111 protein-coding genes (2 of these 111 cut by a window edge) are annotated in these 115343 nt (G+C 38.1%); 43 read left to right on the forward strand and 68 right to left on the reverse strand.

Annotated elements, in window-relative coordinates; all coding sequences use genetic code 11:
• The 4 genes from ACN0TV_RS07685 to ACN0TV_RS07700 form a co-directional block, all read left to right on the forward strand.
• Positions 1–100, forward strand: the 3' end of a protein-coding gene (locus tag ACN0TV_RS07685; protein WP_417361731.1) for a choice-of-anchor I family protein. The gene continues 1415 nt to the left of window position 1, outside the view; 100 of the gene's 1515 nt are visible here — the last part of the coding sequence; the start codon falls outside the window, past its left edge; the stop codon is at positions 98–100.
• A gap of 426 nt (positions 101–526) precedes the next feature.
• The gene (gene der / locus ACN0TV_RS07690; protein WP_417361733.1) at positions 527–1831 is read left to right on the forward strand and encodes a ribosome biogenesis GTPase Der; all 1305 of its coding nucleotides are present in this window, start codon (positions 527–529) and stop codon (positions 1829–1831) included.
• An 83-nt stretch (positions 1832–1914) separates the two neighbouring features.
• Positions 1915–4680, forward strand: a complete 2766-nt coding sequence (locus tag ACN0TV_RS07695) for a TonB-dependent receptor domain-containing protein (RefSeq protein WP_417361734.1) — start codon at positions 1915–1917, stop codon at positions 4678–4680.
• 185 nt (positions 4681–4865) lie between these two features.
• Positions 4866–5951, forward strand: a complete 1086-nt coding sequence (locus ACN0TV_RS07700) for an alpha/beta fold hydrolase (RefSeq protein WP_417361735.1) — start codon at positions 4866–4868, stop codon at positions 5949–5951.
• A gap of 52 nt (positions 5952–6003) precedes the next feature.
• Here ACN0TV_RS07700 and ACN0TV_RS07705 read toward each other — a convergent pair whose 3' ends face one another.
• The 5 genes from ACN0TV_RS07705 to ACN0TV_RS07725 form a co-directional block, all read right to left on the reverse strand.
• Positions 6004–6852 (reverse strand): TPM domain-containing protein, encoded by an 849-nt coding sequence (locus ACN0TV_RS07705; protein WP_417362202.1) that lies wholly within the window; start codon positions 6850–6852, stop codon positions 6004–6006.
• Positions 6815–7261: a TPM domain-containing protein gene (locus tag ACN0TV_RS07710; RefSeq protein WP_417361737.1), complete on the reverse strand. Its 447-nt coding sequence runs from the start codon at positions 7259–7261 to the stop codon at positions 6815–6817. Before ACN0TV_RS07710 ends, ACN0TV_RS07705 begins: the two co-directional genes overlap by 38 nt.
• Before the next feature lie 81 nt (positions 7262–7342).
• Positions 7343–7954, reverse strand: a complete 612-nt coding sequence (locus tag ACN0TV_RS07715) for a LemA family protein (protein ID WP_417361738.1) — start codon at positions 7952–7954, stop codon at positions 7343–7345.
• A 79-nt stretch (positions 7955–8033) separates the two neighbouring features.
• Positions 8034–8363, reverse strand: coding sequence for a MerR family transcriptional regulator (locus ACN0TV_RS07720; RefSeq protein WP_324298703.1), 330 nt, complete (start codon positions 8361–8363; stop codon positions 8034–8036).
• Between the two features lie 2 nt (positions 8364–8365).
• The gene (locus ACN0TV_RS07725) at positions 8366–9343 is read right to left on the reverse strand and encodes a M23 family metallopeptidase (RefSeq protein WP_417361740.1); all 978 of its coding nucleotides are present in this window, start codon (positions 9341–9343) and stop codon (positions 8366–8368) included.
• A 119-nt stretch (positions 9344–9462) separates the two neighbouring features.
• Here ACN0TV_RS07725 and alaS point away from each other — a divergent pair, with 119 nt between their 5' ends.
• Genes alaS through ACN0TV_RS07740 form a run of 3 tightly spaced genes read left to right on the forward strand, consistent with a single transcriptional unit; the run spans position 9463 to position 13676 of the window.
• Entirely contained in the window at positions 9463–12081 is a 2619-nt protein-coding gene (gene alaS / locus ACN0TV_RS07730) for an alanine--tRNA ligase (RefSeq protein WP_417361742.1), read from the forward strand.
• 15 nt (positions 12082–12096) lie between these two features.
• Positions 12097–13053: a GSCFA domain-containing protein gene (locus ACN0TV_RS07735; RefSeq protein WP_417361744.1), complete on the forward strand. Its 957-nt coding sequence runs from the start codon at positions 12097–12099 to the stop codon at positions 13051–13053.
• 2 nt (positions 13054–13055) lie between these two features.
• The gene (locus ACN0TV_RS07740; RefSeq protein WP_417361746.1) at positions 13056–13676 is read left to right on the forward strand and encodes a DUF4230 domain-containing protein; all 621 of its coding nucleotides are present in this window, start codon (positions 13056–13058) and stop codon (positions 13674–13676) included.
• A gap of 296 nt (positions 13677–13972) precedes the next feature.
• Here the strand turns inward: ACN0TV_RS07740 and ACN0TV_RS07745 are convergent, their stop codons facing one another.
• From ACN0TV_RS07745 to ACN0TV_RS07770, 6 genes are all read right to left on the reverse strand, one after another.
• Positions 13973–14440 carry a hypothetical protein gene (locus ACN0TV_RS07745; protein ID WP_417361748.1) on the reverse strand — a complete coding sequence of 156 codons (468 nt, stop codon included), beginning with the start codon at positions 14438–14440 and terminating at the stop codon, positions 13973–13975.
• A 56-nt stretch (positions 14441–14496) separates the two neighbouring features.
• Positions 14497–16182, reverse strand: coding sequence for an XAC2610-related protein (locus ACN0TV_RS07750; protein ID WP_417361750.1), 1686 nt, complete (start codon positions 16180–16182; stop codon positions 14497–14499).
• 54 nt (positions 16183–16236) lie between these two features.
• Positions 16237–17997: an aromatic amino acid hydroxylase gene (locus tag ACN0TV_RS07755; RefSeq protein WP_417361752.1), complete on the reverse strand. Its 1761-nt coding sequence runs from the start codon at positions 17995–17997 to the stop codon at positions 16237–16239.
• A gap of 440 nt (positions 17998–18437) precedes the next feature.
• Positions 18438–19004 carry a DUF4136 domain-containing protein gene (locus ACN0TV_RS07760; protein WP_417361754.1) on the reverse strand — a complete coding sequence of 189 codons (567 nt, stop codon included), beginning with the start codon at positions 19002–19004 and terminating at the stop codon, positions 18438–18440.
• A gap of 23 nt (positions 19005–19027) precedes the next feature.
• Positions 19028–21016, reverse strand: a complete 1989-nt coding sequence (locus ACN0TV_RS07765) for a urocanate hydratase (protein ID WP_417361756.1) — start codon at positions 21014–21016, stop codon at positions 19028–19030.
• A 48-nt stretch (positions 21017–21064) separates the two neighbouring features.
• Positions 21065–21217, reverse strand: coding sequence for a DUF5522 domain-containing protein (locus ACN0TV_RS07770; RefSeq protein WP_417361758.1), 153 nt, complete (start codon positions 21215–21217; stop codon positions 21065–21067).
• A 91-nt stretch (positions 21218–21308) separates the two neighbouring features.
• Here ACN0TV_RS07770 and ACN0TV_RS07775 point away from each other — a divergent pair, with 91 nt between their 5' ends.
• The 4 genes from ACN0TV_RS07775 (at position 21309) to hemL (ending at position 24690) form a co-directional block, all read left to right on the forward strand.
• Positions 21309–21635: a hypothetical protein gene (locus ACN0TV_RS07775; protein WP_417361760.1), complete on the forward strand. Its 327-nt coding sequence runs from the start codon at positions 21309–21311 to the stop codon at positions 21633–21635.
• Between the two features lie 62 nt (positions 21636–21697).
• Positions 21698–22591: a 1-aminocyclopropane-1-carboxylate deaminase/D-cysteine desulfhydrase gene (locus ACN0TV_RS07780; protein ID WP_417361762.1), complete on the forward strand. Its 894-nt coding sequence runs from the start codon at positions 21698–21700 to the stop codon at positions 22589–22591.
• Positions 22591–23394: a glucosaminidase domain-containing protein gene (locus ACN0TV_RS07785; RefSeq protein ID WP_417362203.1), complete on the forward strand. Its 804-nt coding sequence runs from the start codon at positions 22591–22593 to the stop codon at positions 23392–23394. Before ACN0TV_RS07780 ends, ACN0TV_RS07785 begins: the two co-directional genes overlap by 1 nt.
• A 12-nt stretch (positions 23395–23406) precedes the next feature.
• Positions 23407–24690: a glutamate-1-semialdehyde 2,1-aminomutase gene (hemL, locus tag ACN0TV_RS07790; protein WP_417361764.1), complete on the forward strand. Its 1284-nt coding sequence runs from the start codon at positions 23407–23409 to the stop codon at positions 24688–24690.
• Between the two features lie 42 nt (positions 24691–24732).
• Here the strand turns inward: hemL and ACN0TV_RS07795 are convergent, their stop codons facing one another.
• Complete coding sequence (locus ACN0TV_RS07795) at positions 24733–24879, reverse strand: type II toxin-antitoxin system Phd/YefM family antitoxin (protein WP_417362205.1); 147 nt, start codon at positions 24877–24879, stop codon at positions 24733–24735.
• A gap of 393 nt (positions 24880–25272) precedes the next feature.
• On the opposite strand from ACN0TV_RS07795, the gene ACN0TV_RS07800 reads away from it, so the two are divergent.
• Positions 25273–25614, forward strand: a complete 342-nt coding sequence (locus ACN0TV_RS07800; RefSeq protein ID WP_417361766.1) for a hypothetical protein — start codon at positions 25273–25275, stop codon at positions 25612–25614.
• Between the two features lie 129 nt (positions 25615–25743).
• Here ACN0TV_RS07800 and ACN0TV_RS07805 read toward each other — a convergent pair whose 3' ends face one another.
• The gene (locus tag ACN0TV_RS07805; protein WP_417361768.1) at positions 25744–26505 is read right to left on the reverse strand and encodes an ABC transporter ATP-binding protein; all 762 of its coding nucleotides are present in this window, start codon (positions 26503–26505) and stop codon (positions 25744–25746) included.
• Complete coding sequence (locus tag ACN0TV_RS07810; RefSeq protein WP_417361770.1) at positions 26505–27242, reverse strand: MlaE family ABC transporter permease; 738 nt, start codon at positions 27240–27242, stop codon at positions 26505–26507. The genes ACN0TV_RS07805 and ACN0TV_RS07810 overlap by 1 nt, the downstream gene beginning before the upstream one ends.
• A 116-nt stretch (positions 27243–27358) precedes the next feature.
• Between ACN0TV_RS07810 and pafA the strand changes: the two genes are divergently transcribed.
• Positions 27359–29005, forward strand: coding sequence for an alkaline phosphatase PafA (gene pafA / locus ACN0TV_RS07815; RefSeq protein WP_417361772.1), 1647 nt, complete (start codon positions 27359–27361; stop codon positions 29003–29005).
• Positions 29006–29113: 108 nt separating this feature from the next.
• Here the strand turns inward: pafA and ACN0TV_RS07820 are convergent, their stop codons facing one another.
• From ACN0TV_RS07820 to gcvP, 4 genes are all read right to left on the reverse strand, one after another.
• The gene (locus ACN0TV_RS07820; RefSeq protein ID WP_417361774.1) at positions 29114–29971 is read right to left on the reverse strand and encodes a glycosyltransferase; all 858 of its coding nucleotides are present in this window, start codon (positions 29969–29971) and stop codon (positions 29114–29116) included.
• 13 nt (positions 29972–29984) lie between these two features.
• Positions 29985–30515: a methyltransferase gene (locus tag ACN0TV_RS07825; RefSeq protein ID WP_417361776.1), complete on the reverse strand. Its 531-nt coding sequence runs from the start codon at positions 30513–30515 to the stop codon at positions 29985–29987.
• A gap of 1 nt (position 30516) precedes the next feature.
• Positions 30517–31572, reverse strand: a complete 1056-nt coding sequence (locus ACN0TV_RS07830; RefSeq protein WP_417361778.1) for a 3-oxoacyl-ACP synthase III family protein — start codon at positions 31570–31572, stop codon at positions 30517–30519.
• Positions 31573–31723: 151 nt separating this feature from the next.
• Positions 31724–34573 (reverse strand): aminomethyl-transferring glycine dehydrogenase, encoded by a 2850-nt coding sequence (gcvP, locus tag ACN0TV_RS07835; RefSeq protein WP_417361780.1) that lies wholly within the window; start codon positions 34571–34573, stop codon positions 31724–31726.
• 109 nt (positions 34574–34682) lie between these two features.
• Between gcvP and ACN0TV_RS07840 the strand changes: the two genes are divergently transcribed.
• Positions 34683–35522, forward strand: a complete 840-nt coding sequence (locus ACN0TV_RS07840; protein ID WP_417361782.1) for a hypothetical protein — start codon at positions 34683–34685, stop codon at positions 35520–35522.
• Here ACN0TV_RS07840 and ACN0TV_RS07845 read toward each other — a convergent pair.
• Entirely contained in the window at positions 35519–35770 is a 252-nt protein-coding gene (locus tag ACN0TV_RS07845; protein WP_417361783.1) for a hypothetical protein, read from the reverse strand. The two genes, ACN0TV_RS07840 and ACN0TV_RS07845, sit on opposite strands and share 4 nt — an antisense overlap.
• A complete protein-coding gene (locus ACN0TV_RS07850) occupies positions 35763–36326 on the reverse strand; it encodes a sigma-70 family RNA polymerase sigma factor (protein ID WP_417362207.1) in 564 nt (187 codons plus the stop codon). Before ACN0TV_RS07850 ends, ACN0TV_RS07845 begins: the two co-directional genes overlap by 8 nt.
• A 79-nt stretch (positions 36327–36405) precedes the next feature.
• Here ACN0TV_RS07850 and ACN0TV_RS07855 point away from each other — a divergent pair, with 79 nt between their 5' ends.
• On the forward strand, positions 36406–36780 hold the full coding sequence (locus ACN0TV_RS07855) for a rhodanese-like domain-containing protein (protein ID WP_417361785.1): 375 nt from the start codon (positions 36406–36408) through the stop codon (positions 36778–36780).
• A gap of 4 nt (positions 36781–36784) precedes the next feature.
• Here ACN0TV_RS07855 and ACN0TV_RS07860 read toward each other — a convergent pair whose 3' ends face one another.
• Together ACN0TV_RS07860 and ACN0TV_RS07865 are read right to left on the reverse strand one after the other, a co-directional pair.
• Positions 36785–38056: an MFS transporter gene (locus ACN0TV_RS07860; RefSeq protein ID WP_417361787.1), complete on the reverse strand. Its 1272-nt coding sequence runs from the start codon at positions 38054–38056 to the stop codon at positions 36785–36787.
• Between the two features lie 156 nt (positions 38057–38212).
• Positions 38213–38926, reverse strand: a complete 714-nt coding sequence (locus tag ACN0TV_RS07865; protein WP_417361789.1) for a pyridoxine 5'-phosphate synthase — start codon at positions 38924–38926, stop codon at positions 38213–38215.
• A 273-nt stretch (positions 38927–39199) separates the two neighbouring features.
• Here ACN0TV_RS07865 and ACN0TV_RS07870 point away from each other — a divergent pair, with 273 nt between their 5' ends.
• The 8 genes from ACN0TV_RS07870 (at position 39200) to murI (ending at position 47250) form a co-directional block, all read left to right on the forward strand.
• A complete protein-coding gene (locus ACN0TV_RS07870; protein ID WP_417361791.1) occupies positions 39200–39856 on the forward strand; it encodes a CBS domain-containing protein in 657 nt (218 codons plus the stop codon).
• 36 nt (positions 39857–39892) lie between these two features.
• Positions 39893–40780 (forward strand): NAD kinase, encoded by an 888-nt coding sequence (locus ACN0TV_RS07875; RefSeq protein ID WP_417361793.1) that lies wholly within the window; start codon positions 39893–39895, stop codon positions 40778–40780.
• 110 nt (positions 40781–40890) lie between these two features.
• Positions 40891–41586, forward strand: coding sequence for a DUF6089 family protein (locus ACN0TV_RS07880; RefSeq protein WP_417361795.1), 696 nt, complete (start codon positions 40891–40893; stop codon positions 41584–41586).
• Between the two features lie 10 nt (positions 41587–41596).
• Positions 41597–42334, forward strand: a complete 738-nt coding sequence (locus ACN0TV_RS07885; RefSeq protein ID WP_417361797.1) for an isoprenyl transferase — start codon at positions 41597–41599, stop codon at positions 42332–42334.
• A gap of 7 nt (positions 42335–42341) precedes the next feature.
• Positions 42342–44885: an outer membrane protein assembly factor BamA gene (gene bamA / locus ACN0TV_RS07890; protein WP_417361799.1), complete on the forward strand. Its 2544-nt coding sequence runs from the start codon at positions 42342–42344 to the stop codon at positions 44883–44885.
• 125 nt (positions 44886–45010) lie between these two features.
• On the forward strand, positions 45011–45844 hold the full coding sequence (locus tag ACN0TV_RS07895) for an OmpH family outer membrane protein (protein WP_417361801.1): 834 nt from the start codon (positions 45011–45013) through the stop codon (positions 45842–45844).
• Between the two features lie 36 nt (positions 45845–45880).
• Positions 45881–46390 (forward strand): OmpH family outer membrane protein, encoded by a 510-nt coding sequence (locus ACN0TV_RS07900; protein ID WP_417361803.1) that lies wholly within the window; start codon positions 45881–45883, stop codon positions 46388–46390.
• Positions 46391–46461: 71 nt separating this feature from the next.
• Positions 46462–47250: a glutamate racemase gene (gene murI, locus ACN0TV_RS07905; RefSeq protein WP_417361805.1), complete on the forward strand. Its 789-nt coding sequence runs from the start codon at positions 46462–46464 to the stop codon at positions 47248–47250.
• Between the two features lie 15 nt (positions 47251–47265).
• Here the strand turns inward: murI and ACN0TV_RS07910 are convergent, their stop codons facing one another.
• The 6 genes from ACN0TV_RS07910 to surE all read right to left on the reverse strand — a co-directional run bounded on the left by ACN0TV_RS07910 (position 47266) and on the right by surE (position 50990).
• Positions 47266–47754 (reverse strand): dihydrofolate reductase, encoded by a 489-nt coding sequence (locus ACN0TV_RS07910; protein ID WP_417361807.1) that lies wholly within the window; start codon positions 47752–47754, stop codon positions 47266–47268.
• The gene (locus ACN0TV_RS07915; protein ID WP_417361809.1) at positions 47755–48153 is read right to left on the reverse strand and encodes a 2TM domain-containing protein; all 399 of its coding nucleotides are present in this window, start codon (positions 48151–48153) and stop codon (positions 47755–47757) included.
• 72 nt (positions 48154–48225) lie between these two features.
• Positions 48226–48780, reverse strand: a complete 555-nt coding sequence (locus ACN0TV_RS07920) for a C40 family peptidase (RefSeq protein WP_417361811.1) — start codon at positions 48778–48780, stop codon at positions 48226–48228.
• 26 nt (positions 48781–48806) lie between these two features.
• Positions 48807–49919: a lipid-A-disaccharide synthase gene (gene lpxB, locus ACN0TV_RS07925; RefSeq protein ID WP_417361813.1), complete on the reverse strand. Its 1113-nt coding sequence runs from the start codon at positions 49917–49919 to the stop codon at positions 48807–48809.
• 17 nt (positions 49920–49936) lie between these two features.
• On the reverse strand, positions 49937–50218 hold the full coding sequence (locus ACN0TV_RS07930; RefSeq protein ID WP_417362209.1) for a hypothetical protein: 282 nt from the start codon (positions 50216–50218) through the stop codon (positions 49937–49939).
• Complete coding sequence (gene surE / locus ACN0TV_RS07935; protein ID WP_417361815.1) at positions 50211–50990, reverse strand: 5'/3'-nucleotidase SurE; 780 nt, start codon at positions 50988–50990, stop codon at positions 50211–50213. The genes ACN0TV_RS07930 and surE overlap by 8 nt, the downstream gene beginning before the upstream one ends.
• 280 nt (positions 50991–51270) lie before the next feature.
• Between surE and ACN0TV_RS07940 the strand changes: the two genes are divergently transcribed.
• The gene (locus ACN0TV_RS07940) at positions 51271–53457 is read left to right on the forward strand and encodes a carboxy terminal-processing peptidase (protein WP_417361817.1); all 2187 of its coding nucleotides are present in this window, start codon (positions 51271–51273) and stop codon (positions 53455–53457) included.
• 165 nt (positions 53458–53622) lie between these two features.
• Here ACN0TV_RS07940 and ACN0TV_RS07945 read toward each other — a convergent pair whose 3' ends face one another.
• Positions 53623–54525: a cation diffusion facilitator family transporter gene (locus ACN0TV_RS07945; protein ID WP_417361819.1), complete on the reverse strand. Its 903-nt coding sequence runs from the start codon at positions 54523–54525 to the stop codon at positions 53623–53625.
• Positions 54526–54941: 416 nt separating this feature from the next.
• On the opposite strand from ACN0TV_RS07945, the gene ACN0TV_RS07950 reads away from it, so the two are divergent.
• Positions 54942–56033: a DinB family protein gene (locus ACN0TV_RS07950; RefSeq protein WP_417361821.1), complete on the forward strand. Its 1092-nt coding sequence runs from the start codon at positions 54942–54944 to the stop codon at positions 56031–56033.
• Positions 56034–56040: 7 nt separating this feature from the next.
• Here ACN0TV_RS07950 and rodA read toward each other — a convergent pair whose 3' ends face one another.
• The 8 genes from rodA to ACN0TV_RS07990 form a co-directional block, all read right to left on the reverse strand.
• A complete protein-coding gene (gene rodA, locus ACN0TV_RS07955) occupies positions 56041–57318 on the reverse strand; it encodes a rod shape-determining protein RodA (RefSeq protein ID WP_417361823.1) in 1278 nt (425 codons plus the stop codon).
• Complete coding sequence (mrdA, locus tag ACN0TV_RS07960) at positions 57311–59260, reverse strand: penicillin-binding protein 2 (RefSeq protein ID WP_417361825.1); 1950 nt, start codon at positions 59258–59260, stop codon at positions 57311–57313. The genes rodA and mrdA overlap by 8 nt, the downstream gene beginning before the upstream one ends.
• The gene (locus ACN0TV_RS07965; RefSeq protein WP_417361827.1) at positions 59257–59766 is read right to left on the reverse strand and encodes a rod shape-determining protein MreD; all 510 of its coding nucleotides are present in this window, start codon (positions 59764–59766) and stop codon (positions 59257–59259) included. The genes mrdA and ACN0TV_RS07965 overlap by 4 nt, the downstream gene beginning before the upstream one ends.
• Positions 59759–60580, reverse strand: coding sequence for a rod shape-determining protein MreC (gene mreC, locus ACN0TV_RS07970; protein WP_417361828.1), 822 nt, complete (start codon positions 60578–60580; stop codon positions 59759–59761). The genes ACN0TV_RS07965 and mreC overlap by 8 nt, the downstream gene beginning before the upstream one ends.
• Positions 60581–60590: 10 nt before the next feature.
• Positions 60591–61619: a rod shape-determining protein gene (locus ACN0TV_RS07975; RefSeq protein WP_417361830.1), complete on the reverse strand. Its 1029-nt coding sequence runs from the start codon at positions 61617–61619 to the stop codon at positions 60591–60593.
• A gap of 134 nt (positions 61620–61753) precedes the next feature.
• Positions 61754–63286, reverse strand: a complete 1533-nt coding sequence (gene purH / locus ACN0TV_RS07980; RefSeq protein ID WP_417361832.1) for a bifunctional phosphoribosylaminoimidazolecarboxamide formyltransferase/IMP cyclohydrolase — start codon at positions 63284–63286, stop codon at positions 61754–61756.
• A gap of 64 nt (positions 63287–63350) precedes the next feature.
• Complete coding sequence (locus ACN0TV_RS07985) at positions 63351–63821, reverse strand: GAF domain-containing protein (RefSeq protein WP_417361834.1); 471 nt, start codon at positions 63819–63821, stop codon at positions 63351–63353.
• A gap of 64 nt (positions 63822–63885) precedes the next feature.
• Positions 63886–64758, reverse strand: a complete 873-nt coding sequence (locus ACN0TV_RS07990) for a pirin family protein (RefSeq protein WP_417361836.1) — start codon at positions 64756–64758, stop codon at positions 63886–63888.
• 281 nt (positions 64759–65039) lie between these two features.
• Between ACN0TV_RS07990 and ACN0TV_RS07995 the strand changes: the two genes are divergently transcribed.
• Positions 65040–65636, forward strand: coding sequence for a DUF4870 domain-containing protein (locus tag ACN0TV_RS07995; RefSeq protein ID WP_417361838.1), 597 nt, complete (start codon positions 65040–65042; stop codon positions 65634–65636).
• Positions 65637–65766: 130 nt separating this feature from the next.
• Here the strand turns inward: ACN0TV_RS07995 and groL are convergent, their stop codons facing one another.
• The 7 genes from groL to miaB form a co-directional block, all read right to left on the reverse strand.
• Positions 65767–67398, reverse strand: coding sequence for a chaperonin GroEL (groL, locus tag ACN0TV_RS08000; RefSeq protein ID WP_417361840.1), 1632 nt, complete (start codon positions 67396–67398; stop codon positions 65767–65769).
• 70 nt (positions 67399–67468) lie between these two features.
• Positions 67469–67747 carry a co-chaperone GroES gene (locus ACN0TV_RS08005; RefSeq protein WP_417361842.1) on the reverse strand — a complete coding sequence of 93 codons (279 nt, stop codon included), beginning with the start codon at positions 67745–67747 and terminating at the stop codon, positions 67469–67471.
• Positions 67748–67893: 146 nt separating this feature from the next.
• The gene (secG, locus tag ACN0TV_RS08010) at positions 67894–68253 is read right to left on the reverse strand and encodes a preprotein translocase subunit SecG (RefSeq protein ID WP_417361844.1); all 360 of its coding nucleotides are present in this window, start codon (positions 68251–68253) and stop codon (positions 67894–67896) included.
• Between the two features lie 7 nt (positions 68254–68260).
• Positions 68261–69151: a hypothetical protein gene (locus ACN0TV_RS08015; RefSeq protein ID WP_417361846.1), complete on the reverse strand. Its 891-nt coding sequence runs from the start codon at positions 69149–69151 to the stop codon at positions 68261–68263.
• Positions 69152–69157: 6 nt separating this feature from the next.
• A complete protein-coding gene (locus tag ACN0TV_RS08020; RefSeq protein ID WP_417362211.1) occupies positions 69158–69649 on the reverse strand; it encodes an LptE family protein in 492 nt (163 codons plus the stop codon).
• Positions 69650–69666: 17 nt separating this feature from the next.
• A complete protein-coding gene (locus ACN0TV_RS08025; protein WP_417361847.1) occupies positions 69667–70950 on the reverse strand; it encodes a sigma-54 interaction domain-containing protein in 1284 nt (427 codons plus the stop codon).
• Between the two features lie 20 nt (positions 70951–70970).
• A complete protein-coding gene (gene miaB / locus ACN0TV_RS08030; protein WP_417361849.1) occupies positions 70971–72416 on the reverse strand; it encodes a tRNA (N6-isopentenyl adenosine(37)-C2)-methylthiotransferase MiaB in 1446 nt (481 codons plus the stop codon).
• A gap of 326 nt (positions 72417–72742) precedes the next feature.
• Here miaB and ACN0TV_RS08035 point away from each other — a divergent pair, with 326 nt between their 5' ends.
• The 9 genes from ACN0TV_RS08035 (at position 72743) to ACN0TV_RS08075 (ending at position 83588) form a co-directional block, all read left to right on the forward strand.
• Entirely contained in the window at positions 72743–72871 is a 129-nt protein-coding gene (locus tag ACN0TV_RS08035; RefSeq protein WP_417361851.1) for a hypothetical protein, read from the forward strand.
• Between the two features lie 177 nt (positions 72872–73048).
• The gene (locus ACN0TV_RS08040; protein ID WP_417361852.1) at positions 73049–73819 is read left to right on the forward strand and encodes a hypothetical protein; all 771 of its coding nucleotides are present in this window, start codon (positions 73049–73051) and stop codon (positions 73817–73819) included.
• A 137-nt stretch (positions 73820–73956) separates the two neighbouring features.
• Positions 73957–76473 carry a type I DNA topoisomerase gene (topA, locus tag ACN0TV_RS08045; RefSeq protein ID WP_417361854.1) on the forward strand — a complete coding sequence of 839 codons (2517 nt, stop codon included), beginning with the start codon at positions 73957–73959 and terminating at the stop codon, positions 76471–76473.
• Positions 76474–76483: 10 nt separating this feature from the next.
• Complete coding sequence (locus tag ACN0TV_RS08050) at positions 76484–77644, forward strand: formimidoylglutamase (protein ID WP_417361856.1); 1161 nt, start codon at positions 76484–76486, stop codon at positions 77642–77644.
• A gap of 146 nt (positions 77645–77790) precedes the next feature.
• Positions 77791–79146: a gliding motility lipoprotein GldK gene (gldK, locus tag ACN0TV_RS08055; protein ID WP_417361858.1), complete on the forward strand. Its 1356-nt coding sequence runs from the start codon at positions 77791–77793 to the stop codon at positions 79144–79146.
• 53 nt (positions 79147–79199) lie between these two features.
• A complete protein-coding gene (gene gldL, locus ACN0TV_RS08060; protein WP_417361860.1) occupies positions 79200–79862 on the forward strand; it encodes a gliding motility protein GldL in 663 nt (220 codons plus the stop codon).
• Positions 79863–79916: 54 nt separating this feature from the next.
• The gene (gene gldM, locus ACN0TV_RS08065) at positions 79917–81518 is read left to right on the forward strand and encodes a gliding motility protein GldM (protein ID WP_417361862.1); all 1602 of its coding nucleotides are present in this window, start codon (positions 79917–79919) and stop codon (positions 81516–81518) included.
• 15 nt (positions 81519–81533) lie between these two features.
• Positions 81534–82427 carry a gliding motility protein GldN gene (gldN, locus tag ACN0TV_RS08070; protein ID WP_417361864.1) on the forward strand — a complete coding sequence of 298 codons (894 nt, stop codon included), beginning with the start codon at positions 81534–81536 and terminating at the stop codon, positions 82425–82427.
• Between the two features lie 96 nt (positions 82428–82523).
• Entirely contained in the window at positions 82524–83588 is a 1065-nt protein-coding gene (locus ACN0TV_RS08075) for an NAD(P)/FAD-dependent oxidoreductase (RefSeq protein ID WP_417361866.1), read from the forward strand.
• On the opposite strand, the gene ACN0TV_RS08080 is transcribed toward ACN0TV_RS08075, so the two are convergent.
• Positions 83566–83958 (reverse strand): DUF983 domain-containing protein, encoded by a 393-nt coding sequence (locus ACN0TV_RS08080; RefSeq protein ID WP_417361868.1) that lies wholly within the window; start codon positions 83956–83958, stop codon positions 83566–83568. The genes ACN0TV_RS08075 and ACN0TV_RS08080 overlap by 23 nt on opposite strands.
• 64 nt (positions 83959–84022) lie before the next feature.
• Between ACN0TV_RS08080 and ACN0TV_RS08085 the strand changes: the two genes are divergently transcribed.
• Positions 84023–85945: an ABC-F family ATP-binding cassette domain-containing protein gene (locus ACN0TV_RS08085; RefSeq protein WP_417361870.1), complete on the forward strand. Its 1923-nt coding sequence runs from the start codon at positions 84023–84025 to the stop codon at positions 85943–85945.
• Between the two features lie 234 nt (positions 85946–86179).
• On the opposite strand, the gene ACN0TV_RS08090 is transcribed toward ACN0TV_RS08085, so the two are convergent.
• Positions 86180–86944, reverse strand: coding sequence for an XRE family transcriptional regulator (locus ACN0TV_RS08090; protein ID WP_417361872.1), 765 nt, complete (start codon positions 86942–86944; stop codon positions 86180–86182).
• A gap of 218 nt (positions 86945–87162) precedes the next feature.
• Between ACN0TV_RS08090 and ACN0TV_RS08095 the strand changes: the two genes are divergently transcribed.
• A complete protein-coding gene (locus ACN0TV_RS08095) occupies positions 87163–87858 on the forward strand; it encodes a TIGR03915 family putative DNA repair protein (RefSeq protein ID WP_417361874.1) in 696 nt (231 codons plus the stop codon).
• A gap of 98 nt (positions 87859–87956) precedes the next feature.
• Here the strand turns inward: ACN0TV_RS08095 and ACN0TV_RS08100 are convergent, their stop codons facing one another.
• Positions 87957–88736 (reverse strand): zinc ribbon domain-containing protein, encoded by a 780-nt coding sequence (locus ACN0TV_RS08100; protein WP_417361876.1) that lies wholly within the window; start codon positions 88734–88736, stop codon positions 87957–87959.
• 5 nt (positions 88737–88741) lie between these two features.
• Positions 88742–89836: a Nif3-like dinuclear metal center hexameric protein gene (locus ACN0TV_RS08105; protein WP_417361878.1), complete on the reverse strand. Its 1095-nt coding sequence runs from the start codon at positions 89834–89836 to the stop codon at positions 88742–88744.
• Positions 89837–89881: 45 nt separating this feature from the next.
• On the opposite strand from ACN0TV_RS08105, the gene lpxK reads away from it, so the two are divergent.
• A complete protein-coding gene (lpxK, locus tag ACN0TV_RS08110) occupies positions 89882–90880 on the forward strand; it encodes a tetraacyldisaccharide 4'-kinase (protein WP_417361880.1) in 999 nt (332 codons plus the stop codon).
• A gap of 13 nt (positions 90881–90893) precedes the next feature.
• Here lpxK and ACN0TV_RS08115 read toward each other — a convergent pair whose 3' ends face one another.
• From ACN0TV_RS08115 to ACN0TV_RS08160, 10 genes are all read right to left on the reverse strand, one after another.
• A complete protein-coding gene (locus ACN0TV_RS08115; RefSeq protein ID WP_417361882.1) occupies positions 90894–93089 on the reverse strand; it encodes a response regulator in 2196 nt (731 codons plus the stop codon).
• Between the two features lie 28 nt (positions 93090–93117).
• On the reverse strand, positions 93118–94119 hold the full coding sequence (gene gap, locus ACN0TV_RS08120) for a type I glyceraldehyde-3-phosphate dehydrogenase (RefSeq protein WP_417361884.1): 1002 nt from the start codon (positions 94117–94119) through the stop codon (positions 93118–93120).
• A gap of 33 nt (positions 94120–94152) precedes the next feature.
• Positions 94153–95031 (reverse strand): lipoyl synthase, encoded by an 879-nt coding sequence (gene lipA / locus ACN0TV_RS08125; protein ID WP_417361886.1) that lies wholly within the window; start codon positions 95029–95031, stop codon positions 94153–94155.
• A gap of 50 nt (positions 95032–95081) precedes the next feature.
• Positions 95082–96296 (reverse strand): Nramp family divalent metal transporter, encoded by a 1215-nt coding sequence (locus ACN0TV_RS08130; RefSeq protein WP_417361887.1) that lies wholly within the window; start codon positions 96294–96296, stop codon positions 95082–95084.
• A 35-nt stretch (positions 96297–96331) separates the two neighbouring features.
• Positions 96332–96910, reverse strand: a complete 579-nt coding sequence (locus tag ACN0TV_RS08135; RefSeq protein ID WP_417361889.1) for an RNA polymerase sigma factor — start codon at positions 96908–96910, stop codon at positions 96332–96334.
• A gap of 110 nt (positions 96911–97020) precedes the next feature.
• Positions 97021–97227, reverse strand: a complete 207-nt coding sequence (locus ACN0TV_RS08140; RefSeq protein WP_417361891.1) for a membrane or secreted protein — start codon at positions 97225–97227, stop codon at positions 97021–97023.
• Positions 97228–97386: 159 nt separating this feature from the next.
• On the reverse strand, positions 97387–98172 hold the full coding sequence (locus tag ACN0TV_RS08145) for an anti-sigma factor domain-containing protein (RefSeq protein ID WP_417361893.1): 786 nt from the start codon (positions 98170–98172) through the stop codon (positions 97387–97389).
• A gap of 8 nt (positions 98173–98180) precedes the next feature.
• Positions 98181–98750 carry an RNA polymerase sigma factor gene (locus ACN0TV_RS08150; RefSeq protein WP_417361895.1) on the reverse strand — a complete coding sequence of 190 codons (570 nt, stop codon included), beginning with the start codon at positions 98748–98750 and terminating at the stop codon, positions 98181–98183.
• Positions 98751–98852: 102 nt separating this feature from the next.
• On the reverse strand, positions 98853–99875 hold the full coding sequence (murB, locus tag ACN0TV_RS08155; protein ID WP_417361897.1) for a UDP-N-acetylmuramate dehydrogenase: 1023 nt from the start codon (positions 99873–99875) through the stop codon (positions 98853–98855).
• A complete protein-coding gene (locus ACN0TV_RS08160) occupies positions 99868–101058 on the reverse strand; it encodes a pyridoxal phosphate-dependent aminotransferase (RefSeq protein WP_417361899.1) in 1191 nt (396 codons plus the stop codon). The genes murB and ACN0TV_RS08160 overlap by 8 nt, the downstream gene beginning before the upstream one ends.
• A gap of 155 nt (positions 101059–101213) precedes the next feature.
• Here ACN0TV_RS08160 and ACN0TV_RS08165 point away from each other — a divergent pair, with 155 nt between their 5' ends.
• The gene (locus tag ACN0TV_RS08165) at positions 101214–102545 is read left to right on the forward strand and encodes a PDZ domain-containing protein (RefSeq protein ID WP_417361901.1); all 1332 of its coding nucleotides are present in this window, start codon (positions 101214–101216) and stop codon (positions 102543–102545) included.
• An 81-nt stretch (positions 102546–102626) separates the two neighbouring features.
• Here the strand turns inward: ACN0TV_RS08165 and ACN0TV_RS08170 are convergent, their stop codons facing one another.
• Positions 102627–103013, reverse strand: a complete 387-nt coding sequence (locus tag ACN0TV_RS08170; protein WP_417361903.1) for a DUF1573 domain-containing protein — start codon at positions 103011–103013, stop codon at positions 102627–102629.
• 130 nt (positions 103014–103143) lie between these two features.
• Here ACN0TV_RS08170 and ACN0TV_RS08175 point away from each other — a divergent pair, with 130 nt between their 5' ends.
• Positions 103144–105777: a valine--tRNA ligase gene (locus ACN0TV_RS08175; protein WP_417361905.1), complete on the forward strand. Its 2634-nt coding sequence runs from the start codon at positions 103144–103146 to the stop codon at positions 105775–105777.
• Positions 105778–106120: 343 nt separating this feature from the next.
• On the opposite strand, the gene ACN0TV_RS08180 is transcribed toward ACN0TV_RS08175, so the two are convergent.
• From ACN0TV_RS08180 to rsfS, 6 genes are all read right to left on the reverse strand, one after another.
• The gene (locus ACN0TV_RS08180) at positions 106121–106387 is read right to left on the reverse strand and encodes an acyl-CoA-binding protein (RefSeq protein ID WP_417362213.1); all 267 of its coding nucleotides are present in this window, start codon (positions 106385–106387) and stop codon (positions 106121–106123) included.
• A gap of 1 nt (position 106388) precedes the next feature.
• Positions 106389–107036 carry a phosphatidylserine decarboxylase family protein gene (locus tag ACN0TV_RS08185; protein WP_417361907.1) on the reverse strand — a complete coding sequence of 216 codons (648 nt, stop codon included), beginning with the start codon at positions 107034–107036 and terminating at the stop codon, positions 106389–106391.
• A complete protein-coding gene (locus ACN0TV_RS08190) occupies positions 107026–107841 on the reverse strand; it encodes a phosphatidate cytidylyltransferase (RefSeq protein ID WP_417361909.1) in 816 nt (271 codons plus the stop codon). The genes ACN0TV_RS08185 and ACN0TV_RS08190 overlap by 11 nt, the downstream gene beginning before the upstream one ends.
• 48 nt (positions 107842–107889) lie before the next feature.
• Positions 107890–108498: an LUD domain-containing protein gene (locus ACN0TV_RS08195; RefSeq protein ID WP_417361911.1), complete on the reverse strand. Its 609-nt coding sequence runs from the start codon at positions 108496–108498 to the stop codon at positions 107890–107892.
• 125 nt (positions 108499–108623) lie between these two features.
• Positions 108624–110630, reverse strand: coding sequence for an ATP-dependent zinc metalloprotease FtsH (ftsH, locus tag ACN0TV_RS08200; protein ID WP_417361914.1), 2007 nt, complete (start codon positions 110628–110630; stop codon positions 108624–108626).
• Positions 110631–110723: 93 nt separating this feature from the next.
• Complete coding sequence (gene rsfS / locus ACN0TV_RS08205; protein ID WP_417361916.1) at positions 110724–111092, reverse strand: ribosome silencing factor; 369 nt, start codon at positions 111090–111092, stop codon at positions 110724–110726.
• Positions 111093–111187: 95 nt separating this feature from the next.
• Here rsfS and ACN0TV_RS08210 point away from each other — a divergent pair, with 95 nt between their 5' ends.
• Positions 111188–111919 carry a biotin--[acetyl-CoA-carboxylase] ligase gene (locus ACN0TV_RS08210; protein WP_417361918.1) on the forward strand — a complete coding sequence of 244 codons (732 nt, stop codon included), beginning with the start codon at positions 111188–111190 and terminating at the stop codon, positions 111917–111919.
• Between the two features lie 40 nt (positions 111920–111959).
• Here the strand turns inward: ACN0TV_RS08210 and lipB are convergent, their stop codons facing one another.
• From lipB to ACN0TV_RS08225, 3 genes are all read right to left on the reverse strand, one after another.
• A complete protein-coding gene (lipB, locus tag ACN0TV_RS08215; RefSeq protein WP_417361920.1) occupies positions 111960–112685 on the reverse strand; it encodes a lipoyl(octanoyl) transferase LipB in 726 nt (241 codons plus the stop codon).
• 70 nt (positions 112686–112755) lie between these two features.
• The gene (locus ACN0TV_RS08220) at positions 112756–112914 is read right to left on the reverse strand and encodes a YqaE/Pmp3 family membrane protein (protein ID WP_008990898.1); all 159 of its coding nucleotides are present in this window, start codon (positions 112912–112914) and stop codon (positions 112756–112758) included.
• A 302-nt stretch (positions 112915–113216) separates the two neighbouring features.
• Positions 113217–113807, reverse strand: a complete 591-nt coding sequence (locus tag ACN0TV_RS08225; RefSeq protein WP_417361922.1) for a hypothetical protein — start codon at positions 113805–113807, stop codon at positions 113217–113219.
• A gap of 122 nt (positions 113808–113929) precedes the next feature.
• Here ACN0TV_RS08225 and ACN0TV_RS08230 point away from each other — a divergent pair, with 122 nt between their 5' ends.
• Both ACN0TV_RS08230 and lysS read left to right on the forward strand, forming a co-directional pair.
• Positions 113930–114163, forward strand: coding sequence for an ATP-binding protein (locus ACN0TV_RS08230; RefSeq protein WP_417361924.1), 234 nt, complete (start codon positions 113930–113932; stop codon positions 114161–114163).
• 88 nt (positions 114164–114251) lie between these two features.
• Positions 114252–115343, forward strand: the 5' portion of a protein-coding gene (gene lysS, locus ACN0TV_RS08235) for a lysine--tRNA ligase (RefSeq protein WP_417361926.1). The gene runs 600 nt beyond the window's last position; only the first 1092 of its 1692 coding nucleotides appear in the window; its start codon is at positions 114252–114254; its stop codon lies beyond the right edge, outside the window.

Below are 115343 nucleotides of genomic sequence, written 5' to 3' on the forward strand. Positions count from 1 at the left end.
AGGTGTGCTGGCTATTGCGGCAGAAGATAGCCCTAATAATAAGGATCTCTTGGTGGTGACCAATGAAGACAGTGGGACTATTAGCATCTACCAGAATTAATAATTTATCTAAGAAATGGGGTTGGGATATGTAGTCCACATTTAGTGCAAGGGGTGCTGGGATTTTTCCGCACCCCTTTTAAATTCATGATTTTTGGTTATATAAATTGAGGCATACACTATTAATATAATAGTAGCCTTAAAGGCCAAAATGGCCAAGAACTACTTACAACTTTAATTGTAGTTGATTTTTAGAAGAACCTTTTACTGAAAAAATGACCTTAACTATTCGTGATACATTGATTAGCTTAAATACTCCAGAGATCCTTCTCGAATTTTTTGGTGGGACTACACCCTTTAATTAAATCTAAAAACTTCCAACTATTGTGTTTTTTTAGCTTTTGATTTCCCTAGTAGGATATCAGTGTGAATTCTTCAACTAAAAACTAAAAAAATAGAATTACCTTTGCCTAATAAAATTATAAGTATGAGTGCTATAGTAGCCATAGTAGGAAGGCCAAATGTTGGGAAATCGACTTTGTTTAACCGATTGATAAAACGTAGAGATGCCATTGTTGATGAAATTAGTGGTGTAACACGTGACCGACATTATGGGAAAACTGACTGGAATGGTCGTGAGTTCTCTATTATTGATACAGGTGGATATATTGTTGGAAGTGACGATGTATTTGAAAAAGAAATCGATAAGCAGGTTGAACTTGCTTTGGATGAGGCTGATGCCATAATATTTGTGGTTGATGTAACTGCAGGTGTTACTGGTATGGATGAGGAAGTAGCACAATTACTTCGACAAGTTGATAAGCCTGTATTTATAGCAGTAAATAAAGTAGATAGCGGCAAGAGGGTTGCTGATGCTGTTGAGTTTTATTCTTTAGGGATTGGGGATTATTATACCATTTCTAGTATTAATGGAAGTGGAACGGGGGAATTGCTTGATGCCGTAGTGGAGGCTTTGCCGGAAGATGAAGGTGAAGAGCAAGATGAATTGCCACGATTTGCTGTTGTAGGTCGTCCTAATGCAGGGAAGTCATCATTTATTAATGCGCTTTTAGGTGAAGATCGCTATATTGTAACAGATATCGCTGGAACTACTCGAGATAGTGTGGATACCAAATATAAACGTTTCGGCTTTGAATTTAACCTTATGGATACCGCCGGGATTCGTAGAAAAGCCAAAGTTAAAGAGGATTTAGAGTTCTATACCGTAATGCGGTCTGTACGTGCTATTGAACATAGTGATGTATGTTTGTTAGTGTTAGATGCAACACGTGGTTTTGAAGGTCAGGACTTAAATATTTTCTGGCTTGCTGAACGAAATAAAAAAGGAATTGTAATCCTAGTTAACAAGTGGGATATTGTAGAGAAAGAAACCAATACAGTTAAGCAGTTCGAGGCTTATATCAGGGAACAAATAGAACCTTTTACTGATGTTCCAATTGTTTTTATTTCTTCGCTGACTAAACAGCGAATTTACAAGGCCATAGAAACAGCGGTTGAAGTGTATCAAAATAAAACCAAACGCATTAGTACATCACAACTTAATGATGTGATGTTACCTATTATTGCGGCTACACCGCCTCCTGCACAAAAGGGGAAGTATGTGAAAATTAAATTCTGTACGCAGTTACCGACTCCAACACCTCAGTTTGCTTTCTTTGCGAATTTGCCGCAATATGTAAAGGAACCATACCGAAGATATGTGGAAAACCAGCTTCGTAAAAACTTTGATTTTAACGGTGTTCCTGTCCAAGTATACTTCAGAAAGAAATAATAGTCTTGTTAAAGTATTATTAAAAAGTACAAATTACACTTAAATGTCCATGTATTTGGTTTATTTTGGGCAAAACTATTACCATGCATCAATCAAAACTTTTAATCTTATTCCTTTTTTTAGGAATAGTTGCTTCTGCTCAAGAATACGAAATCACAGGTAAAGTTGTCGATAGTGAAACCAATGAACCCTTGGAGGCTTCTACAGTTTATGTAGAATCTGTAAAGGATAGTTCAATGGTCGCATATACGATAACGGATCAGAATGGAGATTTCGTTTTAGAAGCGCGCACCAACAGCGATAAGTTAAATTTATTTATAACTTATAATGGATACAAGCCGAATGTTCGGGTACTTGATCTCGAACAAGACAAAATAGACCTAGGTTCGGTTGGCTTACAACTTCAAGCAGAAGAGCTGGAAGGGGTTAGCGTTGTTGGGGAAAGGGTTCCGCTTGTGATCAAAAAAGACACCTTGGAATTCAATGCAGATTCCTTTAAAACTCGACCTGATTCCAATGTTGAAGACGTGTTGAAAAAACTACCTGGTGTAGAAGTAGATATAAATGGTAAGATTACCGTTAACGGTAAAGAAGTGGATAAGGTTTTGGTTAATGGCCAAGAGTTTTTTAGTTCTGACCCTAAAGTGGCTACCAAAAGTTTACCTAAGGAGATTATTGATAAAATTCAGATTACAGATAGTAAGACTAAGACCCAAGAGTTTACGGGAGAAGAAGGTGATGGTGAAACTAAAACCATTAACCTGACTGTCAAAAAGGATAAAAATAAAGGGTATTTAGGAAGGTTAGCCGCTGGATATGGAACTGATGATCGCTATCAGGTTAATGGTATTGTCAATTACTTCAATGATAAAGAACGTATCAGTGTACTTGTAGGTTCTAATAATATCAACAATGCTGGTTTTTCTTTTGATGAGATCTACGATATGGTAGGGAATTCAAGAGGGGGTTATTCTTTTGCTAGTAGTAATGGTCTGATTAATAATTTCGGAAGGGGTATAACTACCTCCTCTACTGCAGGGGCAAGTTATGCCAATGCTGAGAAAGGAGCTTATGAAATTGGGGCGAATTACTTTTTTGCCTATAGTGACTCTTATAACAATCAAAAGACATCAAGGGAGAATATTCTACCAGAAGGTAGTTATTTTACCGATAGTGAATCTCGTTTTGATGGTAGCACCAACTCTAATAGAGGTGCAGGAGAATTTGAGTTTGACATTGATGAGACCTTGAGAATCTCAGTGGAACCTGTCTTGAGTGTGAATCGTACAAACTCATATGATCAAAGCAGTACAACCACTACGGATTTGGACGGGAATATATCAAATAGCAATGAGCGTTCTACCGTAAGTGATGGAATGCAGCGAAGCTTTAATAACAGAATTGACGTCTTAAAGAAATTGGATACTCTTGGTAAGTTTATTCGTTTGTCGTTTAGAAACTCAAATTCGATTAACGAAAACGAATCTAACTTTGTATCCAACCGTCAGATATTTGGAGACCAACCTAATGAAGAAGCCTTAGATCAGATGCGTTATTCTGATAACAAACAAGATAATTATACGGTTTCAGTTGGCTATCGTCAACCCTTATCAAAATCCTATTTTCTTGATTTCGGATACGAGTATAATACGAATTCTCAAATGAATGAAAACTCGGTATACGATTTAGATAGATCTAATGGAGAATATGAGCAGTTTAATGATATCCTAAGTACGAACTATGAGTTTGATTCCCAAACACAGCGACCATCAATTGGAATACGCAAAGAAGGGGAGAAGTTTAGATTTAGATTTGGAGCGAACTACCAACTAACTGACCTTTCCAATAAGGACTATTTGCATACGGGAACTTTTGATCGTGATTATGAGAATTTGTCTTTTGACGCTATGGTTCAATACAAGGTGAATAGGAATTTCAATATGCGCCTTCGATATGGTTCAGGTGTAAACGCTCCTTCGGTTGGTGAATTGCAGCCTGTTAGAAATATTTCAAACCCTTTAAATGTTATCGTAGGTAATCCTGATTTGGGATTGGAAAAAAGCCATCGATTCAATTTGAACTTGGACAACTTTAACTGGAAGGAAAGGACAGGTTTCTTTGTTTATATGGGGGCCCAAATCCAAGAAGATAAAGTAGTTAGTGTGACAACCATTGATGAGGATTTGTTGAGAACGACCACTTTTGATAACGTGGATGGAAACTTTAACTTTTATGGAGGTGTAGGTTACTCTAAGCAAATTAAGAAGGATAGTACCTATACGATTAAAATTAATTTTGATCCAAGTCTTAATTATAATAATGACGTAAGCTTTGTCAATAATAATAAGTTAACTGCAAAACGATTTTCATTTTCTCCAAGATTGGGTGTAGGGTTTAATTTTGGCGAATTGTTAGAGATCGAACCAAACTACAGCGTGAGTTTTAACAATACCAAATACTCTCTTGATACCACGGACGATCAAAATTTTATATCGCATAGAGCATCTTTAAGAGCAACTACTTACTGGCCGGAGAATATTGTTTGGGGTAATGATTTCAGTTATACCTATAATGGCAATGTTTCTTCTGGTTATGACAAAGACGTTCTCTTTTGGAATATGAGCCTAGGGGCGCAGTTCTTAAAGGATAAACTACTGTTTAAGGTGTTAGCCTATGACCTGTTAAATCAAAACAACAACAGTGCTAGATCCACAGGAGCCGATTATATTCAGGATTATCAAAGTACGGTTCTTAAACGCTATTTTATGGCAAGTGTAACCATTAAGTTTGATAAGTTTGGAGGTAAAGGAAAGCCAGAAGGTGGTCGCCGGTTCTACAGGATTCGATAGACCCTCTTAGATTTTTACAGATCGTTTATATAGATAGAATAGTCCTCAGTAATTCGATAATTGTTCGATTGCTGAGGACTATTGCTTTAATAAAAAAACAGATTAAATCAGTTGTAAATCAATGGTATATATTTTTTTTACTAATTTGTGATACACTAGCAGTGCTATAACTAAATCAACATATTGTGAATACTAAAGGGTCATTACTTCTTTTTAGCTTTTTTCTAGGTTTTTGGGTGCTATTAACTTCTTGCCAAAAAGCTCATCAAATCGACGTCGAACTTTTTATTCCAGTTGATAATTCCAAATTATATGTACGCTTGGCTGGTAACGCCAATGGTCCCATAGTTATCAACCTTCATGGTGGGCCGGGTGCTTTCTCTGGTTTTGCTCGTGAATCCTATAAGGATTTTCTTGAACAGGATTACCTAATTGCCTATTTGGATCAAAGGGGTGGCGGTAAATCAGCTGTTGAAAAGGATTCTACAATGCTGACCATGAAACAATTTGTTAAGGATTTGGACATAGTGGTTGATACCTTAAGAAAGCGATATAAGGGTAAAGCTATTAATCTTATAGGGTCATCCTGGGGTGGAACATTAGGATTATTGTATATGGTAGCCAATCAACAAAAAATAAACGCCTTTGCCTGTATTAGTGGAAAGGCAGATGGAATGTATCCCATCCTTGCACTGATTGCAAAAGAAAAAGAACTGGCTACGGAGTTTCTCAATAAAGCCAATGATTCCGCCTCTAAAGAACGGTACCAAAAAATATTGTCCAAATTAAATGAAATGGAAAACAGTGATTTTGATATATTTTTTAAGGATATGAATCTAATCAAGCACACTTATACAAAAGCATTGGGGTTCGATGCTTATTGGGCCAATAAGGAGGCTCAGCAAACCGCGGCTGAATTGGCTTCGGATACGGCCTATTTTAGAAGAGCTGGTTATACCATGCAAGCTTTTGATAGGGCTATGGAAAAGTATGAATATGTCAATAGGGTCTTTAGAAATACTCCGGCGTACAATCATTTAAATATATTGGACGAGATCTCAGTGATTCAAAAACCTATTTTGGTGTTACAAGGAGAATTTGATTATGCCATAGGAGTTCAACAAGCTAAAATGATCTATGAAGCCTTAACTGGGGTGTCAATGGGTGATAAAAAGCTTATCATCATTCCCGAAACCGCTCACAATCTGAACCTTGAGGCTCCAAAGCAGTATAACAATGTCGTTAAATCGTTTTTTAATAAATACAATTAGCTTGGAAACCCAAATGCAGTTTTATTTTTGTCAGATTAGCTAATCATACGTTCTACCAGCTTCCACCTGCACCACCTCCACTGAATCCGCCGCCGCCGAAACCACCGCCGAAACCACCTCCACTGAATCCTCCGCCACCTCCGAAGCCACCGCCTGTTCCACCTCTTCCGAGATTACTTAGGATGATAATGTCTAATAGATCAATGCCTCCACCACCTCGTCCTCCGTTTCTTCCACCACGATTATTTCGGTTTTTGGATAGGATGATGATGATGATAACAAATATGATAAAGACAAATACGAACCCTAGGCCTGAAGAACCTGATGGTTGTCCTCCTCTAGGTTGTGGGGTGCCTTGATAAGTGCCGTTAAATAAATAAATGAGCGCATCTGTACCTTTTTGAAGTCCAGCGTAATAGTCTCCCTTTTTAAATTCAGGTATGATGATGTTTCTAACGATCTCTCCGTTGATACCAGCAGTTAGTTTGTGCTCCAATCCGTAGCCTGGAGAGATCCAAATCGTACGTTCTTTAGCAGCTAATAAGATGAACACGCCATTGTCTTCTTTGGATTGCCCAATTCCCCATTCTTGAGCCCAACGCGGGGTTAAAAGACCGATGTTTTCTCCATTGATGGTTGGAACAGTGGCAATCACAATCTGTGTGCTAGTCGTATCTGCATACTGAATTAACTTCTGTTCAAGAGCGGATTTTTCAGCTTCCGATAATAGTTTAGCAAAATCATAGACACTGGTGTTCATGTCTGGTTTTGCTGGAACATCAAATTGTGCAAATAGGGATGGAATCTGGAAAATTCCAATAAATAAAAATATGAATAACAGCTGCTGCTTTGTTTTCAAGATGCTAGTTTTTAGAAATGTGGTCCGGGAGTTGATTGACATCATCACGGTGCCAAGGAAAGTGTGCTTTCAGTTCTTCGCCCGCTTTTAGTATTCCTTCAGTTAAACCGAGTTTAAAATTATTGTGTCTAAAGTGGTATTGAATTTTATCTTTTGTGGATTCCCAAAAGTTTTTTGGTACAACTTGATTAATCCCTTTATCGCCATAAATGGCAAAGGCTTTGTCTTTGGCCGCTACATAAATTAAAACGCCATTGCGCTGCGTTGTATTATCCATTTTTAGAAAGTGAAACACTTCTGATGCTCTTTTGAGCGGAGTTAATTCCCCGGAGGAAGGTTCGATATGTACACGTATCTCTCCTGAGGTTTCTTTTTCCGCTATTCGTATAGCTTCAATAACTTCTTGTTCCTCTTCTAGGGTTAATAATTGTTCTACATTGGAAGAATTCATGCGTGTGCAATTTTGGTTCAACGAAAAGATGAAAACTTAAAAAAAAGAAAAAAGCTGCTCTTTGAGGAGCAGCTGTGCGTATTAACTGTTTTTGTCGTCAAAATTGAAATCTACCTCTACAGGCTTCTCAGCTCCTGCTTCAGCATCAAAATAAGGCTTGCCTTCAAAATCGAATAGCCCAGCCAAAATCGAGTTAGGGAATTTCTTGACGTGATTGTTGTAAGGGGTGATCGCCTCATTGTACCGAATCCTAGCCGTTTGAATGGTGTTTTCCGTACTGGTTAACTCATCTTGTAGCTTGAGGAAGTTTTGATTGGCTTTGAGTTCTGGGTAGCGCTCCACACTTACCAATAACCGGCTCAATGCGCTACTTAAACCACCTTGGGCCTGGTTAAATGCTGCCAATTGCTCCGTTGAAATGTTTTCCGGATTGATGTTTACTGAAGTTGCTTTTGCACGAGCTTCTATAACATCGGTGAGCGTACTTCTTTCAAAGTCTGCAGCACCTTTAACGGTATTGACAAGATTTCCAATCAAGTCGTTTCTACGTTGATAGGCAGTTTGTACATTTCCCCATGTTTGTGCTACGGTTTCGTTAAGGCTTATCGCTGTGTTGTTAAAGCCAACAACCCAGTTGTAAATACCAAATCCGATAACGGCAAGTACGATAAGGGCAATAATCCACTTTTTCATAATAGTTGATGTGTTAGTGTTGTTCTTAAATTATAAGTATTTGAAACATAGATATTGTTACAATGCTGAACTAAATATATTACAATTGTTCTTTAATTTTAGATAGTTCTGCCTTGATTCCTTCTAATTTACGAATTATCTCAAAATTAGAAAGGGTTTTTTTCTTTTGTTCTTTAAGATGCGTTTTTGCCCCCTCAAGTGTAAAACCGCGTTCTTTTACTAAATGGTAAATGAGTTCCAAGTTTTTCACATCTTCTTGGGTGAACCTTCTGTTCCCTTTTGCATTCTTTTTGGGCTTGAGAATATCAAATTCTTTGTCCCAGAAACGGATAAGAGAAGTATTCACGTCAAAAGCCTTAGCAACTTCTCCAATGCTGTAATACAATTTATCAGGAAGATCGATATGCATTATTAGTCTAGTGATTGGTTTTCTTGTGATGCAGCATGAAGTAGCGCTTCGTATTCATCGGCAGATAAGGAACCGTAATAGAAGTTGATAGGATCAATGCGCTCTCCGTCTTTCCAGACTTCGTAGTGACAATGCGGAGCTTGGGATCTTCCGGTACTACCTACAAATCCAATGAGGTCACCACGTTTTACCTTTTGTCCTTTACGAACATTGTATTTGCTTAAATGCCCATAGAGGCTCAAATATCCAAAACCGTGATCGATCCTAATGTGTTCACCATATCCAGAGGAATTGTTATCAGCACGGACCACGACACCGTTTCCAGTGGCGTATACCGGTGTTCCTCTAGGAGCTGTAAAGTCCATTCCTTTATGCATTTTTCTAACCTTGGTAAACGGGTCGGAACGCCAGCCGTATCCAGAGGCCATCCGAGTTAGATTTTCATTACTGATCGGCTGAATTGCAGGAATTGCAGCTAGTAATTCTTCTTTTGCTTTCGCAAGATCTGTGATCTCATCCAATGATTTAGATTGTATCACAAGTCTCTTTTGAAGTTTTTCTAATTTTTGAGTAGCCCCAATGATAAGGTCGGATTGATTAAATCCTTCAAGGTGCTTGTAGCGGTTTACACCTCCAAAACCAGCAGTTCGCTGTTCTTTTGGTATAGGGTTGGCCTCAAAATAAACACGATAGATATTGTTGTCTCTATCTTCTATATTTTCTAGTACTTCTTCAACTTGGGCCATTTTTTTATTCAACAACTCAAATTGAAACTCGTAATTTTTTAATTCTCTTGCTTGGGAAAGTTCTTTTGGTGTACTAACTAGGCTGGTGTTTAATAATATTAATAGACAGATTCCACCAAAAAGAAAGGCAGCTACAAAAAACAAACTAATATTGATCGCTTTTTTCCCTTTCTTAGGTTCTATCCTTCTGTAGGATAAAGTTTCGGAATCGTAATAATATTTAACCTTAGACATTAGTTATAAAAGTTCTATTTTTGCCAAATGAAATGGCTGTTCTCCATGATGAGTAACGGACAAATATATAAATTGTTTTTTAGCCGAGTATAATTTTTAGTAAAAGTTAAGATTTAAACATGAAATCGAGAGATATCCGCAAAAAGTTTTTAGATTTTTTTAACCAAAAAGGACACACCATAGTACCATCGGCACCTATGGTGATCAAGGATGATCCAACCCTGATGTTTACCAATGCAGGGATGAATCAATTCAAAGAATATTTTCTTGGGAATAAAACGCCCAAAACCACACGATTGACTGATACTCAGAAGTGTTTGCGTGTTAGCGGGAAACACAACGATTTGGAAGAGGTAGGTAAGGATACGTATCACCATACCATGTTCGAGATGTTAGGGAACTGGAGTTTTGGGGATTACTTTAAAAAAGATGCTATAGCCTGGGCTTGGGAGTTGTTGACTGAAGTTTATGGGATTGATAAGGATATCATTTATGTGACTGTGTTTGAAGGTTCTGATTCTGAGGGTTTAGAATTGGACCAAGAAGCCTATGACTATTGGAAGGCCATAGTTCCAGAGGATCGCATCATCCTAGGGAATAAAAAAGATAACTTTTGGGAGATGGGAGATCAAGGGCCCTGTGGTCCATCTTCAGAGATCCATGTTGACATTAGACCGGCAGCTGAAAGGTCCAAGATTTCCGGTGCATCCTTAGTGAATATGGATCACCCTCAGGTAGTAGAAATTTGGAATTTGGTATTTATTGAATTCAACCGTAAGGCAGATGGAACTCTAGAGAAGTTGGCCGCACAGCACGTAGATACTGGAATGGGCTTTGAACGCCTAAGTATGGTTTTACAAGGAACTACAAGCAATTACGATACAGATGTCTTTACACCGCTGATCAGAGAAATTGAAACCATCACCTCTACGGAGTATGGAACCTCTGAAGAAACTGATATTGCAATCCGTGTGATTGCAGACCACGTTAGAGCCGTAGCATTTGCTATTGCAGATGGGCAGTTACCAAGTAATACAGGTGCCGGATATGTGATTCGTAGAATTCTTAGAAGAGCCATTCGTTACGGATTCACCTTCTTAAATCAGAAAGAAGCATTTATCTACAAATTAGTAGACACCTTAAGCAAACAAATGCACGAGTTCTTTCCAGAACTTAAGAAACAAAAAAACATCATATACAATGTGATCAAGGAGGAAGAGAATTCCTTCCTACGTACCTTGGCACAAGGACTGTTGTTATTGGATACCGTTATAAAAGAGAATGACGCAAGCGAAATCCCAGGAGAAAAGGCTTTTGAACTTTACGACACCTTTGGTTTCCCAATCGATTTGACAGCACTAATTCTTCAAGAGAAAGGCTATACCCTTGATCAAAAAGGATTTCAAGAAGCACTTGAAAAGCAAAAAACAAGATCCAGAGCTGCGACCAAGGTTGAGACTGGTGACTGGGAAGTACTGATCGATGATCCTGTAGAAGAATTTGTAGGGTATGATCTTTTGGAGACTCCGGTTAAAATTACACGCTATCGTAAAGTCGATAGTAAGAAGGAAGGTACAATGTATCAATTGGTATTTAACATTACGCCTTTCTATGCAGAGGGTGGTGGGCAAGTTGGAGATAAAGGATATCTTCAAGCGGCCAATGGTGATGTGGTTTATATCGTAGATACTAAGAAGGAGAATAATTTAATTATTCACCTGACCAAACACCTTCCGAAGGATATTCATGAAACCTTCACAGCTGTTGTTGATGCTAAGCAACGGGAACGTTCAGCAGCCAACCACTCCGCTACGCACTTGTTGCACCAAGCACTTCGAAGTGTATTGGGGACTCATGTGGAGCAAAAAGGAAGTATGGTACGAAGTGGTTACTTGAGATTTGACTTTTCTCATTTTAGCAAATTGACCAACGATGAGCTTTCTGCAGTGGCTGATTTTGTCAATGCTCGCATAAAGGAACATTTACCATTGGAAGAGAATAGACACACGCCATATCATTTAGCTATTGAAAATGGTGCCATGGCACTCTTTGGAGAAAAGTATGGTGATGTGGTGCGTACAATTAAGTTTGGTGAAAGTGTAGAACTTTGTGGAGGAACCCATGTGAAGAATACCAGAGATATTTGGCATTTTATAATCAGATCAGAAGGAGCAGTAGCTGCAGGGGTGCGAAGAATTGAGGCGATTACTTACGATACGGCTCAAGAATATTTCACTTCACAAACTGAAGCTTTCCATCAGGTTAAAGAGGTCTTAAAAGGTAATTCTGCCGATCCGTTAAAGGCGGTAACAGCTTTACAAGAGGAGAATTCAGCTTTGAAAAAGCAAGTAGAGCAATTATTAAAAGAGAAAGCAAAAGGACTGAAATCAGAACTAAAAGCGTCTCTTGAGTCTGTCGACGGAGTTCAGTTCTTAGCTACTGAAGTTGATCTGGATCAAGGAAGTATTAAAGACTTAGCATTTGATCTAGGTTCAGAGTATGACAATCTATTCTTATTGTTTGGTTCAAACCACAATAATAAAGCGATGTTGAGTTGTTATATCTCCAAAGAGCTTGTGAAAGAAAGAGATCTTAATGCTGGGACCATTGTAAGAGAATTAGGTAAACTCATCCAAGGGGGTGGGGGAGGCCAACCTTTCTTTGCAACAGCGGGAGGTAAAAATGCAGCTGGAATTCCGGAAGCATTGCAAAAGGCAAAATCGTATATACAGGCTTAAATAAGCCTTTAGCGTATGAAATTACAAACGCAAATCCCTTTAAAACAGCAGCAACCTTTGATTGATTACCATTCAAAGGTGCTGTTAATGGGGTCTTGTTTTGTGGATAATATAGGGGAGCAGCTGACTTATTTTAAATTTCAGAGTCAGTCTAATCCTTTTGGAATCTTATTTCATCCAAAGGCTATAGAGCGTGTGATAACCCGAATAGCAGAGGGAACGATTTTTACAGATAAAGATTTGTTTTGGCATCAAGAACGCTGGCAATCTTTGGAGGTACATTCTACATATTCTGATACCGATAAGGAGCGTTTACTCTCGGTGCTGAACCATAAAATAACCGAAGAGCATCAGCGCTTAAAAGAAGTTTCACATATAGTTGTTACTCTAGGTACAGCCTGGGGATACAAGCATTTGGAGTCGAAAAATATCGTGGCTAATTGTCATAAATTACCACAGCACTATTTTGAAAAGCAGCTCAGTCGTGTTGACCAGATTCAGGGTAATTTGCAGCATATCATTGAAGTTGTTAGAGCTATAAACCCAAAGGTAAAATTGATTTTTACAGCCTCACCAGTGCGACACCTAAAAGATGGCTTTATTGAAAATCAGAGGAGTAAGGCGCATTTGATTACGGCAATCCATCAATGTATAGAAACCCTAAATGATCCTGGGATTACCTACTTCCCATCTTATGAAATCGTCATGGATGAATTGAGGGATTACCGTTTCTACAGAGAGGATATGATTCATTTAACTCCTACGGCAATCCATTATATTTGGGAACGATTTTCTTTCACCTGGTTGAGTCCCACCACTATAGAAGTTATGGAGCAGGTAGACAAGATCCAGAGTGGTTTATCACACAAGCCTTTTAACCCAAGTAGCACACAGTACTTGGATTTTAAAGAAAAGCTTCAGCAAAAAATTGCGTATATTTCTAAGAAATATCCCCATATGCAATTCGAATAGCTATGAGAAAAATCTTATTTGGAATCTGTATTACGTTGTTTTTGCTCTGGATGTTTCAGTGGTATAAAAGCTATCAGCAACGTTCTGAACACCTAAAACAAAGTACAGCACTGATCCAAAAGCAGGTTAACAATGTTAGTAAGCTGGTCGTTACCGAAGGGCATTTTTCTCAGGTCTTTAATTACGAGCAATCCGAAAAGATATTTGCGAATCTATTGACCACCAAAAAAAGAGCTCTCGTCGTGGTTAATGCTGAAGTAAGTATAGCCTATGACTTGAGTAAAGTGAGCTTTGAGGTAGATCAGGAGAAAAAGACCCTATACATTACCAAGATTCCGGAAGCGGAAGTTAAGATTTCACCAGATATAGAATATTACAACACCTCAGGGGATTATTTAAACCCTTTTGATGCTGAAGATATCAATAAGATCAAAAGGGAAGTTACTTCCAAAATCGCACAAAAAGTTGAAGACTCTGGTCTCAAAGAAAATGCACAAAATAGATTATTGACGGAGATGTCAAAATTTTATGTACTCACCAACTCTTTGGGATGGACATTGGTATACAATGAAACTCCTGTAACCAATGATGATTACTTGAAAAGTCTTGATTTTAAGGGTTAACTACCACTTGATATTTCATCTGAATATTGTCTAAGTATTTGAATTTAAGCTTAAAAACTTAGTACGTTTGGAAAAATTCGAATTCAAATAGTTCGATCTCCATAATTATATAATAATTACTTTAAGTCTCAAGAGTAGAATTTCACTTAAGTATATGAGACGGTTTTAATGAGAGGGTAGTTTGTGTTAATTTTAATGGTATAAGTATTTTAGTAGATATAGAAGATTTGTCGTCTGGGAAAGCAGTTGAAGGTAGGCCAACGGAATTCAAAAAAGGAAGAATCCTTAGTCAATATTTAACATGCATATTTTTCCAATTGCCCAATTAGATAACTTCCGGCAAGTAAAAATCCAACGAAGAGAAGAGGTAATAGGAACTTTAGTATTAAATAAGTGCTATTCATTTTTTTTAATTCTTCTTGAGTTGTTTCCAAGGGAATTATATCTTTAAAAATAGGCTTAAGGTGCGACTTGGCGATATAACCATAAGTTGCTAGAAATAAAAGTGTGATTGGTATTGCGAAAAGATTTCCTTCCAAGATCCTGCTGGTGTTGAAAACACACGGCCCGAATAGAAGTAAACTACTATAAAAATAGAGTAATAGTACAAAGCCACCAATGCTATTTCTAACAGCGAAGTAGGTTACTTCTTGAGCCCTTTCTAAGCTGATGTTTTCCCTTATAGAGACGCTGCCATAATCATATCCTTTGTTGTAAATAACGGTTATGAACCACTGGTAGGTATAGATTAAGATAAGCTTCATAGTAGGATTTAATCTCGGTGGAGTTTGCTGATTTTATCTTTTCTAATTCTAAGTGGCTAATTTCTCTTGCCAATTTGGTTACTGACCCAACTTAAGAATTGATTTTTGAAATCAGTGGAACTCCATTGTTCTGCCTTGGCAACATCGCTAGCCTGTTCTACAACCGAATTGGAAACGGTTTTCTGGTAGTCAATGTTGATCTTATTACCCTTGTGGCTGGACCAGTAAGTTTCTCTATAGGCTATCCCCCCTCCGTCGGGCAGCATATTGACAATGCGAACGCTGTAATCATCTGCTCCAATTTTTGCTGTATAGATGGCTAGCTTGTTATCTTTGTCCAATAAAATATAAGGAGCTAGGGAAGGCCCTGTGAGGGTATCGTTTTTTTGAAATGTATTTAGCTGTTCATTATAGATGTAAGCTGCATAGGTAGCATTCCTATTTAAATCATAGCCTTCATGGAAACTCAGGTCATTGTAACCATCAAAATTGATGTCAAAGTCCCTAGGGTTAAATTCATGTTGGGAGAGTTGTGAAATTGCCGTTGGCTTTTTAATCACTGCCAAAGGCGCTTCAAAAACAACACTACTATCCGCATAACGGATCAGTTCTCGATTAGAAATGGATACTTCAATCGGATCTGGATTGGTGTTGGTTTTTCTAGTATAGCGCACCGAATAACGCCAAAGGAGTTTTTCATTATTCATAACAAAGTCCTTGCTATAAGTAAAAAAGGTGCTATCGATTAAGCTGGGATAATACTGTGGGTAATTTTGATGGGTTTGAAAAGAGTCAATACTTTTAAGTGTAAATTGAAACTCTTTGTTGTACAAGTATGTTCTTATTACAGAATCTTTAGTATAGCTCACCAGGTGCTTAGAGTCTTTGGTTAGTCGTTCTGCCAGCTGGGTTTGTTGAAAACTTTCATCACTTTTAAAGATACTGCTAATGATGACTTTTTCCTTAGGCTTTTTGATTTGACCACTTAAGGTAATATGGTCGCTCATGCCCTTGCTTCCTTGGACAATTAACTCTTCAAGGACACTGTTGTCATTACGATAATAGTAGTTGTCAATCTTAAGGTTTTGTCCGATTCGAAGCAATTCTTGTTCTCGGTAAATTTCAGCACCTTTGGATAGAGAATCCAATAAAGCATTCCCAGTGATGCGCTGGTCCTTTCTGATTGTGAAATACTTTTGCACGTTATCAATCGTAAACTTAAATTCTTTCTTAGGAAGTAAATCGTAATAGAAATTTCCAGTTTGAAGGCTTCGTTTAACGCTAATAGGTTCCTTTTCAAAATCGATATCATAGGCAACAAATCGATCTTGATCTGATTCGTAGGTATAGATCTTATATACCCCATCCTTTAGATGATCAATTCTAAATACGCTTCCTTGAATATCAGAGGTAACTGTTTGTTGATCCTTCAGAATCGCAGTCTGTTTAAATTCTTTTAGATTGTTTTCTTGTTTTGTTTTTCCATACAAATTAAGAGCGGTAAAGCTAGAATCGGATGGTCTTTTAATGACTCCCCTATAATACACGCTATCTGAGGTGCTAAGTCCATTATTTTTTATTCGAAGTAATTTTGAGACTAGTTCATCATCGTTTAGATGTATGGGCTCTTTTTGTTTTAAGCCTAAAGAATCGATAGCGCTATTACTATCTGCTTGCTCTTTATCGTTCTTACATGAAAAGATACATAAGGCGATACTGATGATAAATACTATTTTTTTCAAAATGGGCTATATATAGATTTGGGGATAAATTTATAAAACTTTTGGTGAATTGAGTTATTTGATCGTTACGGCTTGTTCAACTAATGCAATTCCGTCATCGATCAGGTGTCCAAATTCAGGGTATCGTTGTTTAATATCCTCGAGGTGCTGGGCTATTTCTAGAGCAAATTTTTCGTCAGAGGAGGTTTTGGCCAATTCATACAGCTCAATGGTTAATAACCATTGATCAGGAAAGCTACCTTGTATTTGTTCGAATACCTTGTGTCTGGAAATAGTTTTATTTTTCCCTTCTCTAAAATCGCGCACTTGTTGGTACAACGCTTCAAGTTGCAGTTGAGCTTCATTTTTAGGTTCTGCTCTCTCATCAGAAGAGCTTTGGTGTGTGATCAGATCAAAGCCCTTGAAGTCGGCTACGCCATTAAAGGCCGAAATTGCTTTTTTGCCGATGGCCATCTGATAAATCCCTTGTTGTGGTGAAAACAAAATGCGATTCTGATGTTTTACGGTACAGTTTTCAATACTGATCAGAATTATTTTACCCATTAAATTTCGGGTTCCTGTTATTATTTTACCATCGATATGAATGTCTCCTTCAAACTCAAGTTGAACATGGTGATCCTCATAAATGTTATAGGCTTTTAAGTCGCGGGGACTCATATCCTCTATTGCCAGGTTAATTCCTTTGAGTTTGCCAATTGGACTTCCAAATCCATTAGGGTAGCGATTGGTACCATGGCCTACGAGTTCCTCGTCCCTGTATGCTAAGGCTGTTTTACCTTTGGTTTGAAAGTAAATAGCTTCTCCTTGGTGTTCGATTACCTCTGTGAATACACCTGAAATTTGTATGCCTGTACTTAACTCTAAGGTGCCTAAAGCCTTTGAAGCGATGAGTTTTTTTATCCCAGATAAGCCGCCACGTCTAATAGCCATGGTATTGGCAAATTCTTCTAGAACTTGACTTAGGTGAGCAAAATCAGGGGTGACGTATAATTGAGGTTGTGGTTTTGTGATATCAAATCCTTGGTCTGCGGCTTCTAGGGTATAAGGTAACTTTTTAACCTGGTCTGTCATACACCATTTACTTTCACCGATAGAGGAGAGTAGACCTGCGCCATAGATCTTGGCGTGGGAAACACTTCCTATTAGGCCGTACTCAACGGTCCACCAGTGTAAATTTCGAATGCGTGCCATTTCACTGAGTTCAGTGGTCTGTTCTTGCAATTCATTTACTTTCATTTCTGCTGCTTCAATGGCTTTTAGATCAGGATTCTCCGCCTCTTTTAAAATGGATAAGCTGCGAACGGCCTGGTATATTTGATGATCTTGCTCGTTTGAAATAGCTTTGGCGCCAATCTCTCCAAATCTTCTAAGATATTCTGCGTATTCCGGATTGGCTATGATAGGGGCGTGGCCGGCACCCTCGTGTATGATATCTGGGGCAGGGGTGTATTGAATATGTTCAAGTTGCCTTATATCACTAGCGATAACAAGAACGTTATGCGCCTGAAATTCCATAAAGGCATTAGGGGGTATAAAACCATCGACAGCCACCGCTGCCCACCCTATATCTTTTAGGATGCGATTCATACCGTACATGCTTGGAATATGATCAATGGCAATCCCTGTTTTTTTTAAACCTTCAGTATAAGAATCGTGAGCTACTTTTTTTAAGTAATCCACGTTTTTTCGCATCACATACCTCCAAGTGGCTTGATTTATGGCAGAATAATGCTCATAATTCTGTGGCTTGATGTATTGTTTAAGATGCGCCGGTAGGCGATCTATTAATGGATTGCTTTGATAGTTTGAGTTCATTTCCACTTTTTTGTCTTTCTAAAGTTACAAAAGCATATTATAATCTACTAGAATTCAAATAAAAAAGCTGTTATTACCTGTCAATATTAGTTGGTGTCTTAATATAAGTATACGCCCTATCAAAAAGTTATTGATCTTGATTTTTGTGAACTACCCACCCACGCCAAAGGCGATGGGTGGGTAGTTCACGGGCATTGTTTAATGATAGGTATATAGAGGGATGCAAGCATAGTATTATAAACGTAATTATTCCAAATGCGTGTTGGTAAAGCCCGTATTAACTTCATTGACTACAAGACAAGATTTTTTAAAAACCTTTCTTAATTATGTGGAAACTAAAACTAAGCTATACTTCTCGGTGAACTTGAAATTAGTTACAAAAAAACCACGCGAATTAAGCGTGGTTTGTATTCAATTATTCTAATACTATGTTCACTAAACTATTCCCCTGAAACGCCGGCAACTCTGGTAGCTGGTTGTACCGGTGGGAATTGTTCGAGAATTTCTTTCACAAATTCTCTTATACGTTCTTCTTTTTTGGCTAGGTTACCACTGGTGATCAATGAACCTGTTCCTTTACCTTGCCATACGAGTTCTTTTTTATTCGCATCGATAAGATCGATATATAAAGACCCTTCTGTGTCTCTGGATACTGTATTGTAGCCCATTCCCCAATAAGGATTACCATACCATCCCCATCCCCAACCAACGTTGTTGTAGACATTGACACGATCCACTTCTTTGGTAAAGATACTTACCAATATATCTGGGTTTTCAGATAAGCGGTATCCTCTGGATTGCAATTCGTATTGGATAGATTTCAAGATTCGCTTGATATCCAAATCGGATATTTCTGCCTTATCAATTCCTGGTTTGTAAAACGCAAAGGTTTTGTATTGGTTAAAGTCGACGTGTCTGTCGTAGTCTGTGGCTACCTGAATAGAACTACAGGCTCCCATCAGGAGAGTTATGAGTAGTATTCCAGAAAATAATTTAATGGCTTTCATGGGAAATGTTTTTAGTTTTGAAATTATAATATCGTATCCAGTAAATCTTCATCTACGTGGTTTGGAAGAGGAACCTTTAAATTGGGTTCTACTTCCATAGCTCTTTTTATTGCAAATTCGGCCTCTTTATTTCGAGCCCAACTTCTTCTAGCAATACCGTTGTTTACATCCCAAAATAACATGGATTGTAAACGATTGCTAGCCTCTTTAGTACCATCAAGAACCATGCCGAAGCCTCCGTTAATAACCTCTCCCCAACCTACGCCACCGCCGTTGTGGATGCTCACCCAGGTAGCGCCTCTAAAGCTATCACCTATCACATTCTGTATGGCCATATCCGCAGTAAAACGTGAGCCATCATAAATGTTTGAGGTTTCACGATATGGAGAATCCGTTCCGCTGACATCGTGATGATCTCTACCTAAAATTACAAAACCTATTTCACTTTTTGAAATAGCTTGGTTAAAAGCTTCAGCAATTTTTATTCTTCCGACCGCATCTGCATATAAGATTCTCGCCTGAGAGCCTACCACTAGGCGGTTTTCTTCGGCTGATTTGATCCAGTGAATATTGTCTTGCAATTGTTGTTGGATTTCCACGGGAGCATCTTTTTTTAATTCTTCAAGTACCTTTACGGCGATTTGATCTGTTTTATGTAAATCTTCAGGCTTCCCGCTAGCACAGACCCAACGAAATGGGCCAAAGCCAAAATCGAAACACATAGGTCCCATAATATCCTGCACATAGCTAGGATATCTAAATGATTTTCCGTCTTTACTCATAATAGCTGCACCAGCCCTTGAAGCTTCAAGTAAAAAGGCATTACCGTAGTCAAAAAAGTAAGTGCCTTTGGCTGTATGCTTATTAATAGCTTCAGCTTGTCTTCGCAAACTCTGTTGAACCAATTCTTTGAATTTTTCACTCTCTTGAGCCATGAGCTCTTGAGCCTTTTCAAAAGAGATGCCTGCCGGATAGTATCCACCTGCCCATGGGTTGTGTAATGAAGTTTGGTCAGAACCCAAATCTATTTTTATGTTTTCATGATCAAATTTTTCCCATACCTCAACAATATTTCCTTGATAAGCTATAGATACCACTTCTTTATCTTGGATCGCCTGTTTAACTCTAGTTGTTAACTGATCTAAATCTTTGAGTACAATATCTACCCATCCTTGTGAATGGCGTGTTTCAATAGCCTTTGGATTTACCTCCGCACATACCGTGATACATCCAGCAATATTCCCTGCCTTGGGTTGGGCTCCACTCATCCCACCGAGTCCGGAGGTAACAAAGAGGCCACCTTTTGGACTTTTGCCAATTTTTCTAAAACCATTCAAAACTGTGATGGTAGTACCATGTACAATACCTTGTGGACCGATATACATATAACTCCCTGCCGTCATTTGTCCGTATTGGGTCACGCCAAGGGCATTGAATCTTTCCCAATCATCAGCTTTAGAATAATTGGGGATCATCATTCCGTTGGTCACTACTACTCTGGGCGCATTTTTATGGGAAGGAAATAAACCCATGGGGTGTCCACTATACATCACCAGAGTTTGCTCATTGGACATCTCTGCCAGATATTGTAATGTTAGGCGATACTGTGCCCAGTTTTGAAATACTGCCCCGTTACCTCCATAGGTGATGAGCTCATCAGGATGTTGGGCCACTTTGTGATCCAAATTATTCATAATCATCAGCATAATGGCTGCAGCCTGCTTGGATTTTGCCGGATACTGATCAATATCCCGGGCAAAAATAGGGTAGCTGGGTTTAAAACGATACATATAGATACGACCGTAGCGATCAAGTTCTTCCTTGAATTCTGGAAGAAGTTGTGGATGTAACTCAGCGTCGAAGTAACGTAGCGCATTTTTAAGCGCTAGCTTTTTCTCCTCAGCACTTAGAATATCTTTGCGCTTGGGGGCGTGGTTGACTTCAATATCGTAGGGTTTTAGTTCGGGGAGTTGTTTTGGTATGCCACATAATATTTCTTCTTGGAAAGTCATCGTTGTCTAGTTTAATATGTTGTGATTAGCTTGGCCTGAGTGGATGCATTAATCCTTGTTTTTGTCGTATCCGTATGGGCAATGTCTACAGCCACTTTTACAACAATAACCCCTCTTTAAGTGGTATTGTTCGGTAAACACCCTATAGCCTTCAGGAGAAAGATAGTAATCCCCTTCTTGGGCTGGAATAATTTTTTTCATCTTTAAAGCTGTAAATTAGATTATGCTATCTTTACAAAGATAACGGAAATGGAAAAATACAAATTACGCTTTACTTAAACCAAATTTTAATTTGATTCTGGTCTTTAAATACATATTGCCCAAACGTTATGATGGACTTACGCTTTGGCCGCTCATTATACTCAAGGAAAGCAAGCTTAAAAACGATGAAATTTTAATCAATCACGAGCGCATTCATCTCAGACAGCAGCTTGAGCTTTTGATTGTCTTCTTCTACCTCTGGTATTTGATTGAATGGATTATCGGAATGATTCGTTTTAGGAATTCTGTCAAAGCCTATAGAAATGTAAGTTTCGAAAAGGAAGCCTATGCCTGCGAATCTGATTTAAACTACTTGGGTAAGCGTCCCCGTTTTAGTTTTGTAAAGTATCTCTTTTAGCGGTTTTTGCCATTTTTATTGCATGAGGTTTGTTGTATCTTTGTTCGATTAAAAACCGGCGTTTGTACAATCAGCAAGTCAATTTACCGTTACTCACAAACAACGAAATTCAGTTGTTTGTTAAAAGAGAAGACCAGATACATCCGTTTATTTCAGGGAATAAATTTCGAAAACTGAAATACAACCTCGTTATGGCGAAAACTCAAGGTTTTGATTCTATTTTGACCTTTGGAGGTGCTTTTTCGAATCATATTGCAGCCACTGCATATGCAGGGATTGAGCAAGGATTTAAAACCATAGGTGTTATTAGGGGAGAGGAACTTCGTGCCAAGGCGGATAATGTTACTCTGGCTTTTGCAAAATCACATGGAATGGAACTTGATTTTGTCGACAGAGCGCAATACCGAAAGAAAGATTTAGTAGAATTTATAGAGGGACTTAGAAGAAAGTTTGGAAACTTTTACCTAATCCCTGAGGGAGGAACAAACGAATTGGCAGTGCGAGGATGCGAAGAAATATTAGAAGAACAGGATGCTGATTTTGATTATGTTTGCGTGGCCGTGGGAACAGGAGGGACAATCAGCGGTTTAATTAATAGCTTGAAAGGCCATCAACATGTTTTGGGATTTCCTGCATTAAGAGGAGATTTTTTACCATCAGAAATCCGTAAATTTGCCCGGTCGGAGCAGTGGGGCTTGATTAATGATTATCATTTTGGAGGTTATGCTAAAATTAACCGCGAACTGATAGAGTTTATCAATCAATTTAAACAGGATACAAGCATACCATTAGATCCTGTTTACACAGGGAAAATGATGTATGGAATTTTGGATCTTGTGAAAGACGGGTATTTTAGAAGCCCAGCTAAAATTCTAGCAATACATACTGGAGGCTTGCAAGGCATCCAAGGAATGAATCAAATTTTAAAACGAAAGAATTTACCATTATTGACATGATGATAAAAAAGATTTTTGTTGTTTTCGTATTGGTTTTATTAGCCAGTTGCGGTAGTAAAAAGAAAGCTTCTCAAGGAAATAGACATCCCAAAAAGGAGACCGTTAAAGTAAAGAGTGATCGCAATAGAGAATTAGACCGAGAAACTCAAACCCTAGAATCGACTTCTAGAACAACCGTATATACCGAGACCGTTGAAGATTACATCCGAGTCTATAGTCCTATTGCGGTACGTCAGATGCGCGAATTTGGTGTCCCTGCAAGTATAACACTTTCTCAAGGGATATTGGAAAGTGGTGCAGGTAAAGGTGAATTAGTTCGCAAAGCCAATAACCATTTTGGAATTAAATGTCATAAAGGATGGACAGGTGCTCGAGCCTATCACGATGATGATGCCAAAGGTGAATGTTTTCGTAAATATGATTACCCAGAGTTATCCTATGCAGACCACTCTAGGTTTTTAACCACAAGAAGCAGGTACGACTTTTTGTTTGATTTAAAACCAGATGATTATAAAGGTTGGGCAAGAGGCTTAAGAAAGGCAGGATACGCAACCGATAGACGTTATCCTGAAAAGTTGATTTCACTTATTGAACGCTATCGCCTTTATCAGTATGATGACCAGGCTATGGGGAAAAGATCCCGAAAAAGAGAGCATAAGTCAGACAGACAATACGTAGTAACAAAGGGGGATACGCTGTATTCTATTTCCCAGCGCTATGATATGTCGGTGGATGAATTAAAAAGAAAAAACGACTTGAGGGATAACACCATTCATGTCGGACAGGTATTATATTTAAATTAAAAAAAGATAACAATGCTTTATAAAAGAAGTAGTGCCCTTTTTGCTGAGGCCAAAAAATACATTCCAGGTGGTGTAAACTCACCTGTTAGAGCTTTTAATGCGGTTGGTGGAGAACCTATATTTGTAAAGAAAGCTAAAGGGGCTTATTTGTACGATGAAGATGATCGTACCTATATCGATTATATCGCCTCATGGGGTCCAATGATTCTTGGGCATGCTTTTGAGCCTGTTGTCAATAGCGTTATCGAAAAGGCGACACTTGGAACTTCCTTTGGTATTCCGACCAAGATAGAGACCGACATTGCGAAATTAGCAGTATCCATGGTGCCAAATATCGATAAGATACGATTCGTCAACAGTGGAACGGAAGCTTGTATGAGCGCTGTTCGTTTGGCTAGAGGATTTACTTCTAGGGATAAAATCATAAAATTCGCAGGGTGTTACCACGGCCATTCTGATTCTTTCTTGATTCAGGCAGGTAGTGGAGCAGTTACCTTTGGAAGTCCTAATAGTCCCGGGGTTACTCAAGGAACAGCTATGGATACTTTACTTGCTAATTACAATGACTTGGAGAGTGTTCAGCAACTTATTGCTGCAAATACCGGGGAGGTCGCTGCCATAATTATAGAACCTATAGCAGGGAATATGGGATGTGTTATCCCGGAAGAAGGCTTTTTGAAAGGCTTACGAGAGCTTTGTAATCAGAACGGTATATTGCTCATTTTTGATGAGGTAATGACCGGGTTTAGATTAGCAAAAGGTGGAGCTCAGGAATTTTTAGGAATTGACGCTGATATCGTAACCTTTGGAAAGGTAATCGGTGGAGGTCTTCCTGTTGGTGCTTTTGCAGCTAGAGATGAAATTATGAGCTTCCTTGCGCCACTTGGACCAGTTTATCAAGCGGGTACACTTAGTGGTAATCCGTTAGCGATGGCTGCAGGTTTTGCAATGCTTAATCATTTAACAGAGCACCCTGAAGTATTCCATAGCTTGGCAGACAAAACCGCTTACCTACACAGAGGATTACAAGAAGTACTTTCTCAAACCGATGTTCCGAGTTCCATCAACACCATCGGGTCTATGATATCCGTTCATTTTACAGACAAGGTTGTTGATTTCAGTACTGCTGCCAATGGGAACAATGACTACTTTAAGAAGTTTTTCCACGGTATGCTTGAACAAGGAATATACCTTCCTCCATCTGCCTTTGAGAGCTGGTTCCTCAACGACGCATTGAGTTATGAAGACTTAGATCGAACCATTGCAGCAGCTTCTAAGGTAGTGCAAGATTTTTAAAATAGGGCGTCCTATAAAGTAATTGGGGAAAAGTAAGGGGTACTACTTTTCCCTTTCAAGTTCTTGGATGGATTTTAATAGTACTTCTCTGTTTTTCCCTGTTAAGGGATAGTTTGTTTCCTTTAAGGATTTGTATTTGTCGATCGACATTATTACAACATCTTTACTGTCATTACGGTTGATGAGGATGTCACATGAATCATTGGTTTAACAAAGTAACCAATGATTTGGATTTGATTGAAATTCTGTGTAGATTACTTGTTTCATAATGCAAAGTGCTTCAATACGTATTTTTAAACGTATTAGATGATACTCTTAAATATCCTCAGAAATCTTTTTTGCCAAGGTTCACTTTTTAATTGTCATTAAAATTTTTAGCACCCTTGTTTCTAAGACGATAATGTTTTTAGAATTTGATTTTGTCAGAATTGCCTTGATTGGTGTTATTTGACAAGGTTTTGTTCCGTTAGTCGATTGTGTCATAGGAAAAACACCCTTTTAAAATCAAGGTTTTACCTCTGTTTTTCCCCTGATTGATTCTTTAGATTTGTTTCATAACAAACCAACTTAATACTTAAGATCATGACTGCATTGAATTTCAAAATCGACAGGACTAACATCGATACGGAACCCAAAGACATTCTTTGGAATGGTAAAAAGATTCCGATCAAAGGAACGATGATTAGTAGTGGGATGTCCTATCGTTTTATGATCTATTTCGTAGATCGCAAATACGCTAACATACCCTCTACCTATATGGAGCACCAACGACTTGTTGTAAAGTTTGTTCCAGTAGATGAAATCCACAATTACTTTAGCGTGGCAGAATGTAAAAATAAGACAGTGTACGGGTATTTTAATTTAGAATGCCCTGAGCTTAATTGTATTTCAATTAATCAACCAGTGCGTGAGCTTTGTTACTAACTACCAATATCCTATTATGCATTCGTTCAAAAGGATAGAAGTTAAATGTTTCATGGATTGTATTTGCCGATCCTGTTTTAAAATCATTTAGAGCGGGATCGTCAGATATATCTTAGTTAGTATTGTGCTTTACTTTTTAAGATAAACTTCTCGAACTTTCTTAAATAGATCAGAGGAATAAACAAAGTCTGTTACGGTTTTGTTTTCTGTAATGAAAATTTCTTCGTTGGTACCTTCCCAGGCCTTTAAGCCGTCTTTTAAGAATAAGATCTTTTCTCCGATTTCCATCACAGAGTTCATATCGTGGGTGTTGATCACAGTTGTGATATCGTATTCTTTGGTGATTTCCTGGATGAGGTTATCGATTACGATGGCAGTCTTTGGATCCAAACCTGAGTTTGGTTCGTCACAGAATAGATACTTTGGCTGGTTGACAATAGCTCGGGCAATTGCAACACGTTTCTGCATTCCTCCTGAAATCTCAGAGGGTAATTTATGATCCGCATCAATAAGGTTGACACGCGCCAATACTGTTGCCGCTCGGTCTCTCATTTCCTCCTTAGTTAGGCTTGTAAACATCCGAAGCGGGAACATGACATTTTCAATTACAGTCATGGAATCAAAAAGTGCACTACCTTGGAAAACCATACCCATTTCTTGTCGAAGCTGGGTTTGCTGTTCTTCGTCCATTTGTGAGTAATCCTGGTTGTTGTAAATAATTCTACCTTCATCAGGTTGGTGCAGTCCTAAAAGACATTTGAGAAACACCGTTTTTCCAGAACCACTTTGACCAATAATGAGGTTGGTTTTACCCTTGTCAAAACAACTTGAGATTCCTTTGAGCACCTGGGTGCCTCCAAATGATTTATGTAAGTCTTCTACCTTGATCATTATCCTAAGAGTAATTGAGTGAGTACATAGTTGGCTATAATAATAGCAACACTGGTCCAAACGAAAGAAGAGGTACTTGCTTTTCCAACCTCTAGAGCGCCACCTTTCATATAATATCCATAAAACGATGGTATGGTTGCTAATAAAAATGCGAACACCAAAGTTTTTGCAAATGCATATATAACATGAAAGGTATTAAAATCAATTTGTAAACCGTGGATGAATTGTTCGTTGGTGCTATACCCTCCAAACACTGCAGCCATCCAACCCCCAAGGATTCCCATATACATGGCAATCGCAATGACAAAAGGGTAAAGCATCAGCGCGACTATCTTCGGAAGCACTAAGTAATTGAGTGAGTTTATACCCATAACTTCTAGAGCATCGATTTGCTCAGTAACGCGCATGGTTCCGATACTAGAGGTGATGTATGATCCAACCTTACCAGCCATGATGATAGAGGTGAAGGTCGGAGCAAATTCTAAGATCACGGATTGTCTTGTAGTAAACCCAACAAGATATTTAGGGATAAGAGGATTGCTGATATTAAGAGCCGTCTGTATAGAGACAACTCCTCCAATAAAAAAGGAAATAAATATAATAATACCCAAGGAACCGAATATGAGGTCATCGATATCCTTTAAAATAAGTTTTTTTAGCATCGGCCACTTGGTGATTCTACTAAAAACTTCCCTTAGCATTATAAAATACCGGCCAATATTTTCCAAATATACCATAAAACAAAAATAGTATAGTTAATGAGAATAATATACACTAAGTAGGCTTTTAATCATAATTTTAACTTTGACCCTATTTTTAAAATAGTAGCTTTGTGTTATTCAACAGAGTTATTATGAAAAAATATCTTTTACTCAGCCTATTTTGTGCTGGGATAATTAGCGCGAGCGCTCAAACTAAAGAAGAAGTAAAACCTTTTACTAAACCTAAACTAGTAGTCGGAATCGTAGTGGATCAGATGCGTTATGATTATTTAGTTCGCTTTTGGGATCGGTATCAAGAGGGTGGATTTAAGCGATTGGTCAATGAAGGCTTTAATTGTAAAAACAATCACTTTAACTATATTCCTACTTATACCGCGGTTGGTCACAGTTCTGTTTATACTGGTACAACACCAAAAGCACATGGGGTCATCGGAAATAATTGGTATGATAAAGTAGAAGACAGAATGGTGTACTGTACAGAAGATGCTAAAGTAAATTCTGTAGGTACAGAATCGGATGCCGGTAAAATGTCGCCTTGGAGAATGACATCTTCTACCATGACTGACCAATTAAAATTGGCTACAGTTTCTAAAGGAAAGGTGATTGGGGTGTCTGTAAAGGATAGAGGATCTATATTGCCGGCTGGACATGCTGCTGATGCAGCCTATTGGTTCCACGGTAGTGATGAAGGGGTTTGGATTACTAGTGATTATTATATGGAAGAACTTCCAAAGTGGGTTAAGAAATTTAATAAATCAGATGCGGCAGAAAGCTATAAAAAAGTTTGGAATACCCTTTATGATATCGATACCTATACCCAAAGTATTGCTGATCAGAACCCTTATGAGGGTGCTTTTAAAGTAGAAAAAGCAGCTGTTTTTCCACATGATCTGCCCGCAATATGGGATGAGAATGGAAAGTTTGATTTAATCAAAGGTGTGCCTTTTGGAAATTCTTTAACTGCAGATTTTGCTATGGCTGCCATAGAAGGGGAAGACATGGGTAAAGATGAAATTACAGATTTTCTTGCATTAAGTTTTTCGTCCTCTGATTATGTTGGTCACCGCTACGGTGTTAGTGCTGTAGAAACTGAGGATATGTATCTTCGATTGGATCAAGACATTGCCAGACTATTGGAGTTTTTGGATAAAAAGGTTGGCCAAGGTGAATATACGGTATTCTTAACCTCTGATCATGCGGCGGTTGAGGTTCCAGCTTATTTAGAGGATTTAAAAATTCCTGGAGGTTATGTGAGTAACAAAGAGTTTCATGCAAAGTTAAATGAATTCTTAACAGAGACCTTTAATAGTGATGCGCTGATCAAGAACATTTCTAATGGACAAATATTTTTAGATCAAGAAGTAATTAAAGGACTAGGTATAACTTCAAGAGTGATAGAGGATGCTATTGTGAATGAAATTAAAAACTACGATCATGTTGCTCAGGCCTACACAGGCTACGCAATGCGTAATACAGAATTCACCAAAGGGATTGCCGCAAAATTACAAGAGGGTTATAATTTTAGACGCTCCGGTGATGTTGTATTTGTTTGGGATGCTGGGTACTTAGCCACTAGTTCTCGTACCGGGACTTCTCACGGATCTGGATATGCATATGATACGCATGCACCACTACTGTTCTTTGGTAAGGGAATTAAGCATGGTGAGACGGTGAAAAGAACAGAGATTCCTGATATCGCAAATACCATCTCAGCTCTATTAGGGATTGCTTTCCCGAGTGGTAAAAATGGAGAGCCTATTAGTGAAGTACTTGAGTAAAGACTTGATAAGATCATTAAAATTGTATGCACCTCTTGGGGAACAAAACCAAGGGGTGTTTCTTTTAGGTGCTAATTAATCTTTACAGTTCTTCAGTACTGTGAAGAATTAGCTGAGCCCGAGTTGTCCTTTTATATTCTTCCAACGATAGGCACGAATAAATTCAGCTTCTTCTTTGCTCACAATTAGAGGGACGTGATCATTTTTTGCCTTGAAATAGCCGCTAAGATTGTCGAGGACCACCTTTGGCCTTTTATTCATCAGCGCCATTTTAATCGAGGCTATAAAGGTTAATACAAATCCATAGCCCATGGTGTACATCGCCTTTCCTTGAAGTAACCTCGCTTTTTTGTTATAGGACTTTCCAGTAGGCCGTAGGTGCTTTACTTTTAAAGATTCAATACTTTGTATACGATACCCTTGATACCTTGCTAAAAGTTCATCCAAGGTATCCCAACCCATGGCGCATCGCAATCCTTTAATCGCTTTAAAGGTCTCTTTGGTGTAGGCTTTAAAGGCGCCTCTAATATGATCCTTATGCATGGGATGATTCAGTAGCCAATTCCCATGTTGATCTTCCTCGTAAGCAAATCCGCCTGCGATTCCAATACTAGGATCTTTTGCAAACACTTCTGCAACTTTTCTGAAATAGTTTTTGGGTAAAATAATATCCGCATCCAGTTTTACGATAAAATCATAATTTTCGTCAAGCTGTTCAAGTCCCTTATTAAATGCGTTGACGACCTTGCTTCCGGGCATATGAGCCTCAGAAGAGGCGGTGTTCAGCTTGTTGATTATGGTGTGTTCTTGGGCAAATTGATCGATAAGCTGTTCTGTGTCATCAGTAGAATGATCATTGACAACTATGACTTTTTCCGGAAGTAAGCTTTGATCTACCAGGCTTTGAAGTGTCTTTTGAATAAAACCAGCTTCATTATGTGCTGGGATAACCACGTAATATTTCATGAGCTTTACGGAATTATTGGTTCTTTACGCGCTCGGCATAGATCAAATAATAACGATGCGTGAAGTTCCTTAGTAAGGGACGAAATCCAAGTTTTTTCACAGGGTTGGTAAATTTCTCTGTTTTTTTGATTTGCCATCCGGTTTTCTCTAATAACCAATCGAACTGCCAGTCTTCGAATTCGTGATAATGCCTATCCCAAGGATCAGTCTTGCTTCTATAGGCCTGAGAAAACCATAAGCGAAGTGGAACGGAGGCGACGAGTTTATCGGCTTTTACTGCTTTTAATAAATTAAAAGGAGCCAATAAATGTTCGAATATTTCAAAGGCGGTTACCGCTTCAACTTGAGCGTTTTCGACTACTTTATAGTCAACATCCAAGTCCTCTCCTGTGGTATTGATTACTTCATACCCCCTTTGTTGCATGAGTGCGCTGAAAGGATTGTGCACCCCTAAGTCCAGGATTTTAGCTGGCTTGGGTAGCGTGTCTTCCAGGAATTCAATTGTTTTTTTATAACGTTTGCTCGGAAAGCTATTTTCGTACATATCAATATTTATAAACCAGCGCATTGATGTTCATTCCTGCGCCTACGCTTGCAAATATAATAACATCTCCTTTATGTAATTCCTGGTTTTCCATGTTTCCTTTTCGTACCATATCAAAAAGTGTGGGAATGGTGGCTACCGAACTGTTTCCCAGAGTGTGGATGTTCATCGGCATGATGTACTTTGGAACTGAACTATTGTACTGTCGATAAAACCGCTTCAATATGGCATCGTCCATTTTTTCGTTGGCTTGATGCAAAAATATTTTTTTAACATCCGCTATGGCTACTCCGCTGTTATCTAAACATTCCTTCATGGCTTTGGGGACATGAGTGACGGCAAATTCATAGATTTTGCGTCCGAACATTTTAATGTACTTTCTGTTGTCTGTTTCTTCTTTGTTATACGATTCTCCAAAGAAAAGATAATAGGCCTCTTCTGAAGTATAGGTAGCTGAGAGTTGTGATAGAATACCTTCTTCTGAGGAAGCAGACAAAACTGCTGCTCCTGCACCATCGGCATAGATCATAGAATCCCGATCGTGTTTGTCAATGATTCTGGAGAGGGTTTCAGTACCGATGACTAAGCAGTTTTTTGCCATTTTTGCTTTTATAAATGCTGTGGCATGATTACAACCCTCAATCCAACCTGGACATCCGAATAATAGGTCATAAGCGACACATTTAGGATTTTTAATACCTAAGGCGTGTTTTACACGAGTGGCCATACTTGGAACGGTGTCAGCCTGCACGGTTCCACTAGCGACGTCTCCAAAATTATGCGCTACTATAATGTAGTCCAAGGTTTCTTTGTCAATCTTAGCATCTTCAATGGCTTTTTCAGCAGCTAAAAATGCGATGTCTGAGCTGTTCTGATCTTCTCTGACATAGCGCCTTTGCTGTATACCGGTAATGGATTCAAACTTTTCAATAATTTCGGCATTATCACTGCCAAAGGTACTACCGTCTGTATTGAGAAAACCGTGATCCAAGAAATCTTCATTCTTTGTAATGACTGGAGGGATGTAAGATCCAGTACCAATAATCCTTGTCTGCATAAAGTCTATATTTTCTTAAAGATAAGTTATGTTTTGGAGAAATTAACCTGAATATTCGTGTAATTACGATGTTCAAGCTCGAATTTTTTGCAAAGAAAATAGCCTCCTGATCTTCAGAAGGCTAGATTATAATATATGATGTATGGATATTCTAGGCTTCCATATAAGCTTCAATAGGAGGGCAGGTACACATTAAATTACGATCTCCATAAGCTTCGTCCACACGACGTACTGTAGGCCAGAATTTGTTTTCGGCTACGTAGGCTAGTGGATAAGCGGCCTCAGTTCTGCTATAAGGGTATTCCCAAATATCTGCGGTGACCATTCTCAGCGTATGAGGCGCATTTTTTAACACGTTTTCCGCATCGATATCTGTGATTTGCTCAATTTCATTTTTGATGGCAATTAAGGCTTCACAGAAACGGTCTAATTCAGCAACGCTTTCACTTTCTGTAGGCTCAATCATTAGTGTGCCTGCTACCGGGAAAGAAACTGTAGGTGCGTGGAACCCGTAATCGATCAAACGTTTGGCGATGTCAGTAACTTCAATTCCTTTGGCTTTAAAAGACCTACAGTCAATAATCATTTCGTGAGCAGCTCTTCCTTTTTCACCAGTGTATAATATCTCAAAGGTGCCTTCAAGTTTTGATTTGATGTAGTTGGCATTTAAAATCGCGGCACAGGTAGATTTTTTAAGACCATTACGTCCTAGCATTTTGATGTAACCGTAAGAGATTAAACAAACCAATGCACTTCCAAAAGGAGCAGATGAAATAGATTCTATAGCGTTCTCTCCACCAGTCTTGATTATAGGATTGGAAGGTAAGAACTCCACTAAGTGTGGTGCAGCACAAATAGGCCCTACACCTGGTCCACCACCACCGTGAGGGATAGAGAATGTTTTGTGTAGGTTCAAGTGACAAACGTCAGCCCCAATGGTTGCCGGATTGGTAAGTCCAACCTGTGCATTCATGTTTGCACCGTCCATATACACTTGACCACCATTGTTGTGGATGATTTCTGTGATTTCTTTAATAGAAGATTCAAATACCCCATGGGTAGAAGGATAAGTTACCATTAAGGCAGCCAATTCATCCTTGTATTTTTCAGCCTTATCGCGTAGATCTTGAAGGTCGATATTACCTCTTTCGTCTGTTTTGGTAACCACCACTTTAAAGCCTGCAAGCGCAGCCGACGCTGGATTGGTACCGTGAGCAGAGGCCGGGATGAGGCATATGTTTCTATGACCTTCCCCTCTAGAATCGTGGTAGGCTCTAATAACCATTAAACCACTAAATTCACCTTGTGCTCCAGAATTTGGTTGAAGCGAAGTTCCTGCAAAACCAGTGATCACATTGAGTTGGTGTTCTAGTTCTTTTAGAACTTCTATATACCCTGCGGCCTGATCTATAGGAACAAACGGGTGAATGTTACCCCACTCCTCCCAACTGATTGGGAGCATTTCTGAAGCTGCATTTAATTTCATAGTACATGAACCAAGAGCTATCATAGAGTGGTTAAGCGATAAATCTTTTCGTTCTAATTTTTTGATGTAACGCATAAGTTCAGTCTCGGAGTGGTATAGGTTAAATACCTCGTTCTCCATAAAAGTGCTTACTCTTTGATTTGCCTCTGAAATGGTAGTTTCTTCTGCGAGTTCTGTAATTTCTACGGTGCTTTTTCCGACTGCATCTGCGAATATCTTAACTATAGTATTTAAATCGGAAAGGCTTACGGTCTCATTCAATGAAATACTAACCTTGGTGCTGTCTGGATATAAAAAGTTGATTTGTTGTGCTTCTGCAAGAGTTCTTACTTTTGCTGCGTCTGCTTCAATGAGCAAGGTGTCAAAATAAGAGGCATTGTTTTGCTGATACCCTAATTTTTTTAGTGCATTGCTTAAGGTTACAGTTGAATGGTGTACCTTGTCTGCAATATACTTCAATCCTTTAGGGCCGTGATAAACTGCGTACATACCAGCCATAACCGCTAGAAGTACTTGAGCAGTACATATGTTTGAGGTAGCCTTATCTCTTTTGATATGTTGTTCACGGGTTTGGAGGGCCATACGAAGACCTACTCTACCGTCCATATCTTTGGTTACTCCAATGATCCTTCCTGGGATATTCCTTTTGTAGGCATCCTTGGTAGCAAAATAAGCAGCGTGTGGACCACCATATCCTAGTGGGATACCAAAACGCTGTGTAGTTCCAACAACTACTTCAGCTCCAAATTCACCTGGAGGAGTTAGGTTGACTAAGCTTAAAATATCTGCAGCAACGGCTACTTTTATTTCGTTTTCATTGGCCTTAGCCACAAACTCGCTGTAGTTGTAAACCGCTCCAAATTTTCCAGGATATTGAAGTAAAGCTCCAAAATAGGCTCTTGAGAAATCAAAATTCTCGTTAGAATCAATACACAGTTCAATTCCTAGAGGTTCTGCATGAGATTTAAGGATAGAAATTGTCTGAGGGAGAACCTGGTCAGAGACGAAGAATTTAATGGCTTCGTTTTTCTTCTGATCGCGGCTTCTTACACTAAAGAGCATAGACATAGCCTCAGCAGCTGCCGTACCTTCATCAAGTAAGGAAGCATTGGCAATTTCCATTCCGGTCAAATCACAAAGCATGGTTTGGAAATTTAATAAAGCCTCTAAACGACCTTGAGCTATCTCCGCTTGGTAAGGTGTATAGGCGGTATACCAACCCGGATTTTCTAGAATATTTCTTTTAATTACTGAAGGGGTAATGGATTCATTATACCCTAATCCTATATATGTTTTGAATACCTTATTCTTTCTTGCTAGGGTTTTTAAATGACCTAGATACTCATATTCAGACATTGCAGGGGGTAAGTCCAATTCGTTCTTCAGCCTGATCCCTTCAGGGACAGTTTGTGCTATAAGTTCTTCAATAGTGCTGACTCCAATTAGGCCAAGCATGCTATTTAAATCTTCTTCTTGAGGTCCAACATGACGAGTAACAAAAGAATCTGTTTTCATACTAATCCGCTAATAATGTTATATTTTGCCCAAAAATACATATTATATTTCTTTAAAAAAGTACTTTTGAATTGCCTTTGTTTAAAGTTTTAAACAACTTGTTAGGAAATTGCAAATTATAAGCGGCATTTGGAGAATGGGATGGTTGAAAAAGATTTATAATTTTTATCTGGATGCTAATATACATGTGGCCTTGGGCGTATACGCATTAGTGCAGGTAACCTTGATAGAATACCAACTGCCTTATGATAGGTCCATCAGTTTTGCGTTGTTTTTTGGAACCATAGTAGAATATGGATTTATTAAATATGCTTCACTTGCTAAACATTATCTTTTTCTCAAACAGCAATACCTGAGATGGATACAGCTTTTTAATTTTACATGCGCTGTAATTGCCATGTATTTTGTGAGCGAATTGAATATGAAAACGGTAATTGCTGCAGCCGCCTTGGTCTTGGTTGCATTTTTATATGTGGTACCTTCGTTGACCACAAAGAAAAATCTTAGAAACTTAAAGGGAATAAAAGCATTTGTGGTCAGTTTGACTTGGTCAGTTTCGACCGTCTTATTGCCGCTACTCAATAGTGATATCCTTATTACATCGGAAGTGTTCATTGATTTGGTACAACGTTTTTTGTTTGTCCTGGCTCTAATGATTCCTTTTGAAATTAGGGATTTGAAATTTGATGAACCAAATTTGAGAACCATACCTCAGGTGATCGGTGTTGGTGGATCGCGACTATTGGGAGTGGTGTTACTGGTCTTTTTTGTGCTATTTGGGTTTCTGCAAACTAATATAAACGCTACCAGTCTATATGTGGAGTGGGGAATAGCTTTTTTGTTGTTAATTGCTCTGCTATTTACCAGAGCAGATCAATCCAAGTATTATGCTAGTTTTTTTGTGGAAGGAATCTCAATTGTATGGTGGATAGGATTGTTACTGCTTTAGGAAAACCCATCAATTTTACGTTTCATCTCAACTTTCTTTTCATTGTCCAAAGTTTTTATTTTTGCCTCTTTACACAATTGAGTCAAATCAGAATTCTTTTTAGAATATGATTGGGTAGCCCTACACCACATTTGTCGAAACCTAAGTTTCAATCTTTCGATAAGAGTCGCTTCCCCATACTGCATCTTATCACATATTTGTTTTGCCTCTTCACACGAGGGCAAAAGCGATTTCTTTTTTTTACTCATTTTTATACCAATTATTTTCCAAGCAATCCATTAAACTTGTTCGAGCTCTATGGATGATGACCCATAGATTAGACGCTGTGATATTCAATTCTTTACAAATATCTTCTGTCTCCATACCCTGAATGGTTTTCTTGATAAAGACTTCCGCTTGTTTTTTGGGAAGTTTTGTTAAACAATCTTGAATAGCCAAACCTAGTTCTTTATTTTCTAATGCATTCTCTGCGTTTAGGTCACTATTGTCTGCTACTTTTTGTTCTAACCAAGAGCCTTCTTGTTCGCCGTCAAAGTTTAAATCCATCTTGACTTCCGCCTTTCCTTTGTTGGAATTGATTTTGCGGTAATGGTCTATGATTTTTCGTTTCAAAATGGAGATTAACCAAGTTCTCTCAGCTGCTTCTCCTTTGAAGTTTTCTGCAGATTTTAAACCAGCCAAAAAAGTATCTTGTACCAAATCTTCAGCGACGATAGTGTCATTTACTCTGGAAATTGTGTAGTTGAATAGGTAGTCCGCATAGAGATCCACCCATTTAGAAGGATTTAACTTGTGTTTTGGCACGGTTGTGAAAGTTTCCTTCAAATGTAAAATAAAAAGTTTAAATACTACCTTTGTAGTGAATTAAAAAAATATAAAAGCAATGAGAATTTTGGTCCTACTGACGCTTTTTCTAACAGGCGCCATGATGTCAGCACAGTTTAAATCCGTTCCTATCTCTACTTTGGAAGGCGATGAGAGTGAGCAAGGGATCTTAATTGATGTGAGAACGGAAGAGGAGTACAATCAAGGTCATCTTTGTGATGCATTGAACGTCGATTTTAAAGCAGAGGATTTTGAGGCTAAAATTCAAGAGCTTGATAAATCTACAGCTGTTTACCTATATTGTAAGACAGGAGTTAGAAGCAAAGATGCTGCGACTTTGCTTCAGGAATTAGGGTTTGAAAATATTATCAATCTTGAAGGTGGGTATACTGCATACATAGAAGAGAGTGGAAAGCCATGTTCAGGGACGTGAGTGTCTAAGAATTGTAAACTGTAGTATTAGATTCAGTTTCAGGTAGCTCGCTCTGATGGCCTAGAGTTAGCATTTCTTTATTAAAGAATGACCATATTCCGATCATTACAACGGCAATTCCCAGTATTATGAATGTAATGTTAATTCCAATGGTATCGGCAAGAAATCCGGTCGCTAACAATCCAATGAGCGCCGGGAGTAACGTAATACTAAAGAACATGGAAAATACTCTTCCAAGGAGAAAGGGGTCGATGTTTTGTTGTATTATACTGGTAAAGCATGCATTATAGATTGCTCCTGCTATTCCCGAGAGCGCCGTTAGGCAGGCGAATATCCAGAATGCCCAATTGGGTAATATACCGGAGATTGCAAAAGCCAACCCCATGATTACATAGCTGGAATTAATTAGAGTAACTCTATTGGTTTTTAGTTTGAAAATTCCTAGAACGCTACCTCCGATTAACATGCCAATACCCCAATTAGCCTCTACAATACTCATTTGGAATGCGTCACCGCTAAAATGTTCCAGTGTCATTAAAGGAAATAAAACGGCTATGGGCATAATACAAAAAGTGGCAAGGGTTGAAAACAAAAACAAAAAGGCTATACCCGAGTTAGAAGTAATTGCCCGTACTCCTAATCGAATTTCAGAGGTCAGTTGACCAAAGCCTTTGGATGTTGGTATTGTTGGTGAAGGATGTGGGATTTTTACAAGTAGCAAGGATACTATTGCAAAAACGGCGCCGATGATATCGATATACATTACATAAGCAATATCCATTAGTCCGATAGCCAGTGCTCCCAATGCAGGACCTGCAATGTTAGATATCGATTGAATGATTTGATTTATGCCGGCAACCCGAAGTAATTCAGATTTTGGCGTAAGCATTGGGATGGCAGCCTGCATAGCCGGCATGTGAAATGCTGAACCGGCGGATCTAAAGGCTAATAATACGTAGATTAGCCAATAGGCTACATTCCCAAAATGAAATAAAAGAGCGATTATCAAGGTGCAAAAAGCAATAAAGCTGTCGGCAAAAATCATAGTCTTTCTACGGTCCCATCGATCTACATAAACACCAACAAATAAACCGATGATAGACTGTGGTAGTAAGGCTGCAATAGCTGCATAGGCTAATACTTCTGCAGATCCGGTTTCGATACTTAACCAAATGATGATCGCAAAATTTACAAGGGAACTACTGATCAAGGATAAAAATTGTCCTGTCCAAATAATTCCAAAGGTACGCTTCCATTCTGACTGGATTTCAGGCATTACTTTTGAAAATATGTTTCTGTAAGATGTATTATCTCAATAATGGTTGCTTTTAGCACGACAACACAAAACTTTTGCAAGAGGATGCTTTAGTTGTATTGAGGTGTTATTTCAGAATATCTAGTTTTAAGTAGATGCCTGGCGAAGGGCAATATATTACTTCAAACGATGTAAATACATTTGAATAACATTTTCCAATCCAAGATATAAGGATTCTGAAATAAGGGCATGTCCTATGGATACCTCTAATAGATTTGGAATGTTTTGTTTGAAAAACGCTGTGTTCTCTAAATTCAAATCATGACCGGCATTAATGCCTAAACCTACTTCGTTAGCCATTTTTGCTGCAGTAATATAAGGTTCAATGGCAGTTTTGTCTCCTTGTTCAAATGCGCTGGCGTAGCCTTCTGTATAGAGTTCTATACGATCAGTGCCTGTTTGAGCTGCGCCCTGAATCATGGCAACATCAGGATCTACGAAAATAGAAGTACGGATATTGTTTTGTTTGAACTCTTGAATGATTTCAGATAAGAAATCTTTGTGCTTGACGGTATCCCAACCAGCGTTTGAAGTAATCGCATCTTCTTCATCGGGCACTAAGGTAACCTGAGCAGGTTTTACCTCTAAGACTAATTTGATAAAATCATCAATAGGATTTCCTTCGATATTGAATTCCGTAGTGATTACTCCGGGAAGATCTCTTGTATCTTGGTATCGGATATGGCGCTCATCCGGTCTTGGGTGGACAGTGATTCCTTGAGCACCAAAGGACTCAATGTCACGGGCTACTTTTAAAAGATCAGGTACATTTCCTCCTCTGGAATTACGAAGGGTTGCTATTTTGTTGATATTAACACTTAACTTGGTCATAAGGATGTTCTTCTAAGTACGCTACTCTAGTTAAACGGTGCTTTTTGCACACTGTAATTTCGATTGCGAAGATACTCAAAAATTAACATTCTTACACAGAATTATCAGTAGCATTGACTTCTTTAGTAGCTACTATTGGTACCTTTTTGCTACTTTTACTTTAAAGCACGACACCGCTGTAAAACTTACTTGAGATTAACAGCGGTAAAATACAAACTAAAGCCTGCTATATTTAAGCAGAAAATCATTAATTTGCGGTTCAATACTATTGCGATGAATTTACATTCCTATATAAATAATGACGTACTTCCGTTATTGCCGAATTATCCGGTAAAAATGGTGCGTGGAATGTTCTCTGACTGTACTTATACGCATATCCCTGTGGTAGAAGATCACAAATTGCTCGGTACGATTTCAGAAGATGATGTGCAGGGTTTCGATCCTGAGAAGCGAATGAGTGATTATTTATATGTACTGGATCTTTTTTTCGTTAGAAAAACTACAAACTGGATTGATGTTCTAGAAGCCTTTGCAAAGTTTAACGCCAATGTGATGCCTATTTTGGATGAGCATAATACCTATGTAGGTTATTATGAGCTCGTCGATATTATGAGTCTGTTTAAAGAAACACCTTTTTTAAACGAACCGGGTGGTGTTATCATTGTAGAAAAAGGGCATAAAGATTATTCATTTAGTGAGGTTTCTCAAATAGTTGAGAGTAACAATGCAAAACTTCTAGGTGCGTTTATCTCAGATGACAAGGATGATGTCACTCAAATCAGCATGAAGGTTGGTGGAAGCGGGCTTTCTGAAATCATACAGACCTTTAGAAGGTACAGCTATAAAATAGTGGCAGGTATTGAAGAGGATTCCTATATTGAAGGACTTAAGGAACGATCGGATTATTTAAATAAATTTCTTGAAATATAATTATAATAACGCTTGTGTTATAAACAGAGATACTACATGAAAATAGGAGTTTACGGGCAATATTATAAGGAGGATTCCAAAGACTGTGTCACCAATCTGCTTAACTTTCTTAGTAAAAATAATATCGAGGTACATATTGAGGCTAACTATTTAGGGCAACTTGGAAAGTTCCTTAAAGTTGAACAAACCTATAAAACCTTTACTGGTTTTGAAGATCTCGATGATACATTCGATGTGTTTTTAAGTGTTGGAGGTGATGGTACTATGTTGAGTACGGCTTTGTTTGTTAGAGATCTCAATATACCAATACTCGGAATAAATACAGGTCGTTTAGGATTTTTGGCTACTGTTCAAAAGGACGATGTCGAAAAGGCCATGGAAGAATTGTTAGAGCGACAATACTTGGTTGAGGAAAGAGCACTTTTGCAGGTGAGTACCAGTGATGGAAAGATTGAAGATCAAACTATAGTGAATTTTGCACTCAATGAGGTGACAGTGGTTCGAAAGAATACCACCTCCATGATTACCATAGATACTTGGCTTGATGAAGAATATTTGACCTCCTATTGGGCAGATGGACTTATTTTAGCCACCCCAACGGGTTCTACAGGATATTCGTTGAGTTGTAATGGGCCGGTGATCGCACCGAATACAGATGCTTTTGCGTTAACACCCATTGCTCCTCACAATTTAAATGCACGCCCTTTAGTAATTCCGGATGAAACCAAAGTGAAATTAAGAGTCTCCGGTCGGGAGGATCAGTATTTGATCTCTTTAGATTCTCGATTAGCGACCTTAAATAACGATACCGACGTTTTTATAGAACGCGCGCCTTTTACCATTAAATTGATTCAGTTAAGAGATGAAAGTTTCTTAAAAACCCTTAGGCAAAAATTGCTGTGGGGTGAAGACAGACGTAATTAATAGCCCTGATTAACATTAATTACTTAACCGTGATGTTTTTTATAGTATAATAATAGCAAGTTACTATATATAAAATATCAGAATGTATATATTTGCAAACTTTGAAAGGTATGAATTTTAGAATCTTAGCCATACTATTTATGCTGTCTACAAGCCTGTCAAGCGCTCAGATGTTTGAGATTGGTGGATTTGTAGGAGGAAGTAACTACATCGGCGATGTAGGATCTTCATGGTATATAAAACCCAATAGTTTAGCTGTTGGAGGAGTGTTTAAATGGAATGCCAGTGAACGCTATGCGTACAGGGCATCAGTTACTTTTTCAACACTGCATGCATCTGATAAGGATTCTGATACCTTTGGAAGGTTTGATCGTGGATTAAGTTTTTCGAATAGGGTTTTTGAAGGTGCTTTGGGTATGGAATTTAATTTTTGGGAATTTGACCTAAGCCCGTTTTCCAGGTCCGTAACACCGTATATTTACGGAGGCGGTGCAGTGGTACGGTATGATGAGCTATATTACGCTAACCTGAATCCTGGAGAAGTTGCAAAAGTTACAGTAGGAAGCGAAAAAAAAACTACTTTTGCCATCCCGATGGCCTTGGGAGTAAAAGCTAAGATTAATACGCGGTTTGTATTAGGAGCAGAAATAGGATTACGCTATACCTTTACTGATAATTTGGACGGGAGTTACCCGAGCGATGCGGCTAAAAGGTTTGGCAATGTTTTAAGCGATGACTGGTATGTGTTCTCCGGGTTTACGTTAACCTATACATTTGGAAAAGAGCCGTGTTATAGCTGTTTTTGATTGATTAATAATGAATGAAGATATAATTAATAAGGATAAATTACCAAAGCATATTGCCATTATCATGGATGGTAATGGGCGATGGGCAAAACAAAAGGGGAAACTCAGAGTCTTTGGTCACGAGAATGGCGCAAAGGCAGTGAGGGAGATCGTTGAAGCATGTGGAAGCCTAGGTATAGAGAATTTAACCTTGTATACATTTTCTACCGAGAACTGGAACAGACCAAAACTGGAGGTAGAAACATTAATGCGATTGTTGGTTTCTTCACTGAGAAAGGAGTTGAAAACCCTCCAAAAAAACAACATTAAACTTAAGGCCATCGGAAGCGTTGAAAGTCTTCCATCCTTGGCGCAAAAAGAATTGTTAGAGGTCATTGAAAAAACCAAAGACAATTCGAGAATGACACTCACCCTGGCACTTAGTTACGGGTCTAGAGAAGAACTTAAAAATGCAGTAGTACAGATTAGTACGAAAGTTAAAAATAATATAATTTCTCCTGATTCTATTGATGAATCGATTATAAATAATCATCTTTACACGCATGATTTGCCTGATGTAGACTTGTTAATTAGAACAAGTGGGGAGCGCAGGATTAGTAATTTTTTACTTTGGCAAATAGCTTATGCAGAATTGTACTTCACCGATACGCTTTGGCCCGATTTCACCAAGGAGGATTTGTGCGAGGCAATTGTAAATTATCAAAACAGAGAACGTAGATTTGGAAAGACAAGCGAACAACTTAACTAAGAATATCATGTGGAAGCGATATTTGGGTATCCTTTTATTATTACTAACCTATACAGAATACGCAAGTGCACAAGATACTACCTTTGATAAGGGAGAGGAATACATTCTTGGAGGTATAGAGGTCACCGGAGTGAAGAGTTATAACGACCAGAGTGTTATTAGTTATACCGGATGGAGAATTGGACAAAAGATTACTGTTCCGGGAGAGGAAATTAGTGATGTGATCAGTAAGCTTTGGGGTCTTAACTTTTTTAGCGATATCAATATCTATAAAACTAAAATTGTAGGCGATAAAATTTATCTTGAAATTAATGTTGTCGAACTTCCAACCTTGGCTGATGTAAAAGTTACAGGGATTAAGGAAAGAAAGGTTGAAGATTTGATCAAAGAGGCGGACCTTAAAATAGGTAAAAAAGTTACCGAAGGTTTCCTCGCTAACACAAAGAGCTTTCTGACCAACAAATACAAAAAAGAAGGATTTCTCAATACCAAGGTAAATATCAATACGATTAAAACGGACACTGTCGAAACCAATAACGAGGTAAAAATGGTAGTGGCTATTGATAGAGGTGAGAAAGTTAAAGTTGGTAATATCGAATTTCACGGCAACGAAAAGTTATCGGATAAGAAGTTGCGTAAAGCAATGAAAAATACCAAGCAAAAGGTCTTCGGTCGTTTTTGGAAAAAATCTAAATTCATTCCAGAAGATTTTGATGTTGATATAACTTCTGTAATTGATACATATAAAGAAAACGGTTACCGTGATGCTCGAATTATATCCGATACTATTGTTCGTCAGAGCGATAAAACTGTAGATATAGACGTTACTCTTGAGGAAGGGAATAAGTATTATTTCGGAGAACTTGACTTTGTTGGAAACACCGCTTATTCTGATCAGCAATTGGGAAGAATCCTAGGTCTTAAAAGGGGTGACGTGTACAACGGAGTATTGTTTGATAAACGAATTGAGGATAATACCAAACCCGATGGTAATACCATAGCAAACCTCTACCAGAACAATGGTTATTTGTTTTCACAAATCAACCCGGTAGAAGTTTCTGCAAAGAATGATACTATCGATTTTGAGGTACGTATCGTTGAAGGTAAATTGGCGTATTTCCAAGAAGTAACTGTCTCAGGAAACGAAAGAACCAATGACCATGTTATCTATAGAGAACTTAGAACACGTCCTGGACAATTGTACTCCAAAGAAAACGTTGTCCGAACCATACGAGAATTAGGACAGCTCGGTTATTTCGATCCTGAAACCATAGACCCTCAAATTAAAGATGCCAACCCAGAAACGGGTACTGTTGGTATTAATTATGCATTGACTGAAAAAGGATCCAGCCAAATTGAATTACAAGGTGGTTACGGTGGAGGTGGTTTTATCGGAACCGTTGGGCTTTCCTTTAATAACTTCTCAATCAGAAATATTTTAAACGGAAAGGAATACAAACCTGTTCCGATGGGAGATGGTCAAAGATTGTCACTGCGTCTACAAGCAAGTAGATTCTTCCAAACCTATAGTTTCTCTTTTGTAGAGCCTTGGTTGGGAGGTAAAAAACCGGTTCAGTTCTCCACCTCTGTATCCAGAACATTACAGTTTAGATATAATCCAAGAACTGGGGATGCCGATAAAGATCAACGTTTCGTAATTACAGGTGCTACGGTAGGACTTGCAAAAAGATTACGTTGGCCTGATGATCACTTCCAGCTTTCTCATGCCTTGAGTTACCAACATTATGACCTCCAAAATTATAACACATCCTTGTTTACCTTTGGAAATGGTTATTCTCACAACCTTGCATATACCATTGCACTGAGTCGTAATAACACATATGTCAACCCTATTTTCCCAATGGGAGGATCGGAGTGGAATATTAGTTTGAAACTCAGCCCGCCATATTCGTTATTTAACAATATTGATTATGCGAATCTAGGCGATGATCCTAAATACCAGATGATCAATTCACAGAATCAGGTGGTTCCTGATCAACCAAAAATAGATCAGGAAAAATACAAATGGCAGGAATTCTACAAAATTAAATTCTCAGGAAACTGGTATACCAATATCGTTGCAAAACTAGTATTGAAAACTGGAATCGAATTTGGTTTCTTAGGTGCTTACAATGATGAAAGAGGTGTGATTCCTTTTGAGCGTTTCTTCTTAGGTGGGGATGGTCTTGGAAATTATACACTGGACGGTAGGGATAATATATCTCTAAGAGGGTATCCTAACCAATCCCTATCAGGTATTGATGGATCAACAGTGTATAATAAGTTCTCATTGGAACTCAGATATCCGATCACTTTAAAACCAACAGCTTCGATTTATGGATTGACCTTTGTTGAAGGAGGTTCGGCATACGATACCTTTAGCCAATACAATCCGTTTAATTTAAAACGATCAGCCGGTCTAGGGGTACGTATATTTATGCCTGCGTTTGGATTGTTGGGGATAGATTTCGGATATGGATTTGATCCAGTTCCAGGTGAAGTTGAAGCAAGCGGTTGGCAAACTCACTTTATTATAGGTCAGCAATTTTAAAATTTGGCACGATATTTTCTATATTTAAGTAGTTTCCGTTTTTTAGTTGAAGTCGTACATTGGATGCATGATATATAATTTTTTTTTAGTTTCTTCGTATTCTATATGTAATTAAACCTAAAACTATGAAACCAACTACCGTTCTTTTAGTATTGTTATTATCTATAGGGTGCTTTGCAGTTAATGCTCAAAGAGGTGTTCGTCTTGGATATGTGGATATGGACTATATCTTAGAGAATGTTGAAGAATACCAGACGGCTAACCAACAATTGGCCAAGAGAGTTCAGAAGTGGAAGCTTGAGGTAGAGGAGCAGCAGGCGAGCATCGCACAAATGCGTAGTGATCTTGCAGCAGAGAAGGTGTTGTTGACCAAAGAACTCATACAAGAACGCGAGGATGAAATCAATGCACTTGAGCTTCAAATGAAGGACTATCAACAAGATAGGTTTGGGCCTCAAGGGGATTTAGTCCGACAACGAAGCCAATTGGTGAAGCCGATTCAGGATCAAGTTTTTAGTGCTGTGCAGGAAATTGCAGCGAACAAAAACTTCGATTTTGTTTTTGATAAGTCTGCTGATGTTGTTATGTTGTACTCCGATAAGCGTTATGATATTAGTGATCAAGTATTGCGCAGTATCAATGCCACTAGAAAAAGGGGAGGCGTAACTGGAAACAGTGCTCTGGAAAAATATGAAGAGAAAGAACCGAATCCTGAACTGCTCAAACGTCAAAAGGCCTATGAAGAAAAGAAAGAGGATCGGGCAGCGGAGATAGAGGAAAGACGGGCTGAGAAATTAAAGGAAATTGAAGCGCGTAAAAAGGCTTATGAAGAGCGAAGAAAGAAGATGTTGGAGGAGCGAGAAGCTAAAAGACAAGAAAAATTAGAAGAAAGAGCTAGGCTCATAGAGGAAAATAATAATTCAAACAGTAAGGTAAACGACCAGGGCGTTGACGATTAATTAACAAGTAACACAATTTAGAAATTTTTGAAAACCATGAAACAGTTTAAAACATTAGTAATTGCGGTTGTATTGGCCGTAGGTTCAGTAGGTTTTGCTAGCGCACAGAGTAAGGTAGCTCATGTTGATGTACAGCAATTGGTGACTGATATGCCGGAGATGAAAGCAGCACAAGCAGAATTACAAAAACTACAAGGCACATATAAAACTGATATTGACGCGAGTTATCAAGCTCTTCAAAGCAAAATGAAGACATATCAGGCTGAAGCCGGTACAAAATCTCAAGAAGAGAACCAAAAACGTGCTCAAGAAGTTGATGGAATGCAACAAAACATTATGCAAGCCCAACAACAAGCCCAACAAGAACTTCAACAAAAAGAATTGGAGTTGTTAAAACCAATTCTAGAAAAAGCTAATGCTGCGATTTTAAAAGTAGGTAAAGCTCAAGGCTTTGATTATGTCCTAGATGCATCAAACGGTTCAGGAGTTATTCTTGCTGATGGAAAAGATCTTTTGGCTGATGTTAAAAAGGAACTTGGATTTTAAGACACTATTTTTAGTACAATATTCAATGAACTGTCTATATTTACATAGGCAGTTTTTTTAATTATAAGCAGGTGAACTCTAATCCGATTGGTATTTTCGATTCTGGACTGGGCGGACTTTCCGTCTGGGAGGCGCTATATGATTTGATGCCTAAGGAGTCTATGCTGTATTTAGCAGATAGTAAATACGCTCCTTATGGGCATAGACCCCAAAGTGAAATCATCCAGCTCAGTATAAAAAACATGGATTACCTGCTTGACCATGGATGTAAAATCGTTGTGGTTGCCTGCAACACTGCCACGACTAACGCTATTGATGTGTTACGGCAATCCTACAGTATACCTATTATTGGGATAGAGCCTGCCATTAAACCTGCTGCTTTGAATTCCAAGACCGGAGTGGTGGGTGTGCTGGCAACAAGAGGAACCTTGGCCAGTAGCTTGTTTACAAAGACTGCAGCCTTATATGCTAAAGATCGTAAGGTTATTGAGCAATACGGTGATGGATTGGTTACGCTGATTGAAGCAGGGGAGGTGGAATCAGACCAAATGCATGACTTATTGCTCAAGTATTTAAACCCTATGATTAGTGCAGGGATTGATTACCTCGTATTGGGTTGTACCCATTACTCGTTTCTGCGTAATCAGCTTGAAGCTATACTTCCTCCCGAGGTCAAAATCATCGATGCAGCAGCTGCAGTGGCTAGACAGACTAAGAACGTATTAAAAGCGCATGATTTGCTCAGTGATGGGATGCATCAGCCTAGACTTAGGTTCTATACCAATAAAGACCGCAGCGTCATGCAACGCTTTTTACAATCCCATCCTACCCATAAAATTATTGAACAAGTGGATTTCTAGTCAGCTTTTTTTAGTCTATTTTTTTCGAACGTAAGTAAGGTAGCTGAAAGCATATTTATGCCGATTATCTTGAGGGTGTTGTTCTTTAGCAATAAGCTCCCACTTCGCTAAATCAATCTCTGGAAAAAAAGTGTCCGCTTCCACTGAGGTATGAACTCTTGTAAGTTCTATTTTATCAGCGAGGTCCATAGCTTGTTTATAGATCTCTCCTCCGCCTATAATAAAAGGCTGTGAGTTATTTTGAGCTGCTTTTAAGGCGGTTTCTAAGCTATGGACTACAATGCAGTTGCCAACGGCTTTAAAGTCTTGTCTTCGCGTAATAATGATGTGGGTACGGTTTGGTAATGTCCCCGGTAAACTTTCAAAGGTTTTGCGTCCCATAATGATGGGATGTCCACTGGTAAGTTCCTTAAATCTTTTGAAATCATCAGGTAGATGCCAAACCAGATCGTTATCTTTTCCTAGTGCGTTATTTTCAGCTGCAGCTGCTATGATGGTAATCATTTAATTCAATGGATTTTCAGGGTTCCTACTAGTATTAGTCGCGGCTTTTTCAATTTCTTCTTGAATTTTGGCTATTTTATTTTTTTGAAGAATCACCAACTTTTCACGTTGTTCTCTTTCCCATTTTTTACCCAAAAATCTGTTAGTGACAAAGACGTTGATCAGATGTAGCAAGAATAAAAAGGTCCAAATACAAATTCCCCAAACAAACCAGTTGTATTGTACGCCATAGTTTAAAAACTTATTAGCTACAATCATAGATACACTTCCTAAAAGAAAAAGTATAAAGTGGTAGTAGAGCCGCTTTTTTTGGCGAATTCTACTTTGAGCAGTTTCAATGAGTTCGTGCTGATCGATATCTAATTCGTGTAGTCGCTTTGGATCTCTTTTGGAAAACATAGTTCTGTTATTTTTAATAAAGTTACAAAATACAACCTATTAACCGTAAAAATAATTTAAGATCCAGGGTCGTTATAGGATTCTTCTGGCCTGATTAAATGCGTAATTCCAATACCCTTCGCTGAGGGAAGATACCAGAACTCCTCTTGAAGTCGTGGAGTGGATGAATTGAATGTCGCCCCCTCGAGTACTGACCACAAGCCCTACATGGTTTATTCTTTTTTTGTTTTTACTGGTGGTGAAAAATAGCAGATCGCCTTTTTCGACCTCCTTTAACTTTATTTTTTTACCCTCTGTGGCCATTTGCGCAGATGTCCGTTGAAGTGGTATGTCATGTTCTTTAAAGGATACATACACCAATCCAGAACAGTCCATTCCTTTTCTTGTGGTTCCTCCATATCGGTATGGTGTACCATTATAATTCATAGCTGTTTTTATAATGGCATTTGATTGTTTGGATGCCTTAGATGATTTCTTGTGATTTTCTTTTTCTGGAATATCATTAGCGGTAGGCTGCATAGCGGACTGTTCAGCTTGTGGTGTTGTTCCACTTACTGATATTGATCGTTGTTTGGATTTACATCCAATAAGACTAATAAAAAGAACTGCTATAAATAAATTTCTCATGTTGTTATTTTGGGCTTTCAGGCAAATTAAGAAATTTTATCATAAATCAATTGCGCTGTCTTTAAACTTGCTCCGTTGCCCCCTAATTTTTGTTCCAATTCAAAGTAATCTAAATACATCTGTTTTCGGACGTCTTCACTGAGTATTTTTTGCAATTCTGCCTTGAGTGTTTTTGAATTAAACTCAGATTGAATGAGTTCTTTGACCACCTCTCTGTCCATAATTAAATTGACCAGAGAAATGTATTTAAGTGTGATGATGCGTTTTGCAATTTGATAGCTAATCCAGTTTCCTTTATAACAAACCACCTCTGGCACTTTGAATAATGCCGTTTCTAAAGTTGCTGTTCCGCTTGTCACAAGTGCAGCCTTGGAGACGCTGAGTAATTCATAAGTTTTGCCACTGACAAACTGAACATTACTCTTTTTGATAAACTTAGCATAAAACTGAAAGTCTTGGCTAGGTGCCCCGGCGATGACAAATTGGTATTGCACAAAATCATCTACAATGCTGAGCATAACGCTTAGCATATTGGAGATTTCTTGCTTTCTACTTCCGGGAAGTAGTGCAATGATCTCACGTTGGTCCAGCTTATTTTCTTTTTTGAACTGATCTGGAGTAATCTGTTTGGTGTTATTGATCGCATCGAGCAGGGGGTGACCTACAAAGTGTACTGGAAAATTGTGTTTCTCTTCGTAAAATTCCTTTTCAAAAGGTAGGATGACAAACATCTCATCAATATCTCTTTTAATGGCTTCGATTCTCGATTCTCTAGAGGCCCATATCTGTGGCGATACATAATAAAAGGTTTTATATCCTAGAGGTTTTGCCCATTTGGCGATGCGTAAATTGAAACCGGAGTAATCGATAAAAATCAGTACGTCAGGCTGGTACCTTTCAATATCCTCCTTGCAATAATTGATGTTTGAAAAGATTTTTCTCAGATTGAGAAGTACCTCGAAAAAGCCCATAAAGGCTTGTTCTTTATAATGCTTAACAAGGGTAACCCCTTGTGCTTTCATCAAATCACCACCCCATCCTCTAAAAACAGCATTATCATCTAAGGTTTTAAGTGCTTTTACTAAATTGGAGGCATGCAAGTCGCCTGATGCTTCTCCAGAAATGATGTAGTATTTCACAATCTTTTAATTTAAATTCAAAACAACTTTAACAGTAGGATTATAATTGCTGTCAAAAAAGTAGCAATCAATACGCCTCTAGCTCTGTGGTCACGCTTTAATTTAATGAAGCCAAAAAAGGCTACTAAATTTAATAGTGCACCCAAGGCGAGGATACTACCTATATGACCTTGTTCTCTTGCCACTTCTAGACTGGTCGTAAAAGAAAGCTCCGAAAAAATTAAGATATAACCTATAACGCCTAAGACGTTAGCTATAATACCTACAATAAAGCCAGTAATAATTTCCTTTCTAATCATCAAACTCCCAGGTGTTTAAATCTTGGATAGTATGATGGGCTGTCAGATCAAATTGTACAGGTACCACGGAAACATAGCCGTTTTCTAATGCCCATTCATCGGTATCTTCACCCTTGTCTTGATTGACAAATTTTCCAGATAGCCAATAGTAATCACGTCCCATCGGATTGGTTCTTTTGTCGACCTTTTCTATCCAACGTGCCTTAGCTTGGCGACAGATCTTTATGCCTTTAATTTCATTTTTCTTGAGTTTAGGGAAATTTACATTTAATACCACTCCCTTTGGAATGCCATTTTTAAGGGCATTGACTGTAATGGTTTTAACGTAACTCTTTACCGCGTCGAAATCAGCTTCCCAAGAATAGTCACATAACGAAAATCCTATTGCAGGAATCCCTTCAATTCCTGCTTCAACTGCAGCACTCATGGTCCCGGAGTAAATAACATTAATCGAGGAGTTCGAGCCGTGATTGATACCACTGATGCAGATATCAGGTGTACGATTGAGTATTTCATTTACGGCAAGCTTCACACAATCTGCAGGAGTTCCGCTGCAACTGTATTCCAATTGAATATCTTGTTCATCAATTGTGATTGGGCTGCAATACAGCGTTGAGTTTAAAGTAATGGCATGCCCCATTGCGCTTTGTGGGCTATCCGGTGCTACGACTATGACGTCTCCAATCTGGTTCATGACTTCGATTAAAGCTCGCAAACCGGGAGCGGTAATACCATCATCATTGGTGACTAGGATTAAGGGTTTGTTTTTCATTATAACTTTTAATTGATAGTGCTAAAATAACGAAATTAAAGAACAAAGAAGACACTTAGATGTTTAACAAAATATTAGTTGATATTTAGGTATTTGGCACAATATTTTCTTTAATTTAGTCGTCCTTTTGCTCTGATAGTGCAAAAAGTAAATCATAAAAAGCTAAGAATTACTTTTGAGTAAAGTTTTTTCTTATATTGGAGGCATCACAGGGATAATGGTTGGGATGTAAGCCATTGCAAAATGAGGTGATATGAATCTCTGTAAAAAAAAATAATAAATGAAAAGGAATTTAGTGTATGTATTGGCGGTATTACTTATATCAGCCGCTTCGTGTAGTTTTACCAATAAGTCGTTTGATAATCCTGATAAGGATAAACTTCTCATAGATTTAATCACCTATGTGTTGGAAAACGGCCATTTTGATCCAAAGGTTTTTGATGACCAATTTTCGGAACAAGTCTACGATAATTATATCGAAAGCTTGGACCCGCTGAAACGATATTTTCTACAATCCGATATCGATGAGTTCGATAAATATCGCACTGCCATAGATGATCAAATTAAAACTTCTGACATAAGCTTTTTTAATTTGACTTATGATCGATTGATGCAACGCATGGACGAGGCTTCAGTAATGTATAAAGATGTATTGAAGACTCCGTTTGATTACAACAAAGACGAAGAAATTAATGTCGATTATGACAAGTTGACCTATGCTAAGAGTAAGGAAGAGCTATGGCAACGTTGGAGGCAACAATTAAAGTTCTCCACCCTTGAGCGCTATGTATCAGCTTTAGAAGATGCTGAAGATTCTCTTGAGACCAGTGATGATGAAATTACTGGCTACGATGTAATTGAATTGGAAGAAGCTACCGATAGTACGGCTATGCCTACTGAGGACCCCGTAGCTCTTGAGAAAAAAACCAGGGAGCTTACCCTTTCAACCCTTGGCGAGTATTTTGATTTCATGGAAGACTTAGAGCGTGAAGATTGGTTTTCAGCTTATTTGAATGCTATTGTCAGTGGTTTTGATCCTCATACGGTTTATTTTGCACCTGAGGAAAAAGAGCGATTTGATACCAGCATGTCTGGAAAGTTCGAAGGGATAGGTGCCAGACTTCAAAAGAAAAGTGACCATATTAAAATTGTAGAAATCATTTCAGGCGGACCAGCTTGGCGAGGTGATGAACTAGAAGTAGGAGATGAGATCGTTAAGGTTGGACAAGAAGGAGAACTACCAGTTAGCATCGTTGGGATGCGATTGGAAGATGCAGTAAAACTGATTAAAGGCCCTAAAGGAACTAAGGTTATACTTACCGTTAAACGGGTTGATGGATCTGTGACAGATATACAAATTGTAAGAGATGTAGTAGAGCTGGAAGAATCGTATGCGAAAACATCAGTCGTTGAAAAGAATGGCCGAATTTTTGGAGTAATTAATTTACCAAAATTCTATATTGACTTTGAAGATTATGATGGAAGAAACGCCTATTCTGATGTTGCAAAAGAGATCGAAAGAATGAAGGATGCAGGTGCAGAAGGCTTGGTACTGGATTTAAGAAACAACGGTGGAGGATCTTTAAAAACAGTAGTTGATATGGCCGGACTTTTCATTAAAGAAGGGCCAATTGTTCAAGTTAAGTCTACAGGAAAGAAAAAAGAAATATTATCAGATAACGATAAGCGCATACAATGGGATGGTCCATTGGTAATCCTAGTTAATGAATTATCAGCATCTGCTTCAGAGATTTTGGCAGCGGCAATGCAGGATTACAAAAGAGCTATTATCCTTGGGAGTAAACAAACCTATGGAAAAGGAACCGTTCAAAACATTATCAACTTAAACCAATTCCTAAGAGGAAGTAATGAGTTTGGAGATGTGGGAGCACTCAAGGTTACCACTCAGAAGTTTTACCGTATCAATGGTGGATCTACGCAGTTAGAAGGGGTAAAGAGTGATGTTATTGTTCCGGATAAATACAGCTATACCGATATGGGTGAAAAAGATCAAGAAAATCCACTTCCGTGGGATAAAATTGAGGCAGCACCGCATCAAGAATGGAGTGGGTATATTGACTACGAGCTTACGATTCAGAAAAGTAAAGAGCGCATGGCTAAAAACCCGCAATTGCAATTGATTGATCAAAATGCGAAATGGATCAAGGAACAACAAGAGGAAAAAGTATACCCTTTAAACATTGAAAACTATAAATTGGATGCCGAGAAGGACGAAGAGGCAATGAAAAGGTTTAGGCAGATCACAGAATATCAAACCGACCTGAGCTTTAAGTCGCTTCCATATGAGAAAGAATTGATGGCCCAAGACACTATTCTTAAAGAAAAAAGAAAACGTTGGCATGCAAATTTATCCAAAGACGTTTATATCGAAGAAGCTATTCACGTATTGGAGGATTTAAAACTAAGTACCATGAAAAGTGGAAAGCTTGCCAGAATAAGAGATTAATTAGTTTTTAATTACGACTAAAGCAACCGCATAGTTTTTTGGAAATTATGCGGCTGTTTGTTGGTTTTAATCTGCAATTGAAAACGCTAAACCAAAGGGAGGGCAGTGTTGCATTCAAAAGAATACTCAAGCCATTGCCACAGTGATTTGGTATGAAGTGATTGGCTAGTCTCTTAAGATGGTATCCTTTATATCAGGCTCGATATGGGTAGTTATATGTGAAATTTCAGGGAATTCCTTCTGTATCTTATCTTGAAGGTTATGGGCTAAAAGGTGGCCTTTTGCGACCGTTATTTTCCCATCTACAATAACATGTAGCTCTACAAGGTATTTCATTCCTGCCTTTCTTACAAAGCACTTTTCTGTTCCTTTAATACCCTGAACCGATAATGATAACTCTCTTATGTCCTGTACCAAGTCATCATAGCGATGTTCATCCATAATTTCACCTAGTGCAGGTCTAAAAATAAGATAGGCATTGTATAAAATAAAGGCCGAAGCAAACAATGCAGCCCAATCGTCAGCTGATTCATAACCTTTGCCAAAATAGAGTGCAATCGAAATTCCAATAAAGGCGGTTACCGAAGTAATGGCGTCACTCCTATGATGCCATGCGTCTGCCTTCAAGGAAGAACTGTTTATTTTCTTGCTTTTATTTAAAACGTATCGGTATGATAATTCTTTCCATATAATGATAACCCCTAACACGATTAGTGTCCAGGGCTCCGGAATCTTATGAGGAACTTGAATGTTAACGATACTTTCATAGGCAATAACAGTGGCAGAGGTAACTAAAAAGGCCACAACTAAGAAGGTGATTAAAGGCTCTATCCTGGAATGTCCATAGGGGTGATTTTCGTCCGGCGGACGCTGTGCGTATTTGAAGCCGAGCAAAACGAAAAAGGAAGAAAAAATATCCGCAGTCGATTCGATACCATCGGCAATCAGGGCATACGAATTCCCCATTACGCCTGAAAATAGTTTTATAGCGGCAAGTAAAGTGTTACCTATGATGCTAAAGTAGGTAGCCTTTATTGCAGATGATTCCTTTGTTTTTATTGACTCCATTATTTTATAAACTCCAAACAGTCTGCAGAAGGCTTAAACATATCAGTACCTTGTTGGTAAACGAATGAAGAACCTAAAAACAGTATATAAAAGATATTACTAAAAATAAACCAAAAATTAATTTCTTTCATCTTTATTAGATTTTTAGTTCGTCAAAGTTATCAATATTTTTAGCTTTTTGATCCTTCAATCTATTTTACTTAAGTGCAATATACTAGTAATTTACTAGGTTTTAGATTACGACTCTCAATAGTAGTGGTGATTTTTACCCGAGTTAAAAGCCTTTAAACATTGCCTTTTCAAATTCATTTTACTCATTTAGAAATAAAGTTGAAGATCTTTTTTAAAAAAGTACGTATCTTTAATAGATGTAATATGAGATACATAGCATCATTTAATCACGAAATGCAAATGCAATGAAACTTCTAAAGGCCCTTTTAATTCTTTTGGTAATCCTTATTGCCATTCCATTGATTCTAGCCTTGTTTGTTACCAATGATTATGCCTTGGAGCGTGATACGATTATCAATGTTCCCAAGGCCATTGTATTTGATCACATAAGGTATCTTAAAAATCACGATGAGTTCAGTATATGGGCGCAGCGAGATTCTGCAATGAGCCGTTCCTATAAAGGTGAAGACGGAACCGTTGGTTTTGTGTATAAGTGGAATAGTAAAAATTCTGATCTTGGTTCGGGTGAACAAGAAATTGTTGGTATACAGAATGGTAAACGAATTGATTATGAGCTTAGATTTATAGAACCCATGACATCGACCTCATCCGCTTATATGGAAATAGATTCTCTAGGTATTGATAAAACTAGACTTGAATGGGGCTTTAAGGGACATATGAATTATCCTATGAATGCCCTCTTGTTTTTTGTAGATATGGATGATATGCTGGGTGGTGATATTCAGCTTAGTCTTGATAATTTAAAGAAAGGTCTCGAATCTCAACCCAAGCCTCTTGTGATGGGAACCAAAGCCTTTTTACTGCGGTATCATAAGAGAATCTCTGATTCCCTTATTGCGGCTGTAAAAGCACTCAGTAGTAAACAATTGCAGTTCAAACCGGCGGTTGATCGTTGGTCCATTGGGCAGTGTTTAGATCATATCATCAAATCTGACAAGCTACTCTTGGGCATTATTAAAGAAGAGATGAATAAGGATCCTCAACCACAACTTCTGGATTCTATTGGAGTGTCTGACCAGCAAATTGTTACTCAATTAGCGGATAGAACAAAGCGCTATCAGGCTCCCAGCGTCTTAGAAGGAGCCAATAGCTATAAACAAGTTGATAGTGCTCTAGCAGATTATAAGCAAATCGAAAATGAGATTTTAAAATTTGCTAAGCAAACCGATATCAAAGCAATGCGAACACATCATAGCGTTTACCCTTTTGGGAATTCTGATGTGTATCAAGCCTTGATGTCTTTAGCAGGTCATACTTCCAGACATACGTACCAAATTGAGCAGGTGAAGGCAAATAAGAATTTTCCAAAATCTTAAAGTGTGCTTACCATTCATTGATGCGATTGGCATCGAGTTTAATAAAAATAAACAGAAGCATGGTAAATCCTAAAAGCCCTGATCCTCCATAACTAAAGAAGGGTAGAGGTATACCAATGGTGGGTAATAGTCCTATAACCATCCCTATATTAATGGCAAAATGAAAGAATAATATAGAAGCCACTGAATAGCCGTAAATCCTACTAAAGACCGACTTTTGACGTTCTGCCAAAAAGATAACTCTAATCACCAAGGCGGCAAATAAGATTACGACAAGGCCACTTCCTAAAAACCCCCATTCTTCTCCTACGGTGCTAAAGATGTAGTCGGTATGCTGTTCCGGGACAAAATTTCCTTTGGTTCGTGTGCCCTCTAAAAAACCTTTTCCACTAAAACCTCCAGACCCAATCGCCGATTCTGACTGATAGGTGTTATATCCAATCGTTTTTCTAATATGATCCAGTTTTGATGGGTCGTGCTCCAATCGCAGCCACAGGCTGAAACGATCGCGGTGACGTTGTTCAAACACATGGTCATAAATAAAGGATACCGAATACGATAGTGCAACGGTCAGTAGTGCAATACTAACAAGTTTAAAAGCAGAAATCCTTCTTTTTGTTCGTTTGTAAAACAAATACATCAGTACCAATAGAGCTATAGTAATTAAAGAAACCCAAAGTGTTCCAAATAGCAATGTCGATATAAAGACGAGTATTCCAAAAATTCCAATTAACAGATAATTTACCGATAGTCCTTCTCGATACAATACAAAGAAAAATGCGAGGTAGACCAAGGCACTTCCAGGGTCTGGTTGTGGGATGATTAGAAGTGCAGGTAAGAATATGATAGCAAAGGCCTTGAGTAGGTCCTTAAAGTTGGTTAGGTCTGTTTGTATATCACTGGCATAATTTGCCAAGGCAAGGGCGGTCGCCGCTTTAGCAAACTCAGAAGGCTGCAATGTCATCCCTCCGATGGCATACCAGGAAGTTGCTCCGTTGATGTTCTTGCCAAAGATGTACAATCCTGCCAGAGATATTATGGTCACCAAGTATATCACACTCGAGAAACGTTCATAAAACTTTGTTTCAATTGCAAGGGTTATGATGATGGTAATGAAGCTTACAATAATAAACATAAGCTGTTTACCGTAGAAAGTGTCAAGGTTCATGAGCCCCTGGTGATCTGCAGAATAGGTTGTCGAGTAAATATTAATCCAACCTATAAATACCAGGCAAGCATATAGCAGTATGCTAAACCAGTCCATGGATTTAATAAAATTATTCATCTGATTCAGGAGTGTTTAGTATAGCTGCATCTTTAGGCTCTTTCTCTTCCACCGGTTTAGGCCATTCAATGTAGGTTTTGCCATCGTTTATATAAAAGGATTCTCCGCTGAGTGGTTTTTCGTATTCCTCGGCCAAGCTACCATTAAGTACATAAGCCTCAAGGTCAGTACGACTGACAGAACCATTGATATATTTGTCAATCATTAATCCAGATATCCTACCTGCCCAACGGCTTCCCCAATAGCCGTTCTCCACAAATACTGCGATAGCGATCTTTGGATTGTCCACCGGAGCGAAGGCTACAAAAATAGAATGGTCAGTGAGTTGGGCACGTTTCCCTTCTATTTTGGTGAAGTTTTCTGCGGTTCCTGTTTTTCCAGCGATTTCTATTCCTGGTATTTTTAAAAATCTCGCTGTCCCTTTTTCGTACACATCATGCATCCCTTGAACTACAGGTTCAAAATATTTTGGATCTACAGTGGTGTGTTTTTCTTCTATAAAATCGTGTGCGATGGTATCGTTTTCAATCTTCTTAATGATGTGTGGGGTGTAGTATGACCCTCTATTGGCTATTATAGCCGTTAAATTAGCAAGCTGAATCGGTGTGGTGAGTATTTCACCCTGACCAATGGAGTTGGAGATGGTATTGGTTGCAAACCATCTGTTTTCACCGTAGATGCTGTTATAGGTTTTAGCACTAGGAACCCTTCCGGCCTTACCGATCGGTAGGTCATATCCTAAAAAATCGCCTAATCCAAAGCTCTCTACATGTTCATTCCATGCATTCATGCCTTGCTCAGCGCTAGGGTATTTTTCAATAATCTTTCTATAAGTGGTGGCGAAATAGGTATTACATGATCTGTATATCCCACGATCCAGATCGTTGATACTACCATAACTACAGTGACAACGCATAAAAGCGCCGCGGCCGTAGTGATAGCCTCCATTACACACCACAGTAGTATGCTCATCGATAACGCCTTCCTGTAAACCGATAAGTGCATTGACGGTTTTAAATGGAGAACCGGGAGGGTACATTGCAATAAGACCTCTGTCATATAAAGGCTTGGCTATGGAGTCGTAATAAAGTTTGGTGTAATTCTTTGATCGTTCTCGACCAACAAGAAGTGCCGGGTCATAAGATGGGGCAGTGATTAAGGCTAATATTTGACCAGAAGAGGGTTCAATTGCTACGATACCACCACGTTTATTTTGCATTAATTTTTCTCCATATTCTTGAAGATCGATGTCCAAGGTAAGCTGGATATCCTTTCCTGGAACTGGAAGGGTATCGTAGATTCCTCCTTTATAGGAACCTATAACTCTATTAAAACGGTCTTTCTGAATGAATTTAACCCCTTTTCGACCCCTTAAGGTTTCTTCGTATTGTTTCTCCACACCTTGACGACCGATCAACTCTCCAGATTGGTAGTAGGTGTAATTTTTAAGATCACGTTCATTAACCTCACTAATATATCCTAAAACATTGGCACCCACTTGAGTCATATAGTGTCTCAAGGATCTCTTCTGAATGTAGAATCCTTCGTACTTTCTCATTTTCTCCTGAAGAACAGCGTACTCTTTTTTGGATAATTGTTGCACAAAAACCGAAGGAAGCCGGGGAGAATAGGTTCTTGCTTTTAGAAATCTTTTGTTGAAATCCTCAGGTGTAATGTTTAATAGTGTACAGAATTCTAGTGTATCTAATGGTTTTACCTCTCGTGGAATCACCATCACGTCATAAGAGGGTTGGTTATCTACCAGTAGTTTTCCATTTCGATCGTAGATATGACCTCGTTCAGGATAATCATAGACAGCTTTTATCGCAGTATCATCCAAGGGATTCTGGCTACTATTGTCTATTAATTGTAGGTAGGTTAACCTGCCTAAATAAACAAAGGTGGTTAGGATAATAATAAATGCTAAAAGTACCTTTCTCATGAACTCCTTCTGCTAAATAATGAGATGAAAATTAAACACAAAATTAGGGTGAATATTGCAGAAAACACCGTTTTTTTCAGGATCAATATAATATGTGCAAAACTAAATATCTCTAAAGAGAAAAGGATCAGATGATGTGTTAAAATTAAGATAAGGAGGTAGTTAATACGCTGTCCGAAATGTGTCTTTTCAATTTTGATATTGTAATAATCATAACTCAATCCGAAAACAAAACGCATCATCATTGGCCTGAGATAGCCTATGACAAGACATGCGGCAGCATGAACACCTCCACTGTCACTAAAGATATCGATGCAGAGCCCTAGGAGGAAGCAACAAAGAATAAAAAAGATTCTGTTATCCTTATCAAAGGGGAAGAAAACAATAAACAGTATGTAGATATAAGGATTGATGTATCCCAAAAAGTTGATATGGTTAAATAGTACTACCTGGAAAAGCACCAAAACCAAAAAGTTGACTGTATTTATAAAGACAGTTTTATTCATCGAGGCTGTTTTCCAATTCTAAAATTTCTTTTCTGTTTAAGTTTTCCAAAATATAAACCTGATCTATGGTAGTCATATCGTTAAATAAGTCCACGTCGATAAGATAATAATTTTCCGAGGCATCCAACGAAAAGTCTTTTATGGTACCAATTAAAATCCCTTTTGGAAAGATACTAGACATACCACCGGTAATTATGGTGTCACCTTTCCTAATTGGAGCCGAACGCAGTACATCGACCAGTTGGACCACATCAAAATCTTCACCATTCCACTTTAAGGATCCGAAGTTGTTGGTGTTTTTGATGGCCGCATTAATTTCAGAATACGTATTGAGTATCGACTGAAGGTTTGCATAATTCGAAGAGGTGTTCTCGATGATACCTACAATTCCTTTGCTGGTAATCACGCCCATGTCCTGAGTTATACTATCTGAACTCCCTTTGTCAATCAACAGGTAATTCCGTAATTTGTTATAGCTGTTCTTTACAATTGAAGCAGGTCGTATTTTAAACTTATGATCCAGTGAATCTGAATCTTTAAGGCTATCCTGAATAGGGATACCTCTATTTAAAAGCTGTTTTCTTAAGTAGCTGTTTTCTTCAATTAATTGTTCATTGTATTGCTTGAGATACAAATAATCGCCAATGTTGTTTGAGGTATTATAAATACCGCCTGACACCCAATTCGCAGAATTTACAAATTTTGTATTATGATAGGAATGTGACTGAATTACAAGAAAAAGTGAGAAGCAAAAAAGCACAAAAAATGTAATAAAGGTTTTATGCCTTATTAAAAAATTGACAATTTGTTGCATTCACTTGTTTTTATTTTATCAAGATAGGTTTATACTTCTCTAAATTTTTCAATGCAATTCCTGTCCCTCGTACAACAGCTCTCAACGGATCTTCAGCGATGTATACCGGTAGGTCTGTTTTCTGAGAGATACGCTTGTCTAGTCCTCTTAACATAGAACCACCTCCAGCGAGGTAGATCCCTGTGTTGTAGATGTCAGCAGCCAACTCTGGTGGGGTTTGTGACAAGGTTTCCATAACAGCATCCTCGATACGTAAAATGGACTTATCAAGAGCCTTTGCAATTTCCCTATATGAAATCTGTACTTGTTTTGGTTTACCCGTAAGCAAATCACGACCCTGAACACTCATCTCATCCGGCGGAACCTCTAAATCTTCAGTGGCTGCACCAATTGCTATTTTAATATTTTCAGCGGTTGTTTCTCCAACATATAAATTGTGTTGGGTACGCATATAATAGATGATGTCATTGGTAAACACATCTCCAGCTATTTTTACGGATTTGTCACATACAATTCCCCCTAAGGCGATTACAGCGATTTCGGTAGTTCCACCTCCTATGTCAACAATCATGTTTCCTTTAGGTTGCATGATATCCAATCCGATACCGATAGCAGCTGCCATTGGTTCGTGGATAAGGTATACTTCCTTGCCGTTTACACGCTCTGCAGATTCCTTAACAGCTCGCATTTCAACCTCTGTGATGCCTGAAGGGATACAGATTACCATTTTTAAGGTAGGTTGAAAAAAGCGCTTTTTTAGCGCAGGAATCCCCTTGATGAACATGTTGATCATCTTTTCAGAGGCGTCAAAGTCAGCAATAACCCCATCTTTCAACGGACGGATAGTTTTGATGTTCTCATGGGTTTTACCTTGCATCATACTAGCCTCTTTTCCGACAGCTATAATCTTCCCTGTCATTCGGTCTCTGGCAACTATTGACGGACTATCTACCACAACTTTATCGTTATGAATTATTAAGGTGTTTGCAGTTCCAAGGTCAATGGCTATTTCTTCGGTTAAGAAATCAAAAAATCCCATGAATAATTATTGTATTAATAGGTTATTTCTATTTTAAAGGGCTATATAATAAACCGTTTTATTTTAATATAAACCTCACAGTTTTAGAAGCCGCGAGGTTCTTGATTTTTATATATCTCTCAAATGTAATAAAATTAATGCTTAAAATGACGTGTTCCCGTAAATACCATGGAAACATTGTTTTCGTTACAGTAATCGATGCTTAATTGGTCTTTAATTGAGCCTCCCGGTTGGATGACACTTTCAACGCCAGCCTTGTTTGCGATTTCAACGCAATCCGGGAAAGGGAAGAATGCATCACTTGCCATTGCTGCTCCTTTTAGATCGAATTCAAAAGACTGCGCTTTTTCAATAGCTTGTCTTAAAGCATCTACTCTACTAGTTTGACCTGTTCCACTTGCACACAATTGTTTGTTCTTCGCCAACACTATAGTATTGGATTTTGTGTGCTTGCAGATTTTAGAAGCAAAGATTAAGTCTTCTAACTCATTTTCTGAAGGTTTATTGTTGGTAACCAAGGTAAGATCTTCAATAGTATCTGTCTTTAGGTCTTTTTCTTGAACTAATACTCCATTAAGACAGCTACGTACACTTTGTTGTGGAAAATCAACTTCATTTTGGATTAGGATAATCCTGTTCTTTTTGCCTTTTAGAAGTTCAAGTGCTTCAGGGGCATATGCAGGTGCAATAACGACCTCACAAAATAAGCTGTGGATTTCTTCAGCAGTTTCTAAGTCGATCGTTTTGTTTGCGATCAATACGCCACCAAAAGCGGATACCGGATCTCCAGCCAATGCATCAACATAAGCTTGTTTTATAGTACTTCTTGTGGCAAGACCACAAGCGTTGTTGTGTTTTAAAATCGCGAAAGTTGGCTGGTCATTTTTAAATTCTCCCATCAAATTAACAGCGGCATCAACATCCAATAGATTGTTATACGAAAGCTCTTTCCCGTGTACTTTCTCGAATAATTCATCGAGTTCACCGTAGAAATAGCCTTTTTGATGTGGGTTTTCACCATATCTCAACTGGGCTCCGTTGGATAGGCTTACTTTAAATGCTTCAATAGATTCTTCCGCATTGAAATAATTAAAGATAGCAGTGTCGTAATGAGAAGAGACATTAAATGCTTTGGCGGCAAAACGCCTTCTGTTCTCTATAGAGGTCTTACCGTCCTTGGCAAGAAGTAATTCTAAAAACTCTTGATAATCATCCATAGAGGCTACACAAAGAACATCTTTGTAATTCTTTGCTGCAGCTCTGATAAGTGAAATACCACCTATATCGATTTTTTCGATAATATCTTGTGCAGTAGCTCCACTTGCTACTGTTTTTTCAAATGGATAAAGATCAACGATAACAATATCCAATTGAGGGATTTCAAATTTTTCCAGTTCTTGCTGATCTGTTTCGTTTTCTTGGCGGTTTAAAATACCTCCAAAAACTTTAGGATGAAGTGTTTTAACGCGACCACCCAAGATCGAAGGGTAGCTAGTAACATCCTCAACAGGAACGACCGGTATTCCCAAATCTTTGATGAATTTTTCTGTACCACCTGTGGAATACAGGGTTACACCAAGCTCATTTAATTTTTTTACAATTGGCTCAAGGCCATCTTTACTAAAAACCGAAATTAAAGCCGATTTGGCTGATCTGAAATCGTTCATTGTTGTTGTGTTATGATGGAGTGCAAAAGTAGTTTTTTTGCATTAATTTGCGAATCTATAAACGCTAAAAATCGTTTTTGTTTATTATTTGTGCCACACTTTGGTTGACAAAGGTCAAAAAGTGTTCATCCTCTTGACAAAAAGGGTCCACGGAGTGAGAATCGATATCGATCTGACCGATGTTTTCACCAGCTACAAATAGCGGTATAACAATTTCAGCTTTTACATCGATACTGCATGCAATATAATTGTCTTGAGCTTTGACATCCGGAACTACAAAATTTTCATTGGATACGGCAACCTGTCCACAAATTCCTTTTCCAAATGGAATAATGGTGTGTTCCGTTGGTTCTCCAGAAAAAGCTCTTAGTTTTAGTTCTTCTTTGTCTCCATTTTTAAAATAGAAGCCCACCCAGTTGTAATAATCGATGGACTGTCTTAAAAGTTCACAAATTGCTGTAAGTTTCTCGGTAAGGGTGTGCTCTTGTTTAGAAAGCAGCGCTACCACTTGTGGTTTTAAGCTCTCGAATGGCATTTTATTAAGTTTTTGCAAAGGTAACTTACTTCTGCAAGGATTCCATCTAAAATTAAGAAATAGTTCACTCAGGCATTTTAATATAGGAGTCATCGCCAAGCACTTTTGGAAAAGCTTTGTTTTTCCAGTCTGTTTTTGCTTGTTCAATGGTGTCTATACTAGAAGATACAAAATTCCAATAGATATGACGTTTGTCGCTAAAGGGTTCACCTCCGAAGAGCAATAAGTGGGTTTGATCTGAAACCTCTACATGGCAAGCATCCTCAGTTTTGGACACAACCATATTTCCAGCCTCTATGACCTGTCCGCAGGCATTAATACTTCCTTTGATGATGCAAATTCCGATTTCCCCTTTTACCTGATTTTGTAGGTCTAATTTGGTGTCCTTCTCACTTTTAATTTCGATCATAAAAAGAGGGGAATACACAGGTACCGGAGCCTTTATTCCAAACGCTTCTCCTGCGACCAGTCTATATTTTAAACCATCTTCTTCCCAATGCGGAAGTTGGTCTTTATCAAAATGATGAAACTCAGGTTCCATTTGCTCCAAATCCTTAGGAAGTGCTACCCATATCTGAAATCCGTGTAGGGGGTAGGTATTCCCGTCTCTCATTGCAACTGGAGTCCGTTCGGTATGTGCAACTCCTTTACCAGCGGTCATCCAATTCACAGAACCTGGAGTAATGACCTTATCACTTCCGATGCTGTCTCGGTGATGAATTTGACCTTCGAAAAGATAAGTGAGTGTTGAGAGACCAATATGCGGATGTTGTCCCACATCTAAATAGTTTTCTGATCCTATGGAAGAAGGACCCATGTGGTCGATAAAAATAAAAGGGCCGACCATTCTTTTTTTGCGAAAAGGTAAATAGCGACCTACTAAAAAGTCTCCTATATCCCTACTTCTTTGCTCTATAATTAATCCAGTATTTGACATGTGTTGATGATTTGCCTAAAGATAATATTATTTAGTAGAGTATTCAAACCAGAAAAGGTACTGTGTCTATGGTGATCAATTCACGTGAATTAACTACACGAGTATACGCAGCTCTTTTAGTTATTTGAAATCAGATATATTTGTGGTGTATAAGATTAAAACCTTCTAAAAATCGCCAATATGTGGCTTTTGACATAGATGACGTAAAGATGTCATAGTAAAGACGCAAGAGAATTGAGGGGTTCAGGGATATCTTTACACCAAATTAAAACTATAACAATATGGATGATTCTGGTTTATCGAAAAGGATTAAAGAGTTAAGAACTCAGAAGGGAATAACTCAGGAAGAATTGGCTGAAATCTCTGGATTAAGTCTAAGAACAATTCAAAGAATTGAAAACAATGAAACCGTTCCCAGAGGAGATTCTTTAAAACGATTGGCAATAGCATTAAATACTACTCCTGATGATATTGTAGATTGGAAAATCCAAGAAGACAAGGGATATCTAACGGTGATGTGTTTATCAGCTCTTGCATTTTTCTTTTTTCCAATTTTAGGAATAGTCGTACCCTTAATTTTCTGGATCCTCAAAAGGGATAAGGTGAAAAATGTAGATAAGGTTGGTAAATCACTTTTAAATTTTGAGATTACTTGGACCATTTTATTTTTTTCCTACATTATCTTCTTGTTTACTGGAGTTATTGGGAAAATAGTAAGGTTTATTGATCCCAGTAATACTTCGGCTAGCATTGCCGAAATATATGCTGTTGTCCTTATATTGTACGCGTACAATTTTATAATAATTGTATGGAATACCATCAGAGTTTCAAGAAGCAAACCAACCAAATACGTTCCGGCATTTAGAATATTTCGATAGTAACACTTGATTTTTACAATGTTCTAAATTTTTGGCAGTTTAGTGAATCCCAGCTATGTTAGTTATGACTAAGCAAAAAAAAGCCGCATTTATATAAATACGGCTTTTGAATATTATAGGGATATGGTTCTTACATCATACCTGGCATTCCTCCGCCGCCCATTGGGGGCATTGCAGGAGCATCTTCTTTAATGTCAGTCAAAGAACATTCGGTAGTTAGAATCATTCCCGCAACTGATGCTGCGTTTTCTAATGCAATTCTAGTTACTTTAGTTGGATCGATAATACCAGCTTCTAACATGTTAACGTAAGTGTCAGTTTTAGCGTTGTATCCGAAGTCTTTTTTGCCTTCGTAAACTTTAGCTACTATTACTGAGCCTTCTTTACCAGCATTCTCAACGATAGTTCTCAATGGAGATTCAATAGCACGGCTAACAATTTGTTTACCGGTTTCTTCATCGTCATTTTCAACTTTGACCTTGTCAAGAACTGCTTTAGCTCTTAACAAAGCAACACCACCACCGGCAACGATTCCTTCTTCAACAGCCGCTCTAGTTGCATGTAATGCATCATCTACACGGTCTTTCTTTTCTTTCATTTCAACCTCAGTGGCAGCACCAACATAAAGTACTGCAACACCTCCGGCTAATTTAGCCAAACGCTCTTGAAGTTTTTCTTTATCGTAATCAGAAGTAGTTACTTCGATTTGTGCTTTAATTTGGTTAACCCGAGCTGCGATTTGATCACCTGCTCCAGCACCATTAACAACTGTAGTGTTGTCTTTATCTATAGTAACTGTTTCAGCGCTACCTAGCATTTCTAATGAAGCGTTCTCAAGAGAGAAACCTCTTTCTTCAGAAATCACAGTACCACCTGTTAGAATAGCGATGTCTTCTAACATTGCTTTTCTTCTGTCTCCAAATCCTGGAGCTTTTACAGCAGCGATTTTCAATCCACCACGAAGTTTATTCACAACTAGTGTAGCAAGAGCTTGTCCGTCTACGTCCTCAGCAATGATTAAAAGTGGCCTTCCTGATTGTGCTACTGGCTCTAAAATTGGAAGAATTTCTTGAAGATTTGATATTTTCTTATCGAACAATAAGATATATGGGTTTTCTAATTCAGCAACCATTTTGTCAGTGTCAGTCACAAAATAAGGAGAAAGGTATCCTCTGTCAAATTGCATTCCTTCAACTACATCAACGTAAGTATCTGTACCTTTAGCTTCCTCTACCGTAATAACACCTTCTTTACCTACTTTTTCGAATGCCTTAGCAATAAGGTCACCGATAGTATCGTCGTTGTTTGCTGAGATTGCAGCAACTTGTTTGATCATTTCAGATGAATCACCAACTGTTTGCGCTTGTTTTTTAAGGTCAGCTACCAAAGCTTCTACTGCTTTGTCAATACCTCTCTTAAGATCCATTGGGTTTGCACCGGCAGTAACGTTCTTAAGGCCTTCTTTAACAATTGCCTGAGCAAGCACTGTTGCAGTTGTAGTACCATCTCCAGCTAGATCATTGGTTTTAGAAGCAACTTCTTTAACCATTTGAGCACCCATGTTCTCAAGAGCGTCTTCTAATTCGATTTCTTTGGCTACTGTTACACCATCTTTAGTTACTTGAGGAGCGCCAAATGATTTACTAATAATTACGTTACGACCTTTAGGACCTAAAGTAACTTTTACTGCATTGGCTAATGCATCTACTCCACGTTTGAGTCCGTCGCGTGATTGAATGTCAAATTTTATATCTTTTGCCATTGTTATTGTTTTTTAATTCAAAAATAAATTTTGAGTGTTTTGAAAATTAATTGGGTTGTAAAGTTTGGGCTTAAACGATCGCTAGAATATCGCTCTCTCTCATCATTAGGTAATCAGCGCCATCTAATTTAAGCTCTGTACCTGCAAATTTCCCATATAAAACGGTATCTCCAACTTTAACGGTGATGTTTTCATCCTTGGTACCAGGTCCTACTGCAACAACGGTTCCTTTTTGAGGTTTTTCTTTTGCGTTGTCAGGAATAATAATACCAGAAGCTGTTTTGGTTTCAGCTGCAAGAGGTTCGATAAGAACTCTGTCTGCAAGCGGCTTGATGTTTAACTTGGACATATTTTTCAATATTTGATTAATTAATTTTTAATTTAACTCTTAGAGTGTAGGCGAAAATTGTGCCATCCCACAAAAAACTGACAATTGTAAAAAATAAATGCCAGCTTGTCATTAAGCTGGCATTTAAACTGGTATAATAAAATATTTTACTGTCCGTCTGTACTGTCTCCTGTAGATGTGGCAGGGGCTGCTGGTTGTGGTAAATCAGCTGGGACTTGTCGGTTTTCAATACTGCTCCCGTCTAATAATTTAGAGTCAGTTGACGTTGAATTTGAAATTAACGTAATGTTGGATAGCAAAATTAAGGCTACCAAAATTGTTGCCAAAGTCCACGTACTTTTATCCAAGAAGTCTCCAGTTTTCTTCACACCTCCGACAACTTGACTTCCACCTCCACCGAATGAAGAAGACAATCCGCCACCTTTAGGGTTTTGTACCATTATGACTAAAACCAATAGAAAGGCTACGATGATAATAAGTATCAAGAAAATTGAAAATGTGCTCATTATAATTTTAATTATTGTCTTTTAATTTCGTTACTGCTTTAATTTGGTCTGCAAAGAAACCACTTTTTTCTGGATATTTCAAACTTAAAATTTTATAAGCTTGTATTGCTTTTTTATATTTTTTTTGTTCCAAGTATACACGAGCTAGGGTCTCGGTCATCAATTCACTTTTTTCTACCATCACCGTTTTTGCTAAATTTCCTTTGCTTTGTGTAGTGTTTCCTACCGGCGGAATCTTGGGATTGTTCTCGATAAAGCGATCGATTAATTTTAATTTTTGCTCTATTGCTGACGGTTGATTTTTTTTATTAGGACTTGGCAAATCTTCTTTTTTTCGAACAATTGGCTTTGGAGCAGAAGATAATTGGAGCCATTCCACGAAAGAACGGGGTTCAGTAGCATTAAAATCTAAAGGTTTGCCGATTTCTAAAGTTTCGCTTGGACTTTTGGTTTCATCTTTAGGCTCTTCTTCATCTGTGCTTTGAGGCGTTGTTTTAGGCTGAAATAATTCCGGATCCATTACAGCCTCAGCATCCACCTGGTTAAAGTCAAAAGCGGTCTTGTCACCTCGAATGATTAGTTCCTCTGCAATGACCTCAATAGGGTAGAGCTGTTCATTGGCGATGTGCGTTGCTATTTTTTTAGCAACGGTATGCTGCTTAAATTCTTCTGAGGTAATAAACTCAAAAAGTATGGATCTGTCAGCAGTATAAGCAGCCGTTTGTTTTAACGCACCATTATATTTATAACTACCTTCCTGTTTTAAAGCTTTAAGGTATACTGCTCGTGCGGATTGAAAATAGGGAAATGTATCGATCACCTTTTGCAATGCATCGACATTCTCCCGGGATAGATTCTCAGGTTTTCTAAGTAAGTTTGAAAAATCTGAAATATTCATATGGTATTACCAATCAGCAAGAGTTTCATTAAATATATCTTGAGTAATTCGCTCAAATATCACATCCTGTGCGGCACTTCGTACTGTAACTAACTGCGCTGTGGCTGGATAGTCGTAAAAGAAAGAAAAGCGTTGTTCAAAATCTTTTTCAGGATCATCGGCGTTAAAGAAACGAACATTTATCGTAACTGTCAGTCTGTTTTGTGCAGCTCTTTGATCAGCCGTAGCAGACATCGGAGAAACCCGATAATCTACAATCTCACCTTCATAGATAAGGTCCGCATTTCTGGTGACCAGTTGTAAATTGGTTTGATTTACAATTAAATCCTGTAAGGCATTAGTAAAGTCATAATCCATACCAGGTTCTACAATAGGTGCTTCATTTCTAAAGAAGTTTACCTGAAAGCTCTCTGCTGTGGTGTTGACACCAGTAAAGGAGTATGGTCCACAACCCCAAAGTAGCAAGCTACTGACCAAAAGTACTAAACTATTTTTCAAAAGAATGCTATAACGCCTCATAAATCGTATTGTTTTATTTTTCTGTAAAGGGTACGCTCAGAAATCCCTAACTCACCTGCAGCAGCTTTTCGTTTTCCCTTGTTGCGTTCCAATGCTTTTTTAATTAATTCAAGCTCCTTATCATGCAAGGATAGTGTTTCTTCTTCTTGAATATCTTCAGCAAAGTGATATTTGTCTTCTATGGCCGCGGGAATGGTTGTCATGGGCGAAAGATCTTTTTGTTGCTCTATCTCTAGAATTTCCACTGGAGTATCTTCATCTTCGGCTTGTTCATAATCCACTTCGCTCTCATCTCCATAGATCTTATTGATCAAGGTTTTGTTTTCTTGTTGAACCTTCTGGCGATCACTACCGTTTTTCATCAGCTCCATAGTCAACTTTTTCAAGTCGTTTAAGTCTCCTTTCATATCGAAGAGAAATTTGTATAAAATTTCGCGCTCGCTACTAAAGTCACTTTCTGAAGATTTACTCTTTATAACAGCTGGGAGATTACTACCCATGTCAGGAAGATAACCCCTTAGCGTATCTATTGTAATTGTTCGGTTTTGCTCCAAGACAGAGATTTGTTCTGCCACGTTTCTAAGTTGGCGAACATTCCCTGACCAACGGTATTTTTTAAGAAGTTCAACAGCATCGTCTTTCAATCGTATGGTAGGCATCTTGTATTTTTGCGCAAAATCAGATGCGAATTTACGGAACAACAAATGGATGTCTTCTTTACGATTGCGTAGTGGAGGAAGAAAAATCTCCACAGTGCTTAATCGATAATAGAGATCTTCTCTAAACTTTTCTTTTTCTATGGCCTCGAACATATTGATGTTCGTAGCGGCAACAATTCTAACGTCGGTTTTTTGAACCTTTGAGGATCCTACTTTTAAAAATTCTCCATTTTCCAATACCCGAAGTAATCGAACTTGAGTGGTTAATGGAAGTTCACCAACTTCATCTAAGAAGATGGTGCCGCCATCAGCCTCTTCAAAATAACCACTACGTGTTTGAGTAGCTCCGGTAAAGGCGCCTTTTTCGTGTCCGAAAAGTTCAGAATCAATCGTTCCTTCCGGGATAGCTCCGCAGTTAACTGCGATATATTTTCCGTGTTTACGATGTGATAAACCGTGAATTATTTTAGGTAGTGCTTCTTTTCCAACACCACTTTCACCAGTTACTAACACAGAAATATCGGTCGGTGCCACTTGAATTGCTTTTTCAATGGCACGGTTTAGTTTCACATCATTACCAATGATACTAAATCGTTGTTTTATGGCCTGGACATTTTCCATGAGGTTCATTTTTGGTGAAATTAATTATTATCTGAATAGCCTATAGCTTCTCCTATTAGAGTCGCAGTAGTACAATCGAGAATCTTTACGTTGACAAATTCACCAACTTGATAATGTTCTTTAGGAAAAACAACCACTGTGTTTTGAGAATTTCTTCCCATCCAGTGTTCGTCTGATTTTTTAGAAGAACCTTCAATTAAAACCTCCTCCGTTTTTCCAAGATGTTGTTGTGTCCTATAATGGGAGTGTTTTCGCTGAAGATTTATGATTTCTGTAAGGCGACGTTTTTTGACTTCTTCTGGAACGTCATCTTCCATTTTTCGTTCCGCTAATGTTCCCGGACGTTCTGAATAAGCGAACATAAAACCAAAATCATATTTCACATACTCCATTAGAGAAAGGGTTTGCTGATGATCCTCTTCGGTTTCTGTCGGGAACCCAGTAATCATGTCTTGAGAGATAGCACATTGCGGAAGAATCTTTCTGATGTTATCAATCAATTCAAAATACTCAGCTCTGGTGTGTAGACGATTCATTGCCTTTAAAATGGAATCACTTCCACTTTGGACTGGTAGGTGAATATGATTACATATATTTTTATGAGCTGCCATGGTGTGTATCACATCCACTGTCAAATCCTGAGGATTCGAAGTGGAAAACCGAATTCTCAACTTTGGTTGTGCTTCTGCAACTAGTTCAAGTAAATTTGCAAAGCTTACAGCGGTTGCTTTTTGAATGTCAGTTGCCTTGTCAAAATCTTTTTTAAGACCTCCTCCATACCAGAGGTAACTATCCACATTTTGTCCTAAAAGGATAATTTCTTTAAATCCACGACTCCATAAATCGTTTACTTCGCCTAAAATAGACTGTGGATCTCGGCTTCGTTCCCGACCTCTTGTGAAAGGAACTACGCAAAAGGTACACATATTATCGCAACCCCGTGTAATGGATACGAATGCACTAACACCATTGGAGTTTAAACGAACTGGAGCAATGTCTCCATAGGTTTCTTCTTTGGATAATAAGACATTAACTGCCTCACGTCCCTCATCGATCTCTTGAACCAAATTTGGGAGATCTTTATAGGCATCCGGACCAACGACCATGTCAACGATTTTCTCCTCCTCTAAGAATTTGTCTTTTAAGCGTTCAGCCATACAGCCTAATACCCCAACTTTCATTTTTGGGTTAATTCTCTTAACCGCATTAAATTTTTCAAGACGTTTTCTAATCGTCTGCTCTGCCTTGTCTCTGATGGAACAGGTGTTCACTAATACAAGGTCAGCATCTTCCATGCTCTGAGTGGTGTTAAATCCCTCCTTTGCTAATATGGATGCAACTATTTCACTATCAGCAAAATTCATCTGACAGCCATAACTCTCTATATATAGCTTACGGTTATTGTTTTTGTTTTGTTCTAAAACTAAACTATTTCCTTGCTGATTTTCGTCAATTATCTTCTCCATTATTCACTGATAAAATTGAATTGCTGCGCAAAGATACAATTTAAAATAAAGTAGTGACATATTGACATATTAATTTTAGAAAGCTAGTCGTCTCCCCATAATAGTTGTGATCTAACTAATTGTTAGGCGTGAATGTGGAGCCTGTGAGATTGATATAGGGATATTTAACAAATATGTGTATCTTGAAAAGATACCATTGGAAAGGTCATTTTATCCATAGTCCTTGTCGCTTAAATTGTGCGAGTTTTTAGTGCAGGGAATCTACTGATTTTTCTCATCTTTTTCATCCTCGATGGGTGTAAGAATCTAAATCAAAACTCGTTAAGATGATAAGATTACGGGATTCAAATCCGACTTCATTATACTTTTCCAGAGATAAAATCCAATTGGGTGATGAATCGTTTACCTTAAAAAAACAATATGTAGTCACGCTTCCTAAGAGCGTAGACACTTAAGCCAACGAAGTTTCTCTAATTGAAAATCAATAATAATTATCTTATTAAAAAATAGTTTGTTTTTAGTTAACAAGGTGAATGCGGCTGAGTATGAAATATCTAATAGGTGTTAAATCCCCGCATTTGTTATTAGATGTTTTTTTGTAGGTTTGCTTCTGTAACCAATCATCAATTAAAATGAACTTGATAAAATTATACAACAGAATTACTGTTGCTCCGGAGCTGGATTTCGGAAACATATTTGGAGATTCCATCAATTTATTTAAAAAAACCTGGGGGCAGGGTGTTGTTTTCCTGCTATTAAACATTGTTTTAATCTTTCCGGCATTAATAATTCTTTATATGCCGATTATAATAGCTTCGGCCAGTGGAGTTTCAGAGTACGATATTCAAGCAGGAAATTTATCACCTTGGTATATGGTGACTTTCGGATTGCTTTTTCTTCCGGTTTTGGCCTTGGTGCAAACCGTTACCATAGGGCTTACTTCCGGGTTTTACAGAGTTGTAAGAGATAAAGACCTGGGAGTACTCGGTCAAGAGGCAAATTTATTTATGTTTCTGAAGAAAGATCAATTAAGTAAGTTGTTTTTGATTTCATTAATTACATATGGTATAACACTGTTAGCGGTAATACTTTGTTTTTTTCCGATAATATATGTTGCTGTCCCTTTGGGGCTCATTCCTGTTGTGCTTGCTTTTAACCCTGAACTTAAAGCTTTAGAAATTGTAAAGGCTGCCTTTAAACTAGGGAATAAAAAGTGGCTATTGCTCTTCGGATTGAGTATTGTCGCCTATTTTTTGTCTCAGCTGGTAGGGTTGTTGTTATGCGGAATCGGTATATTTCTTACCGCTTCCTTCGTCTATCTACCCAACTACCTAGTATATAAACAAGCAGTGGGTTTTGAGGAATTGGATAAAATTTCTCAAGTTGAGACTTCCGAGATTTAAATGTTTATAATATAGGAAGATATAGAAAAATTTTATGCCTAATACAGGGGCTTTGAAAGAGTTTTAAAGCCTTTGAGCATCTCTAGGTATGGCAAATTAAAAATTCTATATACTTTTGTAATCTTAAAATTTGGTGTATGGCAAAGAATTTGGTTATTGTAGAGTCACCTGCAAAAGCAAAAACAATTGAGAAATTTCTCGGTAAGGATTACAAGGTAGCTTCCAGTTTTGGACATATATCAGATCTTCCTGCCAGAGAGATGGGCGTGGATGTGGAGAAAGGTTTTAAACCGAAATATATTGTATCCTCCGATAAAAAAGCTGTTGTAAAAAAGCTTAAGGAACTTGTTAAGAACGCTGAGACTGTTTGGTTAGCGAGTGATGAGGACCGAGAAGGGGAGGCAATTGCTTGGCATTTGGCGGAAACACTTAAACTGAATAAGGACAATACCAAACGAATTGTATTTAACTCCATTACAAAAAGTGCTATTCAGAAGGCTATTGAAAATCCCAGAAGTATAGATTACAACCTTGTCAATGCGCAGCAAGCACGACGGGTATTGGATCGCCTAGTGGGGTATGAGTTATCTCCCGTGTTGTGGAAGAAGATTAAAACCGGTCTTTCTGCAGGTAGAGTTCAATCCGTATCGGTGCGTCTTATTGTAGAGCGCGAACGTGAGATTAAAGAATTTGAACCGGAGGCTTCATTTAGAGTAGCTGCCGAATTTAAAAATAGTGAAGGGAAGCTTTTTAAAGCGAAACTGAATACCAACTTTAATAGCAAAGACGAAGCTAAGAAGTTTCTGGAAAAAAATATAGGGACTACATTTCATATTGCTGACTTGGATACCAAGCCAGCCAAAAAGAGTCCCGCAGCTCCATTTACAACATCAACCCTGCAACAGGAAGCGTCACGGAAATTGTATTTTTCTGTGTCTAAAACCATGACTGTAGCACAACGTCTATACGAGGCTGGTCTGATTACATATATGAGAACCGATAGCGTCAATTTATCGCCTGAGGCGGTAAATGCGGCCAAAGAGGAAATCATTAGGTCCTTTGGGGAGAAGTTTTCAAAATCGAGAAATTACACCAAAAAGTCTAAAGGTGCCCAAGAGGCTCACGAGGCCGTTCGTCCAACTGATATGAGTCGTCATAGTGTTCAGATCGACAGAGATCAGGCACGTTTATATGACTTAATATGGAAACGTACCTTGGCTTCACAAATGAGTGATGCGATTTTGGAACGTACCAATGTGAAGATTAAAGCGGATAAACACAATGAGCTCTTTATAGCTAATGGTGAGGTGTTGAAATTTGAAGGTTTTCTCAAAGTGTATTTAGAAGGTACGGATGAGGAGGATGAGGATCAAGCCGGAATGTTGCCGACCTTAAAACTCGATGAGCAGGTGTTTGAACAAAATATCACGGCGACCCAACGATTTACAAGACCACCATATCGTTATACGGAAGCTTCATTGGTGAAAAAACTTGAAGAACTCGGTATTGGTAGACCGTCTACTTATGCCCCTACAATTTCCACTATTCAAAATAGAGGTTACGTAGAGCGTGGTACAATAGATGGTGTAGAGCGAAAATACCTTCAGTACAGTATTATTGATAATGATGTTGCTGAAGCTGAGCTTACAGAAACTGTGGGTTCAGATAAAGGTAAGCTCGTGCCAACCGATATTGGAATGATCGTAAATGATTTCTTGGTAATGCATTTCTCTAACATCTTGGATTATAACTTTACCGCCAGAGTAGAGCAAAGCTTTGATGATATTGCCTCAGGTGAAGAAGATTGGTCCAAGATGATCGCATCCTTCTACAAGGACTTCCATCCTAATGTATTGCATGTAGAGGAAAATGCGGAACGAGAAAGTGGTGAACGTGTACTTGGAAAAGATCCTGAATCTGGAAGACAATTAAGTGTTCGATTAGGAAGATTTGGACCAATGGCTCAAATTGGAACCGTGGAAGAGGAAGAGAAACCTCGTTTTGCAAGTTTACTACCTGACCAATCCATTGATACCATCACATTTGAGGAGGCATTGTCCTTATTTAAACTTCCAAGAACACTAGGAGAATACGAAGGTGAAGAGGTTCAGGTGAACGTTGGTCGATTCGGGCCTTATGTGCGATTTGGAAAGAGTTTTGTTTCCCTAGACCAGGGAGAAGATGTCTTTGATGTGAATTTTGATCGTGCGGTTGAGCTTATTGAACTTAAGAAAAAAGCAGACGCACCGATTGCTTGGTATAAGGAAAAAGAAGTCACTAAAGGTAAAGGGCGATTTGGACCATTTATCAAATACGATGGAATATTTATCAATGTGAATAAAAAGTACGATTTTGATAATTTGTCTCAAGATGATATTGAAACCTTGATTGAAGATAAGCTTCAGAAGGAGCGCGAGAAAGTGATTCACAACTGGGAAGAGGAAGGTATACGAGTAGAAAAAGCAAGATGGGGACGTTCCAATATCATTAAAGGGAAGACTAAGATTGAATTATCTAAAGATATTGATGCTACTAAACTTAGTTTAGAGCAGGTCAAAGAAATGATTGAGAAAAGCGCCCCTAAGAAGAAGGCCGCTTCTAAATCAAAAAGAGCCACTAAAAAAACAACGACTAAATCTAAAGCAAAAAAGTAATCTTTAACCTATGAATGTTGAATTCTTAACCCCTGTTTCAAATGCTGTATTGGCACACAAAGAAGTCTTACCTTCACAAGCCTTAGGGAATAGTATTCGCATTCATACCAATTCAGATGGGATACCAGATTTAGACAACAGCGTCCGCCTCGCGATCATTGGAGTTAAGGAAACTCGTTCGGAAAGCGAAGTTGATAAACAAGGAATCGACCTCAACGCAATACGAAAAGAATTTTACCAACTTTTCCAGGGCAATTGGCCTTCTAATTTGGTAGACCTAGGTGATATTGAGCCCGGGGAAACTCTAAAAGACACCTATTTTGCCCTTACTTCAATCGTAACCGAATTATTAAAAAAGAGGATTGTCCCTATTGTCATTGGAGGGAGTCAAGATTTGACTTTTGCGATGTATAGGGCCTATGATACTTTGGAACAAATGGTGAATCTTACCTCTGTGGACAGTAAGTTTGATCTGAGTGTTAATGATGAGCTGATCTCCTCTAATGCCTTTATGAGTAAGATAATTATGGAGCAGCCTAACAACTTGTTTAACTGTAGTATTGTCGGTTATCAAACCTATTTTAATGCCCAAGAGGAGATTGATCTAATTGAGAAACTTTTCTTTGATGCCTACAGACTAGGGGAGGTAATTAATGACATCACTGTAGTTGAACCCGTCTTTAGAGATACTGATTTGGTGAGTGTGGATCTCACCTCAGTGAAAGCGGCTGAACTTGGTTATGCAGCCAATACTTATCCCAATGGATTTGACGGTCGCGAGATCTGCGCCATCAGTCGTTATGCCGGGATTAGTGATAAAGTAACCGCTTTTGGGTTGTTTAACACTAAGCGTACGCCTCAATGCGCTCAATTAAGTGCACAGATTATTTGGTATTTTATCGAAGGTTACAATTATAGAAAAAAGGACTATCCGTTTATCTCAAATGCAAACTACACTAAGTATATTGTGCCTTTAGATGATATGGAACTTTGCTTCTTTAAGAGTAATATTTCCGGAAGATGGTGGTTAGAAGTGCCACAAATTGAAAATTTAGATAATAAATATAAAAGACATACGTTATTACCTTGCACACACAGTGAATATGTGGAAGCCAGTAAAGGTATGATTCCTGAAAGGTGGTGGAAAGCATATAAGAAAATGTTGGTTTGATGAATCTAAAATCTCAGGATATATTGCATTGACTGTGTTTTAGAGCCATTTGACAACAAAAATTACGAGTTTATTGTTTTTTTAAAATTTATTAAATAGGTTTACCGTCTTAAATCTAAGAATGTAATTTAACCTCAATTTTGTATATGAAAAAGCTATTTCTTTTAGCATCTGTTACATTATTATTGACCAGCTGTGGTTCTAATGACAGAGGAGAATTAGTTGGTGTTCAAGGGAAGAAATGGCATCCGGAAAAGCCCTACGGGATGTCTCTAGTTCCTGGAGGTGCCTTCATAATGGGTAGGTCTGATGAAGACATGGCCGATGTTCTCAATGCTCCAACTAAAACAGTGACTGTTCGTTCATTTTATATGGACGAGACAGAGATAACCAATAGTGAATACAGACAATTTGTAGAGTGGGTAAAAGACTCCATAGTCCGTACCGAATTGGCCATACTTGCAGATAACCTTGGAGAGGTTCCTGGGACTGGCGGTATCGGTGAATTTGCATTTAAAGATGCGGATACTTCCAATTTATCGGAGTACGATAAGTACATGCTGTTTAACTATGCAGGTACAGGAGAGACCGGCTATGAAGGTAGAAGTCTGAATAAGGATGTAGATTTAATCTGGGATGTTTCTGAATATCCGGATGAATATTACGCTGAGGTTATGGATAGTATGTATTTATCCACAAAGGAGTCGTATAATGGTCAGCGTACCATTGATGTGAAAAAACTCATGTTTCAATACGATTGGATGGATATCCAAGCAGCAGCCAGAGCTAAAGGAGGAGGAGAGCGTCTAGATTTTATCAAACACGAAGAAGTTAGTATTTATCCAGATACAACTGTTTGGATAAAGGATTTCGCATACTCTTATAACGAACCCATGCATAACGACTATTTCTGGAGTGAAGCTTATAGCGATTATCCGGTGGTTGGTGTGACATGGAAACAAGCCAAAGCATTTTGTGCTTGGAGAACAAAATATAAGAATGATTACCAAAAAGAAAATGGCAAGCAATTTGTCAATCAGTTTAGATTACCTACCGAAGCAGAATGGGAGTATGCTGCTAGAGGTGGCATCCAATCCGGGACTTATCCTTGGGGGGGGCCATACATATTAAATGATCGTGGTTGTTTTATGGCGAACTTCAAGCCATTAAGAGGGGATTACGCAGCTGACCAAGCTCTTTATACGGTAGAAGCAAAGTCGTATGATCCAAATGACTACAATCTGTACAATATGGCAGGTAATGTTTCTGAATGGACAAATTCTTCTTACGACCCCAATTCGTACGAATATGTTTCCACAATGAACCCTAATACTTATGATGGCGACAACAAACGTAAAGTTATTAGAGGAGGTTCATGGAAGGATGTAGCTTACTTTTTACAGGTTAGTACTAGAGATTACGAGTACCAAGACTCTGCGAGAAGTTATATAGGCTTTAGAACGGTTCAGGACTACATGGGTACTGAGTCAACCGTAAATTAAGAATCCAAATTCTACTTGTTTAATAACGTAACTTAACTTAAAAATTATTTACTATGGCACAATCGAAATCATCTAAGAAATTGTTTACCATGGCCTACGGGCTTGGAGCATCTATTGTTATTATAGGTGCATTGTTTAAACTAACGCACTGGGAGTTTGGTCCCCTAAACGGAACGGTATTACTAGCCATTGGATTAATTACAGAGGCTGTGATTTTTGCTATATCAGCATTTGAACCTGTTGATGAGGATTTAGACTGGACACTTGTGTATCCGGAACTTGCAACGGGAGTTGCCATTGGAAATGCTCGTAAAAACCAAGCGTTAGAAATCAAAGAAGCTGAGGGGCAGCTTTCCAAAAAATTAGACGATATGTTGAAGGAAGCTAAAATAGATTCTTCTTTAATGTCTAGTTTAGGTGATAGCATTCGCAACTTCGAAGGCGCAGCTAAAGGAATTGCACCTACTGCTGAGGCATTGACTTCAACTAAAAAATACAGCGAAGAACTTTCTCTGGCTGCCGCTCAGATGGAATCACTTAACAGCCTTTACAAAGTACAGCTGGAAAGTGCTAACAGACAAGCCTCAATCCAAGAAGAAGTAGCTAATAATGCTGGAAGATTAAAAGATGAAATGCGTTCTCTAACCTCTAACTTGAGCTCCTTGAACTCTGTTTACGGCGGAATGTTAACTGCTATGAATAAAACGGCTAATTAATTTTAGCTCATTTTATTTAAAGTTTATTTGAAAATCACAAAAACTGATTAAATCATGGCAGGAGGAAATTTATCACCACGTCAGAAGATGATTAACCTGATGTATCTGGTTTTCATCGCTATGCTGGCGTTGAATATGAGTAAAGAAGTCTTATCGGCTTTCGGGCTGTTGAACGAAAAGTTGACGGGAATCAACGAAAAGGCAACAGAACGTAACTTGGCAGCTTTCAACGATTTGAAATTAAAATCGACAGAGCAACCTGAGAAATACGAAACATTGTTTAACAATGTAGAAACCGTAAAGGAATCTTCAGTGCGTTTTAATAGTTATCTCGACAGTTTAAAAGCTGAGATGGTTGTGGAGATTGCACCGGAAGATCGTACGGATTACGAGGTTATGGATAAATCACAATTTCTTGATCAAGCCTTTTTTGTAGGCGGCAGATATACTGCTGAAGGTCAGAAATTCGTCGATTATATCAACGACTATAGAACTACAACCATAGGTACCATTACTGAGATCCCTGATTCACTTATGGGAACTAACCGTAAAGAATCCTTAATTTCTGCGATTGAAGCAAGATTCAATACCGGTAACGAAAATGGTGAGGTGTTGAACCGAGATAACGCAGGTGTTAAATGGTTGAATTATCACTATGAAGGATTTCCATTAGTGGCATCACTTACCAAAGTAACCTTATTGCAGTCTGATATCAAAACCACACAGGATGAGATCTTAAAAGCAATGTTACAAGGTCAAATGGCTTCAGATCTTTCAATGACAAATTATACCACCTTATTGGAGCAACCAAAAAGCGCTTACTACCAAGGTGAAAAATTTGATGGTGCTATTGTGTTAGGTAGAAAAGATGCTACCACACGTCCTAATGAGGTGAATTTAACCTTGGACGGTAGAGAATTAGTAGAAAACGAAGATTTTGTAATCGAAGACGGAAGGGTTAAACTTACCATAAGTGCGGGAACTGCAGGAGATCACACTATTGAAGGTAATCTTATCTTTAAACAAGATGGTGAAGATATCGAAGTTCCGGTATTACAGAAGTTTGCTACCATTACCAAACCAAATGCAGCTGTTATTTCAGCGGATAAGATGAATGTGGTTTACCGTGGTGTATCCAATCCAATAACCATTTCAATTCCTGGTATCCCTGATAACAAGGTTTCTGCTTCAGCAGCAGGCTTGAAAAAGGTTTCTGGAAGCAAGTATGCTATGAACCCGGGTACTGGTAGGTCGGTAACTATTTCAGCAAGCGGAACATTGCCAGATGGGCAACGTGTTTCTTCTTCTTCAGAATTTAGAATTAAAGACATCCCAAGACCCTCAGGTACGGTTCGTGGTGAATACGGCGAAATTAAAATGCCTAGAACAAATCTTGAAATTTCAACCGTTGGAGCGATGCTAGAGGACTTTGATTTTGATTTAAACCTAGCTATTAGCGGATTTAAATTTAAAGTGCCAGGTCAACCTACTGTAGAGGTTCGCGGAAATAAATTGAACGACAGAGCTAAGTCTGCACTGCGTAGAGCGGGTAGAGGTGAGTCTGTCCAAATATTTGATATCGAAGCTTATATTACCAATAACAGGTCATACAAATTGAAAAAAGTATCACCGGTTGTAATTGAGCTAACAAATTAATAAACCATTAGCGACATGAATTGGAAAAGCATTTTAGTATTAACAATAACCGCCACGCTTTTCTCAACTGCTGGTTTTGCGCAAGCGAATTTGCTCAATGCAAAAACTCCAGAGCAGGTAGGAAAGAAAACTGATGCACAAATCGAGGCAGATAACGATGAGCCATTGCCTTACGGTTATGTTGATGACCGTGATATTCTCTGGTCAAAAACCGTTTGGGAGAGCATCGATTTGGACGAACGAATTAATTTTCCATTTTACTATCCAATAGACACTATTGGAATAGGTCAGGCACGAAGATCGCTTTATCATGTTTTGGTGACTAATATTAAAAATGGAAATATCGAGGATGTTTATGTGGATTCATATTTTACTGAAAAAAGAAAATTCAGTGATCTGGAAGCCACACTTCAAAAGGTAGACACCACAGATTTAGGATACGAGCAATTGAATGCCGGTGAACAAGTCTCCCCGGAGTATGTCAATCGAAGAAATTTAACGGCAGCCGATATTCAGGAGTATAGAATTAAAGGAGTGTGGTACTTTGACAAAAGACAAGGAGAACTAAAATACCGTCTTTTAGGAATTGCTCCAGTTGCTCCAGATGTGAATTTTATCGACAGTGAGCAGTCTGATCTAGTTGAGTTATTTTGGGTTTGGTTTCCAAGTTCAAGAGATATATTGCACGAAGCTAAAGCTTTTAATGATCATAACTCTTCCAGACCTATTTCTTTCGATCAATTGTTGAACGCTCGTCGATTTAACGCGGTGATTTATAAAGAGGAAAATGTGCAAGGAGACAGAGCAATCAAGGAATACATTCCTGACAATGCGATGTTCCAACTGTTGGAGTCTAAAAGAATCAAAGAAAACATCCGTGATAAAGAGCAGGATGTATGGAGCTATTAATAAGAGCTCGATTCCAATTCAAAACATATCGCTAAAAATTACTATAACCACGTCCTTGGACGTGGTTTGTATTTTGTAAAGTTTTAACTTTGTAAAATGATAGACTTTATAGTAGTGGGTTCTGGCTTGGGAGGTATCTCCTTCTGTGAACAATTGGTGAGCAACGACTGCTCATATGTAGTATTTGATGATAATTCTCAACAATCTTCTAATATCGCAGCGGGGATGTATAATCCTGTTATATTTAAGCGTTATACTTCGGTTTGGAAGGCACAAGAACAACTTGATATGCTCCATCCGTTCTACAAGGGGCTGGAGGAAAAATTGGCTGTCAAATTAGATTATGCACAATCCATATACAGGCGCTTCTTTTCGGTAGAGGAACAAAATTCTTGGTTTGAGGCTGCCGATAAGCCGTACCTGCAACCATTTCTATCGACCTCACTTATCAAAGATTCTTTGGATGGGATTAAAGCTGATTTTGGTTATGGGGAGGTTAAACAAGGAGGCTGGGTTCATACCAACCTACTACAGCAAAAGTATTTGGAACACCTTAGTTCTACCAAACAACTTAGGGAGGAAAGATTTGATTATGATTCGCTAGATATCCAAGAGGATAAAGTGGTGTATAAAGATATAGAAGCTAAATACATTGTTTTCTGCGAAGGTTTCGGATTGCACTCCAATCCGTATTTTGATTATTTGCCACTTGTTGGGACAAAAGGTGAAGTTCTAGAAATTGAAGTTCCAGGTTTAGAATTAGATGTGATTATAAAGGCTTCTGTTTTCTTACTTCCTCTTGGCGGTGATAAATACAAGGTGGGAGCAACCTATAAGTGGAAGGATAAAACCAATATACCAACCCAGGCCTGCAGGAATGAGTTAGAGGAAAAACTAAGGACATTCATGACGCGACCCTATAAAGTTCTCAAACATCTTGCCGGGGTACGTCCTACAGTGACGGACAGACATCCGTTACTGGGTAAACATCCCAAATATGACAGGCTTTTTGTGTTAAATGGACTTGGTAGTAGGGGAGTGATGTTGGCACCTTATCTATCGATGCTGTTGTTTGATCACATTATAAACAATACGCCTTTAGAGAGAGAAATTAATATAGAACGTTTCCTTAAGAAATTTAAGCTTCGTTCTTCTTTATAACTGTCGGACTATAGTGCACAAAGAAGTTAATCCATATGTTTCTGGATATTCTCATTATAATGGGCATGAAAACGACTAAGGTTCCGATAATGACAAAGAATGATGTATCTAGATCTGCACCTATAAATAGATAGGTGATTACAAATGCTGCTACGGCAAAGGCAATTCCAACACCATAACTAACATACATCGCTCCGTAAAAGAAGGACGGTTCGATTTGATATTTCAATCCGCACGTTGAACAATTCTCATGCATTTTCAAAGTTTCGGTGGGATTATACGCATTTTTACTCCTATACATCTTCCCTTCGTTGCATTTAGGACAAGTTCCTGTTAAAATGCTGTATAGTTTGCTTCCTTTTTTTAACATTTGCAAAAATTTTTTACAAAGATACCAATTAAGGCATTATTTGTAAAGTTTTAAATTCAATACTATGCTTAATATTCATCAACTTTCAGTTTCCTTCGGTGGAGAATATTTATTTGAAGATATTTCATTTCGGTTAAACCCAGGTGACCGTGTTGGACTGATTGGAAAAAATGGAGCTGGGAAATCTACGATGCTCAAAATGCTGTCTAAGGAAATGCAACCTGATGGGGGTGTTATCTCTTCAGACAAAAACATTAGAATTGGATTTTTAAAACAAGACATCGAATTCGTTTTAGGAAATACAGTCCTTGAAGAAGCCTATCAGGCTTTCGATGAAATCATCGCAATGGAATTGCAATTGGATACTATTAATACCCAATTAGCTGAACGCACAGATTATGAGAGTGAATCCTATAATCAGTTAATTATTGATTTGAGTGATTTGACCCATCGTTATGAAATTCTTGGCGGATACAATTATCAAGGAAAAACTGAACGTATTCTTCTGGGACTTGGTTTTAAACGTGCTGATTTTGATAAGCTGACGGATACTTTTTCCGGAGGTTGGAGAATGCGTATCGAATTGGCAAAATTATTACTTCAAGACAATGATGTTTTGCTGCTGGATGAGCCTACCAACCACTTGGATATTGAATCCATTATTTGGTTGGAAGAATTTTTAAAAGCATACACAGGTGCGATTGTGATTGTTTCTCACGATAAGATGTTCCTGGATAATGTTACCAATAGAACTATTGAGATTTCTTTAGGAAGGGCTTATGATTATAACAAACCGTATTCGGAGTATCTTGAGCTACGTGCAGAAATAAGAGCCTTGCAGCTGAATGCGCAAAAGAATCAGGAGAAGCAAATACAACAAACGGAGAAACTTATCGAGAAGTTTAGAGCAAAGGCTTCTAAAGCTTCTATGGCACAATCACTGATTAAAAAACTGGATAAGGTAGACCGTATTGAGGTAGACGATGAAGATAATGCAGTGATGAATGTTCGTTTTCCAGTATCTGTTAATCCAGGTAGGGTAGTGATTGAGGCTGAGAATGTCGCTAAAAGCTATGGTGAAAAAGAGATCCTTAAGGATATTGAATTATCTGTAGAGCGCAGTTCCAAAATTGCATTTGTAGGTCAAAATGGTCAAGGGAAGACGACCTTAGCTAAAATAATAGTTGGTGATCTTGATTATGAAGGACACTTAAAACTAGGACATAATGTTCAGCTTGGATACTTTGCTCAAAATCAAGCAGAATACCTTGATGGTGAAAAAACGGTATTGGATACCATGTTGGATGATGCAACAGATTCTAACAGGGTGAAAGTACGTGATATGTTAGGAGCATTCCTCTTTAGAGGCGACGAGGCGGACAAAAAGGTTAAGGTGCTATCCGGAGGTGAGCGAAACCGTCTTGCGCTTTGTAAGATGCTCCTCCGCCCTTTTAACGTCCTAGTGATGGATGAACCAACAAACCACTTGGATATTAAATCTAAGAACGTATTAAAAGAGGCGCTTAATAACTTTAAAGGAACCTTGATATTGGTATCTCACGATAGGGATTTTCTACAGGGGCTTACCGATAGGGTATATGAGTTTAGGGATGGTGTGCTAAAGGAGTATTTGGGGGATATTGATTTCTATTTGGAACAACGCAAAGTCGACGACTTTAGGGCTATTGAGAAAAAATCAGAAGTAAATCCAAAACCAGTGGCGGTTAAAAAACAAAAGCAACAACTTAGCTTCGAAGAACAGAAGGAGGTCAAGGGTTTGAAAAATAAAATAAGTAAGATTGAAAGTGAAATTTTAACTTTGGAACAAGATCTTGAATCTTTGGAAAAGGAATTGGCTAAAAAACACGCCAATTTGGATTCTGAATCGGAGTTTTTTGAAAAATACAATCGCAAAAAGGTACATCTAGAAAAGCAAACTGAACTTTGGTATGAGTTGACTGAAGATCTACAAAACAAAACAAATTAAGTAGTTTGTCGAATAATTTGGTATTTGATAGAGGTTTTTTAGAAATAAGAGCCTATATTTGTGTAACGGAAATATGCAAATTTTGAAATCCACATCAAAATTGTTCCAAATTTTAGTTAGTTTGTTTGATTGAATTAGAGAGCGCCGAAACTTGGCGCTCTTTGTGATTTTATAATCTGGGAATTTCGTTATTTCAATTTATTTTTTATGCTTGCGCAGCTTATAAGTTGTAATCTACTTTTTCAATTGATTAATTTCATTTTTTAGGGCTGCTATTGATTGTTGAATTTGGCCCAAAGTAGCATTTTCTGTGTTGTTGTCAATTTCAAAACTTAATTTACTCTGTACTTCCCATATTTCCTGGATCGCATGCGTGTCGATAGTAAGGGGAGGGTATTCAGGATTTAAGGAAATTAAAGAGAGCTGATTGTCACTGCTGTGTTTTTGTACCTTTTTGACAAGGACGCTATCAGACATCACTACTACACAAATACTGTGGTTGGTCAGATAGTCCAGTTTTTCTACGGCCTTTCCTAAAACCCATTCCTTAGGATGTAGGCTAGGTAGCATACTGTCTCCTTCGACTTGGAAACCTCTATAGGTTGCATTTCTAAATTCAGGTAAAGGGATTTGAAATGCCGGTAAGGACTCATACCAATCTAGATCTTGAATATTAGATGGGTAACCGGCGGCAGCTTTCACATTAACCAACACCATACTATCATTGTTCTCTGTATCTACAGTCAATACCTTGGGTGCGGTGTTTACATGAAGTTCAAGAATCTTCTGTTCACTTTTTCCAAAAAGCCATAATGGATTAATATTGAATTGATCCATAAGCTCAACTACAATACTGCCAGAGATTTTTGATTTGCCTCTTTCGATATCTGCGGTTGAGTTTTTGATTCCAAGTAGCGAAGCAAAACTTTGTTGTGTGTGGGAATGAGCCTCTCTTATTTCTTTAAATCGAATTATTTCAATAGGAAGTTCGTTTTTCATTTATGGCCTAATTACAGTGAATTTAAGTAAATATAAAAAATATTTGGAAATATTCCTTGTATTTGGAAAAATTCCATATATTTGAATTGTTAAACACATTAATCAACTCAAAACTTTGTAAAGATATGAAATTCCAAGGGTTGAAAATTGGAAATTTTCCAAAAACTGTAAAAAGAACTTTGTTGGCCTACTTTACAAAGCACAATAAAAAAGGAGATATGAAAACAATATTAATTTACGACGGAAGCTTTGCAGGATTTTTAACTGCAGTATATCAAGTCTTTGATGAGAACCTAAAGGAAGTATGTGTGGTAAAACCTAAACACTACGCTCCTGAGATGTTTGCAGAAGGAAAAATTGTAACAACTTCAAACCTAAAAGCTAAGAAGGTTTGGCATTCCTTACAGCTAAAAGTGTCTAAGCATGCCGCTAATGAATTGTATAAGGTTTTCTTAAGTGAGATAAAAGGAACTGAGGATGCGCTATTACGTTATATTATATATGCGTATTCCGCTGAATTCTTCAGTCATACCGATTACTCTAACGTTTATGCGTTACGCGTGCACCAGGTTGCAAAAATGGTCGATCGCGAGGTACAACGTCTAAAGGATACCACTGTTTTTGACAATTCTAAAACGGATGTAAATGTGGCGGTGGTAAATTCAAGCTTTGATGTATTGCCATTGTTGGGGAAATATTTTAGTAAAACCTTGATGGATAAGAAGTGGGTAGTGTATGACAAAAAAAGGAATTACGGACTCTTTTACGACCTCCAAAGACTGACGCAGATTGAGTTGGATCAATTGCAACATGTGCAGGAACTACATTCGTTAGAGTTAGGCAATTCGGATACCCCATTGCATATGAAATCCCAATCCGAACTTTATCATAACCGTATCAGCGCAGATTGTTAGGTATTATGCAGATGATTTAGTAGCATAAAAAACAAAAAGTCTTACAACTCAATGCAAGACTTTTTGTTTTATAAAGTGGATTTATTTGCGTACTCGAATTAAATCGCCGCAAACATATCTTCCATTCTTTGTTTTTCTTCATCCGCTAAAGCAGGATCAACAAGAATTCTGCCACTGTGTTCATCGGTGATGATTTTTTTGCGTGATGCAATTTCCATTTGAACCTGTGGTGGAATAGTGAAAAATGAACCTCCAGAAGCTCCGCGTTCGATAGGAACGATAGCTAATCCGTTTTTAACATTTTCTCTAATTCTCTTGTATGCTGATAAAAGTCTTGATTCGATAAGATTCTCATATTCTAAGCTCTTGTCGATTAAAGCTTTTTCTTCCTTCTCAGTTTCTTTTAGGATATCATCAAGCTCACCTTTTTTGTGTTTAAGGTGATTATCGCGCTCTGATAAACGTTCTTTAGTCTGAGCGATCACTTCTTTCTTCTGCTCGATTTGAACCTTGAATTCTTTAATGTGCTTGTCTGCCAATTCGATTTCGAGTTCCTGGAACTCAACCTCTTTTGTCAATGAATTAAATTCTCGGTTATTTCTAACATTCTTTTGTTGGTCGCCGTATTTTTTAATCAAAGATTTTGCTTCTTCAATAAGGTTTTTCTTATTAGCAATCTCTTCGGTAATCTCTTCAAGATTTCCATTGAGTTTTTCTAATCGGGTTTTTAAGCCCTCTACCTCATCTTCCAAATCCTCAACTTCTAAAGGTAATTCTCCACGAACATTTCGGATCTCGTCAATGCGAGAATCAATCAATTGCAAGTCGTATAAGGTTCTTAATTTCTCTTCAACTGTTACTTCGGTCTTTTTTGCCATATTCTTTATAAATACTTGACTGGGTTTGTATTACAAACTGATAAAACGATTGCAAAATTAGTGAATTTTTTTGTAAGAAAGTCAACTAAAAGATTTTTTGTGAACTGTTCTGTTTCGTAATGGCCTATATCTGCAATAATAAGTTTGTTTTCTGCCTTGTAAAATTCGTGATATTTGACATCAGCGGTGATGTAAAGGTCTGCACCGGATGCAATTGCATTTTCAATTGCAAAGGCGCCACTACCTCCTAGCACTGCTACCTTTTTTATGTCTTTCTCTAGTATTTTTGAATGCCGTATCACCCCTACGTTCATGCGTTGTTTGATTGTTTTTAAATAATCCTCTGCTTTTTGGGCTTTTGGAAGCTCTCCAAGCATCCCGATACCTATGTGTTGGTTGTTGTTTTCAAGGGTAGTCATTTCGTAGGCTACCTCTTCATATGGATGGACCTTTTTTAGCGTGGTTAGAATTTGCCGTTCAAGGTGTTTTGGGAAGGTGATGTTAATTTGGCTCTCTTTTTCGTAGTGTGTCCTTCCTCTTTGACCAATCACGGGATCCGAGTTTTCGTTGCCTTTAAAGCTGCCTGTTCCTTCTACAGTAAAACTACAGTTGTCGTAATTCCCGATTGATCCACCACCAACTTCAAATAAAGCTTGCCGCAAGGTTTCAGCATTTGAGGTTGGGACATAGGTGATAAGTTTTTTTATGGTGGCCTTTTGTGGGATCAGTACTTCAAGGTTTTGCAATCCTAATACTTCACAGATTTTCGCATTCACTCCGACAAAGCTGTTATCGAGTGCCGTATGCATGGCATAAATAGCAATGTTGTTTTGAATGGCTTTAATCACCACACGCTCTACATAATTCTTTCCTGTAATTTTCTTTAGACCACTAAAGACAATAGGGTGGAAGCTAACGATGAGATTACATTTCTTTTCAATGGCCTCGTCGACTACATTTTCCAAGGTATCTAAAGTAACTAGTACGCCGGTAACTTGAGTCGATTGGTCACCAATTAACAGTCCCACATTATCGAAGTCTTCAGCATAATCCAATGGAGCTATCTTTTCAATAGCAGAAATTACATCTTTAATTCGCATAGGTACATTTTTTTTCAAAGATAAAATATTCTAATTTCGCATCTTATGCAAAGATGGCGAAAATTACTCATTCCTTTTTCTTGGCTCTACGGAGCGGTTATCTACATTCGTAATTTTTGCTACGATTGGCAGATCTTTACCTCTAAGAGGTTTACTATTCCTGTTATCTGTATTGGTAATCTTAGTGTTGGAGGGACTGGAAAAACTCCAATGACGGAATACATCGCAAATTTATTAGCGGATTCTTATAAGACTGCAATTCTATCACGAGGGTACAAACGAGCGACGAAGGGCTTTGTATTGGCTGATGAAAATGCGACTGTTGGTAGTCTAGGGGATGAGCCCTTCCAATACCATTGCAAGTTGCCTAAAGTTACTGTAGCCGTTGATGAGGATCGAAGGCATGGTATCGAACAGCTACATACAGGACACGGAGTTGAAGTAATATTACTTGATGATGGTTTTCAACATCGTAGAGTACAAGCTGGTTTTAATGTACTGCTAACCATGTATGGTGATTTATTTGTGGATGATTTATTGTTGCCTGCTGGTAATCTTAGAGATACTAAGTCTCAGGCTAAACGTGCCGATATTGTAGTGGTTACTAAATGTCCTTCAGATTTGAGTCCGGCCCAAATGGCGGAAATTGCCTCGCGGCTGAAACTATCTGCCAACCAACAACTGTTTTTTAGCTCTATTGAATACCACAAAAATGTAATTGGACATCACCAAACTAAAGCATTAAGTGAATTAAAGTCTCATCATATAACTTTAGTCACAGGGATTGCTAAACCTGAGCCATTGGTTGATTACTTAAACGCTCAAAAACTGAGCTTTACGCATCGAAAGTATCCGGACCATCATAATTTTAATGCTAATGAATTAGCTGAGTTAAAGGGCTGCGATCTTATACTAACAACTGAGAAAGACTATACTCGGCTTTCAGGACATCTTAAACAATTGTATTATTTACCAATTGGTGTTAAGATATTAAAACAGGAAAAAGTGTTTAATAAAACTATATTAAGAGCAGTGGAAGCTTGATTACCTATCAGTCTTAAATGTGTTCGTTTTTTGCTTTTAGAATCGAATTCCCTATGGTTTGATAGAATAAATCAGGCTTAAAGGGTTTGGTAATAATGTTGTTGCAACCTGAAGCAAAAAAGTCATCCGTACTGTCGTCAAGCGATAGTGCAGTTAAAGCGATAATAGGAATATTGCTGTTGAATTTTCGTATTTCTTCCGTGGTCTTTAATCCGCTAATTCCTGGCATGTGGATATCCATCAGGATGAGGTCGTAATTATTTTCTTTTGCCAGCTTGATTGCCTGGTAACCATTGTCGGCAACGTGACAGCTTATACCTTTCTTACCTAGCATCTTTTTGGTGATGACCTGGTTGATTTTATTGTCTTCCACCACTAGGAGGTGGAGGCCATTTAAAGAGGCTTCTTCTAACACTTCCTCTTGTTCCTCTTGTATGGTTGAAGGGTCTGGAATGTCAAAGTCCAAATCAAAATAGAAGGAACTTCCCATACCGACCTCGCTCTTTAGGTGGATTTCACTATTGAATAAACTCAATAAGCTTTTTACGATCGTTAAGCCTAGCCCTGTACCACCATATTTTCTGTTGATCTGAATGGATCCTTGTGCAAAACTCTCGAAGATATTTTGCTGCATTTCTTCTGAAATTCCAATTCCCTCATCATTGACCTCAAAATGAACGGTACATTTCTGGTGATCCAAATGTGCCAATTTGGTCATTACGATGACTTTACCGTTTTCGGTAAACTTTAAGGCGTTTCCAACAAGGTTAATCAATATTTGAGATAGCTTGAGAGAGTCGCCTAGGAGTTTGTTTGGTATTTGATCGTCTAGGTCTAAGACAATGGTGTTTTTGTTTTCATTAGCGGTTTGTCGTAGTGAATTGGCAACGTCTTGCAAGGCTTTTGGTAATTCAAAAACTAATTTTTCGGCCAATAGTTTGTTTGCATCTATTTTGTTAATCTGTAATATGTCATTGATAAAATCTAGAAGGTATTCTCCAGAAAATTTTAGAGACTTTAGATGTTCCTTTTGGCTTTCTTTTGGGTTTTCCTCTAGTAATAAATGAGTGAGTCCTGTTACCGCATATAGTGGAGTCCTGAGTTCATGACTCACCGTGGATAAGAATTCACCTTTAGCGCGCATCGCTTTCTCAGCTTCTTCTTTTGCGACTTGTAGCTCTCTGTTTTTCTTAACCAATAAATCGTTGGTCTTGAATTTAATTTGGTTGTTTCTGTATAGTGAAATGGTCAAAAGTGAGATGATGATCAGCAGTGCAGAACTCAATACAGAGGTTAGCTTTGAAATATTCACCTTTTGTTGTTGCTTAATTTCATCTTGGCTCATTCGAGCGATCACATTGTTTAAAAATTCGGATTCGCTTGCTGAAGCTGCTTCGTTTTGCTGTTGTAATACTTTGGGATTAAAGTATTTTAGTTGAATGCTATCGGCTTTTTTGTAGTACAATAAAGCCATTCTGTAATCTTGCTTGTGTTGAGCAATTTGGTACTTGAGGCGATTAGTGTCTAGAAGAACTCTAGGAAACCCATAGCGCGCAGAAATTCTCAGTGCATTGTCCAAAAGGATTTGAGCGCTTTCATAATTTCCTTCTTCATAATAGATTGTTGCGAGTACTAATTGATAAATCGCTAACAAATATTTTTCCTCGTACTGGTTATCTGGAGGAATCATCCTTTGTAAAACCCTTTTTGCGTTATCGTACTGTTTTAATTTATGGTACGCCATCCCAATATAAAGCTCCATAACAGTTGTGACCTCGCTGTTGTTGTGGTCAGCTGCGCCTAGGGCCTTTTTGATCTGTTGCTCTGCTTGAGAATTATTTCCTTCACTGGCTTGCAGGTAGGCTTCAATTGCTGAAGCAATAGCTTGACCATTGGGGTATTTGTACATACGAAGAACTTCCCGAGCTTCATTGAGATAAATTTCAGGGTTTACAGGCCTTGTGAATTGTATGTTTAAGCGGGCGTATAAATTATAAAAATCGATAATCGCTTCAATATTATTGGTGCTATTGGCGAGTTTTATACCATTTTCAAGAGCTAAGACTGCCTTGCCATAGTCCCCAGAATTTTTATAATGATGGATGTCTGTTTTTAGACTAATCAAGCTGTCTTTTAATGTAATAGGTTGCTGTGCCTCCAAAACAGTGGGAGGAAAGATAAGCAAGAAAATGATCAACACGTAGCGCATATAGAGGAATGCTTTACCGTAAATATAACTATTTCTTGTGAGTGTGCTGAATTAAATCGATTAATCGATTACTATATCCGTACTCATTATCATACCAACCAATAATCTTTACCATCTTCCCGATTACCGAGGTCATTTGAGCATCAAAAGTACATGAAAATGGAGTGTCAATAATATCTATCGAAACAATAGGATCCTCGGTATAATCTAAAATCCCTTTGAGATGATTTTCTGATGCACTTTTAAAGGCCCGATTGATTTCTTCAATGCTGGTTTCGGTTTTGACGTTAAAAGTAATGTCTGTAAGCGAACCGTCAGGGACTGGTACTCGAATTCCACACCCTCCGATGCTATTTGACAGTTCGGGGAAAATTTTGGTAAGCGCTTTAGCTGCCCCTGTGGTTGTAGGAACTATAGATTGTCCGGCTGCCCTTGACCTTCTGAGGTCTCGGTGAGGCTGATCGTGAAGGCTCTGATCTGTAGTATATGAGTGTACGGTGGTGATATAAGCTTGTTCAATTCCGCATAGGTCGTTGATAACCTTAATCATTGGAGCGGCGTTGTTGGTGGTACAGGAGGCATTTGAAATAATCTTTTCTGTTCCATCAAGGATGTGATCATTCACTCCAATCACAACCATTTTTATTTTATCATCATCAGGAGGGACGGATAAGATTACTTTTTTAGCTCCATTTTTAAGATGTAGTTCGAGTTCAGGGGTTGTTTTATATTTACCGGTCGACTCGATGACAATATCTACATCAAATTTTTTCCAATCTAGTTGCTCTATATTTGAAATTTGCGTCAGCGGAAAAGAGCGGTTGTCAATCTGAATGGCTTCTTGGCTGAAGCTTACCTTTTCTTGCAGGACCCCATGTATGCTATCATATTTAATCAAATGACTTAGGGTTCTTGTGTCAGCTAAATCATTAATAGCTACCACCTCAATTTCTGGGTGGTTGAGTAGAAGTCTGAACAGTGTGCGTCCTATCCTTCCAAAACCGTTGATACCAACCTTAATTTTATTCAAAATACAAGCCTTTACCTTCTCAGGAGATTAAAGTTATTTAATATGTTTATGAGCTTTATACGAAGAACGTACTAAAGCACCACTTTCTACATGCCTAAAACCTAGGCTTAATCCAATTTCTTCATATTTTTTAAACTGATCAGGGGTGATGAATTGTTTCACTGGAAGGTGTTTTTTAGATGGCTGCAGGTACTGTCCGATAGTCACCACATCCACTGAAGCGTCTCTAAGATCATGAAGTGTTTCGATAACCTCTTCTTCTTTTTCTCCTAGACCTAACATGATACCTGATTTGGTTCTATTGATCCCTTGATCTTTAAGGTATTTCAAAACGCCTAGACTTCGATCGTATTTCGCTTGAATACGAACCTCTCTGGTAAGTCTTCGTACCGTTTCCATATTGTGAGAAACCACCTCTGGAGAAACTTCAACAATACGATCTATGTTTCTTTCCACTCCTTGAAAGTCTGGAATAAGCGTTTCAAGTGTGGTGTTTGGGTTCATTCTCCTGATCGCATTAACCGTTTCTGCCCACATGATTGATCCCATGTCTTTTAGGTCATCCCTGTCCACAGAAGTAATCACGGCGTGCTTAATACTCATCAGTTTAATGGAGCGTGCTACCTTTTCAGGTTCTTCCCAGTCTAGGGTGTCTGGTCTCCCGGTTTTTACACCGCAAAAACCACAGGAACGCGTACAAACGTTTCCGAGAATCATAAAGGTTGCAGTACCTTCTCCCCAGCATTCACCCATGTTCGGGCAACTACCTGAGGTGCAAATTGTATGTAAGTTATATTTATCAACAAGCCCTCTGAGCTCTGTGTATTTTTTTCCAGTCGGCAATTTTACCCTGAGCCATTTTGGCTTGGGCGTTCTTGGCGGAGCTATGCTACTAATAGTATCTTTACTCATATTCCCATTTTATGGTACAAAGATAATAAAGTTCCTATGGAAAACAGGTGTTAAAGAGTGCTAAGATACCATATAGAAAATCCCGTTAAAAAAACGATTCCCATCCAACTCAGTAGATGCATTTTTCTACTAGGTCTCCAACGTTTAGGCATGTGCTTTGAACTGACTAAAATATAATTTGAAATAGCATAAAAAGGAGCGGTGACAAAGGATAGTATTGTAGCAATGGTAATTAAGGTAACCATTTCTGACATTAAGAATAGCAGCATGCAGATCGTTCCTGTGATCAATAATAACAGCCAACCTATCATATTAAATTTACTCTTTGTGCCAAATAGGAGCGAGGTTGCTGTTGCCATAGCGCGGGGTGAGGCGTCCAGTGTTGTTAAGGTGGTACTGAACATGGCCGTGAATGCTGCAATGGCGATGATATAATATGTCGATGATCCTAAGGTGCTGGTATATACCTCAATCAACTGAAATGCAAACTGAGTTGCTCCATTTTCAAAATTTTGACCTGTTTGGTGCATAATCAAAGCGCCGAGGCTTATGAATAATATACCAGTAACGATGGTGCTTGCATAGCCTATATTAAAATCAGTTATGGAGTTTTTTGGTGAATAGGATTCCTGGACCTTTTGCTTCTCTATAGCCCATATAGAATGCCACACGGATATGTCTAATGGTGCAGGCATCCATCCCATAAAGGCGATTAAAAAAGCGATTCCTGCAGCATTAACAGGGATCAATTGATTGAATTCAATGGTGCCTACAGCTTTTGGCGCTGCAATGAGTACGGCAATTATGGTACATATCGTTAAAGAAATTACGATAAATTTCATGAGTTTATCTAGAAATTGATATTTTCCTATGATAAGAATACTACCGCAAATCACTAACAAAATGATGCTCCAGCTTATAGGGTTGGAAGTGATCCCGAAAAGGTTGGCAGCCAAACCTGCTGTTACAATGGTCACGGCAGTCTGTATTGTAAACATGGTGGCCATGTTGAGTATGAAATAAGTGTAAAGTACGGGCTTGCCAAGTTTGCGGTAGCCTTCTAATAGTGAATACCCAGTAGCCATAGCATATCTAGGGCCGTATTGAAAAAAAGGATATTTAAATAAGTGAACAAGAAGTAGCGCCCAAACGAATCCGAATCCATAGTCAGCTCCAGCTCTGGTGGATTGTACGAGGTGGGAAACCCCTATGGCTGCTCCGGCAAATAGAAGGCCGGGCCCCAGTTGTCTTAAAAGTGTCTTCACAACTTATGTGTTGGTGGTTACAGGAAGTGAATGTACTAAAAATTCTTATTTTTTGGTTGGTGAATTATTTCTGCCAACAATCGTTTTGCCCTTAGGAGTTTTACTTTGATATTATTCAAAGGTTCATTTAATTCTTTGGCTATTTCCTCGTAAGACAACTCTTGAAAGTAGCGTAGATGAAGTACTTTCTGGTAGTGAGGTTTTAATTTTTTTAGATCTTGGAGTAAACTAGCGAGGTTTTGTTCTGTAATCAATTTATCTTCAGCTGTAGGGCTGTCGTCCACTAGATTGTAAACAGAATTTTTATCTTGTTTGGAAAGGGCTCTGGTGATTTCAGGATTCTTCTTTCTAATAAGATCAATATGAATATTCTTGGAGATGGTTATGAGCCATGTCTTGAATTCATATTGCTCTTTGTAGGTGTTAATTTTATCAAAGGCCTTGGAAAAGGTACGAATTGTAATGTCTTCTGCCTCGTTCTCATCCCGAGTCCTCAGAAGTTGAAAACTGTATACATCGTTCCAATAGGTGTTTAACAAAGAACTGAACGCTTTCTGATCACCCTTCTTGGCGTTTTCAATATGAATTAGATTTTTATTTAAATTTTCACTCAAGTCATACTAGTTTACATGCGTATTTAAATATAGGGAATACAAAACTCATTCCCTAGGGCACTAGAGTGGTTTGTTGCAAATTATCCGATACACTCCAATGCAGTATCTATTTAGTTTGCCAATTGAGTGTCTTTTTTGCAATCCTGCTCATCAGGTAACTTTCCACAATAACTACATGCCTCTCCATCTTTATTTAAAAAAGGAGATTGGCTGGCACAAGTACCTGCAAACTTACCATTTTTCTTACCTAAAATTTTAATTGCAATTCCTGCGAATGCAAGACCCATCAGTACAACGCTTACTATTAGAAGTTTCATTTGAATGTATTTATTTCCTTTTATATACTTAGTCGGGGACTTGACTGCAAAGTTACAAATTAGTGTTCTAATTTCGGACGAACTAGTCCTTAATTAAATGCAAAAAGAATCCCTGACCAAAAAGGACAGGGATGTAAGTATTTTGATAATCTTTAAGTGTTATTCTTTTTCCAAAGCAATACTGGCAACCTCACTATCGATCGAAGCAAAATCTTTGTTTCCTTTTGAATCAATAGTTATCTTGTAATTGGAAGCATTGTCTTTAAAAGGTAATGCCATAAGTTTCTTTTCTGCTTTTTCAATTACTCCAAGGTAAACCATCTCACCGTTGATCTCAGCCCACATTTTCAATTCTTTATCCTCTGGAAGTTCCGGTACAGAAAGTACGTTAATGGCAGACAACCTTTCTTTTGGATTAACATAGGCTACGGTTCGCAAGTTTTTTGCGCGTTCATTTCCGTTGATTAAGTATTTCTGCGTTTCAGGTGCACTGAGTACCGCGTATTTACTTTTCATATTTTCTAATCTCGCATTGGTATTTACAATATCCTCTTTGAGATTTTCAATTTGACTCGCTACACTATTATTTGTGGTAGAGAGTAATCTGTTTTGTTTCCACAAGCTTATGGTTGCGGCTCCAAATAGCAGTGTAGTCACACAAGCTGCTATAAAATACCAAGGAATACTGCGCTTGTATGAGGTCACAGTATGTGTTTCGGTTTTTATACTTTCTAATACGTTGTTTATAACGGTCTCTGGAGCTTTTATAGCAAAAGACTTGCTGTAAATTTCCAGGTTCTCTTCCAAGGTGTTGTAAGCTACTTTGACTTCTTTTGAAGTGTCTATGAAATGTTCAACCCGCACCTCTTCCTCGTAACTAACATCGCCAAGTAAATAGCGCTCTAATAGATCGCTTTCCAAAAGTATTTTTACTTCATTTTTCATGGCTTTAACTAAATTAACATGGTCAGAATTAATAAAAATGACAAGGTAGCAGGGTCATAGATTTTTCTTAATTCTCTCAATCCTATTTTTAAACGAGACTTTATGGTTCCCAATGGAATGTCCAGTGCTTCTGAGGCTTCTTGCTGTGTCATTCCTTCGAAAAACAACGCTTCCATGACAACTTGATACTTCTCGTCAAGGGAGTTTAGGTGCTTTCTAACATCCAAATGCTCAGGATTTACACTTTCAACTCCTAGATTATATACGTTAGAAACTTCGATTTGGATTTCTTGATCGCTTTTTAAATTTGCGCTGCGTATTTTATCTATTGCAGTGTTTCTCGTTATGCGAAACATCCAAGTAAACAGCTTAGATTTTTTGGAGTCATAGGTGTCTATTTTCTTCCATATTTTCATTAAGCTAATCTGAAGGACGTCTTTTGCTAAATCTTCGTCTTTGGTAATTTTATTGGCTACCCCAAAAAGCGTATCACCATAATGGTCGTATAATAACGCCATTCCTTTCTCATCCTGTTTCGAAAGTAAATCGATTATATTTTTTTCCAAAAGTTGACTCATGTGCGCTTGGATTACTACCCTGACACTCCTAAAATAGCAGGTAAATTCAAATGTATTAATTAATATTTTAAGTTAATATCTATAGTTGCTGATTTTTACGCTTTAATAGATGTTAACTTCGGGCTCAATGTAAACATTAAATTTGTCTTGGACACTTTTTTGAATGTTTTGTGCGAGTTCCCATATTTGTTCACCCTTGGCGTCACCGTAGTTCACTAGGACCAACGCTTGGTTTTTGTGAACGCCTACCTCAGCGAATCGTTTGCCTTTATAGCCGCATTGCTCTATGAGCCAGCCTGCGGGTATTTTCTGCTGATCTTCACCCAAGGCGTAATGTGGTATTTCTGGGTATTCTTTTTGCAAAGCATTAAATTTTTCCTTTGAAATTACGGGGTTTTTGAAAAAGCTACCGCTATTGCCCAAAATTTTCGGATCCGGAAGTTTACTTTTTCTGATGCTTATTACGGCATCGGAAATTTGCTTAAGGCTCGGCGTGTTAATTCCTTCTTGTTTTAATTGGCTCTCAATGGCACCGTAAGTAATGTTTTTATTGTGGTTTTGGGTGGTGAGTTCTACCGTAATGGAAGTGATGATATAGCGACCTTTATTTGTTTTAAAAATGGAGTCTCTGTACCCGAAGGCACAATCTTCCTTTGTGAAGGTGACTTCTTTTTTCTCTTGTAAATCTAGTCCCTGACAGCTGATAAATACATCCTTTAGTTCCACTCCATAAGCCCCAATGTTTTGAATGGGAGCTGTCCCCACGTTTCCTGGGATGAGCGAAAGATTTTCAATCCCCCCCATATCGTGTTCAATTGCCCAACACACCAAGTCATGCCATACTTCTCCTGCTAGGACTTTTACCTGTGCATGGTTCTGGGTCTTAGATAGGATTTCAATGCCTTTTGTGTTTAAATGAATCACTAGGCTTGAAACATCTTTGGTCAATAGAACATTACTGCCTCCACCTAAGAGTAGCGGCTCTGGGTACTGCTCTGAAAATAATACCTCCTTGAGCAGGGTATTGTTGTCAATCTCCATAAAGTGCAATGCACTGACATCAATCCCAAAGGTGTTATAGGGTTTTAAAGAAATGTTATGTAACAGTGTGTTGGGTTTAACCATTGTATTGTTTTAAAGCTTCTTTCAATAGTTCAGCGGCTCTCAGCAATTCTTTCTTGTCTAATACATAGGCAATCCTTACTTGGTCATAGCCGATGCCCTGGCTCGCATAAAATCCAGCTGCAGGAGCAACCATAACGGTTTGTCCGTCCAATTGGAAGTCTTCTAACAACCAACGTGCAAAATCTTCAGTATTGGACACAGGAAGTTGAACAATACAATAGAATGCGCCTTGAGGTGTAGCTACTTTAACGCCCTCGATGGTTTTTAAGGCCTCGATTAAAAGGTTTCTTCGCTCTACATATTCTGAAATCACTTGATCAAAATACGATTGTGGTGTATCTAATGCTGCCTCACTAGCTATAAGTGCTAGGGTAGGAGGTGATAATCTGGCTTGTGCAAATTTTAATGCCGTTTGAATAAATTCAGAGTTTTTTGACACCAAACATCCTATTCTGGCGCCACACATACTGTATCTTTTGGATACAGAATCCACTACGATGGCATGGTCTTCAATTCCGGGTTCTTGTAAAATAGAATAGTGTTCTATATTATCATATGCAAACTCTCGATATACCTCATCGGCGATTAAAAATAAATCGTGTTTTTTGACAAGGGTTGCCAACTTTTTAATTTCTTCTTTGGTGTACAGGTATCCTGTAGGGTTCCCTGGGTTGCATATTAATATACCCTTGGTTTTAGGGGTAATGAGCTTTTCAAATTCTTCAATAGGAGGTAGTGCAAAATTGTCCTCAAAACTAGAAACAACAGGAACGACATTTACACCTGAAGCCTTGGCAAAGCCATTGTAATTGGCATAAAAAGGTTCTGGGATTATAATTTCATCTGTAGTATCGGCGATGGATCCAATGGCGAACATTAGTGCCTCAGAACCACCAGTTGTGGCAATGATTTGCTGCGCAGTGACATTGATGCCACATTTTCCGTAGTAGTTCGCCAATTTCTCACGGTATTCTTGTGAGCCTTCACTTCGGCTGTATTCTAATATCTCTAGCGTGTTATTTCGAACGGCATCCATGGCGACTTTCGGCGTTTTGATATCAGGTTGGCCTATGTTGAGATGAATAACCTCGACCCCTCTGCTTTTAGCAGCCTCCGCATAGGGTACTAGTTTTCTAATCGGAGATTCAGGCATGCTTTGCCCTTTCATTGAAATTTTTGGCATAGATCTAATTTTACGAATTGCAAATTTGCAAAATTATTTCCACAAATTGTTATAAAACGCAGGGCTTCTTTGTAGGTCTATTTAATGTTAAAAAATTGAATTAATTCACTGATTTTTAATATATTTAATGCAATAATCCTAGGTTCAGATAAGTCATGTATGCTGTTAAGTTCATCCGTTGGGTTCTTTTACTGACCATGTGTATTTCATATGGCCAAAATAGATTTGAGCTTATGGATGGAGATCGCAGCGAGAAAGTGTCCTTCGATTTTGTTAATAATTTGATTGTTTTAGAGATTGAGGTTAACAGAATTCCACTTTCCTTTATTGTTGATACTGGCGTTAACAAACCCATAATATTCGGTATTTCACCAGAAGATTCCCTAGATGTTAAAAGCCCAAAAGATATTCTCATTAGAGGATTGGGTGGGGGAGATCCTATTCGGGCTATTCACAGTAAACACAATGTGTTTAAAATTGGCAATGTGATCAATCGGCAGCAGGATTTTTATTTAATACGAGATTCTAGCATTAACTTTTCCCAACAAATCGGTTACAAAGTACACGGTATTATTGGCTTTGATCTATTTAAAAACTTTATAGTAGAGATTGATTACAACAGTGAGCGTATTGGTTTTTTTGATCCTGAACAATACCGCTATAACAATTGCAGAAAGTGTGAATCACTACCTATAGAAATAGAAGGTTCCAAGGCCTATGTGAGCGGTTATATTAAGCAGTTTTCCAACATGGAAGAGATTCCTGTGAAATTACTATTGGATAGCGGAAGTTGTGATGCCTTGTGGTTGTTTGAAAATACCGAAGGCGAGATAGCTGGTCCCGTGAAGTTTTTTGATGATTTGCTAGGATTTGGACTCAGTGGTAAAATTCATGGTAAACGGGCACGTCTGCAACGTTTTAGATTGGGTAAATTTGAGATAGATCAAACTAAAGTTTCCTATCCAGATTCGATATCATTGCGCTACATCAATGCTATGCGGGATAGAAACGGTTCACTTGGAACTGAAATACTGAGGCGTTTCGATGTGGTTTTTGATTATCCAAACCAAAAATTAACACTTCAAAAGAATTCTAATTTTAAGGATCCATTCCACTATAACATGAGTGGTATCCAGCTTCAGCACAACGGCATGCGTATTGTAAAGGCCATGTCCGATGATATTGACCGGGGTAGGACTGTTGTGAGTAGCAGTAGCCAAAACTACATACCATTTGAAAGGAATTTTAAATTCGAATTAGAGCCTGCCATTGAAATTGCTGAGGTAAGATTGAATAGTCCTGCGGATATGGTCGGTTTGCGAAAAGGAGATGTCATTTTGAGCGTGAATCGCAAGAATATTATGAGCTACTCACTACAAGAGGTCAACCAAATGATGAATACCAAGCCTGGGAAAACAATTCTGTTAGAAGTCGAGCGAAAGGGAACGAATTTAAAATTTGCTTTTGAGCTCAAAAAAGTCTTGTAAAAAATAAAAAACCATACTGAAAATTTCTTCTCAGCATGGTTTGTTTTAAGATGTGTGTAATTGCTTGGTTGTACGTGCTAATTATTGCACAGCACCAGCAAGTACTTTTCCTTTAATTTTTACGGCAACTGTAGGCGTGTCAGCATTTGACTGAACAGTAATCGTTTTTCTAATTGGCCCAACTCTATTTGTGTCGTACTTAACTTCAATTTTGCCTGTTGCTCCGGGGGCTATTGGAGCTTCTGGTTTTTTAGGAATTGTACACCCACAGCTGGAGTGTACGTTAGAAATTACCAAAGGTACATCTCCTGTGTTGGTGAATTCGAAAACACGAACACCATCACTGCCTTTGGCGATCTCACCATAGTCAATCACCTGTTGTTTAAACTCTATTTTCGCAGTCTTTTCTTGTGCCTGAACAGCAAAACCAAGAACGCCAACGAATAATAGCATTAGGAAATTTTTCATCGTTTTTCAGATTTAAGTGAATATCAAATTTAATTACTTTTTACAATCCGTGCAAAATTTAGTGTTTATCTTTCAAAATACTACGGATATAACTACTTTTGCTCTCCTAACTCCAAAAAGTGTTCCAAAGATGAATATTCCATCAAAATATGATGCCAATTCGGCAGAAAATAAATGGTATGATTACTGGATGAAGCATCGTTTTTTTCATTCAGAACCTGATGAGCGTGAACCATATACGATTGTTATCCCTCCACCTAACGTAACAGGTGTTCTACATATGGGGCATATGCTTAACAATACCATTCAAGATGTGTTGATTCGAAGAGCACGACTGTTAGGTAAAAATGCATGTTGGGTACCTGGAACTGACCATGCTTCTATAGCTACAGAAGCCAAAGTGGTTGCTAAATTAAAAGAGAAGGGAATCTCTAAATCCGATCTCTCAAGAGAAGAGTTTTTAGAGCACGCTTGGGATTGGACTCACCAATACGGTGGTGTTATTTTGGAACAATTGAAAAAATTAGGTTGTTCTTGTGACTGGGATCGTACGAAGTTTACAATGGATCCTGCCTTGTCTGCATCTGTAATTAAAACCTTTGTTGATTTATATGAGAAAGGATTGATTTACCGTGGATTTCGAATGGTGAACTGGGACCCTGAGGCTAAGACGACCCTTTCTGATGAAGAAGTTATTTATGAGGAGCGTCAAGGGCTATTGTATTATATCTCTTACGCTATTGAAGGAAGTAATGAAACTTTAACTATAGCAACTACTCGGCCTGAAACCATATTAGGAGATACTGCGATTTGTATTAACCCGGATGATGAGCGTTATACACATTTGAAAGGGAAGAAGGCTATTGTCCCAATCGCAAATCGCGTGATTCCAATTATTGAGGATAGTTATGTTGATGTAGAATTTGGAACCGGGTGTTTGAAGGTGACTCCAGCCCATGATGAAAATGATAAAAAATTAGGAGATAAACACCAATTAGAGGTTGTTGATATTCTAAATGAGGATGCTACCTTGAATAGTTTTGGGTTGCACTATCAAGGAAAAGATAGATTCGTAGTTCGAAAAGAAATTGCTAAAGAGCTAGAGGAGTTGGGACATTTGGTGAAAACCGAAACCCACATAAATAAGGTAGGAACTTCTGAGCGTACAAAGGTGGTTATTGAACCTCGTTTGTCTGATCAGTGGTTTTTGAAAATGGATACGCTAGTACAACCAGCTTTAAAGGCAGTATTAGAGGACAAAGAAATTAAATTATTTCCCTCAAAATTTGAAAACACCTACCGTCACTGGTTGGAGAATATACGCGATTGGAATATTTCAAGACAATTGTGGTGGGGACAACAAATTCCAGCGTATTACTACGGTGATGGTGAGCATGAATTTGTCGTGGCTGAGACCGTAGATACCGCACTTGCTAAGGCTCGTGAGAAATCAGGGAATGCTGGATTACAGATTGATGATCTGAGACAAGATGAGGATTCTCTTGATACTTGGTTTTCTTCTTGGTTATGGCCTATAAGTGTTTTTAATGGAATTTTAGAACCAGATAACAAGGAAATAGAATATTACTATCCAACCAATGATTTGGTTACGGGACCGGATATTTTATTCTTTTGGGTTGCGAGAATGATATTTGCGGGATATGAATACCGCGATGCTAAGCCTTTTAGTAATGTCTACCTTACGGGATTAGTAAGAGACACGCAGGGTAGGAAGATGTCAAAATCTCTAGGGAACTCCCCTGAGGCTGTAAAACTCATCGAGCAATATGGTGCTGATGGGGTTAGAGTTGGTTTGTTGTTGAGCTCCGCAGCAGGGAATGACTTGTTGTTTGATGAGAGCCTTTGCCAACAAGGTAAAAACTTTGCCAACAAAATATGGAATGCATTTCGTTTGGTAAAAGGCTGGGAGGTTGCTGATATCCCTCAACCTTCATATGCCGTGAGTGCTATTGAGTGGTATGAGAATAAATTTCAATCTGTCTTATTACAAATAGAAGACCATTATTCTAAATATAGAATTTCAGATGCCTTAATGGCCACTTATAAGCTTGTTTGGGATGATTTCTGTTCATGGTTATTGGAGATGGTAAAGCCGGCATACCAACAACCAATTGATGCCAAAACCTATAAAGCGGTTATTGAAATCTTTGAGAACAATTTAAAATTATTACATCCTTTTATGCCGTTTCTAACTGAAGAGATCTGGCATTTGATCGAAGAGAGGACACCAGAGCAGGCACTAATTGTTGCTAAATGGCCGGAGAAAAAAGCTATCGATACATCAATCATCGAAGACTTTGAAATGGCAGCTGAGGTGATTTCTGGAATTCGTACGATTCGTAAGGAGAAAAACATAGCATTTAAGGAGGTGGTTTCACTTTCGGTTATGAATAAGGAGAACCTCGATTCTAATTTTGATTCTATCATTCAAAAACTAGGTAATATTGACCATATCGACTATGTTGATACTAAGGTTGAAGGTGCCTTGTCTTATAGAGTGAAGTCTAATGAATATTTTGTTCCAATAAGTGGTGCAATTGATGTAGAGGCTGAAATTGAAAAAATAGAAACCGAATTACACTATACAAAGGGATTCTTGGAATCTGTACAGAATAAGCTTTCTAATGAGCGTTTTGTGAATAATGCACCTGAGCAGGTAGTAAAAATGGAGCAACAAAAACAAGCTGATGCGGAAGCAAAAATCCAAACGCTTAAGGAGAGCTTGCAGAATCTTAAAAAGTAAGTTCAATATCAGAGCTAAACTAGTTGAATATGGTAAAATCTCCATTTAATTTAGGTGGAGATCTTACCATATTCTAAGGTATAGATAGTGTTAGCCGGTGTATTGCATGGTAAAATTAAACATTTTTCAGGTAGTTAAATTTAGATGTGCATAAAAAGACAGTTCGTAAACCTAGCGCTCTGGCCCCAGCAACTTCGATATCTTAAATAGGTTAAATTCAAATCTGTTCACATTTACAAAATTGAATTGGGCTTTAAAATTTTGCGCGGGATACTACTTCGCCTAGTTTCATGCAAATTTAGTGAGGGCCCCGTAAAACTTGAGTGATGGTTTAAAGGAGGGATTACCTCTTTTCTTCAAAAAAATCCTTGACTAACTGAACGTATTTCTCTTTAGCCTCTGACTCGGAAATTCCCTTGGCTTGGAAAAGTGCATTTGCCTTAAAAGCGTTGATAATCGCGCGTCGACTACCAGGTGGATCAACGTTGTGTGTTGCCTTTTTGTAATAAGCGTATAAGCGCAGTAGGAAATCTGCAGGAAAGAGTTCAGGGTAATTATTTACACGCTCTACAGCCTGTTCAAATTCTTTATTTAATGCTTCTTGGTCCATTTTAAGATGCGATGATATCAATTCCACCTTTTACTTTTTGATGTAACTTTACCTTGAGCTCAGAATCTAATGGTAAAAATAAGTCCACTCTTGATCCAAATTTTATAAAACCTGCGTCGGTTCCCTGTACAACAGTTTCACCAACCTTAGCATAATTCACGATTCTCTTGGCCATGGCACCTGCAATTTGTCGATATAGGACTTCCCCGTAGGTTGGGTTCTCAACGACAATTGTGGTACGTTCATTTTCTTCTGAGGCTTTGGGGTGCCAGGCAACTAAATATTTTCCTGGATGGTAATGGCTGTATTTTACGATGCCTCCTAGTGCATATCGAGTAACATGTACATTAATGGGTGACATGAATATGGATACTTGAATACGTTTGTCTTTAAAGTATTCTTTTTCAAATACTTCTTCTATTACAACAACCTTTCCATCGACCGGTGCGATGATTTGAGTATCGTTCAAAATGGTTGCCCGTTTTGGATTTCGGAAAAATTGAAGAATAGCCACTAGCAGTATTAATAGTGCTACTTGGACCGCTTTCTGGATATAAAAGTTGCTAATGAAAAATTTAGCCAACAGTATGCCCGATGCAATAATTATAAATGCGCCAATGATGATCTTGAAGCCTTCCTTATGAAACATAGCTATAAATTTGAAGGGTTAAAAAAGCAAATGGTGCAGCAAAAATTAAGCTGTCCAATCTGTCTAATAATCCACCATGGCCGGGGAGTATTGCTCCACTGTCTTTTACACCTGCCAAACGTTTAAATTTTGATTCTATGAGATCTCCAATAGATCCCGTTATAACCAGTACAGCGGCTAAAATGAGCCATTGCATTGATGTTAATTCATTACCGGATAAAGATAGTAAATAGGCCGCTATTAAAGCAAATATAAAACCTCCTAAAAACCCTTCAATAGTTTTCTTTGGTGAGACACTAGGGAAAAGTTTGTTTTTACCTATGGCTTTTCCAACAAGATATGCAAAGGAGTCATTTACCCAGATAAGTACAAAGACACCTATGATGAGTGATTTGACAAAGTAATGCTCCTTATAAGGAATCATAGTTAGGAAAATAGACCCACCACCTATGTAAAATATAGTAATTAAGAATTTCTGCGCGTTAGAATATTTTGGAATCTTAGCTCTAAATAGATTTAAGCATAAGAGAATGTTGACCAAAAGTGTCCCTGCCAATAAGATATTGCGTAGAAGCTCTTGTTGTGTTAATTCACCGAGCAAATAGATAAACACCCACCATAGTCCTAAAAATGCAATAAAGATATAATAGCCTTGTAAACGAATTAATTTTTTAAATTCATAAATACAAGTAATCCCGAATATAAGGAAGAGGAAGTCAAAGGCATCATTGCTCAGGTAAACTGCCGCTAGTAGTAAAAATACATATATAATGCCTGTCAAGGACCTTTTTAACAGTTCTCTCACTAAGGTTATTTTTTTAGGTTTAGCTTATAGGTGAATTTCTAAAATAGATTAGAGGTCTTCAAGCAGCAACAAATATAAGTTTTTTGAGCTACTTCCGTAGGTGAGAAAATCTTTTTCTTCTTTTATACTAAAATGCTTGATGGTTGTGATGTTCGTAGGAATCTGATTTTTGTTCTTAGCCTTGATTCCTCTTAGGCCCTCTCCGATAGTATCTACTAACTGACTCGTGGTGGCAAAAATAATGAAATTGTCAGGGAGATCGTTTAGTTTGCTCTCCTTGATTTGATTGGAAGAAATCAAAATAGCGCCATTGTCGGCTACCAAGTTTTCACAACGAGACAACAAAATATTTGCCTGTTGGCAATTGGAATTCTTACTAAAAGTGAAATTTTTGAATATTTGTGACAGTTGAGCGTCTAAACAACAAACCGTTTGTGATGACCAATTATTCTCCTGAAGAATGTTATTGAAACATTCATAGATTTCTTCTAAAGAATCGCAGTAGAGGAACTTACCACCATTTTTTTTGAAATTAATAGTAAATTTCTCATCAGTAGGCAGCTTTATTTCTGGCATAAACTTTCCTCTTTGATCAGCGCCGGTGCCAGAGGTATCATCTTTTTGTTTGGATCCGAAAAGTTTTTTAAATAAGCTCATTATAAATTTAGCGGGGGAGTTATTATTTATTTCATTTGCCTGCTGTTGTCGTATAAAAGTAAGAAATTCTTAGGTATAACGTATAAAACAAGGGGAAATTTTGTATTCCCCCCGTCTTTTTATGTTTATTCTTGTTCTAAGTTCTCTTTTTCTTCCTTTTCACCTTTTTTCTCCACTGGCTCTTTTATTTCTTCAGCTTCTACTTCAAATGGTTTTTCAAAAGGTCGCTTTCCAAAGATGCGTTCAAGGTCATCTTTAAAGATAACTTCTTTCTCTAACAATCGATCTGCAAGGATAGTTAGTTTGTCTTTATTGTGTTCTAACAGCTCGATAGCTCTAGCGTATTGCTCTTCAATTAATTTTGAAATCTCTTTGTCAATTAATTGCGCTGTTTGCTCACTATAAGGTTTGGAGAAGTTAAAGTCAGATTGTCCACTGGAATCATAATACGTCAGGTTTCCAATAACGTCGTTTAATCCGTATATGGTCACCATTGCTCTCGCCTGCTTCGTTACTTTTTCCAAGTCACTAAGTGCTCCAGTTGAAATGGTGTTGAACATTACTTTTTCTGCAGCACGACCTCCAAGGGCGGCACACATTTCATCTTCCATTTGTTCTGGTCGTACGATAAGTCTTTCTTCAGGTAAATACCATGCAGCCCCTAAACTTTGTCCACGAGGAACAATAGTAACCTTTACCAGTGGTGCTGCATGCTCAAGCAACCAGCTCACTGTAGCGTGTCCTGCCTCGTGATAAGCGATAGTTTTCTTTTCACCTGGAGTAATGATTTTATTTTTCTTCTCTAGACCACCTACGATTCTATCAACCGCATCTAAGAAGGATTGTTTGTCAACCGCTTTTTTACCGTTTCTAGCTGCTATTAAAGCAGCCTCGTTACATACGTTAGCGATATCTGCTCCTGAGAATCCTGGAGTTTGTTTTGCTAAGAAGTCAACATCTAGAGTTTCTGCAGTTTTAATAGGGCGTAAATGCACTTCAAAGATCTCTTTTCTCTCACGAACATCTGGAAGATCAACAAAGATTTGTCTGTCAAATCGACCTGCTCTCATAAGTGCTTTATCTAATACATCTGCACGGTTTGTCGCAGCCAATACAATTACATTGGTGTTGGTTCCAAAGCCGTCCATCTCTGTTAGTAACTGGTTCAAGGTATTTTCCCTTTCATCGTTACTTCCAGTCATATTGTTTTTTCCTCTCGCTCTTCCGATAGCATCAATTTCATCAATAAAGATGATGGCTGGTGATTTGTCCTTTGCTTGTTTGAAAAGGTCACGTACCCTAGAAGCACCGACTCCCACAAACATCTCTACGAAATCCGAACCTGAAAGAGAGAAGAAAGGAACTTTAGCTTCACCAGCAACAGCTTTGGCAAGTAGCGTTTTACCTGTTCCGGGCGATCCTACTAAAAGGGCTCCTTTTGGAATCTTTCCACCAAGGGAAGTATATTTTTCCGGGTTTCTAAGGAATTCTACAATTTCTTGTACTTCTTCTTTAGCTCCTTCCAATCCAGCAACATCCTTAAAGGAAACTTTCATATCCGTTTTCTCGTCAAATAAACGTGCTTTAGATTTACCGATATTGAATATTTGTCCTCCGGCGCCACCTGCTCCTCCACCTGACATACGTCTCATCAAGAAGATCCATATGCCGATGATTAGCACAAATGGCAATATTGAAAATATCAATTCTCCAAGGATATTCGAATCTGTATCATACTTCACTGAAGCTGACAGGTTGTTTTCTTGAATGGTGCTGTTAATATCGTTTTCGAAATTTTGAAGATCCCCGTAGTTTAATTGATATTGCGGAGTTTCTCCAGAAGGGAACAACGATTTATCGACAGCGTCTTTATGAATTTCCTTTTCCTTTGCCTCGTCTGTTAAAAATACTTTAGCTTGTCTAGTATTGGTGATAATGACAATTTTACCGACATCTCCTGCTTTTAAAAACTCCTGTAATTTTGCCGGAGTAGTGTCAGGAGGAGTCTGCCAGTTGCTTCCTCCAGAGAAAAATTGCATACCGATGATGATTGCTAATATGACGCCGTAAATCCAGTATGAACTGAATTTAGGTCGTTTCGGGCTTGTATTATTGTTATTATCCTTTGCCATTAATTGTTTCTTTTACTTTCTAATAGTTTAGCTTAAAGCTAAGTATTACAATAGCTTGTCTTTATTCTTTAATTTTAGAAATCTGATTTGGGTTTAATTAGATGGTATGGTAGTTAATTTAGCATCTCCCCAAAGTCCTTCGATATCGTAATATTCTCTGATGTGTTTTTGAAAAACGTGTACGACAACATTGACATAGTCCATGAGAACCCATTCCGCATAATCTGTTCCTTCTACATGCCATGGTTTGTCTTTGATTTCACGACTAACAGTTTTTTGGATAGAATTCACAATGGCGTTCACTTGGGTGTTTGAAGTACCATTGCATATTATGAAGTAATCACAAACCGTGTTTTCAATATCTCTTAAATCAAGAATACTTATGTCCTTTCCCTTAACCTCTTCAATCCCTTTTAAGATAAATGTTATTAATTGATCTGTGCTACTATTTGTGTTTACCATTAATTTTTTTTTATTTTCACAAAGTTATTATTTTTTTAGTTCTTTAGCTACCCCTATAGACATAACATTACCGTGGTAAATGTAATACTATTTAGATGAAATTAATCAAACTTAATGCCATTGATTCGACCAATACCTATTTAAAAGGCTTGGTCTCAAAAAAAGAGCTCGAAGATTACACCGTCGTGATGGCAGAGTCGCAAACACAAGGTCGGGGTCAAATGGGTACTAAATGGGTGGTCGAACCTGGTCAAAACCTTACCTTTAGTATCTTTAAGAAGATAAGCTGCCTCAAAAGCGATGAACAATTTTACCTCAGTATTGCTGTTTCTCTAGCTATTTATGATGCCCTTACTTTTTTCAATATTCCCGATTTACGCATTAAATGGCCGAATGACATTTTGTCGTGGAATTCAAAAGTTTGTGGTATTTTGATCGAAAACATATTTAAAAACGGACATATGAGTGCTGCGGTAATCGGTATAGGTCTTAATTTAAATCAGTCAGATTTCGATGGAATGATCAACGCGAGCTCTCTAAAAAAAATTACAGGAGTTTATTATAACAAAGTCGAGGTGTTGCATAAAATAGTGGATTGCATCGAGTTTTACGAATCCTGGGTAGTAAATCGAAAGTTTGCAGATCTGAAAAGATGTTATGAGGATCTTTTGTTTAGAAAAGACAAGCCTTCTACATTTAAACGCCAAGATGGAAGCCTTATGATGGGGTTCATCAAAGGTATCAGTGACCAGGGGCTCCTAAAGGTGCTGTTGGAGGATGAAATTATCGAGCATTTCGACTTAAAAGAGCTCCGCTTGCTTTACTAAGAGTTTGGGTATGGTGCGCTGTTCGGATATAAAATGAACTCTAGCTTTCTATTTTCGCGCTTTCTGTCGTTACGATCTCTGCTTCAAAAACTTCTTGAAAGTGTTTTAGAAGTTTTTCTTTAACCTCGGATTCGTCAAGGTGTGTTTGGCCTAATTCAACGTTTAATGAAGTAACCCCTTTACCTCTAATTCCACAAGGGATGATATTGTCAAAATAGCCCAGATTGGCATTGACATTTAGGGCAAAGCCATGCATGGTAATCCATCGAGATGCTCGAACACCCATAGCGCAAATCTTTCTTGCAAATGGTGTTCCGGCGTCAAGCCATACGCCTGTTTCTCCCTCACTGCGACTGGCTTTTATGCCGTATTCATCCAAGGTGCGGATAATGACTTCCTCCAAAAAGCGAAGGTATTTATGAATGTCAGTAAAAAAGTTATCTAAATCTATGATCGGATAGCCTACAATTTGGCCGGGACCATGATAGGTGATATCGCCACCTCTGTTGATTTTGTAAAAGCTTGCGTTTTTCTCTTCAAGTTGCTTGTTGTTCAGGAGTAGGTTACTCAAATCACCACTTTTCCCCAATGTGTACACATGCGGATGCTCAACAAATAAAAAGTAGTTGTCGGTAGGGATTTCTAATGATTCTTTGCGATTTTTTGATTTGACATCAAATATAGATTGAAAGAGTGCTTCCTGATAATCCCAGGTTTCTTTATAGTCTCTGTTTCCTAGATCTTCTAAAATTACCTTCTTATTCATGTTGCAAAGATACGGTTTCCTTTTTTTTAAAGCGATAACCTTGCCTTGAAGTTAGTAGAAATTACCTTGATTAAGACTTGGGGTTGTTGAGGATTACTAATGCCGCAATTATTCCTGGCACCCATCCACAAAGGGTAAGTAAAAATACAATAACGATAGATCCACATCCCTTATCCAAAACAGCTAAAGGGGGCAATATAATAGATAAAAGTACTCTCCAAATACTCATTTTGTTGTGTTTTAATTATTTTAAGGCCATTACTCGGCGCAAATGTAATAGATGATTTAATTATAAGACGTACGTTTAACTCTTTTGTTACATATTGTCTTAGGTATTATGACCTAAATACAGGGGATTGGTGTTCTTTGCAGTAAATTAGTAATCCCGATTTTTGGAAAGTGGTGGATATCAATTCAATCATGATTTGACATTAGTTGTAGAAGATATTAAATCCTTAATTCAGCTAAAATGGTCCACATATAGGGAGGTGAATTTCTATTTCTGGTCCATTTGGTAAGTACTTCTAAGCACTATTTATACTTAGACATTACTTCTAATAGTCGAAAATTTTCATGGTAGCACAAGGGTGGATACGAAATAGCTGTTTGTACTTTTAGTCGGTAGGTGTAGCCTTGTTTAAAATTGAACCCTTCAATATGAGTCACCGGTCTAGGTCTACTCTCACCTGTGATCTTTGTCAAATAGGCCGGTCTTGGTTCGCTTCTTCTAGGTATAAAGGTAATCATAACCGGGGCTACCTCCATGGTGTTTTCGGAAAGTACCTCTGGTAAATTAGCTATTTTCTTAGAAATGGTTTCAATGTATTCGTAAATGATATTTAATTCCTTTTGCGCTGCATGTTTGATGGTTATTTTTGTAGCCTTAATGACATAATGGAACCCCTTTTTGTACTCAAAATTATCAAAACTTTCTCCAGGGCTGAGAAGTAAATGCTTTTCTGGATCTGTGCCTTCGGAGTACTGTAAGAATTCACCATACATATCATCGGAAAACAAGTATTCGTTATAGGCGGTTTCAGGGTATATGTGTAGTTCAACAATTTCCTTGTGATCTGTAACGTTATCTCCGCTACCGCTAAAAAGAAAGGGAGCTAGTGTCAAAACAATATAGGTGTTTAATATTTTATAGGTTAGTTTTATATAGTTAACTACTTAGATGCTGCATCCTGGAAATGGTTGCTTTTAAAAATAATACTATAAAAATCCCAACCTAATAAAGCCAAGTGATTTTTCACGGAAAAAAGAAAAACTTTGGTAATTTTAAAGATGATTTCGGTCCAAAGAAAATCGACCGAAAACAGTGTAATATGATTTTGGATTTGATAGATGAACCGTACAGATGCTCCTCAACCATTATCTCTTCTCAACTGATTGTGAATACATGGTTTAACTGCTTTGCGGAGCCGACAATTGCTGGTGCAATAATAGATAAAGTAACCAACAGTCATTCCGTATAAAATTGGAAGGTCTGCAAAAGCCTATAAATTGATTGATAGATTGTTAAATACTCACTATCTTTGCGGGCTTAAATTCAGAATTACATATATGCAACTTTCAGAACAAGAAATTATTCGCAGAGAAAAACTCGGCAAGTTAAGAGACTTGAATATAGATCCGTATCCGGCTGCTTTGTACCCGGTTGATCATACCACCAAAAAGGTGAAGAATAATTTTGAAATCGATAAGAAGGTTGTGTTGGCTGGAAGGTTGATGAGTCGTCGTATCCAAGGTAAAGCTTCTTTTGCTGAACTACAGGATAGCGAGGGTAGAATCCAGTTGTATTTTAACCGTGATGAAATCTGTCCAGGTGAGGACAAAATTTTATATAATGAGATTTATAAAAAACTGCTGGACATTGGTGATATCATCGGTGTTGAAGGTGTGTTATTTAAAACTCAAGTAGGGGAGATGACTGTTATGGTGAAAAACTTTACAGTTTTAAACAAATCACTGCGTCCATTGCCGCTGCCTAAGGTAGATGCTCAAGGGCATGTGTTTGATGATTTTAGTGATCCTGAACTTCGCTACCGTCAGCGATATGTTGATTTAATAGTGAATCCTCACGTGAAAGAAACCTTCATTAAAAGAACTAAAATTACCACGAGTATTCGGGACTTTTTCAATAATCGAGGTTATTTGGAGGTTGAAACTCCAATTTTACAGTCTATTCCTGGTGGCGCTGCCGCGCGTCCATTTGTGACACATCACAATGCCCTTAACATTCCACTATATCTAAGAATTGCGAACGAGTTGTATTTGAAACGACTTATCGTCGGAGGATTTGATGGAGTGTATGAGTTTGCAAAGGACTTTAGGAATGAGGGGATGGATAAAACTCATAACCCTGAGTTCACTGTAATGGAACTTTATGTCTCTTATAAAGATTACCATTGGATGATGGAGATGACAGAAGAGCTATTAGAAAAAGTAGCTGTGGAATCTAATGGAAGTTCTAAGGTGACCGTAGGAGAAAACGAAATTGACTTTAAAGCACCTTACCCAAGAGTGCCAATTTTACAAGCGATTAAAGATCATACTGGCTTTGATGTTGCGGATATGGATGAGGTTGGACTTCGTGAGGTATGTCAAAAACTTAACATTCCTACGGATGAAAGTATGGGAGTTGGAAAGCTTATC

The organism is Galbibacter sp. (assembly GCF_048266365.1).
Lineage (GTDB): Bacteria > Bacteroidota > Bacteroidia > Flavobacteriales > Flavobacteriaceae > Galbibacter.

Coding starts and splice junctions, on each gene's coding strand:
- der (WP_417361733.1), top strand. CDS start 527: ATGAGTGCTATAGTAGCCATAGTAGGAAGGCCAAATGTTGGGAAATCG.
- ACN0TV_RS07695 (WP_417361734.1), top strand. CDS start 1,915: ATGCATCAATCAAAACTTTTAATCTTATTCCTTTTTTTAGGAATAGTT.
- ACN0TV_RS07705 (WP_417362202.1), bottom strand. CDS start 6,852: ATGTCAATCAACTCCCGGACCACATTTCTAAAAACTAGCATCTTGAAA.
- ACN0TV_RS07710 (WP_417361737.1), bottom strand. CDS start 7,261: ATGAATTCTTCCAATGTAGAACAATTATTAACCCTAGAAGAGGAACAA.
- ACN0TV_RS07715 (WP_417361738.1), bottom strand. CDS start 7,954: ATGAAAAAGTGGATTATTGCCCTTATCGTACTTGCCGTTATCGGATTT.
- ACN0TV_RS07720 (WP_324298703.1), bottom strand. CDS start 8,363: ATGCATATCGATCTTCCTGATAAATTGTATTACAGCATTGGAGAAGTT.
- ACN0TV_RS07725 (WP_417361740.1), bottom strand. CDS start 9,343: ATGTCTAAGGTTAAATATTATTACGATTCCGAAACTTTATCCTACAGA.
- alaS (WP_417361742.1), top strand. CDS start 9,463: ATGAAATCGAGAGATATCCGCAAAAAGTTTTTAGATTTTTTTAACCAA.
- ACN0TV_RS07735 (WP_417361744.1), top strand. CDS start 12,097: ATGAAATTACAAACGCAAATCCCTTTAAAACAGCAGCAACCTTTGATT.
- ACN0TV_RS07740 (WP_417361746.1), top strand. CDS start 13,056: ATGAGAAAAATCTTATTTGGAATCTGTATTACGTTGTTTTTGCTCTGG.
- ACN0TV_RS07745 (WP_417361748.1), bottom strand. CDS start 14,440: ATGAAGCTTATCTTAATCTATACCTACCAGTGGTTCATAACCGTTATT.
- ACN0TV_RS07755 (WP_417361752.1), bottom strand. CDS start 17,997: ATGAACTCAAACTATCAAAGCAATCCATTAATAGATCGCCTACCGGCG.
- ACN0TV_RS07760 (WP_417361754.1), bottom strand. CDS start 19,004: ATGAAAGCCATTAAATTATTTTCTGGAATACTACTCATAACTCTCCTG.
- ACN0TV_RS07765 (WP_417361756.1), bottom strand. CDS start 21,016: ATGACTTTCCAAGAAGAAATATTATGTGGCATACCAAAACAACTCCCC.
- ACN0TV_RS07770 (WP_417361758.1), bottom strand. CDS start 21,217: ATGAAAAAAATTATTCCAGCCCAAGAAGGGGATTACTATCTTTCTCCT.
- ACN0TV_RS07785 (WP_417362203.1), top strand. CDS start 22,591: ATGATAAAAAAGATTTTTGTTGTTTTCGTATTGGTTTTATTAGCCAGT.
- hemL (WP_417361764.1), top strand. CDS start 23,407: ATGCTTTATAAAAGAAGTAGTGCCCTTTTTGCTGAGGCCAAAAAATAC.
- ACN0TV_RS07800 (WP_417361766.1), top strand. CDS start 25,273: ATGACTGCATTGAATTTCAAAATCGACAGGACTAACATCGATACGGAA.
- ACN0TV_RS07805 (WP_417361768.1), bottom strand. CDS start 26,505: ATGATCAAGGTAGAAGACTTACATAAATCATTTGGAGGCACCCAGGTG.
- ACN0TV_RS07810 (WP_417361770.1), bottom strand. CDS start 27,242: ATGGTATATTTGGAAAATATTGGCCGGTATTTTATAATGCTAAGGGAA.
- pafA (WP_417361772.1), top strand. CDS start 27,359: ATGAAAAAATATCTTTTACTCAGCCTATTTTGTGCTGGGATAATTAGC.
- ACN0TV_RS07820 (WP_417361774.1), bottom strand. CDS start 29,971: ATGAAATATTACGTGGTTATCCCAGCACATAATGAAGCTGGTTTTATT.
- ACN0TV_RS07825 (WP_417361776.1), bottom strand. CDS start 30,515: ATGTACGAAAATAGCTTTCCGAGCAAACGTTATAAAAAAACAATTGAA.
- ACN0TV_RS07830 (WP_417361778.1), bottom strand. CDS start 31,572: ATGCAGACAAGGATTATTGGTACTGGATCTTACATCCCTCCAGTCATT.
- gcvP (WP_417361780.1), bottom strand. CDS start 34,573: ATGAAAACAGATTCTTTTGTTACTCGTCATGTTGGACCTCAAGAAGAA.
- ACN0TV_RS07845 (WP_417361783.1), bottom strand. CDS start 35,770: ATGAGTAAAAAAAAGAAATCGCTTTTGCCCTCGTGTGAAGAGGCAAAA.
- ACN0TV_RS07855 (WP_417361785.1), top strand. CDS start 36,406: ATGAGAATTTTGGTCCTACTGACGCTTTTTCTAACAGGCGCCATGATG.
- ACN0TV_RS07860 (WP_417361787.1), bottom strand. CDS start 38,056: ATGCCTGAAATCCAGTCAGAATGGAAGCGTACCTTTGGAATTATTTGG.
- ACN0TV_RS07865 (WP_417361789.1), bottom strand. CDS start 38,926: ATGACCAAGTTAAGTGTTAATATCAACAAAATAGCAACCCTTCGTAAT.
- ACN0TV_RS07870 (WP_417361791.1), top strand. CDS start 39,200: ATGAATTTACATTCCTATATAAATAATGACGTACTTCCGTTATTGCCG.
- ACN0TV_RS07875 (WP_417361793.1), top strand. CDS start 39,893: ATGAAAATAGGAGTTTACGGGCAATATTATAAGGAGGATTCCAAAGAC.
- ACN0TV_RS07880 (WP_417361795.1), top strand. CDS start 40,891: ATGAATTTTAGAATCTTAGCCATACTATTTATGCTGTCTACAAGCCTG.
- ACN0TV_RS07885 (WP_417361797.1), top strand. CDS start 41,597: ATGAATGAAGATATAATTAATAAGGATAAATTACCAAAGCATATTGCC.
- bamA (WP_417361799.1), top strand. CDS start 42,342: ATGTGGAAGCGATATTTGGGTATCCTTTTATTATTACTAACCTATACA.
- ACN0TV_RS07895 (WP_417361801.1), top strand. CDS start 45,011: ATGAAACCAACTACCGTTCTTTTAGTATTGTTATTATCTATAGGGTGC.
- ACN0TV_RS07900 (WP_417361803.1), top strand. CDS start 45,881: ATGAAACAGTTTAAAACATTAGTAATTGCGGTTGTATTGGCCGTAGGT.
- ACN0TV_RS07910 (WP_417361807.1), bottom strand. CDS start 47,754: ATGATTACCATCATAGCAGCTGCAGCTGAAAATAACGCACTAGGAAAA.
- ACN0TV_RS07915 (WP_417361809.1), bottom strand. CDS start 48,153: ATGTTTTCCAAAAGAGATCCAAAGCGACTACACGAATTAGATATCGAT.
- ACN0TV_RS07920 (WP_417361811.1), bottom strand. CDS start 48,780: ATGAGAAATTTATTTATAGCAGTTCTTTTTATTAGTCTTATTGGATGT.
- ACN0TV_RS07930 (WP_417362209.1), bottom strand. CDS start 50,218: ATGATTAGAAAGGAAATTATTACTGGCTTTATTGTAGGTATTATAGCT.
- surE (WP_417361815.1), bottom strand. CDS start 50,990: ATGAAAAACAAACCCTTAATCCTAGTCACCAATGATGATGGTATTACC.
- ACN0TV_RS07940 (WP_417361817.1), top strand. CDS start 51,271: ATGAAAAGGAATTTAGTGTATGTATTGGCGGTATTACTTATATCAGCC.
- ACN0TV_RS07945 (WP_417361819.1), bottom strand. CDS start 54,525: ATGGAGTCAATAAAAACAAAGGAATCATCTGCAATAAAGGCTACCTAC.
- ACN0TV_RS07950 (WP_417361821.1), top strand. CDS start 54,942: ATGAAACTTCTAAAGGCCCTTTTAATTCTTTTGGTAATCCTTATTGCC.
- rodA (WP_417361823.1), bottom strand. CDS start 57,318: ATGAATAATTTTATTAAATCCATGGACTGGTTTAGCATACTGCTATAT.
- mrdA (WP_417361825.1), bottom strand. CDS start 59,260: ATGAGAAAGGTACTTTTAGCATTTATTATTATCCTAACCACCTTTGTT.
- ACN0TV_RS07965 (WP_417361827.1), bottom strand. CDS start 59,766: ATGAATAAAACTGTCTTTATAAATACAGTCAACTTTTTGGTTTTGGTG.
- mreC (WP_417361828.1), bottom strand. CDS start 60,580: ATGCAACAAATTGTCAATTTTTTAATAAGGCATAAAACCTTTATTACA.
- ACN0TV_RS07975 (WP_417361830.1), bottom strand. CDS start 61,619: ATGGGATTTTTTGATTTCTTAACCGAAGAAATAGCCATTGACCTTGGA.
- purH (WP_417361832.1), bottom strand. CDS start 63,286: ATGAACGATTTCAGATCAGCCAAATCGGCTTTAATTTCGGTTTTTAGT.
- ACN0TV_RS07985 (WP_417361834.1), bottom strand. CDS start 63,821: ATGCCATTCGAGAGCTTAAAACCACAAGTGGTAGCGCTGCTTTCTAAA.
- ACN0TV_RS07990 (WP_417361836.1), bottom strand. CDS start 64,758: ATGTCAAATACTGGATTAATTATAGAGCAAAGAAGTAGGGATATAGGA.
- ACN0TV_RS07995 (WP_417361838.1), top strand. CDS start 65,040: ATGGATGATTCTGGTTTATCGAAAAGGATTAAAGAGTTAAGAACTCAG.
- groL (WP_417361840.1), bottom strand. CDS start 67,398: ATGGCAAAAGATATAAAATTTGACATTCAATCACGCGACGGACTCAAA.
- ACN0TV_RS08005 (WP_417361842.1), bottom strand. CDS start 67,747: ATGTCCAAGTTAAACATCAAGCCGCTTGCAGACAGAGTTCTTATCGAA.
- secG (WP_417361844.1), bottom strand. CDS start 68,253: ATGAGCACATTTTCAATTTTCTTGATACTTATTATCATCGTAGCCTTT.
- ACN0TV_RS08015 (WP_417361846.1), bottom strand. CDS start 69,151: ATGAATATTTCAGATTTTTCAAACTTACTTAGAAAACCTGAGAATCTA.
- ACN0TV_RS08025 (WP_417361847.1), bottom strand. CDS start 70,950: ATGGAAAATGTCCAGGCCATAAAACAACGATTTAGTATCATTGGTAAT.
- miaB (WP_417361849.1), bottom strand. CDS start 72,416: ATGGAGAAGATAATTGACGAAAATCAGCAAGGAAATAGTTTAGTTTTA.
- ACN0TV_RS08035 (WP_417361851.1), top strand. CDS start 72,743: ATGATAAGATTACGGGATTCAAATCCGACTTCATTATACTTTTCCAGA.
- ACN0TV_RS08040 (WP_417361852.1), top strand. CDS start 73,049: ATGAACTTGATAAAATTATACAACAGAATTACTGTTGCTCCGGAGCTG.
- topA (WP_417361854.1), top strand. CDS start 73,957: ATGGCAAAGAATTTGGTTATTGTAGAGTCACCTGCAAAAGCAAAAACA.
- ACN0TV_RS08050 (WP_417361856.1), top strand. CDS start 76,484: ATGAATGTTGAATTCTTAACCCCTGTTTCAAATGCTGTATTGGCACAC.
- gldK (WP_417361858.1), top strand. CDS start 77,791: ATGAAAAAGCTATTTCTTTTAGCATCTGTTACATTATTATTGACCAGC.
- gldL (WP_417361860.1), top strand. CDS start 79,200: ATGGCACAATCGAAATCATCTAAGAAATTGTTTACCATGGCCTACGGG.
- gldM (WP_417361862.1), top strand. CDS start 79,917: ATGGCAGGAGGAAATTTATCACCACGTCAGAAGATGATTAACCTGATG.
- gldN (WP_417361864.1), top strand. CDS start 81,534: ATGAATTGGAAAAGCATTTTAGTATTAACAATAACCGCCACGCTTTTC.
- ACN0TV_RS08075 (WP_417361866.1), top strand. CDS start 82,524: ATGATAGACTTTATAGTAGTGGGTTCTGGCTTGGGAGGTATCTCCTTC.
- ACN0TV_RS08080 (WP_417361868.1), bottom strand. CDS start 83,958: ATGTTAAAAAAAGGAAGCAAACTATACAGCATTTTAACAGGAACTTGT.
- ACN0TV_RS08085 (WP_417361870.1), top strand. CDS start 84,023: ATGCTTAATATTCATCAACTTTCAGTTTCCTTCGGTGGAGAATATTTA.
- ACN0TV_RS08090 (WP_417361872.1), bottom strand. CDS start 86,944: ATGAAAAACGAACTTCCTATTGAAATAATTCGATTTAAAGAAATAAGA.
- ACN0TV_RS08095 (WP_417361874.1), top strand. CDS start 87,163: ATGAAAACAATATTAATTTACGACGGAAGCTTTGCAGGATTTTTAACT.
- ACN0TV_RS08100 (WP_417361876.1), bottom strand. CDS start 88,736: ATGGCAAAAAAGACCGAAGTAACAGTTGAAGAGAAATTAAGAACCTTA.
- ACN0TV_RS08105 (WP_417361878.1), bottom strand. CDS start 89,836: ATGCGAATTAAAGATGTAATTTCTGCTATTGAAAAGATAGCTCCATTG.
- lpxK (WP_417361880.1), top strand. CDS start 89,882: ATGCAAAGATGGCGAAAATTACTCATTCCTTTTTCTTGGCTCTACGGA.
- ACN0TV_RS08115 (WP_417361882.1), bottom strand. CDS start 93,089: ATGCGCTACGTGTTGATCATTTTCTTGCTTATCTTTCCTCCCACTGTT.
- lipA (WP_417361886.1), bottom strand. CDS start 95,031: ATGAGTAAAGATACTATTAGTAGCATAGCTCCGCCAAGAACGCCCAAG.
- ACN0TV_RS08140 (WP_417361891.1), bottom strand. CDS start 97,227: ATGAAACTTCTAATAGTAAGCGTTGTACTGATGGGTCTTGCATTCGCA.
- ACN0TV_RS08145 (WP_417361893.1), bottom strand. CDS start 98,172: ATGAAAAATGAAGTAAAAATACTTTTGGAAAGCGATCTATTAGAGCGC.
- ACN0TV_RS08150 (WP_417361895.1), bottom strand. CDS start 98,750: ATGAGTCAACTTTTGGAAAAAAATATAATCGATTTACTTTCGAAACAG.
- murB (WP_417361897.1), bottom strand. CDS start 99,875: ATGGTTAAACCCAACACACTGTTACATAACATTTCTTTAAAACCCTAT.
- ACN0TV_RS08160 (WP_417361899.1), bottom strand. CDS start 101,058: ATGCCAAAAATTTCAATGAAAGGGCAAAGCATGCCTGAATCTCCGATT.
- ACN0TV_RS08165 (WP_417361901.1), top strand. CDS start 101,214: ATGTATGCTGTTAAGTTCATCCGTTGGGTTCTTTTACTGACCATGTGT.
- ACN0TV_RS08170 (WP_417361903.1), bottom strand. CDS start 103,013: ATGAAAAATTTCCTAATGCTATTATTCGTTGGCGTTCTTGGTTTTGCT.
- ACN0TV_RS08175 (WP_417361905.1), top strand. CDS start 103,144: ATGAATATTCCATCAAAATATGATGCCAATTCGGCAGAAAATAAATGG.
- ACN0TV_RS08180 (WP_417362213.1), bottom strand. CDS start 106,387: ATGGACCAAGAAGCATTAAATAAAGAATTTGAACAGGCTGTAGAGCGT.
- ACN0TV_RS08185 (WP_417361907.1), bottom strand. CDS start 107,036: ATGTTTCATAAGGAAGGCTTCAAGATCATCATTGGCGCATTTATAATT.
- ACN0TV_RS08195 (WP_417361911.1), bottom strand. CDS start 108,498: ATGAGCTTATTTAAAAAACTTTTCGGATCCAAACAAAAAGATGATACC.
- ftsH (WP_417361914.1), bottom strand. CDS start 110,630: ATGGCAAAGGATAATAACAATAATACAAGCCCGAAACGACCTAAATTC.
- rsfS (WP_417361916.1), bottom strand. CDS start 111,092: ATGGTAAACACAAATAGTAGCACAGATCAATTAATAACATTTATCTTA.
- ACN0TV_RS08210 (WP_417361918.1), top strand. CDS start 111,188: ATGAAATTAATCAAACTTAATGCCATTGATTCGACCAATACCTATTTA.
- lipB (WP_417361920.1), bottom strand. CDS start 112,685: ATGAATAAGAAGGTAATTTTAGAAGATCTAGGAAACAGAGACTATAAA.
- ACN0TV_RS08220 (WP_008990898.1), bottom strand. CDS start 112,914: ATGAGTATTTGGAGAGTACTTTTATCTATTATATTGCCCCCTTTAGCT.